The 107,307-nt window shown below is 73.1% G+C and carries 112 protein-coding genes and 4 pseudogenes (1 of these 116 only partly in view); 58 read left to right on the top strand and 58 right to left on the bottom strand.

Features of this window, described 5'->3' with window-relative positions:
• The 3 genes from MA879_RS05600 to MA879_RS05590 all read left to right on the top strand — a co-directional run.
• Nucleotides 1-438 carry the end of a pyridoxal phosphate-dependent aminotransferase gene (locus MA879_RS05600; RefSeq protein WP_248124062.1) on the top strand. Its footprint begins 804 nt before the window's first position, so the window shows 438 of its 1,242 coding nt (coding positions 805-1,242); its start codon lies off the left edge, out of view; it ends in the stop codon at nucleotides 436-438.
• Between the two features lie 24 nt (nucleotides 439-462).
• Nucleotides 463-1,374, top strand: coding sequence for a PPK2 family polyphosphate kinase (locus MA879_RS05595; RefSeq protein ID WP_248124061.1), 912 nt, complete (start codon nucleotides 463-465; stop codon nucleotides 1,372-1,374).
• A 105-nt stretch (nucleotides 1,375-1,479) separates the two neighbouring features.
• Nucleotides 1,480-2,055 (top strand): type 1 glutamine amidotransferase domain-containing protein, encoded by a 576-nt coding sequence (locus MA879_RS05590; protein WP_248124060.1) that lies wholly within the window; start codon nucleotides 1,480-1,482, stop codon nucleotides 2,053-2,055.
• A gap of 123 nt (nucleotides 2,056-2,178) precedes the next feature.
• On the opposite strand, the gene MA879_RS05585 is transcribed toward MA879_RS05590, so the two are convergent.
• Nucleotides 2,179-2,457, bottom strand: a complete 279-nt coding sequence (locus MA879_RS05585; RefSeq protein ID WP_248124059.1) for an exodeoxyribonuclease VII small subunit — start codon at nucleotides 2,455-2,457, stop codon at nucleotides 2,179-2,181.
• Nucleotides 2,454-3,689, bottom strand: coding sequence for an exodeoxyribonuclease VII large subunit (gene xseA, locus MA879_RS05580; RefSeq protein WP_248124101.1), 1,236 nt, complete (start codon nucleotides 3,687-3,689; stop codon nucleotides 2,454-2,456). The genes MA879_RS05585 and xseA overlap by 4 nt, the downstream gene beginning before the upstream one ends.
• A gap of 247 nt (nucleotides 3,690-3,936) precedes the next feature.
• Here xseA and MA879_RS05575 point away from each other — a divergent pair, with 247 nt between their 5' ends.
• From MA879_RS05575 to MA879_RS05560, 4 genes are read left to right on the top strand one after another with little or no spacing between them, the layout of a single operon-like run.
• A complete protein-coding gene (locus MA879_RS05575; RefSeq protein WP_248124058.1) occupies nucleotides 3,937-4,992 on the top strand; it encodes a hypothetical protein in 1,056 nt (351 codons plus the stop codon).
• Between the two features lie 44 nt (nucleotides 4,993-5,036).
• Nucleotides 5,037-6,149 carry a 4-hydroxy-3-methylbut-2-enyl diphosphate reductase gene (locus tag MA879_RS05570; protein WP_248124057.1) on the top strand — a complete coding sequence of 371 codons (1,113 nt, stop codon included), beginning with the start codon at nucleotides 5,037-5,039 and terminating at the stop codon, nucleotides 6,147-6,149.
• A gap of 32 nt (nucleotides 6,150-6,181) precedes the next feature.
• Nucleotides 6,182-6,814 (top strand): gluconokinase, encoded by a 633-nt coding sequence (locus MA879_RS05565; protein WP_248124056.1) that lies wholly within the window; start codon nucleotides 6,182-6,184, stop codon nucleotides 6,812-6,814.
• A 35-nt stretch (nucleotides 6,815-6,849) separates the two neighbouring features.
• Nucleotides 6,850-8,253, top strand: a complete 1,404-nt coding sequence (locus MA879_RS05560; RefSeq protein WP_248124055.1) for a GntP family permease — start codon at nucleotides 6,850-6,852, stop codon at nucleotides 8,251-8,253.
• Between the two features lie 76 nt (nucleotides 8,254-8,329).
• Here the strand turns inward: MA879_RS05560 and MA879_RS05555 are convergent, their stop codons facing one another.
• The 3 genes from MA879_RS05555 to MA879_RS05545 form a co-directional block, all read right to left on the bottom strand.
• Nucleotides 8,330-9,685: a DNA recombination protein RmuC gene (locus tag MA879_RS05555; protein ID WP_248124054.1), complete on the bottom strand. Its 1,356-nt coding sequence runs from the start codon at nucleotides 9,683-9,685 to the stop codon at nucleotides 8,330-8,332.
• 74 nt (nucleotides 9,686-9,759) lie between these two features.
• On the bottom strand, nucleotides 9,760-10,206 hold the full coding sequence (locus MA879_RS05550) for a hypothetical protein (protein WP_248124053.1): 447 nt from the start codon (nucleotides 10,204-10,206) through the stop codon (nucleotides 9,760-9,762).
• A gap of 121 nt (nucleotides 10,207-10,327) precedes the next feature.
• A complete protein-coding gene (locus MA879_RS05545; protein ID WP_248124052.1) occupies nucleotides 10,328-11,191 on the bottom strand; it encodes a GNAT family N-acetyltransferase in 864 nt (287 codons plus the stop codon).
• A 104-nt stretch (nucleotides 11,192-11,295) separates the two neighbouring features.
• Between MA879_RS05545 and MA879_RS05540 the strand changes: the two genes are divergently transcribed.
• The 3 genes from MA879_RS05540 (at nucleotide 11,296) to ychF (ending at nucleotide 13,564) form a co-directional block, all read left to right on the top strand.
• Nucleotides 11,296-11,829 (top strand): O-acetyl-ADP-ribose deacetylase, encoded by a 534-nt coding sequence (locus MA879_RS05540; protein ID WP_248124051.1) that lies wholly within the window; start codon nucleotides 11,296-11,298, stop codon nucleotides 11,827-11,829.
• 95 nt (nucleotides 11,830-11,924) lie between these two features.
• Nucleotides 11,925-12,395 carry an Hsp20/alpha crystallin family protein gene (locus MA879_RS05535; RefSeq protein WP_248124050.1) on the top strand — a complete coding sequence of 157 codons (471 nt, stop codon included), beginning with the start codon at nucleotides 11,925-11,927 and terminating at the stop codon, nucleotides 12,393-12,395.
• 83 nt (nucleotides 12,396-12,478) lie between these two features.
• Complete coding sequence (ychF, locus tag MA879_RS05530) at nucleotides 12,479-13,564, top strand: redox-regulated ATPase YchF (protein ID WP_248124049.1); 1,086 nt, start codon at nucleotides 12,479-12,481, stop codon at nucleotides 13,562-13,564.
• Between the two features lie 114 nt (nucleotides 13,565-13,678).
• Here ychF and MA879_RS05525 read toward each other — a convergent pair whose 3' ends face one another.
• A complete protein-coding gene (locus tag MA879_RS05525) occupies nucleotides 13,679-14,827 on the bottom strand; it encodes a helix-turn-helix domain-containing protein (protein ID WP_248124048.1) in 1,149 nt (382 codons plus the stop codon).
• A 236-nt stretch (nucleotides 14,828-15,063) separates the two neighbouring features.
• On the opposite strand from MA879_RS05525, the gene MA879_RS05520 reads away from it, so the two are divergent.
• Nucleotides 15,064-15,624 (top strand): hypothetical protein, encoded by a 561-nt coding sequence (locus MA879_RS05520; protein ID WP_248124047.1) that lies wholly within the window; start codon nucleotides 15,064-15,066, stop codon nucleotides 15,622-15,624.
• On the opposite strand, the gene MA879_RS12650 is transcribed toward MA879_RS05520, so the two are convergent.
• The gene (locus tag MA879_RS12650; protein WP_418001221.1) at nucleotides 15,566-15,895 is read right to left on the bottom strand and encodes a helix-turn-helix domain-containing protein; all 330 of its coding nucleotides are present in this window, start codon (nucleotides 15,893-15,895) and stop codon (nucleotides 15,566-15,568) included. The two genes, MA879_RS05520 and MA879_RS12650, sit on opposite strands and share 59 nt — an antisense overlap.
• A 754-nt stretch (nucleotides 15,896-16,649) precedes the next feature.
• On the opposite strand from MA879_RS12650, the pseudogene MA879_RS12645 reads away from it, so the two are divergent.
• Nucleotides 16,650-16,769 (top strand): annotated as a pseudogene (locus MA879_RS12645) (transposase); the annotation flags it as partial.
• A gap of 14 nt (nucleotides 16,770-16,783) precedes the next feature.
• Here MA879_RS12645 and MA879_RS05515 read toward each other — a convergent pair.
• From MA879_RS05515 to MA879_RS05500, 4 genes and pseudogenes are all read right to left on the bottom strand, one after another.
• Nucleotides 16,784-17,200, bottom strand: a pseudogene (locus MA879_RS05515) (SCO1664 family protein); the annotation flags it as partial.
• Between the two features lies 1 nt (nucleotide 17,201).
• Nucleotides 17,202-18,356 (bottom strand): glycerate kinase family protein, encoded by a 1,155-nt coding sequence (locus MA879_RS05510; RefSeq protein ID WP_248124046.1) that lies wholly within the window; start codon nucleotides 18,354-18,356, stop codon nucleotides 17,202-17,204.
• A gap of 29 nt (nucleotides 18,357-18,385) precedes the next feature.
• Nucleotides 18,386-19,789 carry a GntP family permease gene (locus tag MA879_RS05505; protein ID WP_248124045.1) on the bottom strand — a complete coding sequence of 468 codons (1,404 nt, stop codon included), beginning with the start codon at nucleotides 19,787-19,789 and terminating at the stop codon, nucleotides 18,386-18,388.
• Between the two features lie 493 nt (nucleotides 19,790-20,282).
• Nucleotides 20,283-20,645: a C40 family peptidase gene (locus MA879_RS05500; protein WP_248124044.1), complete on the bottom strand. Its 363-nt coding sequence runs from the start codon at nucleotides 20,643-20,645 to the stop codon at nucleotides 20,283-20,285.
• A gap of 479 nt (nucleotides 20,646-21,124) precedes the next feature.
• Here MA879_RS05500 and MA879_RS05495 point away from each other — a divergent pair, with 479 nt between their 5' ends.
• Nucleotides 21,125-21,535 carry a four-helix bundle copper-binding protein gene (locus tag MA879_RS05495; RefSeq protein ID WP_248124043.1) on the top strand — a complete coding sequence of 137 codons (411 nt, stop codon included), beginning with the start codon at nucleotides 21,125-21,127 and terminating at the stop codon, nucleotides 21,533-21,535.
• A 174-nt stretch (nucleotides 21,536-21,709) separates the two neighbouring features.
• On the opposite strand, the gene MA879_RS05490 is transcribed toward MA879_RS05495, so the two are convergent.
• From MA879_RS05490 to MA879_RS12635, 4 genes and pseudogenes are all read right to left on the bottom strand, one after another.
• Nucleotides 21,710-22,831, bottom strand: coding sequence for an L-dopachrome tautomerase-related protein (locus MA879_RS05490; protein WP_036334589.1), 1,122 nt, complete (start codon nucleotides 22,829-22,831; stop codon nucleotides 21,710-21,712).
• Nucleotides 22,832-23,049: 218 nt separating this feature from the next.
• Nucleotides 23,050-23,427 (bottom strand): annotated as a pseudogene (locus tag MA879_RS05485) (NAD(P)/FAD-dependent oxidoreductase); the annotation flags it as partial.
• The gene (locus MA879_RS12640; RefSeq protein ID WP_418001220.1) at nucleotides 23,414-23,818 is read right to left on the bottom strand and encodes a transposase; all 405 of its coding nucleotides are present in this window, start codon (nucleotides 23,816-23,818) and stop codon (nucleotides 23,414-23,416) included. The pseudogene MA879_RS05485 and the gene MA879_RS12640, both read right to left, overlap by 14 nt.
• A gap of 57 nt (nucleotides 23,819-23,875) precedes the next feature.
• Nucleotides 23,876-24,130 carry a transposase gene (locus MA879_RS12635; RefSeq protein ID WP_418001219.1) on the bottom strand — a complete coding sequence of 85 codons (255 nt, stop codon included), beginning with the start codon at nucleotides 24,128-24,130 and terminating at the stop codon, nucleotides 23,876-23,878.
• 326 nt (nucleotides 24,131-24,456) lie between these two features.
• Between MA879_RS12635 and MA879_RS05475 the strand changes: the two genes are divergently transcribed.
• The 3 genes from MA879_RS05475 to MA879_RS05465 are packed head-to-tail and all read left to right on the top strand — an operon-like array spanning nucleotide 24,457 to nucleotide 25,540.
• Nucleotides 24,457-24,717: a type II toxin-antitoxin system Phd/YefM family antitoxin gene (locus MA879_RS05475; RefSeq protein WP_002855277.1), complete on the top strand. Its 261-nt coding sequence runs from the start codon at nucleotides 24,457-24,459 to the stop codon at nucleotides 24,715-24,717.
• On the top strand, nucleotides 24,718-24,972 hold the full coding sequence (locus tag MA879_RS05470; protein WP_248124042.1) for a Txe/YoeB family addiction module toxin: 255 nt from the start codon (nucleotides 24,718-24,720) through the stop codon (nucleotides 24,970-24,972). It abuts the gene before it with no gap.
• A 1-nt stretch (nucleotide 24,973) separates the two neighbouring features.
• Complete coding sequence (locus MA879_RS05465) at nucleotides 24,974-25,540, top strand: mismatch-specific DNA-glycosylase (protein ID WP_115166014.1); 567 nt, start codon at nucleotides 24,974-24,976, stop codon at nucleotides 25,538-25,540.
• 43 nt (nucleotides 25,541-25,583) lie between these two features.
• Here MA879_RS05465 and MA879_RS05460 read toward each other — a convergent pair whose 3' ends face one another.
• From MA879_RS05460 to MA879_RS05430, 7 genes are read right to left on the bottom strand one after another with little or no spacing between them, the layout of a single operon-like run.
• Nucleotides 25,584-26,366, bottom strand: coding sequence for an SCO1664 family protein (locus MA879_RS05460; RefSeq protein ID WP_248124041.1), 783 nt, complete (start codon nucleotides 26,364-26,366; stop codon nucleotides 25,584-25,586).
• On the bottom strand, nucleotides 26,366-26,908 hold the full coding sequence (locus MA879_RS05455; protein ID WP_248124040.1) for a DUF3090 domain-containing protein: 543 nt from the start codon (nucleotides 26,906-26,908) through the stop codon (nucleotides 26,366-26,368). The genes MA879_RS05460 and MA879_RS05455 overlap by 1 nt, the downstream gene beginning before the upstream one ends.
• Complete coding sequence (locus MA879_RS05450) at nucleotides 26,905-27,630, bottom strand: histidine phosphatase family protein (RefSeq protein WP_248124039.1); 726 nt, start codon at nucleotides 27,628-27,630, stop codon at nucleotides 26,905-26,907. Before MA879_RS05450 ends, MA879_RS05455 begins: the two co-directional genes overlap by 4 nt.
• A gap of 30 nt (nucleotides 27,631-27,660) precedes the next feature.
• A complete protein-coding gene (locus tag MA879_RS05445) occupies nucleotides 27,661-28,050 on the bottom strand; it encodes a hypothetical protein (RefSeq protein ID WP_248124038.1) in 390 nt (129 codons plus the stop codon).
• Entirely contained in the window at nucleotides 28,047-29,453 is a 1,407-nt protein-coding gene (locus MA879_RS05440) for a Dyp-type peroxidase (RefSeq protein ID WP_248124037.1), read from the bottom strand. Before MA879_RS05440 ends, MA879_RS05445 begins: the two co-directional genes overlap by 4 nt.
• Before the next feature lies 1 nt (nucleotide 29,454).
• Nucleotides 29,455-30,150 (bottom strand): hypothetical protein, encoded by a 696-nt coding sequence (locus MA879_RS05435; protein ID WP_002855262.1) that lies wholly within the window; start codon nucleotides 30,148-30,150, stop codon nucleotides 29,455-29,457.
• Nucleotides 30,151-30,203: 53 nt separating this feature from the next.
• Entirely contained in the window at nucleotides 30,204-31,292 is a 1,089-nt protein-coding gene (locus MA879_RS05430) for a catalase family protein (RefSeq protein WP_248124036.1), read from the bottom strand.
• Between the two features lie 210 nt (nucleotides 31,293-31,502).
• On the opposite strand from MA879_RS05430, the gene MA879_RS05425 reads away from it, so the two are divergent.
• From MA879_RS05425 to MA879_RS05410, 4 genes are all read left to right on the top strand, one after another.
• Entirely contained in the window at nucleotides 31,503-33,155 is a 1,653-nt protein-coding gene (locus MA879_RS05425; RefSeq protein ID WP_248124035.1) for an ABC-F family ATP-binding cassette domain-containing protein, read from the top strand.
• Nucleotides 33,156-33,269: 114 nt separating this feature from the next.
• Complete coding sequence (locus MA879_RS05420) at nucleotides 33,270-33,953, top strand: type 1 glutamine amidotransferase domain-containing protein (RefSeq protein WP_158491460.1); 684 nt, start codon at nucleotides 33,270-33,272, stop codon at nucleotides 33,951-33,953.
• A 45-nt stretch (nucleotides 33,954-33,998) separates the two neighbouring features.
• A complete protein-coding gene (locus MA879_RS05415) occupies nucleotides 33,999-35,009 on the top strand; it encodes an NADP-dependent oxidoreductase (RefSeq protein WP_002855256.1) in 1,011 nt (336 codons plus the stop codon).
• Nucleotides 35,010-35,035: 26 nt separating this feature from the next.
• Nucleotides 35,036-35,842 carry an alpha/beta fold hydrolase gene (locus MA879_RS05410; protein ID WP_248124034.1) on the top strand — a complete coding sequence of 269 codons (807 nt, stop codon included), beginning with the start codon at nucleotides 35,036-35,038 and terminating at the stop codon, nucleotides 35,840-35,842.
• A 32-nt stretch (nucleotides 35,843-35,874) separates the two neighbouring features.
• On the opposite strand, the gene MA879_RS05405 is transcribed toward MA879_RS05410, so the two are convergent.
• A complete protein-coding gene (locus tag MA879_RS05405; protein WP_248124033.1) occupies nucleotides 35,875-36,363 on the bottom strand; it encodes a MarR family winged helix-turn-helix transcriptional regulator in 489 nt (162 codons plus the stop codon).
• 110 nt (nucleotides 36,364-36,473) lie between these two features.
• Between MA879_RS05405 and MA879_RS05400 the strand changes: the two genes are divergently transcribed.
• Nucleotides 36,474-36,893, top strand: coding sequence for an organic hydroperoxide resistance protein (locus tag MA879_RS05400; protein ID WP_017487949.1), 420 nt, complete (start codon nucleotides 36,474-36,476; stop codon nucleotides 36,891-36,893).
• Nucleotides 36,893-37,318, top strand: coding sequence for a DoxX family protein (locus MA879_RS05395; protein ID WP_248124032.1), 426 nt, complete (start codon nucleotides 36,893-36,895; stop codon nucleotides 37,316-37,318). Before MA879_RS05400 ends, MA879_RS05395 begins: the two co-directional genes overlap by 1 nt.
• Nucleotides 37,319-37,329: 11 nt before the next feature.
• Here the strand turns inward: MA879_RS05395 and MA879_RS05390 are convergent, their stop codons facing one another.
• Nucleotides 37,330-37,482: a hypothetical protein gene (locus MA879_RS05390; RefSeq protein ID WP_248124031.1), complete on the bottom strand. Its 153-nt coding sequence runs from the start codon at nucleotides 37,480-37,482 to the stop codon at nucleotides 37,330-37,332.
• 67 nt (nucleotides 37,483-37,549) lie between these two features.
• Here MA879_RS05390 and MA879_RS05385 point away from each other — a divergent pair, with 67 nt between their 5' ends.
• Nucleotides 37,550-38,899, top strand: a complete 1,350-nt coding sequence (locus MA879_RS05385) for a saccharopine dehydrogenase family protein (RefSeq protein ID WP_248124030.1) — start codon at nucleotides 37,550-37,552, stop codon at nucleotides 38,897-38,899.
• 4 nt (nucleotides 38,900-38,903) lie between these two features.
• Here the strand turns inward: MA879_RS05385 and MA879_RS05380 are convergent, their stop codons facing one another.
• Nucleotides 38,904-39,713, bottom strand: a complete 810-nt coding sequence (locus MA879_RS05380; RefSeq protein ID WP_248124029.1) for a formate/nitrite transporter family protein — start codon at nucleotides 39,711-39,713, stop codon at nucleotides 38,904-38,906.
• A gap of 120 nt (nucleotides 39,714-39,833) precedes the next feature.
• On the opposite strand from MA879_RS05380, the gene MA879_RS05375 reads away from it, so the two are divergent.
• Nucleotides 39,834-41,489, top strand: a complete 1,656-nt coding sequence (locus MA879_RS05375) for an ABC1 kinase family protein (protein ID WP_248124028.1) — start codon at nucleotides 39,834-39,836, stop codon at nucleotides 41,487-41,489.
• A 116-nt stretch (nucleotides 41,490-41,605) separates the two neighbouring features.
• Here the strand turns inward: MA879_RS05375 and MA879_RS12630 are convergent, their stop codons facing one another.
• Both MA879_RS12630 and MA879_RS05370 read right to left on the bottom strand, forming a co-directional pair.
• Nucleotides 41,606-42,349 carry an ETEC_3214 domain-containing protein gene (locus tag MA879_RS12630; protein ID WP_418001218.1) on the bottom strand — a complete coding sequence of 248 codons (744 nt, stop codon included), beginning with the start codon at nucleotides 42,347-42,349 and terminating at the stop codon, nucleotides 41,606-41,608.
• Nucleotides 42,350-42,384: 35 nt separating this feature from the next.
• On the bottom strand, nucleotides 42,385-42,906 hold the full coding sequence (locus tag MA879_RS05370; RefSeq protein ID WP_248124027.1) for a mycothiol transferase: 522 nt from the start codon (nucleotides 42,904-42,906) through the stop codon (nucleotides 42,385-42,387).
• Between the two features lie 154 nt (nucleotides 42,907-43,060).
• On the opposite strand from MA879_RS05370, the gene MA879_RS05365 reads away from it, so the two are divergent.
• Nucleotides 43,061-43,429 (top strand): zinc ribbon domain-containing protein YjdM, encoded by a 369-nt coding sequence (locus tag MA879_RS05365; protein ID WP_248124026.1) that lies wholly within the window; start codon nucleotides 43,061-43,063, stop codon nucleotides 43,427-43,429.
• Between the two features lie 141 nt (nucleotides 43,430-43,570).
• Here the strand turns inward: MA879_RS05365 and arfB are convergent, their stop codons facing one another.
• Nucleotides 43,571-44,011: an alternative ribosome rescue aminoacyl-tRNA hydrolase ArfB gene (gene arfB, locus MA879_RS05360; RefSeq protein ID WP_248124100.1), complete on the bottom strand. Its 441-nt coding sequence runs from the start codon at nucleotides 44,009-44,011 to the stop codon at nucleotides 43,571-43,573.
• Between the two features lie 99 nt (nucleotides 44,012-44,110).
• Between arfB and MA879_RS05355 the strand changes: the two genes are divergently transcribed.
• From MA879_RS05355 to MA879_RS05345, 3 genes are read left to right on the top strand one after another with little or no spacing between them, the layout of a single operon-like run.
• Nucleotides 44,111-45,577 carry a serine hydrolase domain-containing protein gene (locus MA879_RS05355; protein ID WP_248124025.1) on the top strand — a complete coding sequence of 489 codons (1,467 nt, stop codon included), beginning with the start codon at nucleotides 44,111-44,113 and terminating at the stop codon, nucleotides 45,575-45,577.
• A complete protein-coding gene (locus MA879_RS05350; protein ID WP_248124024.1) occupies nucleotides 45,568-45,675 on the top strand; it encodes an SDR family NAD(P)-dependent oxidoreductase in 108 nt (35 codons plus the stop codon). Before MA879_RS05355 ends, MA879_RS05350 begins: the two co-directional genes overlap by 10 nt.
• Entirely contained in the window at nucleotides 45,672-46,211 is a 540-nt protein-coding gene (locus MA879_RS05345) for an SDR family NAD(P)-dependent oxidoreductase (protein ID WP_248124023.1), read from the top strand. Before MA879_RS05350 ends, MA879_RS05345 begins: the two co-directional genes overlap by 4 nt.
• Here the strand turns inward: MA879_RS05345 and MA879_RS05340 are convergent.
• On the bottom strand, nucleotides 46,192-46,842 hold the full coding sequence (locus tag MA879_RS05340) for a class I SAM-dependent DNA methyltransferase (protein ID WP_248124022.1): 651 nt from the start codon (nucleotides 46,840-46,842) through the stop codon (nucleotides 46,192-46,194). The two genes, MA879_RS05345 and MA879_RS05340, sit on opposite strands and share 20 nt — an antisense overlap.
• A 148-nt stretch (nucleotides 46,843-46,990) precedes the next feature.
• Between MA879_RS05340 and pnuC the strand changes: the two genes are divergently transcribed.
• Complete coding sequence (pnuC, locus tag MA879_RS05335) at nucleotides 46,991-47,803, top strand: nicotinamide riboside transporter PnuC (RefSeq protein WP_248124021.1); 813 nt, start codon at nucleotides 46,991-46,993, stop codon at nucleotides 47,801-47,803.
• A 21-nt stretch (nucleotides 47,804-47,824) separates the two neighbouring features.
• A complete protein-coding gene (locus tag MA879_RS05330) occupies nucleotides 47,825-48,496 on the top strand; it encodes an alpha-ketoglutarate-dependent dioxygenase AlkB family protein (protein ID WP_248124020.1) in 672 nt (223 codons plus the stop codon).
• 44 nt (nucleotides 48,497-48,540) lie between these two features.
• On the opposite strand, the gene MA879_RS05325 is transcribed toward MA879_RS05330, so the two are convergent.
• From MA879_RS05325 to MA879_RS05300, 6 genes are all read right to left on the bottom strand, one after another.
• The gene (locus tag MA879_RS05325) at nucleotides 48,541-48,882 is read right to left on the bottom strand and encodes a DoxX family protein (RefSeq protein ID WP_248124099.1); all 342 of its coding nucleotides are present in this window, start codon (nucleotides 48,880-48,882) and stop codon (nucleotides 48,541-48,543) included.
• Nucleotides 48,883-48,893: 11 nt separating this feature from the next.
• Nucleotides 48,894-50,606: a thiamine pyrophosphate-binding protein gene (locus MA879_RS05320; RefSeq protein ID WP_248124019.1), complete on the bottom strand. Its 1,713-nt coding sequence runs from the start codon at nucleotides 50,604-50,606 to the stop codon at nucleotides 48,894-48,896.
• Between the two features lie 82 nt (nucleotides 50,607-50,688).
• Nucleotides 50,689-51,960 (bottom strand): FAD-dependent oxidoreductase, encoded by a 1,272-nt coding sequence (locus tag MA879_RS05315; RefSeq protein WP_248124018.1) that lies wholly within the window; start codon nucleotides 51,958-51,960, stop codon nucleotides 50,689-50,691.
• Nucleotides 51,961-51,992: 32 nt separating this feature from the next.
• The gene (locus MA879_RS05310) at nucleotides 51,993-52,490 is read right to left on the bottom strand and encodes a DUF3253 domain-containing protein (RefSeq protein WP_248124017.1); all 498 of its coding nucleotides are present in this window, start codon (nucleotides 52,488-52,490) and stop codon (nucleotides 51,993-51,995) included.
• Complete coding sequence (locus MA879_RS05305; protein WP_248124016.1) at nucleotides 52,487-53,332, bottom strand: mechanosensitive ion channel family protein; 846 nt, start codon at nucleotides 53,330-53,332, stop codon at nucleotides 52,487-52,489. The genes MA879_RS05310 and MA879_RS05305 overlap by 4 nt, the downstream gene beginning before the upstream one ends.
• The gene (locus MA879_RS05300) at nucleotides 53,332-54,486 is read right to left on the bottom strand and encodes a DUF2254 domain-containing protein (protein WP_248124015.1); all 1,155 of its coding nucleotides are present in this window, start codon (nucleotides 54,484-54,486) and stop codon (nucleotides 53,332-53,334) included. The genes MA879_RS05305 and MA879_RS05300 overlap by 1 nt, the downstream gene beginning before the upstream one ends.
• Nucleotides 54,487-54,576: 90 nt before the next feature.
• On the opposite strand from MA879_RS05300, the gene MA879_RS05295 reads away from it, so the two are divergent.
• Nucleotides 54,577-55,095: a DUF421 domain-containing protein gene (locus MA879_RS05295; protein ID WP_248124014.1), complete on the top strand. Its 519-nt coding sequence runs from the start codon at nucleotides 54,577-54,579 to the stop codon at nucleotides 55,093-55,095.
• Between the two features lie 60 nt (nucleotides 55,096-55,155).
• On the top strand, nucleotides 55,156-56,175 hold the full coding sequence (locus MA879_RS12625) for a GNAT family N-acetyltransferase (protein WP_418001217.1): 1,020 nt from the start codon (nucleotides 55,156-55,158) through the stop codon (nucleotides 56,173-56,175).
• Between the two features lie 40 nt (nucleotides 56,176-56,215).
• Here MA879_RS12625 and MA879_RS05280 read toward each other — a convergent pair whose 3' ends face one another.
• Both MA879_RS05280 and MA879_RS05275 read right to left on the bottom strand, forming a co-directional pair.
• The gene (locus MA879_RS05280; protein ID WP_248124013.1) at nucleotides 56,216-57,967 is read right to left on the bottom strand and encodes a bifunctional 3'-5' exonuclease/DNA polymerase; all 1,752 of its coding nucleotides are present in this window, start codon (nucleotides 57,965-57,967) and stop codon (nucleotides 56,216-56,218) included.
• Nucleotides 57,968-57,986: 19 nt separating this feature from the next.
• Nucleotides 57,987-59,282 (bottom strand): dicarboxylate/amino acid:cation symporter, encoded by a 1,296-nt coding sequence (locus tag MA879_RS05275; RefSeq protein ID WP_248124012.1) that lies wholly within the window; start codon nucleotides 59,280-59,282, stop codon nucleotides 57,987-57,989.
• Nucleotides 59,283-59,459: 177 nt separating this feature from the next.
• Between MA879_RS05275 and MA879_RS05270 the strand changes: the two genes are divergently transcribed.
• Nucleotides 59,460-60,944: a sugar porter family MFS transporter gene (locus MA879_RS05270; protein WP_248124011.1), complete on the top strand. Its 1,485-nt coding sequence runs from the start codon at nucleotides 59,460-59,462 to the stop codon at nucleotides 60,942-60,944.
• Between the two features lie 27 nt (nucleotides 60,945-60,971).
• On the opposite strand, the gene MA879_RS05265 is transcribed toward MA879_RS05270, so the two are convergent.
• From MA879_RS05265 to MA879_RS05240, 6 genes are all read right to left on the bottom strand, one after another.
• Nucleotides 60,972-62,168 carry a cytochrome P450 gene (locus MA879_RS05265; RefSeq protein ID WP_248124010.1) on the bottom strand — a complete coding sequence of 399 codons (1,197 nt, stop codon included), beginning with the start codon at nucleotides 62,166-62,168 and terminating at the stop codon, nucleotides 60,972-60,974.
• Nucleotides 62,169-62,267: 99 nt separating this feature from the next.
• On the bottom strand, nucleotides 62,268-63,869 hold the full coding sequence (locus MA879_RS05260) for an alkaline phosphatase D family protein (RefSeq protein WP_248124009.1): 1,602 nt from the start codon (nucleotides 63,867-63,869) through the stop codon (nucleotides 62,268-62,270).
• A 156-nt stretch (nucleotides 63,870-64,025) separates the two neighbouring features.
• Nucleotides 64,026-65,198, bottom strand: a complete 1,173-nt coding sequence (locus MA879_RS05255) for a cysteine desulfurase family protein (RefSeq protein ID WP_248124008.1) — start codon at nucleotides 65,196-65,198, stop codon at nucleotides 64,026-64,028.
• Nucleotides 65,195-66,133 (bottom strand): carboxylating nicotinate-nucleotide diphosphorylase, encoded by a 939-nt coding sequence (nadC, locus tag MA879_RS05250; RefSeq protein ID WP_248124007.1) that lies wholly within the window; start codon nucleotides 66,131-66,133, stop codon nucleotides 65,195-65,197. Before nadC ends, MA879_RS05255 begins: the two co-directional genes overlap by 4 nt.
• A complete protein-coding gene (nadA, locus tag MA879_RS05245; RefSeq protein WP_187326265.1) occupies nucleotides 66,130-67,452 on the bottom strand; it encodes a quinolinate synthase NadA in 1,323 nt (440 codons plus the stop codon). Before nadA ends, nadC begins: the two co-directional genes overlap by 4 nt.
• Entirely contained in the window at nucleotides 67,449-68,186 is a 738-nt protein-coding gene (locus MA879_RS05240; RefSeq protein ID WP_248124006.1) for an NUDIX hydrolase, read from the bottom strand. The genes nadA and MA879_RS05240 overlap by 4 nt, the downstream gene beginning before the upstream one ends.
• Before the next feature lie 131 nt (nucleotides 68,187-68,317).
• On the opposite strand from MA879_RS05240, the gene MA879_RS05235 reads away from it, so the two are divergent.
• Nucleotides 68,318-69,160, top strand: a complete 843-nt coding sequence (locus tag MA879_RS05235) for an alpha/beta fold hydrolase (protein ID WP_017487917.1) — start codon at nucleotides 68,318-68,320, stop codon at nucleotides 69,158-69,160.
• Nucleotides 69,161-69,419: 259 nt separating this feature from the next.
• Nucleotides 69,420-69,569: a hypothetical protein gene (locus tag MA879_RS05225; RefSeq protein WP_248124104.1), complete on the top strand. Its 150-nt coding sequence runs from the start codon at nucleotides 69,420-69,422 to the stop codon at nucleotides 69,567-69,569.
• Between the two features lie 34 nt (nucleotides 69,570-69,603).
• On the opposite strand, the gene MA879_RS05220 is transcribed toward MA879_RS05225, so the two are convergent.
• A complete protein-coding gene (locus tag MA879_RS05220; protein WP_248124005.1) occupies nucleotides 69,604-70,545 on the bottom strand; it encodes a DUF808 domain-containing protein in 942 nt (313 codons plus the stop codon).
• Between the two features lie 177 nt (nucleotides 70,546-70,722).
• On the opposite strand from MA879_RS05220, the gene MA879_RS05215 reads away from it, so the two are divergent.
• Nucleotides 70,723-71,256: a PACE efflux transporter gene (locus MA879_RS05215; protein WP_248124004.1), complete on the top strand. Its 534-nt coding sequence runs from the start codon at nucleotides 70,723-70,725 to the stop codon at nucleotides 71,254-71,256.
• 41 nt (nucleotides 71,257-71,297) lie between these two features.
• Here the strand turns inward: MA879_RS05215 and MA879_RS05210 are convergent, their stop codons facing one another.
• The gene (locus tag MA879_RS05210) at nucleotides 71,298-72,188 is read right to left on the bottom strand and encodes a patatin-like phospholipase family protein (RefSeq protein WP_248124003.1); all 891 of its coding nucleotides are present in this window, start codon (nucleotides 72,186-72,188) and stop codon (nucleotides 71,298-71,300) included.
• Between the two features lie 83 nt (nucleotides 72,189-72,271).
• Between MA879_RS05210 and MA879_RS05205 the strand changes: the two genes are divergently transcribed.
• Nucleotides 72,272-72,571, top strand: a complete 300-nt coding sequence (locus MA879_RS05205) for a redoxin family protein (protein WP_248124002.1) — start codon at nucleotides 72,272-72,274, stop codon at nucleotides 72,569-72,571.
• A gap of 89 nt (nucleotides 72,572-72,660) precedes the next feature.
• Nucleotides 72,661-73,797 carry a S1C family serine protease gene (locus MA879_RS05200; RefSeq protein ID WP_248124001.1) on the top strand — a complete coding sequence of 379 codons (1,137 nt, stop codon included), beginning with the start codon at nucleotides 72,661-72,663 and terminating at the stop codon, nucleotides 73,795-73,797.
• 9 nt (nucleotides 73,798-73,806) lie between these two features.
• On the opposite strand, the gene zupT is transcribed toward MA879_RS05200, so the two are convergent.
• Entirely contained in the window at nucleotides 73,807-74,601 is a 795-nt protein-coding gene (zupT, locus tag MA879_RS05195; protein WP_248124000.1) for a zinc transporter ZupT, read from the bottom strand.
• 112 nt (nucleotides 74,602-74,713) lie between these two features.
• On the opposite strand from zupT, the gene MA879_RS05190 reads away from it, so the two are divergent.
• The 12 genes from MA879_RS05190 (at nucleotide 74,714) to MA879_RS05140 (ending at nucleotide 89,174) form a co-directional block, all read left to right on the top strand.
• Nucleotides 74,714-76,264 (top strand): phytoene desaturase family protein, encoded by a 1,551-nt coding sequence (locus MA879_RS05190; protein WP_248123999.1) that lies wholly within the window; start codon nucleotides 74,714-74,716, stop codon nucleotides 76,262-76,264.
• A 32-nt stretch (nucleotides 76,265-76,296) separates the two neighbouring features.
• On the top strand, nucleotides 76,297-76,425 hold the full coding sequence (locus tag MA879_RS12385; protein WP_282447635.1) for a hypothetical protein: 129 nt from the start codon (nucleotides 76,297-76,299) through the stop codon (nucleotides 76,423-76,425).
• Nucleotides 76,422-76,757 (top strand): hypothetical protein, encoded by a 336-nt coding sequence (locus MA879_RS05185; protein WP_248123998.1) that lies wholly within the window; start codon nucleotides 76,422-76,424, stop codon nucleotides 76,755-76,757. The genes MA879_RS12385 and MA879_RS05185 overlap by 4 nt, the downstream gene beginning before the upstream one ends.
• 244 nt (nucleotides 76,758-77,001) lie before the next feature.
• On the top strand, nucleotides 77,002-78,912 hold the full coding sequence (locus MA879_RS05180; protein ID WP_248123997.1) for an ABC transporter family substrate-binding protein: 1,911 nt from the start codon (nucleotides 77,002-77,004) through the stop codon (nucleotides 78,910-78,912).
• Between the two features lie 162 nt (nucleotides 78,913-79,074).
• Nucleotides 79,075-80,595: an ABC transporter permease gene (locus tag MA879_RS05175; RefSeq protein WP_248123996.1), complete on the top strand. Its 1,521-nt coding sequence runs from the start codon at nucleotides 79,075-79,077 to the stop codon at nucleotides 80,593-80,595.
• Nucleotides 80,596-80,600: 5 nt separating this feature from the next.
• On the top strand, nucleotides 80,601-81,815 hold the full coding sequence (locus MA879_RS05170; protein WP_418001216.1) for an ABC transporter permease: 1,215 nt from the start codon (nucleotides 80,601-80,603) through the stop codon (nucleotides 81,813-81,815).
• Nucleotides 81,815-83,671, top strand: a complete 1,857-nt coding sequence (locus MA879_RS05165; protein ID WP_248123995.1) for an ABC transporter ATP-binding protein — start codon at nucleotides 81,815-81,817, stop codon at nucleotides 83,669-83,671. Before MA879_RS05170 ends, MA879_RS05165 begins: the two co-directional genes overlap by 1 nt.
• A 103-nt stretch (nucleotides 83,672-83,774) precedes the next feature.
• Nucleotides 83,775-85,685 (top strand): translational GTPase TypA, encoded by a 1,911-nt coding sequence (typA, locus tag MA879_RS05160; RefSeq protein ID WP_248123994.1) that lies wholly within the window; start codon nucleotides 83,775-83,777, stop codon nucleotides 85,683-85,685.
• Nucleotides 85,666-86,271 (top strand): hypothetical protein, encoded by a 606-nt coding sequence (locus tag MA879_RS05155; protein ID WP_248123993.1) that lies wholly within the window; start codon nucleotides 85,666-85,668, stop codon nucleotides 86,269-86,271. The genes typA and MA879_RS05155 overlap by 20 nt, the downstream gene beginning before the upstream one ends.
• Entirely contained in the window at nucleotides 86,268-86,594 is a 327-nt protein-coding gene (fdxA, locus tag MA879_RS05150; RefSeq protein ID WP_135029672.1) for a ferredoxin, read from the top strand. The genes MA879_RS05155 and fdxA overlap by 4 nt, the downstream gene beginning before the upstream one ends.
• Nucleotides 86,595-86,599: 5 nt before the next feature.
• Complete coding sequence (gene dapC, locus MA879_RS05145) at nucleotides 86,600-87,751, top strand: succinyldiaminopimelate transaminase (protein WP_248123992.1); 1,152 nt, start codon at nucleotides 86,600-86,602, stop codon at nucleotides 87,749-87,751.
• Between the two features lie 139 nt (nucleotides 87,752-87,890).
• The gene (locus tag MA879_RS05140; protein WP_248123991.1) at nucleotides 87,891-89,174 is read left to right on the top strand and encodes a citrate synthase; all 1,284 of its coding nucleotides are present in this window, start codon (nucleotides 87,891-87,893) and stop codon (nucleotides 89,172-89,174) included.
• Nucleotides 89,175-89,310: 136 nt separating this feature from the next.
• On the opposite strand, the gene MA879_RS05135 is transcribed toward MA879_RS05140, so the two are convergent.
• A complete protein-coding gene (locus MA879_RS05135; protein WP_248123990.1) occupies nucleotides 89,311-90,318 on the bottom strand; it encodes a hypothetical protein in 1,008 nt (335 codons plus the stop codon).
• 204 nt (nucleotides 90,319-90,522) lie between these two features.
• On the bottom strand, nucleotides 90,523-91,485 hold the full coding sequence (gene dapD, locus MA879_RS05130) for a 2,3,4,5-tetrahydropyridine-2,6-dicarboxylate N-succinyltransferase (protein WP_248123989.1): 963 nt from the start codon (nucleotides 91,483-91,485) through the stop codon (nucleotides 90,523-90,525).
• Nucleotides 91,486-91,555: 70 nt separating this feature from the next.
• Here dapD and dapE point away from each other — a divergent pair, with 70 nt between their 5' ends.
• A complete protein-coding gene (gene dapE / locus MA879_RS05125) occupies nucleotides 91,556-92,695 on the top strand; it encodes a succinyl-diaminopimelate desuccinylase (RefSeq protein WP_248123988.1) in 1,140 nt (379 codons plus the stop codon).
• A gap of 71 nt (nucleotides 92,696-92,766) precedes the next feature.
• Here the strand turns inward: dapE and MA879_RS05120 are convergent, their stop codons facing one another.
• The 4 genes from MA879_RS05120 to MA879_RS05105 all read right to left on the bottom strand — a co-directional run bounded on the left by MA879_RS05120 (nucleotide 92,767) and on the right by MA879_RS05105 (nucleotide 96,178).
• Complete coding sequence (locus MA879_RS05120) at nucleotides 92,767-93,642, bottom strand: amino acid ABC transporter permease (protein WP_248123987.1); 876 nt, start codon at nucleotides 93,640-93,642, stop codon at nucleotides 92,767-92,769.
• Nucleotides 93,639-94,319, bottom strand: a complete 681-nt coding sequence (locus tag MA879_RS05115; RefSeq protein ID WP_248123986.1) for an amino acid ABC transporter permease — start codon at nucleotides 94,317-94,319, stop codon at nucleotides 93,639-93,641. The genes MA879_RS05120 and MA879_RS05115 overlap by 4 nt, the downstream gene beginning before the upstream one ends.
• Nucleotides 94,320-94,421: 102 nt before the next feature.
• Nucleotides 94,422-95,312 carry a glutamate ABC transporter substrate-binding protein gene (locus MA879_RS05110; protein WP_248123985.1) on the bottom strand — a complete coding sequence of 297 codons (891 nt, stop codon included), beginning with the start codon at nucleotides 95,310-95,312 and terminating at the stop codon, nucleotides 94,422-94,424.
• Nucleotides 95,313-95,371: 59 nt separating this feature from the next.
• Nucleotides 95,372-96,178: an amino acid ABC transporter ATP-binding protein gene (locus MA879_RS05105; RefSeq protein ID WP_248123984.1), complete on the bottom strand. Its 807-nt coding sequence runs from the start codon at nucleotides 96,176-96,178 to the stop codon at nucleotides 95,372-95,374.
• Nucleotides 96,179-96,270: 92 nt separating this feature from the next.
• On the opposite strand from MA879_RS05105, the gene MA879_RS05100 reads away from it, so the two are divergent.
• The 3 genes from MA879_RS05100 (at nucleotide 96,271) to MA879_RS05090 (ending at nucleotide 97,701) form a co-directional block, all read left to right on the top strand.
• Nucleotides 96,271-97,074 carry an LOG family protein gene (locus tag MA879_RS05100; protein WP_248123983.1) on the top strand — a complete coding sequence of 268 codons (804 nt, stop codon included), beginning with the start codon at nucleotides 96,271-96,273 and terminating at the stop codon, nucleotides 97,072-97,074.
• Nucleotides 97,071-97,418, top strand: a complete 348-nt coding sequence (locus MA879_RS05095) for a DivIVA domain-containing protein (RefSeq protein ID WP_248123982.1) — start codon at nucleotides 97,071-97,073, stop codon at nucleotides 97,416-97,418. The genes MA879_RS05100 and MA879_RS05095 overlap by 4 nt, the downstream gene beginning before the upstream one ends.
• 112 nt (nucleotides 97,419-97,530) lie before the next feature.
• Nucleotides 97,531-97,701, top strand: coding sequence for a DUF3117 domain-containing protein (locus MA879_RS05090; RefSeq protein WP_135029652.1), 171 nt, complete (start codon nucleotides 97,531-97,533; stop codon nucleotides 97,699-97,701).
• A gap of 88 nt (nucleotides 97,702-97,789) precedes the next feature.
• Here MA879_RS05090 and MA879_RS05085 read toward each other — a convergent pair whose 3' ends face one another.
• Nucleotides 97,790-98,440, bottom strand: coding sequence for an O-methyltransferase (locus MA879_RS05085; protein WP_248123981.1), 651 nt, complete (start codon nucleotides 98,438-98,440; stop codon nucleotides 97,790-97,792).
• 229 nt (nucleotides 98,441-98,669) lie between these two features.
• Between MA879_RS05085 and MA879_RS05080 the strand changes: the two genes are divergently transcribed.
• On the top strand, nucleotides 98,670-99,530 hold the full coding sequence (locus MA879_RS05080; protein ID WP_248123980.1) for an anti-sigma factor family protein: 861 nt from the start codon (nucleotides 98,670-98,672) through the stop codon (nucleotides 99,528-99,530).
• 40 nt (nucleotides 99,531-99,570) lie between these two features.
• On the top strand, nucleotides 99,571-100,284 hold the full coding sequence (gene tatB, locus MA879_RS05075) for a Sec-independent protein translocase protein TatB (protein WP_248123979.1): 714 nt from the start codon (nucleotides 99,571-99,573) through the stop codon (nucleotides 100,282-100,284).
• A gap of 21 nt (nucleotides 100,285-100,305) precedes the next feature.
• Here the strand turns inward: tatB and MA879_RS05070 are convergent, their stop codons facing one another.
• Genes MA879_RS05070 through MA879_RS05060 form a run of 3 tightly spaced genes read right to left on the bottom strand, consistent with a single transcriptional unit; the run spans nucleotide 100,306 to nucleotide 103,562 of the window.
• Nucleotides 100,306-101,466, bottom strand: coding sequence for an Mrp/NBP35 family ATP-binding protein (locus MA879_RS05070; protein WP_248123978.1), 1,161 nt, complete (start codon nucleotides 101,464-101,466; stop codon nucleotides 100,306-100,308).
• Nucleotides 101,463-102,251, bottom strand: coding sequence for a DUF1003 domain-containing protein (locus MA879_RS05065; protein ID WP_248123977.1), 789 nt, complete (start codon nucleotides 102,249-102,251; stop codon nucleotides 101,463-101,465). Before MA879_RS05065 ends, MA879_RS05070 begins: the two co-directional genes overlap by 4 nt.
• 30 nt (nucleotides 102,252-102,281) lie before the next feature.
• Nucleotides 102,282-103,562, bottom strand: coding sequence for a magnesium transporter MgtE N-terminal domain-containing protein (locus MA879_RS05060; RefSeq protein WP_248123976.1), 1,281 nt, complete (start codon nucleotides 103,560-103,562; stop codon nucleotides 102,282-102,284).
• A gap of 54 nt (nucleotides 103,563-103,616) precedes the next feature.
• Here MA879_RS05060 and MA879_RS05055 point away from each other — a divergent pair, with 54 nt between their 5' ends.
• Nucleotides 103,617-104,432 (top strand): YflT domain-containing protein, encoded by an 816-nt coding sequence (locus tag MA879_RS05055; protein ID WP_248123975.1) that lies wholly within the window; start codon nucleotides 103,617-103,619, stop codon nucleotides 104,430-104,432.
• A 76-nt stretch (nucleotides 104,433-104,508) separates the two neighbouring features.
• On the opposite strand, the gene MA879_RS05050 is transcribed toward MA879_RS05055, so the two are convergent.
• Nucleotides 104,509-106,080: an aminopeptidase P family protein gene (locus tag MA879_RS05050; RefSeq protein WP_248123974.1), complete on the bottom strand. Its 1,572-nt coding sequence runs from the start codon at nucleotides 106,078-106,080 to the stop codon at nucleotides 104,509-104,511.
• 54 nt (nucleotides 106,081-106,134) lie between these two features.
• On the opposite strand from MA879_RS05050, the gene MA879_RS05045 reads away from it, so the two are divergent.
• Complete coding sequence (locus tag MA879_RS05045) at nucleotides 106,135-106,992, top strand: PHP domain-containing protein (protein WP_248123973.1); 858 nt, start codon at nucleotides 106,135-106,137, stop codon at nucleotides 106,990-106,992.
• Between the two features lie 92 nt (nucleotides 106,993-107,084).
• Here MA879_RS05045 and MA879_RS05040 read toward each other — a convergent pair.
• Nucleotides 107,085-107,307: pseudogene (locus tag MA879_RS05040) on the bottom strand (DEAD/DEAH box helicase); the annotation flags it as partial.

Genomic DNA, 107,307 nt, shown 5'->3' with positions numbered 1-107,307 from the left:
GACTTCCTCGAGGGCCTGACCCTGCTGGCCAACATGCGCATGTGCGCCAACGTGCCCGCGCAGCACGCCATCCAGGTGGCCCTGGGCGGATACCAGTCCATCGAGGACCTGATCCTGCCCGGCGGCCGTCTGCTGGAGCAGCGCAACCTCGCGCAGGACCGGCTCAACGCGATCGAGGGCGTGGCCGTGCAGCCGGCCCACGGCGCGCTGTACCTGTTCCCGCGCCTGGACCCCGAGGTCTATCCCATCGACGACGACGAGGCGTTCGTGATCGAGCTGCTGCGGGCCAAGAAGATCCTGGTCAGCCACGGCGGCGCGTTCAACTACCCCCACACCGACCACTTCCGCCTCGTCACCCTGCCGAGCGTGAAGGACCTGGACATGGCCCTGGACCGCCTCGAGGACTTCCTCGAGGACTGGCGGGACCGCCGCGGCTGACCGCCCCCCCTGAGAGGAGACCGCATGTCGACGACGAAGGACGAGACGACCCCCGAGGGCGCCGGGAGCGTGTTCGACGCCCCCGCGCGCCGGGTGCTGCGTGCCCGCCGGCCCGACGGCGCCCCCGTGGGCCCCGCCGACGTCGACCCCCGCTCCACCCCCGGGTTCACCGGAGGCAAGGCGGAGGGGAAGGCGGCGCTCGCGGCCCGCGCGGACCGCCTCGCCGCGCTGCAGGAGCTGCTCTACGCCCGCTCCACCCGCGAGGCGGCGGACGGTGCGCCCGCCCCGTCCGTGCTGCTGGTGGTGCAGGCCATGGACACCGCCGGCAAGGGCGGGATCATGCGCCACGTGATCGGGCAGATGGACCCCCAGGGAGTGGACCTCACGGCCTTCAAGGCGCCCACGGACGAGGAGCGCGCGCATGACTTCCTGTGGCGCATCCGCCCACACGTGCCGGGTCCGGGGCGGATCGCCGTGTTCGACCGGTCCCACTACGAGGACGTCCTCATCCAGCGGGTGCGCGGGTTCGCCCCGGCCGAGGAGATCGAGCGCCGCTACGGCGCCATCCGGGACTTCGAGGCGGAGCTGGCGGCGGCGGGCACCCGCGTGGTGAAGGTGATGCTGCACATCTCGGCGGACGAGCAGAAGGCACGCCTGGCCGAGCGGCTGGCGCGTCCGGACAAGCACTGGAAGTTCAACCCCGGGGACATCGACGAGCGCGCCCGGTGGGACGAGTACCAGGAGGTCTACCGGATCGCCCTGCTGCGCACGGACGTCACCGACGCGCCGTGGTTCGTGGTCCCCGCCGACCGCAAGTGGTACGCCCGCCTGGCCGTCCAGCAGCTGCTGATCGAGACCCTCGAGGGGCTGGAGCTGGAGTGGCCCGAGGCCGACTTCGACGTCGAGGAGCAGCAGGCCCGGCTGGCGGCCTCCTGACCGTGGTGCGGCACCCCTTGTGCCGACGCGGGGCGTCGGGTCTACGATCCATCCGTACGGACCGGAGGCGCACGGCCTCCGGCGGACCTGAGAAGGAGATTCCTCATGGCTGACTCCCAGAAGCCCCTGGCGGGCCGCACCATCGCGTTCCTGGCGACCAACGGCGTCGAGCAGATCGAGCTGACCTCCCCGTGGGAGGCCGTGGAGGCCGCCGGTGGCTCCCCGGTGCTGGTGTCCCCGCAGGCGGACAGCATCACCGCGATGAACGACGACTGGAACCACGGCGACTCGTTCGACGTGGACGTGCAGCTGCTCGCCGCCGAGGCGAAGGACTACCACGCGCTCGTGCTGCCCGGCGGTACCCTCAACGGGGACGCCCTGCGCGTCGACGTGGACGCGGTGGCGTTCGTGAAGTCCTTCTTCGAGCAGCACAAGCCGGTCGCGGCGATCTGCCACGCGCCCTGGACGCTGATCAACGCCGGTGTGGTGGAGGGCCGCGAGCTCACCTCCTACAAGTCCCTCGAGGCGGACCTGAAGAACGCCGGTGCCCTGTGGCAGGACTCGGAGGTCGTCGTGGACGAGGGCCTCGTGACCTCCCGCAACCCCGGTGACCTGCAGGCCTTCAACGCCAAGCTGGTCGAGGAGTTCGGCGAGGGCCGCCACGAGGGCCAGACCGCCTGAGTCAGGGCCGCGGCACCTCCGGGCTCGCGCCCGGGACTGCCGCCCGCCATCACGACGCCGCCCCGCGCCCGGATCCTTCCGGGGGCGGGGCGGCGTCGTTTCCCGAACGACAACGCCCGGCGGTCAGGCGTCGGCGTCGTCCGTGGTGCCCGTCTGTGCACGGACCTGCTCGAGGCGCGTGCGGGCGCCGTCGAGCCAGGCCTGGCACCGGTCCGCGAGCGCCTCGCCGCGCTCCCACAGCGCGAGGGACTCCTCGAGTCCGGCACCGCCGGCTTCCAGCCGGCCGACGGTCTCCACGAGCTCGGCGCGGGCCTGCTCGTAGCTCATGCGGGCGACGTCCGAGGTGTCAGCGGAGGTGAATCCGCCCACGGCCGTGCTCTGCTGCTCCTGCTGCTCGCTCATGCGTCCTCCGGGTCGGTGGGGGTGTGGGTGTCGGTGACGTCGGCCTCGAGGCGGCCGGCCGCCACGAGGATGTCCAGGTGCGCGCCGGGGGCGACCTCGTCCGCGCGACGGACCACGCGTCCGGCATGCTGGACCACGGCGTAGCCGCGGTCCAGGGTCTGCTGGGGGGACAGGGCCCTCACGCGGGCGCGCAGGGCGGCGACGGCGTCCGCCTCGCGGGCCAGCCGGTGGCCCAGGCTCATCCGGGCGCGCTCGCGCCACCGGCCGAGGTCCTCGGCGCGGGCGTCCACCATGACGTGGGGGTGGGCGAGCACGGGGCGGGAGCGCAGGGCGGCGAGCCCCTCGGCCTCCCCGCGTACGCGGCGCTCGACGGCGGCGGCCATGCGCTCGCGCGCGTGGGCCAGGCCGAGGGCCTCCTGCGCGGCGTCCGGGACGATGCGCTTGGCGGCGTCCGTGGGGGTGGAGGCGCGCAGGTCCGCGACGTCGTCCAGCACTGGCCGGTCCGCCTCGTGGCCGATCGCCGAGACGACGGGCGTGCCCGCCGCCGCCACGGCGCGCACCAGGGCCTCGTCCGAGAACGGGAGGACGACCTCCTCGAGGGCACCGCCGCCGCGGGCGATCACGATCACGTCCACGGCCGGGTCCGCGTCCAGCTCGGCGAGGGCGGCGACCACCTGCCGCGGCGCGTCCGGGCCCTGCACGGTCACCTCCCGCAGCTCGAACACGGCGGCGGGCCAGCGCAGGTGGGTGTTGCGCAGGACGTCCTTGAGGGCGTCCGAGTCCCGGCCGGTGATCAGGCCGATCACTCCGGGCAGCACGGGCAGGGGGCGCTTGCGCGCGGGGGAGGTCAGCCCCTCCTCAGCGAGGCGGCGGCGGAGCAGCTCCACGCGGGCGAGGAGGTCGCCCAGGCCCACCGGCTTCATCTCCAGCACGTTCATGGTGAGCCGCCCGGCCTTGAGCCAGAAGTTCGGCTTCACGCGGGCCACCACCCGGGAGCCCTGCTGGACCGTGGGGTCGATGCCGGCGGCGACGTTCCGCCACGCGGCCAGCGGCAGGGAGATCTCCTGGTCGAGGTCTCGCATGGTCATGTAGACGTTGCCGCGGTTGTTCTTGAACTCGATCAGCTGGCCCTCGATCCACGTGGCCGGCGCCCGCTCGATGTGCAGCTTCAGGTTCTCCGAGAGCCGGTGCAGGGGCCAGGGCCGCTCGGGGGAGGTCTCGGCCGCCGTCACCGGGCCGGGCCCGGCGGGGCCGTCCGCGGTGCCGCCGGCGGGCGGCTTCGCGTCCTCCTGGGGGGTGGTGTCCTCCACGTGGCCTCCTGCCGTGCTCTCCGGATCCCGACCTGGTGCCCGTCCGGGCGGCGCGGACCGCGCGCCCGGGCGTTCCTCAGAGTCTGTCAGTACGCTCGGACACCGTAACGCGCCCGGGCCCGCGACGGTCCGGGCCGCCCCCCGCTGTGGATCGTCAGGAAGGTCGCCCATGCGCACCGTGCTCTCCGTCCTCGCCGCGCTCCTCGCCGGGCTGCTGGCGCTCGTGGCCACGGCCGGCGCCCTCGTGGACGAGGTCGCCCACCGCCCCGAGACGCTGCGGGGCATCACGGAGCAGGTGGCCACCGACGACGCCGTCCGCGCCGCCATCCCGCGCGCCGTCACGGACGTCGTCGAGGACGCCGTCCCGGACCAGGTGCCGGAGCCGCTGACGCAGTGGGCGGAGGACCTGACCCGGCCGATCGCCGAGTCCGTGGCGGAGGACCCGAAGGTCGTGCAGGGCTGGTCGGACACCGCGGACGAGGCCCGCCGTGCCTGGCTGATCGACCTGGAGCGGGCGCGCGGGTCGGAGGACCCGGTGCCCGGGGGCCGGTTCGACATCCCGTTCGGCCCCGTCGCGCAGACCGGCCTGGTCTCCGCGCTGGGCGAGGTGGAGACCACGCTGCGGGAGGACGGCCTCGCCCTGCCGGGCCAGGGGATCGCGGAGGCCCTGCTCGGCGTGGACGTGGGGGACTGGGCGGCGGACACCCTGATCGCCCCGCTCTACGACCGGGCCGCGCAGCTGCGGGACAGCACGGAGCTGACCATGACGGTGGAGGTCGAGGCCCTGAGCGGGGTGGACCGCTCCACCGTGGCCCTGTGGGTGGCCGCGTCGGCACACTGGCAGTGGGCGGCCGTGGCGGCGCTCGTGCTCCTGCTCGCCGCCGTCGTCCTGGCCCCGGCCGGCCGCCGCGGGCTGGCCCTGGCCGTGGCCGGCCTCACGGTGCTGCTGGGGACGCTGGGTCTGCGCAGTGCCCTGGCGCCGGAGTCCTTCGCCGTCTCCGCCCCGGAAGGGGTGCCCGACGGCGTCGCCGCACTGGTCCGGGAGGTCCAGCGCGCCGTCGTGCCCGCCCTGGAGGGTGCCCTGGCCCCGTGGTTCGAGGGGCTGCTGTGGGGCGGTGCCGCCCTCGTGGCGCTCGGGATCCTGGTGGCACTCGCGGAGCTGCTGGTCGGGCGGAGCCGCCGGCACCGGACGCATCAGGTGGCGGAGGGATCCCACCGCGTCTGAGGGCCCCCGGGCGGGCCGGGTGCGCGGCCGATAGCATGGTCGGCATGTTCGCCCAGCCCAGCACCGCCCCCGCGCCCGCCCCGAGTCCCGTCGGTCTCGGCATGCCGCAGGTGCCCCGCACCCGCCGTTCCCGCGAGGAGGTGGAGGCCGCCGCGCCCGTCACGGGGGACAAGCGCGTCCTGCTCGCCGCGCCCCGCGGCTACTGCGCCGGGGTGGACCGCGCCGTCGTCGCGGTGGAGAAGGCCCTCGAGCACCACGGCGCCCCGGTGTACGTGCGCAAGGAGATCGTGCACAACCGCCACGTGGTGGACACCCTCACCGAGCGCGGTGTGGTGTTCGTGGACGAGCTCGACGAGGTGCCCGAGGGCGCCCTGACCGTGTTCTCCGCGCACGGGGTGTCCCCGGCCGTCGTCGCGGAGGCCGCGGAGCGGAACCTGCAGACCATCGACGCCACGTGCCCCCTGGTCACCAAGGTGCACCGCGAGGCCGTGCGCTTCGCGAGGCAGGAGAAGCAGATCCTGCTGATCGGCCACACCGGCCACGAGGAGGTCGAGGGCACATACGGCGAGGCGCCGGAGCACACCACGGTGATCAACGACGTCGCCGAGGCCCGCGCGGTGCAGGTGACGGACCCGGACAACCTCATCTGGCTCTCCCAGACCACCCTCTCCGTGGACGAGACCCTCGAAATCGTCTCGGTGCTGCGCGAGCGGTTCCCGAACCTGCAGGACCCGCCCTCGGACGACATCTGCTACGCCACGTCCAACCGCCAGGCCGCGATCAAGACCATCTCCCCGGAGTGCGACCTCGTGATCATCGTGGGCTCGGCGAACTCGTCGAACTCCGTGCGCCTCAAGGAGGTCGCCAAGGAATACGGCGCTACCCGCGCCGAGCGCGTGGACTACGCCAGCCAGGTGGACGAGTCCTGGTTCGAGGGTGTGGCCACCGTGGGCCTGTCCTCCGGCGCGTCGGTGCCCGAGGTCCTGGTGCAGGACGTGCTCGCCCTGCTCGCCGACTACGGCTACGGGCAGGTGGACGAGGTGGTCACCGCGGAGGAGGACATCATGTTCTCCCTGCCCAAGGAGCTGCGTGCGCAGCTCAAGAGGGTCGGGGACGCGGGCCGCGCGCTCGGCGGCCGCAGGCGCCCGCAGGCCTGAGCCCGCTCTCGCCCGTCCCAGGAGGGGGTCCCATGGATCATCACGACGTCACCGCCCGTGCGGCCATGACCGCCGCGGACAACGAGGACCGCAGCGCGTCCGCCCGTGACGCGGCCCAGGCCGACGCCCGCGAGGCCGCGGCCGCGGTGGGGGAGGTCCCGGACCTGGCGGGGAGCGCCGTCGTGGTCATGGGCACCTCCGGGTCCGGCAAGACCGTCCTGGCCATGCGGCTGGCGGAGGCGCTCGGCGTGCCGTACGCCGAGGCGGACGACTTCCACAGCGCCGAGGCCGTCGCGAAAATGGCCGGCGGCACCCCGCTCACGGACAAGGACCGCTGGCCGTGGCTGCGCCGCATCCGCGACTGGATGTCCGAGTCGCCCCAGGCCCGCGGCGCCGTGGTCACGTGCTCCGCGCTCAAGCACTCCTACCGCGACCTGCTCTCCGAGGCCCCCGTCCGGGTGCGCTTCCTGCACGTGGACGCCCCCGAGGACGTCATCCGGCAGCGCATGGCGCGGCGCCGGCACTTCATGCCGCCCGCACTGCTGGCCAGCCAGTTCGCCACCCTGGAGCCGCTCCAGCCGGACGAGGACGGCGCGGTGCTGCCCAACGACTCCACCATGGAGGACCTCACCGAGCGCGCCCTGCGTGTGCTCGCCGAGGACTGACCTACCCCCCTCCCCGACGGACGAAGGAGTCCCTCATGACACTGGAGGAATGGACCCCCGTGCTGGGGGCCGGTCCCCTGCTCGGCATCGCGCTCGCGGCCATCCTGCTGCTGCTCTTCCTGATCATGCGCGTCCGCATGCACGCCTTCGTGGCGCTCGTGCTGGTCAGCCTGCTCACCGCGTTCGCTGCGGGCATCCCCGCCGGGCTCGTGGTGCCGGCCATGACCAAGGGCTTCGGCTCCACCCTGGCCTCCGTGGCGCTGCTCGTCGGCCTGGGTGCCATGCTCGGGCGCGTGGTGGAGGTCTCCGGCGGTGCGAAGACGCTCGCGGACACCCTGATCCGGGTGTTCGGGGAGAAGCGGGCGCCGTTCGCGCTCGGCGTGGCCTCGCTGCTGTTCGGCTTCCCGATCTTCTTCGACGCCGGACTCGTGGTGATGCTGCCGGTGATCTTCGCGGTGGCCCGCCGCCTGGGCGGCTCCGTGCTGACCTACGGCCTGCCCGCCGCGGGCGCGTTCTCCGTGATGCACATCTACGTGCCGCCGCACCCGGGTCCGGTGACCGCCTCCGAGCTGTTCGGGGCCAACGTGGGCCTGGTCATGCTCGTGGGCCTGGTGGTGGCGGTGCCCACCTGGTACGTCACCTCGTACCTGTTCGGCCTGTGGGCCGGGCGCCGGTGGACCCTGCCCGTGCCGGCCATCCTGGGCCGCGCGGACGCCGAGCGGGAGGCGAACCCGCCCGCCTTCGGCCTGGTGGTGGCCCTGCTGGTGCTGCCCATGCTGCTGATCCTGATGAACACCGGCCTGAACACCCTCAACACGGCCGGCGCGTTCGGCGGCGACGCCTCCGAGCAGACCTGGTACCAGGTGCTGCGCGCGATCGGCGAGACCCCGGTGGCGCTGCTCATCACCCTGCTGGTGGCCATGGCCACGCTCGGGCGGCGCGCCGAGGGCGGCCGGGACGGGCTCGAGAAGATCATGGACGGCGCCCTGGCCCCGGTGTGCTCGGTGATCCTGGTGACCGGCGCCGGCGGCATGTTCGGCGGCGTGCTGCGCACCTCCGGCATCGGTGACGCCCTCGCCGACTCGCTCACCGGCATGGGCGTCCCGCTGATCCTGGCCGGCTTCCTGATCGCGGGCGCCCTGCGCATCGCGCAGGGCTCCGCCACGGTGGCCCTCACGACGGCGGCCGGCCTGCTCTCCGCCGCCGTCGCCTCCGCCGGGTACTCCGAGCTGCAGCTGGCCACGATGGTGATCGCGGTGGCCGCGGGCTCGGTCATCGCCTCCCACGTGAACGACTCCGGCTTCTGGCTGGTGGGCCGGTTCTTCGGCATGGACGTGAAGACCACCCTCAAGACGTGGACCGTCCTGGAGACGCTGATCGGCGTGATGGGCTTTACCCTCGCGTGGGCCCTGTTCGGGATCTCCGGCGCCCTGGCCTAAGCCCTCGCCCCGGACGGACGACGCCGGCCCGGCCACCTCACGGAGGTGGCCGGGCCGGCGTCATGGTGGGCCGGGCTCAGGCCGAGCGCCGGTCCATGTCCCAGGCCGCGTCCTCGGTCCACTCGTCCTCCCAGTCCAGCGCCGTCTGCCCGGGGAGCTGGTCGGGCGTCGTCGGGGCGGCGGGAGCCCCCGGCGTCACGGGGGCCGAGGCGGACGCCGGGGTGGTCCTCTTTACCGGCTCCGCCACGAGCTCGGCCGCGGTCAGCGCGCGCGGGGCGGCCTCCACGGTGCGGATGTCCGCGAGGGCGGGCAGGCCGGGATCGGCGTCCTTGAGCTTGCGGGCGGCCGGGAGCACACGGGACTCCACGTTGCCCACGAGCTTGTTGTAGCCGTCCACGGCCGAGCGCAGGGATCCGCCCATGCGGTCCAGATGGCCCCCGAGGGTGCCGAGACGCTCGTACAGCTCCCGGGCGCTGCTGACGATGAACTGGGCGTTCTCCGCCAGCTGCTCCTGCCGCCATGCGTAGGCCACGGACTTCAGCGCGGTGAGCAGGGAGACAGGGGCCACGAGCGCCACGTTCTTGGAGAAGGCGTGGTCCAGCAGCTCGCCGTCCGCGTCCAGGGCGGCGGCCAGGAGGGACTCGGCGGGCAGGAAGCACAGCACCAGCTCGGGGGAGCGGTCCAGCGCGGACCAGTAGGCCTTGGACGACAGCGCATCCACGTGGCGGCGCACGGCGGCGGCGTGCTGCCGGGCCAGCGCGGCGCGGCGCCGGGCGGCCTCCTCACCGGGCTCGTCCGCGAGGGCCTCCGCGGCCAGGGCGTCCCCGATGGGGGCCTTGGCGTCCACCGCGAGGGTCTTGCCGCCGGGCAGGGACACCACGAGGTCCGGGCGCAGTCGCTCGCCCTCCTGCCCCGAGAGCGTGGCCTGCTCGGAGAAGTCCACGTGGTGCACCATGCCCGCGGCCTCCACCACACGGCGCAGCTGCGCCTCGCCCCAGTGGCCGCGCGCGCTCGTGGACTTGAGCGTGGCCATGAGGGAGGCGGTCTGGTTGAGCAGGTCGCGGTCGTTTTCCGCGGCGGTGCGCAGCTGCTCGCCCAGGCGGCCGAACTGCGCGGCCCGGTCCCGCTCCAGCACACCCACCTGCTCCTGCAGGGTGCTGAGCTGCCGGCCCAACGGGGCCAGGGTCTCCAGCACGCGGGACTCGTTGTCCGCCCGCCGGGCGTCCTCCGCCCGCTGCTGGGTCAGGGCGCGGGCCTCGGCGCGGGCGCCTGCCAGCTCCTCGCGCACGTGCCCGTGCTCGGCGCGCAGGGCGTCCAGCTCAGCGCGTGTGGCCGCGTCCCCGCCGCCGCGGCGCCACATGAGCCCGGCGCCCAGCAGGGCGCCCACCACGAGGCCGAGGGCCAGGGCGATCACGAGGGTCAGTGCATCCATGCCGACCACTGTGGCAGGGGAGCGGACGCGTTAAGGGCGCGCCGCGCCGTCGTCGTGCTGCGGGGAGGCCGCGGTCAGTCCCGGACCTGGCCGAAGAGGGGGTTGTGGCCGTTGGCCACGAGGATCGGCTCGCCCTCGATGCGGCCGGTCACGTCCGTGCCGGGGATGCCCGGGACGTACCGGAACACGAGGCGGGTGGACGTCACGGCGGCCGCGTCGAACGCCTCCACCACCACGGCCGGGCGCGGGCCCTGCGGGGTCTGGATCTCGCCGTCGAACACGGCGACGGCGCGCTCGGGCGTCGGCTGGATGTCCGCCGCCGCGGCGGCGGCCTGCTCCGGGACCAGCTCAGGCAGGGTCCACATGCCCTGCCGGCCCTCGTGGGTCACGGCCAGCACGGTGGGCTCGAACACGGGCTGGCGGGTGAGGGTGTCGAAGACGTGCTCCACGGCCAGCGTGACGAGCGGGAGGATCTCGTGGGTCGGCGGGGTGACGTCGGCGGGGGTCTGGTGCGTGCTCACCCGCCCGACGCTACCGCGCGCGGTCCGGGGCAGAGCCAGCCGCAGAGGACTCGAGTGTTGGGGTGCGCCGGTGTCCGACGTCGGAAGGGTGTCCAGCCCAACACTCGCGTGGCGGGGGGCGTCAGGACCGCCGGTCCCATGCGCGGGTCTGGCCGACTCGCTCGAAGCCCAGCCGCTCGTGCAGGGCGACGGCGGCGGTCTGGGTCGAATCACAGGTCAGGCGCACGCGGTCCCCGGGCAGGGCGTCGGCGAACGCGCGCACCAGCCGGGACCCGGCGCCGGTGCGCCGGCCCTCCGGGGCCACGGCCACGAAGTCCAGATAGGCGTCCGACTCGTCCGGCCGGCCGGCGACGTACCCCGCCAGCCCGCCGCCGGCGTCGTCGAAGAGGACGAGCACGGTGTACTCGGAGTCCAGGTCCAGCAGCTGCCGCGCGGTGGCGTAGGTGTCGGGGAAGGCGGCCGCGTGCAGGGCGGTGAGGGCGGGCAGGTCATCGGGCGCGGCCGGGCGGACGGCCGGGTCGGGGCGGGCGAGCGCGGCGCGGTCGGCGGCGAACTGGATGGTCACGGAGTCGGGCGTCCACCCCTCGGCCTCCGCGAGCGCGGCCAGGCGCGTGTTCGCCAGGGCGGCGAACACCTGGTGGCGGCCCACCGGCGCCTGCTCGACGACGGCGGCCAGCAGGGCGGGCGCGTCCCGATCCCACGTCTCGGGCGTGGTCCACGGGCCGTACACCCACGCCCGGCCGACCATCTCCTCCTCCCACTCCACGAGTGCGGCGCCCGTGACGGCGCCGCCCGCATCCCGGAGGACGCGCACGGTGCGGGTCCACGGCTGGTCGAGCTCGTCGAGGTCGGTCTCGAGGCCCTCCTCTCGCATGCCCACGTACGCGCAGGCCGTGGCGGGGTCCGCCTGCTGGGCGGCGATGAACGCGAGGACGGCGTCCCGGTCCTCGGGGACAATCGGCTGGGGCGTGGGCGCGGTGCTCATGCGGCCGAGTATGGCAGAGGCTGTGCCCCCGCCACTGCGGAGAACGGGCCGGTGCGCCGTCCGCCCCTGTCACAGCCGGCTTCCCCGGGCCTAGCCTGGCGGGCATGAAGCTCACCATCGCCCCCGGGGACATCACGCAGACGCGCGCGGACGCGATCGTCAACGCCGCCAACTCCACGCTGCTCGGCGGCGGGGGAGTGGACGGCGCCATCCACCGCCGCGGCGGCAAGGCCATCCTCGCCGAGTGCAAGGAGCTCCGTGCCGGCAAGTACAAGGACGGGTTGCCGCAGGGCCAGGCCGTCGCCACCACGGCAGGGGACCTGCCCGCCCGCTGGGTCATCCACACGGTCGGCCCGGTCTGGGCCAAGACCAAGGACAAGTCGGAGATCCTCGCCTCCTGCTACCGCGAGTCCCTGCGGGTGGCGCACGGGCTCGGCGCAGCCACGGTCGCCTTCCCGGCCATCTCCGCGGGCGTCTACGGCTGGCCGATGGACGACGCGGCGCGCATCGCCGTCGAGACCTGCTACGCGATGGCGGAGGAGGTCGGCGACGTCGTCCAGGAAGCGATCTTCGTGCCCTTCGGTGAGCGGGCCGAAAGTGCGTTCCGCGCTGCGCTCGTCGAAATTGAGCGGCACTGACTCACGTTCTTGGAATACACTGGGGACCGGCCGCGTTGCACCGGTCAGATGGCCGTCCGGCACGTGGGCGGCCGCCGATCCGAAGGAGAACCACCATGGCCCGTACCCCCGTCGACCCGTTCCGTGAGATGGAGCGCCTGATGAACGGCATCACCCGCGCCGCCGGCACCACCTCCATGCCTCTGAACCTCTACCGCGAGGGCGACGTCTTCACCGCGGAGATCGAGCTGCCGGGCGTGGATCCGTCCTCGATCGACGTGGACGTGGAGGAGCGCACCCTCACCGTGCGCGCCGAGCGCCGTGAGCAGACCGCCAAGGAGGGCCGCCAGTGGCTCACCCGCGAGCGCGCCGCCGGCACCTTCGCTCGCCAGCTGACCCTCGGCCAGGGCCTGGCGCTGGACAAGATCGCGGCCGACTACCGCGACGGCGTCCTCGTGCTGTCCATCCCGGTGGCCGAGCAGGCCAAGCCCCGCAAGATCCAGGTGAACGTGGGCGCCTCCGCCACCGACACCGTGGCGGGCCAGGAGGTCACCCAGCCCGAGCAGGGCGAGGTCAGCCAGTCCTGATCTGACCCACGACGACGGCGCTGCACCTCCGCCTGGAGGTGCAGCGCCGTTCGCGCGCCCGGACGCCCCGGTAGAGTGGCGGAGTGGCTTTGACTATCGGATTCGTGGGGCTGCCCAATGTGGGCAAGTCGACCCTCTTCAACGCGCTCACCCGTCAGACCGTGCTCGCGGCGAACTACCCGTTCGCGACGATCGAGCCGAACGTGGGCGTGGTGAACCTGCCGGACGGGCGGCTGCCCCAGCTGGCCGAGATCTTCGGCTCCGAGCGCATCCTGCCGGCGACGGTGTCCTTCGTGGACATCGCCGGCATCGTGAAGGGCGCCTCCGAGGGGGAGGGCCTGGGCAATCAGTTCCTGGCGAACATCCGCGAGGCCCACGCGATCGCCCAGGTGGTGCGCGCGTTCGACGACGGCGACGTCGTCCACGTGGACGGCACGGTGGACCCGGCCTCGGACATGGAGACCATCAACACCGAGCTGATCATCGCGGACATGCAGACCGTGGAGAAGGCGATCCCGCGCGTCGAGAAGGAGGTCAAGGGCAAGAAGAAGGAGCCCGCGGACCTCGAGGCGCTCAAGGCCGCGCTCGCGGTGCTGGAGCGGGGCGAGACGATCTTCGCGGCGAAGGACAAGGACAAGCTGGACATGGACCGGCTGCGCGAGCTGAGCCTGCTCACCGCCAAGCCGTTCATCTACGTGTTCAACTCGGACGAGGGTGTGCTGGGGGACGAGGCCAAGCAGCAGGAGCTGCGCGATCTGGTGGCCCCCGCCGACGCCGTGTTCCTGGACGCCAAGCTCGAGTCCGACCTCGTGGAGCTCTCCGAGGAGGAGGCCGCCGAGATGCTGGAGATGGCCGGGCAGGACGAGTCCGGGCTGGACCAGCTGGCCCGCGTCGGCTTCTCCACCCTCGGCCTGCAGACGTACCTGACGGCCGGGCCGAAGGAGACGCGCGCGTGGACCATCCCGGTCGGCGCGACGGCGCCCGAGGCCGCCGGCGTGATCCACACCGACTTTCAGCGCGGCTTCATCAAGGCGGAGATCGTGAGTTTCGACGATCTGATCGCTGCCGGGTCCATGGCCGATGCCAAGGCTGCCGGCAAGGTGCGCATGGAGGGCAAGGACTATGTGATGAAGGACGGCGACGTGGTCGAATTCCGCTTCAACGTCTAGCAGTGTCAGGCGCCCTCCCGTACCGAAGGAGGGGACACGTCGATCCTCCTATCCGATGTGGTGAACCCCAGCATGCTCCTGCATCGGCGCCGGATGTGTCCTACGCCACGCCGTTCAGGGCGCCTGCCATGCATTGCGCACGGACATGGCGGTGAGCAGCACGAGCAGCTCGGCGCGCACCCGCGGGTCCTCCAGGTCGTAGGCCAACCCGTCCTTGATCCGTTTGATCCGATGGCTCACGGTCTGCGGGTGCACGTCCAGCGACGTGGCGATGCCCGGGCGATGGCCCCACTGGAGCAGCCACTCGTGCAGCGTCGAGGCCAGCACGTCGGGGTGGTCCTCCGCCTCGAAGTCGAACTCCCCCAAGTGCTTGCGCTGCAGCGCGGTGATCACTGCCGGGTCCGCACTCATCGCCAGCTCGAGGAGGACATCGTCGGCGAAGGTGATCCCCTCGGCCGACGAGTCGAGCAGCTCCGTGCGTGTCGCCAGCGCCAGCGAGCCGGGCAGCTCGTCCAAGGGCACGGCCGGGCCGACCACGCAGGTGTGACCGACGAGCAGCGACTGCAGGGAGCTGGACTGCTTCCCGTCCGCCACGGGATGGATGAGGACCACGTCGCTGGCCCGGTCGTAGTAGGCGACCTTGACGTCGGCACGCCGGCGGATCTGCGGCCCGGAGTCCGCGGAGGTGAGGATGGCGCAGACCTTGGTGCTCGGCTGCCACCCGACCTCGGCGACCAGGTCGCTCGGGTCGCCCCGACCGTACATCAGCACGCTGGCCAGTCGCCGCAGCGCCTCGTCCTCGTCGCCGTCGTCCAGGTCGGCCAGGTCGTGTCCACGCTGCGACGCAGACACGACGGCCTCCCCGACGGTCATCACCCGGCTCAGCAGCCCGATGACACTCTCACTGTCGTCGTCCTGGCGGTCGGCCCCGAGGATGGCCCGGTGGACCTGCGCCTGACAGCGGGCGACGGCGATCCGCAGCCCCGAGACCAACAGATCGACGTCGACTCCCCCGCGGGCACATTCTCTCCCGAGCCGCTCGAAGATGCTGCCCCGCGCGGCGACGCGGTCGATGTCGTTGGTGACGACGCAGTCGAGGAACTCCATGAGGACCTCACCGACATCCACCGGCCAGTGCCGCTCGATCGCCACCGGCGGGACCCCGAGCTCGGTGGCGACCTCCGTCACGAGTCGTTGAGTCAGGCGCGTCTTCTCCTCCGCGTACGCCGCCAAGACGTGGCGGCCCAGCGCCTTCATCGGCATTCGGACTCCCCTGGTTCTCGCGATCCACCTGGCCTCCACCCCGCCATGGTGTTCCGCTCGCTGGCATGATCATGAACAGTATTTGTCCAAAGTAGCGAGCCTTGGCGTCGAGTGACAATGCGTCACCGGAACTTGTCACATCAGGCCATGGCGCGCCCGGGTCTCGCGCGTTTATGATGACTTATGGAATCCGTATGGTGGGGTGCCACCCATCCGATTGCCTGCAGGAGAATCTCATGACCAGTCCCTCTGCCGTCTCCCGCCGAACCGTCACCAAGGGCGTCGCTTGGTCGGCCCCGGCCGTCGCCCTGGCCGTCTCGGCCCCCACCGCCGCCGCGTCGCCGAAGCCGAACGAGTGCTACGTCTTCGACATGTGGGCCTCCAACGGCCGCCAGCCGATCAACAACAACCGCGACCAGATCAGCGGTACGGTTCGGTACTCGCCGAACAACTACCAGGACTGCATCGCGGACAAGAACCAGCCCTACCCCTACGACATCGTCATCACGGTCACCCTCGACCCGTCGGTGTACACGGGGGCCTTCAAGAACAGCGGCCCGGGGACCGCGACGGGGTCCGGCAACGTGGTCACGATCACCCTCCCCTTCGCGGGGACCCGACCGGGCAGCAGCGTCCAGTGGAGCCTCCGCGCCACGACCCTCTCCGGTGTCACCAGGGAGCAGGCGCAGTACAAGGCGTCGGTCCAGGCGGTCAGCTACCCCGAGGCCAAGTGGGTCATCATCGAGCCGCGCGACGAGTGGATGAGCAACCGCACCCCGCTCTCCTACGACTACTGACCAACTCACACCGCGGACCGGGGAGGTCCCCGGGGTGGTCACTCTCCTGACATGGAGAGCACAAGAGGGGTCGCCGATCAGGCGGCCCCTCGGCCGTGAGCAGCACGAGCAGCTCGGCCCTGACGACGGCGTCCTCAAGATCGTCGGCGAGCAGGTCACGTAATCGGTGCAGACGACCGCTCATGGTCTGCGGGTGAACCGTGAGGGCCTGGGCGATCCCCGGCCGGTTGCCCCACTGGAGCAACCACTGGCGGAGCGTCTCGACGAGCACCGCGCGCTGGTCCTCGGCAGCCGGTCGAGCTCTCCGAAGTACTTGCGCCGCAGGGCCCGCAGGCGACCGGGTCGGCCACGCAGACGAACTCGAGCAGGGAGTCGTCGACGAAGGTCGGCCCCGAGTGGGCGACGGCCCGAAGGGCGCTGAGCCGCTGCCCCATCGCGAGGGAGTCGGGAAACTCGGTGATCGGCACGGCAGGCCCGACGATGCAGTCGACGTCGGCCATGAGCGGGCGAAGGGTGGTGGCCAGTGCGTCCGCAGCGACCGGCAGCCCGAGGACGGCCTCGGGGTCGAGGTGCTGGGGAGCGAGCAGGACCGCTCGGTGGACCTCCGCCTGGGCCAGGCGCGCAGCCACGCGGATGGAGTCGTAGAGTGCCTCTGCCTCGACCCCACCGCGGGCCGACTCCAGCCCGACCCGCTCGACGATCCCACCGCTCGCCCCCCAGCCGCTCCATGTCATCGGTCGCGACACAGACGAGGAACTCGCGGGTGGCCTCGATGACGTCGGCCGGCCACTTGTGGTCGAGCGGTGGCGCCGGCAGGCCAATCTCCTCGGCCACCCGGTCCATGAGCACCGGGGCGAGCGCCGCCAGCCGATCCTCGTTGGCCTCGAGCAGGTGCCGCGCGATCTCATTGGTCGAACCATCCGGCGCCATGCCCGCCTCCCTCTCCGGGTTGTCTCCACAGAGTCGCACCGACTCGGACTGCAGGATCTGTGAGTCGTCAGGCGTCGCGGGGCGCGTCGGTACACATGCCCGCCCCATACCCCAAAGAGTTCCGTGATGACGTCGTCCGCGTCGCACTGAACCGCGAACCTGGCGCCCGGTTGAACCAGATCGCGAAGGACTTCGGCATCAGCGAGTCCTGCCTGACGCCTCAGGCCCGTCAGAACAGCGGCCAGGGCACGGCCGGCGTCAGCCCGCTCGGGGCAGGGAAGATCCCGTCGTCGAGCAACTGGGCACAGCGTTCGGCAAGGGCTTCGACTTCCTCGGCACTGAGCAGCTCCGCCAGCCCCCGCCCCAGCTCACTGTCGAGCCCGTCGAGAACGCGCCCCACGCCGTCGCGCTCCTCCTCGCTCAGCGCCTCACCGAGCCAGCCCCACAGCACGGTGCGCAGCTTGTCCTCCACATGGAAGGTCAGCCCGTGGTCCACGCCGTACCGGTGACCACCGGGCATGGCGAGGATGTGGGCGCCCTTGCGGTCGGCGTTGTTGACGATCGCGTCGAACACCGCCATGTGGCGCAAGGCCGCCGTGTCCTCGTGGGCCAGGACCAGCCGATTCCCGTCCCCGTCCTCACCCTCCTCACCGTGTGAGGTCGGCGGGGGAGCAGGCCATCACCAGCCGCCCGACGTCGCGGGCGGTCGCGGTCAGGTCCTCTGCCGTACGGCGGATCGCTGTCGCCAGGTCCTGGGGCCCGCGGCCAATGGGCATGATCGCGGTGATGCCCTCGTCGTAGAGGGTGTCCGCGTCCTGTCCCACGGAGCCGGCGAGGACGATCACCGGGATCGCACGACCGGCTGCGCGCACGGCCTGGGCCACGCCGATCGGCACTTTCCCGGCCAAGGACTGGCCGTCGATGCGCCCCTCCCCGGTGATGACGAGGTCAGCGCTCTTCACGAGGTGGTGGAAACCCGCCGTCTCGAGGACGACGTCGATACCCGGCTTCAAGGTGGCCCCGATGAAGGCGTGCAGGCCACCGGCGAGACCCCCTGCCGCTCCCGAACCGGGGAGCGCATCGATCGCGACCCCGAGGTCTCGCTCGACGAGGCCCGCGAGATGGGCCAGTCCGGTGTCCAGGCTCGCCACTGATGCAGGATCCGCCCCCTTCTGGGGGCCGAACACGTGGGCTGCACCCTGCGATCCCGTGAGGGGGTTGCTGATGTCGCACATCACCTCCACGTCGACGTCGCGGAGCCGGTCTCGTGCCGGGGTGGGGTCGATCCGCGCAATCCGGGTGAGGGTGTCGCCGGTCGGGACGAACCTCTCACCCGCGGCATCGAGGAACCGGACGCCGAGGGCCGCGGCAGCGCCCGTGCCGCCGTCCGTCGTGGCGCTCCCGCCGGCCCCGACGATGACTCTGCGCGCGCCGGCGGACACCGCGTCGAGGATCTGCTCGCCGACCCCGAACGTCGTGGCCCGTCCCGTGTCCTCGCGTCCGGAGGCGAGCGGGAGCCCGGCACATGAGGCTGTCTCCACCACCGCCACGTCCGGGTCGATCAGTCCGTAGTGGACGGGCACGCGTTCGCCGTAGAACACCCCGCAGACGGTCGCGGATCGCAAGGCGCCCCCTGCGGCGGCCACGAAGGCCTCGACGGTGCCCTCCCCGCCGTCGGCGATGGGCACCACGAGCACCTCGGCGTCGGTGACCGACGCCAGACCCGTCGCGATCGCGGAGCCCGCCTCCCGCGACGACAGGGCCCCCTTGAACGAGTCTGGGATGACGATGATGCGCTGCACGCGTGGATCTCCTAAGTCAGGTGACGGGGTCAGACGAGGACGAGGCCGAGGAGCCAGATGAACACGATGGAGGTGAGTCCCATCAGGAGCGTGACCATCGTCTGGGTGCGGTAACCCTGCGAGGGCGTCATGCCGCTGAAGTTGGTGACCACCCAGAAGTACGAGTCGTTGGCGTGGGAGACGGTCATGGCGCCGGCCGCAATGGCCATGACCACGAGCGCGCTGGCCACCGGGGTCTCGAAGCCCAGTGCGGGCATCATGGGGAAGACCATGGCCGACGTGGTCGTGAGTGCCACTGTGGAGGAGCCCTGCGCGGTCTTCAGAACGGCGGAGACAAGGAAGGGGAAGAACAGTCCGATGACCGACAACTGCGCAGCGTTGCTCTCGATGAAGGTGACGAGGTCGGTGGCGGCGATGACGCGCCCCAGCACACCGCCGGCCGCCGTGATGAACAGAATGGGGCCGACGACCCGGAGGGTCTCCTCCGTCAGGTCGTAGAACGTCTCGCCACGGCGCACGCTGAAGAGCACGCCGACTGCGCAGAGGGTGCCGACGGCGAGCGCGATCATCGGCGTGCCGAGGAATCGGGCGAAGTCACCCGCGGGGCCGGTCCACTTCAGGACGGATGCGAGCGAGCCGAGAGCCATCAGCAGGATGGGGACGATGATGGGCGCGAAGGACGCAGCGGTCCCAGGCATCCGCCCGTAGGACCGGCGGAGCGCGTCGTAAGCTGCCTCCAGCTCATCCGCGTCCTCCGTGCCGGTCTCCTCAGGGGAGCTCACCCGCTTGCCGATGTAGAGGGCGTACAGGTACGCGACGAGGAGTGCGGGGATCGAGACGAGGACGCCGAGGCCGATCACCAACAGAAGGTGGTCACCGATGCCGAGGTTCTGGGCGGCTGCGATGGGCCCCGGGGTCGGCGGGATGAAGACGTGCGAGGTGTACAGACCAGCCGCCAGGGCCACGGTCATCGCCACGGCTGACGCCCCGGTGCGACGGGCCAGGGCCTTGCGGATGGGGTTGAGAATGACGAAGCCGGAGTCGCAGAACACGGGGATGGAGACCACCCAGCCCATGAGCTGCATGGCCAGGACGGGGTAGCGCTTGCCGACGAGCCGCACGAGCGCATCGGCGATCCTGAAGGCACCGCCGGTGCGCTCCAGGATGAGACCGATGAGCGTGCCCAGGATGATGACGATGCCGATCGAGGTGAAGATCCCGGAGAATCCCTCGCCGATCACGTCGGCGATGCCCTTGACGGGCGCTTCCCCTTCGGCTCCGGTCGACTTCACCAGCGGGATCCCACCGATGATCCCCAAGGCGAAGGCGACGGCCATGATCGAGAGGAAGGGGTGGATCTTCCATCTGGAGATCATGACGATCATCAGGGCGACGGCGAGGATGAAGACGAGCAGAAACGGTATTCCAGTCATCGGAAGTCCTTTGTGCGGCAGGGGATTCCAGCCAGACTAGGGCGTGTCTCCCTTATGCGCGTAGCCAGGTGAAGATGGCGCAGAGGGTGACGGCGGCGCGGTAGGTGATCGCTAGCTTGTCGTAACGAGTGGCCAAGCCGCGCCATTGCTTGGCGAGGGCATGTCCCGAGCCACCCTCTACCGACGCATCCGCGCCATACCTGCTGCGAATTAGCGCTCTTGGCGCTGCCCCATCGTCTGCAAGCGACAACAGGGGAGGGGGGAGCCATCCAGACTTGTGTCATATGACGTCCCATCACCGGGAGGACCACGGGACGGGGCCGACGGGACGCGGCCCAAGGCATGTCAACGTTCGTCCACGTGAGCTGCTGGCGTGTCCGGTGGGGTTCGGTCGGCGGGACAGCGGGGTGGGCACGGTGGCTGAGGTCTCCTGAGATCGAACGGCCCCGAGGCTTTCGTCTTGCGGGGCCGTCCCGGGGTGGTGGCGTGCCGTTCAGTAGCGGGCGGCGGTGCCCATCATGTTCCAGGGGCTGTAGTCGACAGCGGTCACGGCCACGCCCATTTGCGGGTTGCGGGCGTGGGCGATCTGGCCGTCGCCGATGTACATGGCCACGTGGTAGATCCCGGAGGCCGAGCCGTTGTTGGACCAGAAGACCAGGTCACCGACCTGGAGGTCGTCCAGGGAGACGTATTGGCTAGTGGCCGCATACTGGGACTTGGAGTTCAGAGGCAGCTCAATGTCGGCCTGCGCGAACGCGTTCTGAATGAAGCCGGAGCAGTCGTAGCCGGTCGGGCCATTTCCACCCCAGACGTAACCGACGCCCGGATCGGCAGCCTTGGCCGTAGCCCACTGCACGGCCGCCCCCAACCAGTACTACTGGAGGAAGCGGTGGAGTAAGAGGCCCACTGGATATCCTGGGCCGGCTCACTGCTGGTCGCGGACGAGTGCGTGTGAACCCTGGAAGAGCGGGACGTCTCGGCGGCGGTACCGCCCTCCCACGGCCTCCTAATTCGGCGTCGATCAAGTTATAACTTAGTCGAAATGGTCCGTGACCAGAACGTTATGCAACAATGCGGATTCGTGATCTGGTCGCAACTTGCCGGAGTGCCAAGTTCCGAGCCGATTCAGGGTTGACCCGGGCCTGGAAAGGCCGTCATTTCGGGCCTAGCCGCCCGCTCGAACGGCTCGGGCGGAGCCCGTGGCCGGCTGGGATCTTCACGGAATCTTCAAAGTTGAGCCCTTTTTCCGGGCCGGGCGGGGGTCTATGGTCGGTTGCATGGCGGGCCGGTTCCGGCCGGTTCGTTTTCCGAACCGCACCGATGAAGGAGTAAGCCATGACCCATCACGTGAGCTCGATGCTGGAGACCTACCCGAAAGACTTGGGGGACATCGACCGGCAGAAGCTGGCCGAGTGCATCGAGGCCTGTTTCGAGTGCGCTCAGACCTGTACGGCCTGCGCGGACGCGTGCCTGGCCGAGGACATGGTCGCAGAACTGAAGCAGTGCATCCGGTTCAATTTGGATTGCGCCGACATCTGCGCCACCACCGGGGCGGTGCTGTCCAGGCAGACCGGCAACAACGTCGAGACCACTCGTGCCCTGCTGGAGGCCTGCCGGACCGCCTGCAAGACGTGCGGGGACGAGTGCGCCTCCCACGCTGAAATGCACGAGCACTGCAAGATCTGCGCTGAGGCTTGCCGGCGCTGCGAGCGAGCCTGCGCCGAGTTGCTCGCCTCCCTGGGCTGAGCGCAGTCCAGGCCCATGCCGTAATGCCGGTCAGGGCCAGCAGGCGTGGAACATGTGCTGCTGTCCCTGACTGGCCCGGCGGTACAAGAACATCCCCGCAGGAGGAGAACTCGACGTGTCAAAGACAGGGCGCTTCACTTGTGCATGGCTGCATTCAGTTCCGTCCCGCTGTGGTCAGCGCAGCAGGACGGGTCGGGCGTCGATGCGGGTGCGGAAGAGGGTGTAGGGCTTGACCCGTTCATCCTGCCCCTGCCGGTAGTCGGCCTGGCGGTGGAGCTGGTTCGCGGTGATGTAGAGGTAGCCGTCGGCCGCGACCGAGAGCGTGTCCGGCCACAGCAACCGAGGGTCGCTGACCACGGTCTCCCACGCCCCGACGGTGTCGACCCGACGCCGCAGCACCGCGTTGTGCTCGTAGTTCGTCGCATACACGTTGCCCTGTGCGTCGGACTCCAGGCCGTCGCCGGCCCCGCCCTTGTCGCCTTCATCACGCACGGTCGCGGCCACCGCCGCCTCATCCAGGGCTCGGTCCACCAGCGCGTCGGTAGCCACACTGTAGAGCCGCCGGGATGCCAGCGGGCAGTAGTAGAGGCGGGCGCCGTCGGCGCCGATGGCGATTCCGTCCGCGCCCATCGCGATCGCCGGCGCCACGGTCCCGTCCTCCTGGCGGGCGACCATCGGGCGGCCCTCGACAACCGGCACGAAGTCTGTGAGCGGCTCGGCCTTCGTGGAGGGGTGCTCGTGCAGCCGCCGCCAGCTCTGACCGGTGGCCAGGTCCACCACCACCAGCGCGTTGGGTCCCTGGTCGGAGGAGTCGGTGAGGTAGGCGACGCCCTCGGCTCCGCGGCGCAGGTCGAAGCGCACGTCGTTGAGGTAGCTGGTGGGCAACGCGACATCCTGGGGGAACAGGATGGTCTTGACCACTGTGTCGCTGGTCAGGTCGACGCAGACGAGCTTGGGCCCGCCGTAGGTCGTGGGCTTGAATAGCGGGCTTCCGGTGTCCAGGATCCACAGCCGGTCGGCAGGGTCCACCACCACGCTCTGCACCGAGACCAGGGTGTTCGCCAGGTCGTCGGAATCGGTGCGATTGATGGCCTCGTTCGGGTAGGCCACCGCCTCGCCGTCGCGAATTTCGGCCACCGTGAAGGCGACGTCATCGCCCCACTTCGGGTAATTGACGAAGATCCGCCCCCGGTGCGAGACCGTGACGCCGGTGAGCATGGGGCCGTGGAAATGGGCCACCTCCTCCAGCTCGCCCACCGGCTGCTCCGCGGGCAGGCTTTCCGATCGATTCTCCATCACATCGCTCCTGTCGGTCGGGCTCGTGCTCGAAACGGTACACCGGGTTTCCGGCCGCCGGGGCGGGAGCCTTCGGGCAGGACCAGTTCTGTCCGGCAGTCCCAGTGGGTTGCGGTATGCGGTGCCCAGGACCCCGGTGCATGGAGAGCCCCCGTCCAAGTCACGTAAGGGGAGTGGTGCGCCGGTCAGCTGGTCCGGGCCACGGCGCTGAGCAGGGTGACCGCGACCGCGTCGATCTCGTGCGCTTCCACGCCGCCGACCTGGTTGAGCACCCGCAGCCGCGCCAGGACGCTGTCTCCGATCGCCAGGACACCGTCTGATGAGACCAGCTCGACGTCGAAGTGTTCGGCCCACTCATCCCAGACGCCGCGGCTTTCGCGCGCGAAAGCAACGAGTCGCGGGTCGTCGTGGGCATGTCGGAAGATCCGCGACTCGCCTCCGGACTGACCCGTCCCGGGCAGACCAGCCTCGTACAAGCGCACCGGCACGCCCTGCTCCCGCAGCGCGTACGCCGTCGACAGACCAACGATCCCACCCCCGATCACTGCTACCTCGGGTGAACGCGTCGTGGCAACGCCGTCGTCAGTTCCTGTCATCGCGGTTCCTCGATCTGTTGGTGATTCGGCGGCGGCGCAGCTCGTTGCGAATCACTCCGGTGGCATAGGCCCGGTCGGCGATCACCGCCTCCGGGCGGCCTCGGGCGGCGCCGGCGCCGAGTCGGGGAATCTGGATTTCGGCCAGCACCTGCGCCAGCACGGCCCCGTCGTTGCGCTGCCCGCCGGTGACGATCGCGGCCAGCGGCCGGCCGCGGCCATCGACGGCGTGGTGAATCTTGGTCGTCAGCCCGCCGCGGGAACGCCCGATGCCGTGCCCGGGCGGCTCAACCTCATCCAGCGGCAGTTTCTTGTGATTCGCCCCGGCCTCCTGTGTCCTGGTCCGGACGAGTGGTGTTCGTGGCGTGCTGATGGGCCCGGGCGATGGTCGCATCGACCGAGACGGCCCAGTCAATCATCCCGGCCGCATCGGCCTCGGCCAGCACCTGGGTCAGCACCCGATCCCAGGTCCCATCCGCGGCGTAGCGGCGGTGGCGCTTCCACACCGTCTGCCAGGGCCCGAACTGCTCCCGGGCAGATCCCGCCACGGGACCCCGGTCCGATACCGGTAGGCGATGCCCTCCACCACCCTGCGGTGCTCCCCGAAGGGATGCCCACGCCGGCCCTGATTCGAGGGCAGCAACGGCTCGATCCGCTCCCACTGCTCATCCGTGAATACCTGATACCGCGACCCTGTCGACCTCACCCGACCAGCCTGCCGCGAGCCTCACCACCGATAAGGGAGACACGCCCTAGGGCAGATGGGACTTCAACGGGGATGTTGTGGCGAACAGGGTTCGGCCGTCTCGATGGCCCTCAGGACAACAGAACGGCCCGCGGGGGCCTGCGTCAGGAGAGCGGATGCGGACATCTCCGGGAAGCCCAAGGCGCTCCTGGGAGAGCAGGGGACGCCGTCGCCGCGCCCACGGACCACGAGGGCAAGGAGATCTGCATCCCGCACGGCACCCCCCGAGTTCGACAGCCCCAACTGGTACCATAAGCAAGTACCACATCGCACCCGAGGAGGCCAGCATGTCCATCAGCGCCAGTGAAGCCCGCAAGACCCTGTTCCCGCTCATCGAGCGAGTGAATGCGGACCGCGACGCCGTCGAGATCGTCTCCCGCAAGGGCAACGCCGTCCTCATGCCCGCGGACGAGTACGCCGCCTGGCAGGAGACCGCCTACCTGTTCCGCTCCCCGGCCAACGCCCGACGGCTGCTGGACGCCTACGAGCGAGCCCGCGCAGGGAGCGTTGAGGAGCACGCCCTGGATCGCCTGGACGGAGACGCCTGAGTGCGCCTCGTGTGGGACCGCTCCGCCTGGGAGGACTACACGCACTGGCAGACCACGGACCGCAAGGTCCTCACACGGATCAACACCCTCATCGACGCCGCCCTGCGTGATCCCTTCGAGGGGATCGGCAAGCCCGAGCAGCTGAAGTACGGCGCGGCCGGGGCATGGTCCCGGCGCATCACGGAGGAGCACAGGCTCGTCTACCTCGTCGACGGCGAGGACCTGATCATCCTCCAGGCGAGGTATCACTACTGACATGCGCTTCACCCAGGCCGAGCTCCAACAGTTCCGCGACCGCACCGTCCCCGACCTGCTGCCGGACCCGCTGCGGCTGCTGTTCATCGGCATCAACCCCGGCCTGTGGACCGCCGCCACCGGTGCGCACTTCGCCCGCCGCGGCAACCGCTTCTACCCGGCCCTGTACCGCGCAGGGCTCACCCGACACCTGATCGACGCCTCCGACGGCTACAAGGCCGAGGACCTCGCCGAGCTGCACGCCCGCGGCATCGGGATCTCCAACCTCGTCCCGCGTGCCTCCGCCCGCGCCGACGAGCTCACCGCGGAGGAGCTCGCCGCCGCCCCCGCCCGCCTGGACGCGCTCGTGGCAGCGCATGCGCCGGCCGTCGTCGCCGTGTTGGGGGTGACGGCCTACCGGCAGGCGTTCGGACGCCCGAAGGCGGCGCTGGGGGAGCAGGAGACGCCGTGGCCGGGCACGCGGCTGTTCGTGGCGCCGAACCCCAGCGGGCTCAACGCCCACGCCACCGTGGACTCGCTCGCCGCGGACTACCGCGCGGCCGGTGCCGCGGCGGGGCTCGTGGACTGAGTGCGCCCGCCGTCCCTGCGGACGCGCTGACGCCTCGGGCCCGTCAGAAGAGCGGCCAGGGCACGGCCGGCGTCAGGCCGCTCGGGGCAGGGAAGATCCCGTCGTCGAGCAACCGGGCACAGCGTTCGGCAAGGGCTTCGACTTCCTCAGCACCCAGCAGCTCCGCCAGCCCCTGCCCCAGCTCTCCGTCGAGCCCGTCGAGAACTCGGGCGACGCCGTCGCGCTCCTCCTCGCTCAGCGCCTCGCCCAGCCAGCCCCACAGCACGGTGCGCAGCTTGTCCTGCACATGGAAGGTCAGCCCGTGGTCCACGCCGTACCGGTGACCGCCGGGCATGGCGAGGATGTGGGCGCCCTTGCGGTCGGCGTTGTTGACGAGCACGTCGAAGACCGCCATGCGGCGCAACGCCGCCGAGTCCTCATGGGCCAGGACCAGCCGATTCCCGTCCGCGTCCTCGCCCTCCAGGATCGTGAGCCACCCCGAGGCCAGCACCTCGTCCGCCGGCAACAGGTCCACGGCGTCCTGCTCAGGATCCTGCTCCTGCCAGAGCTGCACCATGCCCTCGCCGAAGGGGCCGTCACGCAGCCAGGTGCGCGGCACGACGTCCCACCCCAGCGCTTCGGACACCAGGTGCGCGGCCACCTCCCGGCGGGCCAGGGTCCCGGCGGGGAAGTCCCAGAGCGGGGCCTCGCCCGCCACCGGCTTGTAGACCACCGGGGTGTCACCGACCGCTCCGAGGAACGTGGCGTTGGACGCCGTCGTGATGCGGCCGGTGAGCGTCAACTCCCCGGACATCAGCTCGCCGGCGGGCGCGTCCGCGGCGCTCATCAGGAGTCGGGGAGAGTGCAGTCGTGGCCGTCGGGGTCGATGGGCTGGCCGCAGTCCGAGCAGATCGGACGTCCGGCGTCCACGACCTCCCGGGTGCGACGGGCGAACGCCCGGGCAGCGCCGACGGGCATCCGCACGCGCACGGCCTCGGCGTCCGCCTCGAGTGCCGGGTCGGCGTCGTCGTCGGTCAGTGGGTGGGCGTCGATGAGCACCTGCGCGGTGGTGGGGTCCCAGCCCAGGCCGATGGCCCCCACCCGGAACCACTCCTGCACGGGGTCCAGCGGATCGTTGTCCACGAGTTCCACGGGCGTGCTGGCCGGGACGCTGTGCGGGTTGCCGTCCAGTGCCATCAGATCGTCGAGGATCTCGTCGATCATCTCCGCCATCAGGGCCGACTGCTGCTTCTCCAGCGCCAGGCTCACCAGCCGGGGCCCGGTGCGCACCTGCAGGTAGAACGTGCGGGCGCCGGGACGCCCGAGCGTCCCGATCACGACGCGATCCGGCCAGTCGAACTCATGGGCGGGGGCAGGTGCATCAGTCATGCCACGATCCTAGGCGTCTGCTCGTCCACCGCGCCGGGGCCGGTGCCCGCGCCGCCGCCCACCGGGGCGTCGTCGGACGGGCCGAGGGTCGCCAGCCAGGACAGGTCCCCGGCGTCGGTGTTCATCGCCCAGACCCGCGGGCGGCTCGGCCCGTAGCTCACGATGGACACGGAGGCGGGCCCCACCTCGATCCGCTGGAACAGATCCAGGTGCGTGCCGAGCGCGTCGGCCAGGATCGACTTGATGACGTCCCCGTGGCTCACCGCCACCCACACCGCCCCGGGCCCGTATTCGGCCTCGACCGCGGCGTCGTGCCGGCGGATCGCCGCCACCGCGCGGGCCTGCATGCCCGCCATGGACTCCCCGCCGGGGAAGACGACGGCGGACGGCTGGGTCTGCACCGTCGCCCACAGGGGCTCGGTGGCCAGGTCGCTGAGCGCGCGCCCCTGCCACTGGCCGTAGTCGCACTCGGTGAGGTCGTCGTCGACCAGCGAGCGCACCGTCCCCGACTGGCGATCGAGGAGGGCGCGGGCCGTCTGCGCGCACCGCTCCAGGGGGCTGGCCACCACCGCGGCCACGGGCACGGCCGCGATCCGGTCCCCGGTGCGGGCCGCCTGCTCCCGTCCGTGATCGTCCAGGCTGACCCCGGGGGTGCGGCCCGCCAGCAGTCCGGTCGCGTTGGCCGTGGTGCGGCCGTGCCGCACGAGAAGTACCGTCGCCATCACTCCAGCCTACTGGCGCGGCGGAGGGCCTCAGCGGGACGGGTCACGGGGCAGGGGAGTCCACCGCAGGGTGAGGCCCCTGACGGCGGCCAGCGCCGCGTGGGCGTCGTCGGCGGCGTCCTCCAGCCCGTCCGCCACGTCTTCACCGGCCGAGGTGAGCAGCAGGATCGCGTGGTCGTCCGCGTCGGGCTGCTCGCCCGGGTCGGCGCGCCAGCCGCCCCTGCCCCGCACGCCGTCCTCGTCCCCGGGCAGGGAGTTCAGCCACGCGACGGCGGCCCGGGCCGCCCCGGGGCCGACGACGTCCAGCCGCAGGGTCGCGGGGGAGCCGTCGTTGCCCGGTGGGGTGCCCCACAGCCAGTCCAGGTCCACCTGCCACGGCTGGGCGCCCGCGGGGCCGCCCGGGGACGGAGGCTGCATCATGCCTCGGCGCCCGACTGGTCCGAGGTCCAGCCCCCCTCACCGATCCACCGCAGGGCGCTGAGCGAGGGCATGAAGAGGTACTCGCCTCCGGCCATCCGGTTGAAGGTGGTGATGCCGTCGATGCGCTTGCGGGCCGGCTCGGCGGGGATGGTGAACCGTCCCTGCGTCGGGTCGTCCTCGTGCAGACCGACGATCGGATCCCGCTCGGAGCCGAGGTCGACGAAGTTGCCTCCGTTGATCCACTCCTGCTGCATGAACTCGATCGTGTCGAAGGCCCGGGCGCTGATGAAGATGAAGTAGATCCCGCGGTCCTCCTTCGCGTCGTCGGCCGAAGTCACCTCCGGCGACCACCCGGGACCGTAGGTCGAGGAGCGCCGGATGATCCGCTTGATGTTGACGTCCGTCATGATCGACAGGTCGCTGTCGCGCGGGTTGAGGCGGCGCATGTGGCTGGAGTGCGGGCACATCAGGCCCTTCGGGTCGTCCTCGAAGGTGAAGTCGTTGCGCCGCTCCGGGTCGTTGCCCAGCTCCTTGTCGTCGTGGTCCGGGGAGAGCACGAGCGGGGCGCCGCTGCGCCACCGACCGAACATCTTCGCGGCGATCCGGTGCTGCTCCTCCGGATCCGGGCTCTGCGAGGCGAGGTACTCGTTGAAGGCGCCCACCCGGCTGGCGAACTTGCGCAGCACCACGTAGGTCCCGTTGCGGCCCAGCACATCCGGCTGCGGCACGGCCAGCGGGGAGCCGGTCTCGCTGTTCTCGCCCAGGATGAACTCGCCGGCGGAGATGGAGCGCTCCTGGCCCGGCTGCGGCCGCACCCCGCTGCCGGCCACCGTCGGCTGCGAGATGGAGTCCCGGAAGCCGAAGGGGTTCTTGTTGAGCTCGTCGACCCCGAACCGGTGGGTGGCCACCAGGGTCACTCCGGTGGAGTGCTCCAGCACCTCCTTCGCCTGGTCCAGGGCGGCGTCCAGGGCGTCGGCGTCGGCCGCGTAGATCGTCAGCGCGATATGGCAGGCGTCCTGGGTGAACGCCTCGTCCCAGTGCTCCGGGGCATTCGGCCCGGTGTCCATGAGCTGCTGAGCGCGGGCGGCCATCCCCTGCTGGTAGGGCAGCGGGAAGCTGGCCAGGGAGTCCTCGGGCAGCCCGAGGGCGCGCAGGCCGGCATAGCTGATCGCCACGCCGGTCCAGGACTGCAGGTCATCGGCCCAGTCCTGCGCGGAGGTGACGTGCTCGGCCAGGCGGCGGACGAAGTCCCGGCCGCCTTCGGCCTCCTCCACGGTCAACATGGCGTGGGCGCCGACGTAGGGCTCGGGCCGCGACCGCAGCACCAGGCCCTGGATGTCGTCCAGGCGCAGCTCGACGCGCTCCCGCTCGAAACGTTCCTTCAGCTCCTTGAGCACGCCCATCTCAGTAGTCCACCGCCTCGGGGGTGGAGATCGTGTCGGTGAGCTGCTTCAGGGCGGCCGCGGTGTCCTCGTCCAGGTCGGTGCGCCCGGCCATCTGGTCCAGGAAGGTGTTCACCGCGTCCTCGGTGCGCTGCAGTCGGCGCGTGTCCACCACGGTGACCTGCGGGTTCGCCACGAACCACCCGGAGGCGGTGATCTGGTGGTCGGCGATGAAGTCCTTCACGGTCGGGCTGTCGATGCCCGGCCACCCCTCCACGTTCTGGAAGAGGAGGTCCATCAGCTCGGGGATCTTGGTGGCGAAGTCGTTGATGTACGCGTCCCAGTCGCCGTCGTAGGCCGTGGCGAAGAGGATGCGGGTGTTGTCGTCGAAGAAGACGAAGCGCATGTCGTGGAGCGTGGACACGCGCTGGGCGCCGTCCATGTTGCCGCGGGTCAGGTCGAAGATGCGCTGCAGCCGTTCGGCGCCGCCCGGCTTAAGGCGGGCGATCGCGGTCAGCTCCGAGACCTTGCCCGAGCGCATCCCCACGCGGCCGGCGGAGTCGGCGGTGCCGGACAGGTCCGGGTTGTGCTCGCGGATCATCGCCTCGAGGGCGATCTTGGCCAGTGTGGGGGCGTCCTGGGCGACGTCCTCGACGGCGCGTTTGACGGCGTCGAGGCGGCTCTCGTCCTGCAGTCGGGGGTCGGGGCGGTCGTTCATGAGGTCCTCCTTCGAGAATCCTTCGGGGTGAATGGTGAGGGGTGGGGCCGGGATCAGTCCGGGATGTCGTCGAGCGACGACGGCTCGGGGGCCGGGCGGTCGTTGAACTCGTGGCGGAAGCGAGTGGACTGCTCATAGGCGCGCTTGCGGACGCGCATGATGGAGCCCAACGGCTGGTGCTCGACCACGCCGTTCCAGGGGTTGAAGGTGAGGGCGTCGTCACCGTAGACGCGGCGGGGATGGCTGTAGCTCTCCTGCGCCTCGATGCGCAGGGTGGCGACGGGCTGGTGCGGGGCCTCCTCCTCGTCCCACAGGACGGATGCGTCCTCCACCGGCATGCGCTCCGGGTCGGTCGCCAGCTGCGCCCGCAGGACGTACTCTGCGCTCTCACGCGAGAAGAAGTCGGCGACGATCTCGCTGATCGAGGAGAAGTCCTCCACCTTCATGTCCTGACCGGTCAGGGCGCGCACGTTCTCGGACGCCGGGGCCAGCGAGATCTTCGCGACGTGGTCCCCGTAGCGCAGGGCGCCCTGGGTGAAGTACGTCTCGCCGAGGACGTGGGCGTTGTCCCGCCCCAGGCCCTCCAGGGTGGCGCTGGGGGTCCCCCCGACGGTCTCCACCGCACCCCGGACCACGCGCGCGGCGCCCGTCGTCAGGCGCTGCAGCAGCTCGGGGGACTGGGAGTTCTTCTCCAGCAGGCTCAGCATCTCCTTGTAGCGGGCCACGGTGCCGAAGGCGAGCGTCGGGAAGTTCACCATGAGGAAGTCCTGATTGTGGCTGCCCAGATCCGGCAGCAGCCGCTTGCCCTCCACCCCCAGCACCTTCAAGGCCCAGCCCCGCGGGGCGGGAGTGCGGTCGGTGTGGATGTCCCCGGGTGCGGAGGAGAGCCGCGCCACCGCCTCGTAGGTGCCCGGACGGGCGAAGATGCCCTGCGCCAGCTCGGGAGCCAGGCCCTCGTGCACCTCCAGCGTGGCCTTGAGGACGGCGTGGCTTTTGGCGTGGGCGTCGCGGTGGGCGTGCTTGTGCTCTCCCGCCGCGCGGCGCTGTGCCGCGCCCATCTGGGCCAGGATCTCGCGGGTCAGGTCCTCCTCGCGGTCGACCGAATGCTCGATGTCGGGCGTGTACTTCACCGGTTCAGTCATCAGTGCTCTGCCTTCCCTCTCTGGAGCGCCGTGTGCGCCGCGCGGAGCCGCGCACCTGACCCTGGCGACGCTATGACTCTCCCCCTGTCAGGGCAAGGAAGGAAGCGCGCCGCAGATCCGGGAGTCGGGGCCCGGGGGCGGTGCCCCGGGGGATCTGTGACAGTGTGGCGGTGACCCGCCCCAGGGAAGCGCACCCGAGCCAGGAGAAGCATGACCGCCACCCTCGTCGCCTCCGGCCTGGCCGGCGGCCACGGCCATCGCACGCTGTTCGACGCGCTCGACCTCACCGTCGCGCCGGGGGACGTCGTCGGCGTCGTGGGGGCCAACGGCGCGGGCAAGTCCACGCTGCTGCGCATCCTCGGCGGGGACCTGGCCCCGCAGGCCGGCACCGTGTCCCTCGCCCCCTCGGACGCCTTCGTCGGCTGGCTCCCGCAGGAGCACGAGCGCGTGTCGGGGGAGACGGTGGCCGGGTACATCGCCCGCCGCACCGGCTGCGCCGAGGCCACCCGCGAGATGGACGCCTCTGCCGAGGCACTGGCCGACCCGGACGTCACCGACGCCGCCGCGGACCGCTACAACACCGCCCTCACCCGCTGGCTGGCCTCCGGCGCCGCGGACCTGGAGGAGCGCATCCCCGCCGTCCTGGCCGACCTCGGTCTGGACCTCTCCGCCTCCCCGGAACAGGTCCTCATGACCTCCCTCTCCGGTGGGCGGGCCGCCCGCGTCGGCCTCGCCGCGCTGCTGCTCTCCCGCTTCGACGTCGTGCTCCTGGACGAGCCCACCAACGACCTCGACCTCGACGGCCTGACCCGCCTGGAGGCCTTCGTGCAGGAGCTGCGCGGCGGCGTCGTGCTGGTGAGCCACGACCGCGAGTTCCTGGCCCGCTGCGTCACCCGCGTCCTGGAGCTCGACCTCGCCCAGCGCACCAACCGCGTCTACGGCGGCGGCTACGAGGCCTACCTCGAGGAGCGGGCCACCCTGCGCCGCCAGGCCCGGGAGAGGTACGAGGAGTTCGCCGAGCAGAAGCAGGACCTCGTCTCCCGCGCCCGCACCCAGCGGGAGTGGTCCAGTCAGGGCGTGCGCAACGCGATGAAGAAGTCCCCGGACAACGACAAGCTGCGCCGCAAGGCCAACAGTGAGTCGAGCGAGAAGCAGGCCCAGAAGGTCCGGCAGATGGAGAGCCGCATCGCGCGCCTGGAGGAGGTGGAGGAGCCGCGCAAGGAGTGGAGGCTGGAGTTCACCATCGGTGCGGCGCCGCGCTCCAGCTCGGTGGTCGCCACCCTCAACGACGCCGTGTTCCGGCAGGGCGGCTTCACGCTCGGCCCGGTGTCCCTCCAGGTGAACGCGGGGGAGCGGATCGGCATCACCGGGCCCAACGGGGCCGGCAAGTCCACCCTGCTGCGCGGGCTGCTGGGCCGCCAGGCCCCGGACGAGGGCATGGCCGCCCTGGGATCCAGCGTGCAGATCGGGGAGATCGACCAGGCGCGCTCGCTGCTGGCCGGGACCGTCCCGCTCGCCGCGGCCGTCGAGGCGCTCGTGCCCGAGATGGCCTCCGGGGAGGTGCGCACCCTGCTGGCCAAGTTCGGCCTCAGGGCCGACCACGTGAACCGCCCCGTGGACGAGCTCTCGCCCGGCGAGCGCACCCGGGCATCCCTGGCCCTGCTCCAGGCCCGCGGGGTGAACGTCCTCGTGCTCGACGAACCCACCAACCACCTGGATCTGGAGGCCATCGAGCAGCTCGAGCAGGCGCTGGAGACCTATGAGGGCGCCCTGCTGCTCGTCACCCACGACCGCCGCATGCTGGACACCGTCCGCACCGACCGCCGCTGGCAGGTCCAGGACGGGCGGGTGACGGAGCGCTGATGTCCCGGGCGCGGCGGCCGCGGCGTGAGGCTGGTGGGCAGCGTCACCCTTGCCCGAGATTCGGTTGTGTACGACCATGAGAGTGCAGTCCCCACCAACGAAAGGGCCCCCGACATGTCCCGCATCCTGATGATCCTCACCTCGCACGACCAGCTGGGCGACACCGGCCGCAAGACCGGGTTCTGGCTCGAGGAGTTCGCCTCGCCCTACTACGTCTTCACGGACGCCGGCCACGAGGTCACCCTCGCCTCGCCCCGCGGCGGCCAGCCGCCCATCGACCCGACGAGCTCGAAGCCGGAGATGCAGACCGAGGCCACCCGCCGGTTCGACCAGGACGAGGAGGCCAAGGCCGCCCTGGCCCACACCACGCCCCTGGCACAGGTGGACGTGGACGGGTTCGACGCCGTCTTCTACCCGGGCGGTCACGGCCCGCTGTGGGACCTGGTGTCCGACGCCGACTCCACGCGGATCATCCTCGACAGCGACGCGGCCGGACGCCCGCTCGGCCTCGTCTGCCACGCGCCCGGGATCCTGCACCCGATCACCGCCGCCGACGGCACCCCGTTCGTGCGCGGCCGTCAGGTCGCCGGGTTCACCAACGGCGAGGAGGAGGCCGCCCAGCTGACGGACGTGGTCCCGTTCCTCGTCGAGGACTCCCTGATCGCCGCCGGCGCGGACTACCGCAAGGGCCCGGATCAGGAGAGCTTCGTGGTCACGGACGGCACCCTGGTGACCGGCCAGAACCCGGCCTCCTCCGCCGACGCCGCCCGCCGCCTCCTGGACCTGCTCGCCCGCTGACCCTCCCCGCCGAGCCCACCACTTCGACCCCGAGGAGACCACTCGATGAGCACCCCCACCCGCACGCGCGAGATCCACCTCGCCTCCCGCCCCCACGGCGCCCCGACGCCGGAGAACTTCCGCCTCACGGAGGTCGAGCTCCCCGAGCTCGCCGAAGGCCAGGTCCTCGTGCGCAACACTGTGATGTCCGTGGACCCGTACATGCGCGGCCGCATGAACGACGTCGAGTCCTACGTGCCCCCGTTCCAGCTCGACGCCCCCCTCGACGGCGGCGCGGTGGGCACCGTGATCGCCTCGCGCCACGCGGACGTGCCGGAGGGCACGTCCGTGCTCCACGGCCTCGGCTGGCGCGAGCACGCCGTCCTCGACGGCGACACCGTCCAGGCCGTGGACACCTCCCAGTTCTCGGACAGCACCTACCTGGGCGTGCTGGGCATGACGGGTCTGACCGCCTACACCGGCCTCGTGCACGTGGCCGAGATGCAGGAGGGCGACGCCGTCTTCATCTCGGGCGCCGCGGGGGCCGTCGGCTCGGTCGCCGGCCAGATCGCCCGCCTCCTGGGCGCCTCGCGCGTCGTCGGCTCGGCCGGCACGCCCGAGAAGGTGGCGTGGGTGAAGGAGCTGGGCTTCGACGCCGCGTTCAACTACCACGACGGCTCGCCCACGGACCTGCTGGCCGAGGCCGCGCCGGAGGGGATCGACGTCTACTTCGACAACGTGGGCGGCGACCACCTCGAGGCCGCCATCGCCGCGATGCGGGTCGACGGCCGCGTGGCGATGTGCGGTGCGATCGCCCAGTACAACTCGACGGAGCCGCCGGCCGCCCCGCGCAACCTCGCGCTGGCAATCGGCAAGCGGCTGACCCTGCGCGGCTTCGTCCTGCAGAAGTACGCGGCGCAGGTCCGCCCCGAGTTCCTCGAGCGCGTGGGCCCGTGGGTCGCCGACGGGAAGATCCAGTGGGACGAGACCGTCCGGGAGGGCCTGGAGAACGCACCCCAGGCGTTCATCGACCTGCTCGAGGGCGCCAACACGGGGAAGATGGTCGTCCGGCTGTGACGAGCGACGGCGCGCTCGGGGGCCGCATGGCCACATTCCGGCATCAGGGCCTGACCTTCGACGTCCGCGACGGCGGACCGGCCGAGGGAGAGGTGGTCCTGTTGCTGCACGGCTTCCCGCAGGACGCCACGTCATGGAGGCACGTCGAGCCGCTGCTGCACGCCGCGGGGCTGCGCACCCTCGCGCCGGACCAGCGCGGTTACTCCCCGGGGGCCGCTCCGCGGGCGACGGCGGCCTACCGCCTCCCGGCGCTCGTGGGGGACGCCGTCGCGCTGGCGGACGCGGCGGGGGCGCGGCGCGTCCACGTCGTCGGCCATGACTGGGGCGGCGCCGTCGCCTGGGCGCTGGCCACCGCGCACCCCGAGCGCGTCGCGTCCCTGACCGTCCTGTCCACGCCGCACCCGGCCGCCCTGGCCCGCGCCCTGCGCGGCCCTGACCAGCTGCGCCGCAGCTGGTACATCGCCGCCTTCCAGGCACCGTCCCTCCCCGAACGGATCCTCGCGCGACGGCTGGGCTCCCTGCTGCAGCGGGGGCAGGTCCCCGGGGCGGAGCACTACGCCCGCCGGTTCTCCACCCCGCAGAGCCTGCGCGGCCCGGTGAACTGGTATCGGGCGAACCCGGATCTGGTGACCACCACGAGCAGCGCGCCCGTGTCGGTCCCCACCACGTATGTGTGGGGCACCCGGGACGCGGCCCTGGGGCCGCGGGCCGCCGAGCTCACGGCGGGGCAGGTGGCGGGGGAGTACCGGTTTGTGAAGCTCGACGCGGACCACTGGCTGCCCGAGCGCGAGGCGGACGCCGTCGCCCGGGCGATCCTGGACCGGGTGCGCTGACCGCGCTCCGCGCGCGGGCCGCTCCCGCCGTCTCAGCGCGGCCCGACGGCCTCGGTGATCCGGTTCAGCTGGTCCATGAGGACCTGGCGCTCGGAGACGTCGAGGGGGATCCGGGTGAGGGCGTCCGCCGGGACCGTCCGGGCGGACGCCCGCAGCGCCCGCCCCTCGTCCGTCAGCCGCACCAGCACGCGCCGCTCGTCGCGGACGTCGCGCTCCCGCGTGACGAGCCCCATGCAGGCCAGGCGCCGCACCAGAGGCGTGATGGTGCCGTTGTCCATGCCGAGCCTGTCCCGCAGCGCGCCGACTCCCAGCGTCCCGGCGTCCGGTGTCGACGCATCCGTCTCAGCCGAGGCGTCACTCTCCACCTGCCACAGGGTGAGCATCACGAGGTACTGCGGGTAGGTGAGGCCGAGGCGGGAGAGCAGGGGGCCGTAGCCGCGCGTGACGGCGCGCGTCGCCCGGTGCAGGGCGAAGCAGAGCTGGTCCTCGAGGGCGAGGCTGGGGGTCGGCGCGGCATCCATGGGAGCATTCTAGTGGTCGCTGGGGCGCGACTTGGTTGCGCGCGACCTAACCGGGTGGCAGGCTGGAGCCGACTCGTCCCGCACGGGGCGGGCGGATGAAAGGACCTCTCATGGAGACCATCTACACCGCCGAGGCGCTCAGCACCGGCGCCGGCCGCGACGGCCATGTCCGCACCACCGACGGGCGGGTCGACCTCGACCTCGCCGTGCCCACCGAGATGGGCGGCTCCGGCCAGGGCACCAACCCCGAGCAGCTGTTCGCCGCCGGCTACGCCGCGTGCTTCCACTCGGCCCTGCAGATGGTCGCCCGTGCCTCCCGTGCCGACATCACCGACTCCTCCGTCGGCGCGCGCGTGGGCATCGGCCGCCAGGGTGAGGGCTTCGGCCTGGAGGTCACCCTCGAGGTCGTGCTGCCCCACGTCCCCGCGGACCAGGCCCGCGCCCTCATGGAGCAGGCGCATCAGGTGTGCCCCTATTCGAACGCCACCCGGGGCAACATCGACGTCGTCCTCGAGCTCGGGGAGGCGTGATGACGAAGCGCCGGCAGCCCGTCCCCCTCTCCCAGACCGCCGCCCGCCTCGGCCTCGGCGGGTTCATGACCGCCGCGGGGCTGTCCCACCTCACCGTGGCGCGCCGTGAGTTCCGCGCCCAGGTGCCCTCGTGGGTCCCGCTTCCGGAGGACCTCGTGGTGCTCGGATCCGGCGTGGCCGAGATCGGCCTCGGGGCCGCTCTGCTGGCGCTCCCCGGGCAGCGCCGCCTGACCGGCACCGCCCTGGCGGCCTTCTACACCGCGATCTACCCCGGGAACATCGGGCAGTACGCCGAGCGCAAGGACGGCTTCGGGCTGGACACGGACGGCCGCCGCCTGGCGCGGCTGTTCGGCCAGCCCGCCCTCATCGCGGCCGCCCTGTGGGCCGCGGGAATCCCCGAGCGGGAGCAGGGCGGGCGCCGCTGAGGTCGGCGTCCTCAGCCCGCCAGGTGCTCCAGCAGGGCCCGGGTGAACGCCTCGTGGTGCTGGAACACCCCGCCGTGGCCGGGGTCTGGGACGGTGCCGGTCGTGCCGCTCACGCCCTCGAGCTCGAGGGCGACCACGCGGCGCCGCTGCGCGAGGGCGTCCACGACTGCTCCCTCCCGTCCGCTCGCGGGCCCTCCCACTGGGCCTCGACCAGCGGCTACTGTCGGGCCCATGACCGGTCCGCACCCCCAGCACCCCATGCCCACCGACCCACCCCGGGAGAATCGCGAGTTCGACCTCGTCTTGGTCGGCGCCACCGGCTTCGTCGGACGGCTCACCGCCGCCCACCTCGCCCGCAGCGCCCCGGCGGAGCTGCGCATCGCGCTCGCCGGACGCACCGAGGCCAAGCTCGCCGAGGTCCGCGCGGACCTGCCGGACCCGGCGGCGGACTGGCCGCTCCTCGTCGTCGACACCCTGGACGAGGTGGCCGTGCGCCGCCTCGCCCGGCGCACGCGCGCCGTCGTCACCACCGTGGGCCCGTACACCGCGTACGGGCGGCATCTGCTGGGCGCGTGCGCGGCCGCGGGCACGCACTACGTCGACCTCACGGGCGAGGTGCTGTTCGTCCGGGACATGATCGACCGGCACCACGCGACGGCGCAGGCCACCGGCGCGCGGATCGTCACCTCGTGCGGCTTCGACTCGGTGCCCTCCGACCTGGGCGTGTGGCTCACCGCCCGGCGCGCCGCCGAGGACGGTGAGGGCACGCTCGGCCGGACCGTCCTCCACGTCCGCTCGATGCGCGGCGGGATGAGCGGCGGCACGATCGACTCCATGCGCCGCCAGTTCGCCGAGGCCGCCGAGGACCCGGACAGGGCTGCCCTGGTCCGCGACCCCTACGGCCTGTCTCCGGACCGGGACGCGGAGCCGGACCGGGCCGACGCCGGCCACCCCGTCTCCGAGGCCGGCGCGTCCCCGGCGCAGGGTCCGCGCGGGCGCCGTCACCGTCTGGCCGCGGCCGCGCCCGTCCGCCGGGACACCGACTCCGGCACGTGGCAGGCGCCGTTCTTCATGGCCGGGTACAACACCCGGATCGTGCGGCGCAGCAATGCCCTGACGGACTGGTCCTACGGCCGCGGGTTCCGGTACACCGAGGTCTCGGACACCGGGACGGGCCCGCGCGGGGCCCTCACCGCCGCGGCCATGACGGCGGTCCTCGGCGGCGTCGCCGGAGGCATGCGGTTCTCCCCGACGCGCGCTCTGCTGGACCGCGCCCTGTCGAAGCCCGGCGACGGCCCGTCCGAGGAGACCATGGCCCGCGGCCGGTTCGTCATGGAGGTGGAGGCGACGACCACCACCGGCGCCCGCTATGTCACCCGCGTGGCCGCGGACCGGGACCCGGGCTACACCGGCACCGCGGTCATGCTGGGGGAGTCCGCACTGGCGCTGGCCTCCGAGGACCCTGCCCTGCCCGAGGCCGCCGGCGTCCTCACCCCCGCCACGGGGCTGGGCCAGGCGCTGGTGGAGCGTCTCCGCGCGCACGGGTTCACCCTCACGACGGAACGCCGCGACGCCGGGTGAGCGGTCAGCGGGGCTCGTCGCCGCCGTCGTCGTCCGCCTCGATGGAACGAACGACGCGCGGGGCCGTGATCAGCAGCAGCCCGCCCAGCATGTTCAGGGGGATGACCCACCACACCCAGCCCAGCCAGTCCAGGTAGGTGATGCCCTCGGCGCCGGACTGGATGGCGCCGAAGATGAGGATCGAGTCCATCACCGAGTGGAACAGCGAGCCGCCCGCCAGGACGACGGCGCCCGCCACCGAGGCGGCGATCGTGGCGCCGTCGCTGTCCGTCCCGGCCTGCATGCGGGTCATCAGCGTGATGGCCGTGCCCGCCAGGACCGCCAACGCCGCCCCCTGCCAGCTGAGACCGATCTCCAGGAAGTGGCGCGCCGACGTCGCCATGGTCTCGTGGAGCTTGGGGAAGGCCACCGTGACCAGCCCGATGGTCACCCACCCGCCCACCAGGTTGGTCAGGAGCGTCATGGACCACAGCCGCACGAGCTCCAGCACCGTGCCCCGGCCGGTGGTCACGGCCTTGATGGGGTAGTAGAAGCCCTCGGTGAAGAGCTCCGAGTGCGCCAGGAAGAGCGCCACGAAGCCGATGGAGAAGGCCAGGCCGGCCAACAGGTGGCTGTCCGTCTCGTGCAGGGTGAGCAGGTAGGCCAGCAGGCCGATGGTGATCTCCACGCCGCCGAGGAACCCGGTGGCCAGGAGCACGGGCCAGGAGCGGTGCAGGCGCTCCTCACCCTCCTGGGCGGCCTCGTGGTGTGCCTTCTCGATGGGCTCTTCGACGTCCGTGTCCTGCCGGCCGTGGCCCGGGTGCTCGCCGCTCATGCGAGCATCATCCCACGCCGGTCCCGCGGAGGCCGGGCGGCCCTGCACACCATGCGTCCGGCCCGCGTTCGGCCCGCGGTCCCGCGGCCGCACCCGGCTGCGGTCTGTAGCGTGGGGCCCATGGCCCTCCACCTGCACCGGTACCGCGAGATCGCCCATGTCATGGCACGGAACGGCCTCATGGCCACGGCGGTGCAGGCGGGGCTGGGCCGCTGGCTGTCCCCCGAGGAGCGGGCGGTGCACCGCGGGATCGACGCCGAGGCGCGCCCCGAGCTCGTGGTCCGCACCTTCGAGGAGCTCGGCACCACCTTCGTCAAGCTCGGGCAGCTGATCTCCTCCCGGCCGGACCTGTTCCCGGAGTCCTACATCGCGGCGTTCGCCCGCCTGACGGACAACACCGCCGCCGTCCCCTTCGAAGCCGCGGCCCGCACGATCGAGGAGGACTTCGGCGCCGGTGTCGACGAGCTGTTCACCGAGTTCGACCGCCGCCCGCTGGCCACCGCCTCCGTGGGCCAGGTGCACGCGGCGCGGCTGCGGGACGGGCGCGACGTCGTCGTGAAGGTCCGCAAGCCGGGCGTGGTGGAGAAGGTGACCGCGGACCTGGAGATCCTGCGCACCCTCACCGGACGGCTGACCCGCGCCTCACGCACCTTGGCCGACATGGACGTGCCGGCCATGGTGGACGAGTTCGACAGGTCGCTGAGGGCCGAACTGGACTTCATCGTGGAGGCGCGCGCCTGCGAGGAGATTGCTGCAGGGTTCCAGGACACCCCCGATGTGCGGTTCCCGTGGATCGACTGGGAGCTGACCTCCTCCCGCGTGCTCACCATGCAGCGCCTCTCCGGGATGCGCGTGGACGACCTCGCCGGCCTCGACGCCGCCGGGATCGATCGCGAGGACCTCGCCTACCGCGCCGCCGACGTGCTGCTGCGCATGGTGTTCGAGCAGGGCGTGTTCCACGCCGACCCGCACGCCGGCAACCTGTTCATCGAGCAGGACGGCACCATCGGGTTCATCGACTTCGGATCCGTGGGCCGCATCACCCCGGCCGTGCGGGACCGCTTCGGCGGGCTGGCCATGGCCCTGGCCCAGCAGGACGTGGACGCGCTCGTGCGTGCGCTGCTGGAGATCGCCCCGCCTCGCGGGGCCGTGGACCGCCGCGTGCTGCGCTCCGAGGTCGGGCGGATCGTCATGCGCCTCGACGGGCGTGACCTGCAGGACATCCGCGTGCCCCAGCTGGTGTCCGAGATCTTCGCGATCGTCCGCCGGCACCGGCTGTCCATGCCACCGGAGCTCGTGCAGCTCTTCCGGATGCTGATCATCGTGGACGGCCTCGGCCGGCGCCTGCACCCGGGCTTCGACTACACGCGGGTGCTGGACCCGTTCGTGCTGCGCCTGGTGGGGGAGCAGCTGGACCCCCGGCGGATCGCCGGCCGGTTCGGCCGCGCCACCCTCACCGCCGCCGAGCTCGGCCTGGACCTGCCCCGCTACCTCCGCACCCTGATGGAGCGCGTCGAGGACGGCGGGATCGACATCAACGTGCGGACCAGCGAGCTCGAGCCCCTCGTGACCCGCGTCGAGCGCACCGGCGATCGCGTGGTGGCCGCCATGGTGGTGGCCGCCATGATCACGGGCGGCACCAACGTTCTGGTGGCGTACAAGGACCGGCTCGGCCCGTTCGCCGGGCCCGTGGTCGCCGCCGGCGGCGCCGCCCTCACCGCGGGCAGCGCCTACCTGGCGTGGATCAGCCGGCCGCGGCGTCGGCCGCGCCGCTGAACAGCACCGGGCTCACACCCCGTAGGACCAGCCGTCCACCCGTCCAGGATGACGCGCGCGCACGCGGCCTGGCCCAGGTAGACCTCGGTGCCGTTCGTAATGAGGTCTGCCTCTATCTACTGCTGGTTGAGCGGTCTCGGATCCCGGGGTGCCGGAGGAAGTGGTGCGTTTGCGGGCACGAGCAACGTGTTTGGCGCGAACGATGAGCGGGCCCAGTCGATGCACGCGTCCCATGCCTTTTCGTCGCCAACCTTTGAACCCCCGGCCGTGTCCCAATTAGTAGTGCTGCCTGTAGGTGGGATTGGCGAGCCGGATTCGCCTGAAATTTCGTGTATTCCTCCGATTGCTCTACTTTCGATTTTGTGACTATGGCCCCCGCCGAATGCTTCGGCGTACCAGTGGGACTCGGAGTAGTAGGCGTCGCGCTTACCCGAGCCAAAAACTGCGCGACTTGGACGGGGCAACCTTTCGTAACCAGGCGTTCCTAGCTTCACCGAGCTCGTGATGTTTTTGAGCCTACCTATGTTGTATGAGTATTTCCGATCCGTAACCGTCAATCCGAATGCCACAACAGTCAGCGAACTATCACAAACGGTGGCGATCAGGGCATGCTTCGTTTCGAAGGTCATTAGGCAGTGACCGTCGGCCGCAGTCCTGAACTTTGGCTGTCCGAGAAGCTGTTCCACAAACTCTTGGGTGATCCCTAGGTCTAGTTGATCGATTTTACTAGAAATAGACTTGCGGCTCCCGATGGTCCTCGTATAGATGGTCACCGCGCCTCGCCAAGTGGCGTAACCAGCAAAAGCGATCGCGAACAGCGAGTCAGTAAAACTGACTATCTCATTTGGGTTGGTGCTCATTGCTGTCTATGCCTCGTGGTCAACCGGCGTCCTGCTCACACGCCGTAGGACCAGCCGTCCACCAGTCCGCGGGCGAAGGCAGCCTGGCCGAGGTGGATCGCGGTGTCGTCGATGATGCTCACGAGCCGCACCCCGCGGGTCACCGGGGGCGTGTAGGACGGGTCGACGACGTCGTCCAGCTCGTCGTCCGAGAGCGTGGCCACGTACGCCACGAGGGCCGCGACACACGCCTCGAGGTGCGCGCCGAGCGCGGCGACGTCGGTGACGCGCAGCGCCCGGACGGCGTCGACGTCGTCCCCGAAGCCGAAGTCGTTCGACGGGCGGTCCACCCCGAGGCGCGCCGCCCAGTCTCCGGCGGCCCACACGGTCCGCTCGCCGCTGAGCGCGGAGGTCTGCACGTCCATCTGCCGGGCCGCGTGCCACAGCAGCCAGGCGATCGAGTTCGCGCGGTCCCCGGGCAGGGTGTGGGCGGCCTCGGGGGTGAGCCCGTCCAGCACGGGGCGGGCCAGGTCCAGGGGACGGCGGGCGGCGTCGGTCAGCAGAGCGCGGGTGTCCATGCCCCCATGCTCGCGCGCCGGCCGGGGGTCGGGCCAGCCCCCTTGCGGGGCGGGCACTAGGCTGGCCGGGTCCGCGGCGCCCGCACGTCCCCACGACGCCGGCCCGCGTTCGCCGTCCGGTGCCGAGGCCCCCACCCCGTCAGGAGTTCCCGCCGTGACCGACCAGCCCACCGCCGACGCCCTCCCGCCCTGCCCCGCGTGCGGTGAAGACTTCACGTACGAGTCCGGCGCCCTGCTGACCTGCCCGATGTGCGGACACGAGTGGTCCGCCGAGGGGGACGCCGCCGACGAGGCGGGCGCGGTGGCCGAGGTGCGCGACGCCGTCGGGAACGCGCTCGAGGACGGGTGCGACGTGACAATCGCCAAGGACCTCAAGGTCAAGGGCGGGGCCACCATCAAGTCCGGCACCAAGGTGCGCGGGATCCGTCTGCTGGAGTCGCCCGTGGACGGGCACGACATCAGCGCGAAGGTCCCCGGCCAGGGGCAGATGTACCTCAAGTCCTCCGTGGTGAAGCGGGCCTGACCGGCGCGCCCGGGAGGGCGGACTCGATCGCCGTCGGGCTTCGTCGCCGTCGGGGCGAGTGTGCTCTTCCGGGCGGAATGCCGCGCGGATTCTGGGCGCATTCCGCCCGGAACACGACACTCGGCTCGCGGCCCGGAGCGCTCAGTCCCGTCCCGGCCGGCGCCGGGCCTGTTTGACCTCGGACCGCTGCCGCTTGGCCTGCAGCCGGCGGCGCTGCGAGCCGCGGGTGGGCTTCGTGGCCCGCCGCGGGACCTCCGGCGCCAGCGCCTCCCGCAGCAGCGCGGCCAGACGCTCGCGGGCCGCCACCCGGTTGCGTCGCTGGGCGCGGTGCTCGGCGGAGTCGACCCGCAGCACGGTCCCGGCCAGGCGCGGGGCGAGGACGGCCAGGGCGCGGGCGCGCTGGGCGTCGGTGAGCGCCGTCGTCGTGCCCAGGTCCAGGCTGAGCTGCACGCGGGAGTCGGCGGTGTTGACGCCCTGGCCGCCGGGACCGGAGGCGTGGGAGAACCGCTCGATGAGCTCGACGGCGGGGACCACCAGGCCCCGCGGCGCACCGGGGCCGGGGGGTACGCGCAGATCGCCCAGGTCAGCCATCCCGGCCGTCCCGCGTGGCGGCCTGGGGGTCGGTGCTCTGCTGCAGGGCCATGGGCCCCATTGTGCCCGCCGCGGCCTAGGCTGGCGGCCATGACCCAGACCACATCTGCCCCGGGCGCGCCTGCCCGTCCGAGCCTGGCTCAGCTGCGGGAGCTGGCCCCGTACCTGAGCCGCTGGCTCGCCACCCAGGTGGAGGTGCGCCAGGTGCCCGGCGCGCAGGCGGCCGTCCGCCGGGGCGACGCGCTGGTCCTCTCCGAGGCGTTCGGGGAGGCGAACCAGGCGGCCGGGGAGGCGATCACCACCGAGCACCTGTTCCGGGTGGCCAGCCATTCCAAGACCTTCACCGCGGTCGCGGTGCTGCAGCTGGTGGAGGCGGGTCGGCTCCGCCTGGACGACACGGTCGGCGACCTGCTCGAGGACTATGCGGGCACCCCGTTGGCCGAGGCCACCGTCCGCGAATTGCTCAGCCACACCTCCGGCGCGATCCGCGACGGCGTGGACGCCGACTTCTGGCAGCTGGACCAGCCCTTCCCGGATGCCGAGGCGCTCCGCGAGCTGGTGGCCGAGCACGGCGCCACGTGCGCCCCGCGGGAGCACTTCAAGTACTCCAACGTCGGCTACGGCGTCCTGGGCGCGATCATCGAGCGCCTCACCGGCTCCGAATCCGTCTCCCACGTGAGCACCGCGGTGCTCGAGCCGCTCGGCCTGGCGCGGACCAGCCCTGAGCTCGCCGCGGCCACGGACGGCGCAGCGGACGACGACGCCACCGCCGCCCCGCGCCTCGTCACCGGGCATTCCCGCCCGCACGGGCGGGACCGCGTCCGCGTCACCGTCGGCAACCCGACCACCGGCGCCCTCGCCGCGGCCACCGGGTTCGTGTCCACGGCCGAGGACCTCAGCCGGTTCTTCGCCTCCCTCGCCCTGGGCCAGGGCGGGCTCCTCACCGATCGCACTCTGCGCCTGATGCATCGGGCCGAGGCGAGCTTCCCGCGGGGGTCCGGCACGGGCACCTACGGCCTCGGCCTGATCGGCGTCACGGTGGGGGAGCGGCGCCTGGTGGGCCACTCCGGGGGCTTCCCGGGCCAGATCACCCGCACCCTCGTGGACCCGGACACGGCGCTCACGGTGTGCGTGCTCACCAACGCGGTGGACGGACCCGCGGATGCGCTCGCGGTGGGCCTGGTGCAGCTGATCGACCTGCTCACCCGGCCCGCGGCGGATTGGCAGGCGCTGCCCGACGGCGTCACCGAGCAGGACCTGCGGCGCCTCACCGGCCGGTACCACTGCCTGTGGGGGGAGACGGACATCGTGGCCGAGGGCGGCCGGCTCGTGAAGCTGGATCCCACCACCCCGGGTCCCCTGGACGCGGCCGAGGAGCTGCGCGCCCTCGACGCGACCACGCTGCGCGTGGAGGACACGGACGGCTTCGGCACCTCGGGGGAGCGGATCCCCTTCGAGCTCGACGACGACGGCCGGGTCACCCGGATGCGCGTCACCGGCGTCAGCAGCTGGCCGGAGGAGGACTACCTGGCCCGCCGGGGCGCCGCATGGACCTGACCGGGCACACCGTGGTGGTGACCGGGGCGAGCTCCGGCATCGGCGCCGCGTTCGCACGGGCGTTCGCCGCCCGTGGCCTCCGCGTCACGGGCTGGTGAACAATGCCGGGTTCGGCGCGTCCGGACTGTTCCCGGAGTCCGACCCGGACCGGCGGCAGGCGATGATCGCGCTGGACGTGGCCGCCGTCGTCGACCTCAGCCACGCGTTCCTGCCGGACCTGATCGCCGCCACCCCGAGCGGATTCCTCGTGAACGTGGCGAGCGTGCTGGCCTACCAGGCGACGCCGCGGATGGCCGTGTATGCCGCGGCCAAGGCCTTCGTGCTCAGCTTCACGGAGGCCCTGTGGGAGGAGCAGCGGGGGAGCGGCCTGCGGGTGCTGTGCGTGTCCCCGTCCAGCACGGACACGGAGTTCTTCGACGTCGCGGACCCGGACGGCACCACGCGGCGCCCCCGCGCCGCCACGCCGGACCATGTGGTGGCGGCCGCCCTTGCGGCGCTGGACCGCGAGGTCCCGCCGCCGTCGATCGTCACGGACGACCGGTTCGTGCCCGTCCTGGCCCGCGCCCTGCCGCGGCGGGCCATGGTGCGCGCCGTGGGCGCGGTGCAGCGGCGGCTCAGCCGTCCGCGCGACTGAGCAGCGCCACCAGGAAGTCCTCCGCCGGCGGGTGCAGCTGCCACGTGGAGAACCGGGCGTCCACGCGCCAGCCGGTGGCCTGGGCGTCCGCGGTGAAGTCCTCGAACGGGTACCCGCGGCCGGCGCCGAACCCGGTCACCAGCCGCCCGCCCGGGGCCAGATGCGCCAGCATCCGCTCCAGGGCCGGGCGGCGCTCGGCCTCCGCGAGGAACGTCGGGACGTTGCCGGCGCAGACGATCAGGTCGAAGACGTCGGGGGAGCCGTCCTCGCCGGCGAGGGTGAACTCGGCCAGGTTCCCCACCTCCCAGCGCTGGCCGGGGAACCGCTCGCGCGCCACGGAGATCAGGTGCGGGTCCAGGTCCACGCCTGCCACCGCATGGCCCAGCGCGGCCAGGCGGCCGCCGACCCGTCCCGTGCCGCAGCCGGCGTCCAGGATGCGGGCGCCGCGCTCGGCGAGGGAGTCCACCAGGCGAGCCTCGCCATCGATGTCCCGGCCCATCTCCTCGAACCGATCCCACCGCTGCGCATACCGGCGGGGGTGCTCCGGGTCGGAGCGCACGGCCGCGAGCCACACGTTCTCCTGCGGGGCGGGGACGGCGTCGCGCGTGGGGGAGGGGCTCTGGGGGCGCATGGCGTCCAGTATCCCACCCGTGGGGCGCGCGGCCCGATGGCGGCGGACGCCGGCGTGGGGCATGATGGTCCGCACCCCCGGAGGACCGGGATCACAACTGAAGCTGGGTTTCGACTTCCATCGCCAGCCTAAAAACAAAGGAGACGACGTGAGCGCGTCGAGCAACATCCCCCTTTCCCCTGCCGCCCGGACGGGCGGCCCGGCCGCCGGGCTCCGCGCCGTCTTCGGCCCCTGGTCTGCGTGGACCGTGTTCGAGCGGATCTGGATCGGCCTGTTTCTGGTCATCAGCACCGTGGTCCATGTGGTGAGCCAGGGGGACCTGCTGTCCTACGTCGCGGCCGTCACCGGCGTGCTGTGCGTGGTGCTGATCGCCAAGGGACGGATCTCGAACTACGTGTTCGGCCTCGTCTCCGTGGCCCTGTACGGGTGGATGTCCCTGCAGTACTCGCTGTACGGCGAGGTGGCCCTGAACTGGGCGTACTACGTGCCCATGAACATCCTGGGCCTGATCGTGTGGCGCCGCCGCGCCGTGGACCGGGGCGAGTCCGTCCGCGGCGAGGATGTGGCCGTGAAGACCATGACGCCCCGGCACCGGGGGATGCTGGCCCTCGCCTGCGCCGTGGCCGTGGTGGCCGTCGCGTGGATCCTGCGGGTGGTCGGCGGAGCCAGCGTGGGCCTCGACTCGGCCGCCGTCGTGCTCAGCGTGGTGGCCATGGTGCTCACGGTGCAGCGGTACACCGAGCAGTGGGCGCTGTGGATCGTGGTGAACGTGCTGTCCATCGCCCTGTGGGTGGTGACCCTGCGGTCGCAGGGCGGCGCGGACGCCACCCTCGTGGTCATGTGGTCCGCGTATCTGGTCAACAGCGTCTACGGGTTCTGGAACTGGTCTCGTATGGCCGCCGGCCAGCGGGCGGAGGCACCGACGCCCGCCCCGGCCCAGGAGGCCGTCGCGGCCCGCTGAGCGCGGCGGCGACGGGCCGGCATGGAGCCCCTCTTCGGCGACGACGTCCTGGCCCGCCCGGCCGTGGCCCTGCCCGACGGCGCCCACCACGTGCCCGGGTTCCTCACCCTGGAGCAGCAGCGGTGGATCGTGGCCCGGTTCCACGAGTGGACCGCCGGGCCCGTGCCGCTGCGGGCCGCACGGATCGGGGCGCACAAGATGAGCGTGCGCACCGTGTGCCTCGGCTGGCACTGGCGGCCCTACGCCTACTCCCGGGAGGCCGTGGACGTGAACGGCAACCGCGTACTGGACGTGCCGGACTGGATGGTGCGGCTCGGCCGGTCGGCGCTCGCGGCCGCCACGGGGGACGAGGCGGCCGCCGCCGCCTACACACCGGACACGGCGCTGGTGAACCTCTACGAGGACGACGCGCGCATGGGCATGCACCAGGACAAGGACGAGCGATCCCGGGCGCCCGTGGTGTCCCTGTCCATCGGGGACACCTGCCGGTTCCGGCTGGGGAACACCCGCACGCGGACCCGCCCCTGGCAGGACCTGGACCTGGCCTCGGGGGACCTGTTCGTGTTCGGGGGCCCGTCCCGCCTGGCCTACCACGGGGTGCCGAAGGTGTATCCGGGCACCGCGCCGCAGGGGTGCGGGCTCGAGTCGGGGCGGATCAACATCACCCTGCGGGAAACGGGGCTGGAGGGCTGAGGCGGGGCCGAGTTCGGCACCGGCCCCACACCCCGCCCTCCGTCTCAGCCCTCCCCGCGCGCGATCCGCACCGCGGAGCCGATCATCGGAATCTGCAGCGGCAGCCGGGCATAGGCCACGGCCCGCGCGACCGGCGGCCGGTGCCGCAACCGCCACGCCATCCACATGTTCCCGGGCCACACGCCCACGAACAGGGCGGCGGCCGCCGCGCCTCCCGCCCGGCGCGTCGCCGGCACCGCCAGCAGCCCCGCCACGGCAAGCTCGGCCACCCCGGACCCGTACGTCCACGCGCGGGCCGAACCGGGCAGCATGGGCGGGATGAGCTGGTCGAAGGGCTCGGGCTTCGCGAGGTGCAGGACGCCCATGCCGCCGAGGGCGGCGGCCATCACCGGGGCCCTCACGCGGCACCGCCCTCGGTGGAGGGGACCTGGATCGGCGGGACCATCGGGGCGGGCTGCGGCCGCAGAGCCGGGACGTCGACCTCGATCATGGACGGCCCGCCGCGCTTGAGCGCCTTCTTCAGAGCCTTGTCGAAGCCCGTGGGGCCGTCCACCTTCGTGTGGCGCAACCCCACGGACTCGGCCAGCAGCGAGAAGTCCGGGGTCAGCAGGTCCACGGCCCGCGTCTGCACGCCCCGCGCCCGCTGGATGTTGCGCAGGACGCCGTAGCCGCCGTCGTTGAACACCACCAGCACCACGTCCGGGGCCTCGGCCGCCAGCACGGCGAGCTCGCCCTGATGGACGGCCAGGCCGCCGTCGCCCACGATCGCCAGCACCGGGTCGCCCGGCCGGCCCACGCCGGCGCCGATCGCCATGGCCAGGCCCTGGCCGATGCCGCCGCCGGCGGCGAAGACGTTGTCCCGCGCGTCGTACACCTCGAGGAGCCGGTTGCCCCACGAGCTGCCCGGCACGGTGACGTCCCGGACGATCACGGCGCGGCGGGGCAGGCGACTGCGCATCGCGTCGCAGATCCCGGCGTACGCGCCGATGTCCTCGCGGTGCGCCGCGCGCGCGGCGTCGGCTGCCCGGCGCGCGCGCGCCGCCCAGCCGGCCTCGGTGGCGGTCTCGCCCAGCGCCTCCGTGAGGGCGGCGACGGCGGAGCGCGCGTCGGCCTGCAGGCCCACCGTGACGGGGAAGTTCTTGCCGATCACCTCGGCGTCCAGGTCGATCTGCACGTGCCGCTCGGGAAGGGGCAGCGCGAAGTTCTGCGTCTCGTTGCCGCGCAGGTGGGAGCCGATGGTCAGGAGGCAGTCCGCCTCCTCGTACAGGGGGAGCACGGCCTCGTCCGCGGGGAAGTTGCCGATCAGCAGGGCGTGGTCCTCGGGGACCGTGCCGCGGCCGTTGGTGCCCGTGAGCACGCCGGCGCCCCACGACTCGGCGAGGGCCACCACGTCCGCGCCGGCCTGGCGGGCGCCGCCGCCGGCCCAGATGAGGGGGCGGCGGGACTCGCGCAGCACCGCCGCGGCCCGCGCGATGTCCCGTTCGGCACCCGTGCGCAGCGTCTCGGTGCGCTCGGGCACCGTGTTCTGCTCGTCCGGCTTCGCCAGGTACTGCAGGTCGATGGGCCAGTCCACGCTCACCGGCCCGGAAGGGGCGGAGGACGCCAGCTGAACGGCCTCGGTGAGCACGGCGCGTGCCTCGCGGGGGGTCTGCACCCGCAGGGCGTGGGCGCTGACGGCCTCGAGCATCTGCATCTGGCGCGGGACCTCGTGGTACGCGCCCTTGCCCTCGCCGATCAGGTCGGCGGTGATGTTGCCGGTGATGTGCAGGACGCGGCTGGAGGCCGCCATCGCCTCGAGCATGGAGCCGGCTGCGTTGCCCGCACCGGTGCCGGTGGAGGTCAACGCGACGCCGATCCCGCCCGTGGCGCGCGCGTAGCCGTCCGCGGCGTTGATGGCAGCGGCCTCGTGGCGCACGGGGACGAACCGCAGCTCGCGGTCCACGGCCTCCACGAGCGGGAGGTTGTGGATGCTGATCACGCCGAAGGCGACGTCCACGCCCGCGGCCCGCATCACCTCCACGAGGACGTCGCCGCCGGTGCGCTCGTCCGGGACGAGGTCCTCGGTGGGGATCTCGTGTGCCTCGGTACTGACATGGGACGTCGTCGCCATCTCGGTCCTTCCGTTCAGGTGCGCCCGGGTCCGGGCGGCGAGGCCGTCAGCCTAAGAGGCGGAGGGCTGCCGGGTCGACGCGTCAGGCGCGCGCCGCCAGATCCGCCGCGACCGCGTTCGCCACCCGCGCCCCGGAGACCACGGCACCCTGGATGGACGCGGTGTCCCGGTGGTCGCCGGCGGCGTACACGCCCGGGGCGACCCGGGCCGGCCGGCGCAGCTCGAGCGGGACGGACTGCACGGGCAAGGCATGGGCGACGTCGTCCCGCGCCAGCAGGTCCCACCCGGCCGCGTCCACGCCCCAGATGCGCCCCGCGTGCAGGCGGGCGGCCTCGTCCGGGACGGGGGCGGCGGCCGGGTCCAGCAGCGCCGTGGCCTGCACCAGGGGCGTGCCGTCCGGGGACAGGCTCGGGGCCACCGCGCTCATCACGGCCGTGTGCACCAGCGGGCCGCAGCGGGTGCCGTCCACCGCCAGGAACCGCTCGGCCGGGGCGCCCGGGGCACGGAACCACCACGTGGTCAGCCCGCGCGAGGGCACGCCCGCCTGCCCGGTGACCGGGCCGAACGCCTCCGGCCCCACGGCCACGACGGCGGCCCGCGCGGCGAGCGCGCGCCCGTCCGCGGTGTCCACGCGGACTCCCGTGCCCTCCGGCGTCACCCGGTCCACGGCGACGCCGTGCTCCACTCGGGCGCCCGCGGCACGGGCGCGGGCGGCCAGCTGGTCCGGCAGGGCTTGCACGCCGCGGGCGGGCACCCCCGGGGTGCCCAGGAGGAACATCCGGACCAGCAGCTGGACGAAGCGGTGCGAGGTGGTCAGATGCGGGTCCGCGAGCACGCCCTGCAGGAACGGCTCGAGCACCGCCCGGCGCAGCGGCCCGGTCACGCCGGCGGCGTCCCACGCCTCGGCCAGCGGCGCGTCGTCGCCGCGCTTCGACCGGCCCGGGGCGACGACGGCGGGCCCCGCCCACCGCGCCAGGCCCGCCAGGGTCCGGGGCTCGAGCAGGCCGGTGCCGCGCGTCGTGCGCAGCATGCGGCCCACGGCGGCGGGCTCGCGCCGCGGATCGGCGAGCAGCGCCAGCCCGTCCGTGCCCCGCACGAGCACGCCGGCTCGAAACTGCTTGAGGTCGAGCGCCGCGAGGTCCGCGTGCTTCGGCAGGTCCGGGTAGGCGGGGTTGATCAGCTGGAAGCCCCGGTCCAGGATGAACCCGTCCACCGTCCGGGTGCGCTGTCGCCCGCCCGGCTCCGCCTCGCGCTCCAGCACGAGCACGGACAGCCCGCGCTCGGCGAGGGTGCGGGCGGCCACCAGCCCGGCGAGGCCTGCTCCGACGACGATGACGTCCTGATCCTCTGCCATGCGGCCAGTATGGCGGGGTCGTCCCCCGTCCGTCACAGGCCGAGCGCCTCGCCGGGGGCCAGGCGCACCGGTCCGCGTGCCGTGGCCACGTCCACGGCCTCTCCCTTCTGCGTCACGACGACGACGCCTGCCGCCGCCAGCTCGCCCGCCACCTCCCGGGCCACGGGCATCAGGTCCCGCCACTCCTCCCCGCCGACCACGCGGGCCGCGTCCGAGGGGCAGATGGTCTTCCCCTCACCGCGGTGCCGCAGCAGGGCCCGCATGGCGGCGGCGAGCCGCTCGCGCCGGCCCTGATCGGTGGGCTCCCACCACGGGTCCCCCCGCTCACCGAGCGCCACCTTGGCGTCCTGGACGCGGAAGCGGACGTCGTCGCCGCGGCTCTTCACGAGCCGGCGGGCGGCCATGAGCTCCTTGACCAGCTCTGCGTGCAGGGCCTCCGGGATGTGGGGGTCCGTGGCGCGCCACTTGCGGCCGTTCACGATGATGTGGCGCCCGTCGGGCGTCCTCTCGGGCCCGGTCTGGTCCGTCATGGGGTCTCCTCGTCGGCGGCCCCGGCGATCCGGTGCAGCGCGCGGCGCAGCTCCGGCCCCGCGTCCACGATGTGCATGTCGTTGCCGGTCCGCACGCCCTGGGCCGTGAACGCGCGCAGGACGGCGACGATCACGGCCTCCTGCGCCTCGCGCGTCTCCATCTGGCGAGCCCCGGACCAGAACCGCAGCTGGAGCTCCACCGTGGTCACGCCCACCGAGGTCAGCAGCGCCTGCGGCGGGGGATCCTGGAGCACCGAGGGCAGGGCGGACATGGCCTCCACCGCCACGGCGCGAGCGCGGTCCAGGTCGGTGGCGTCGTCGAGGTCCAGGGACACGGACGAGCGCACCGCGTTGAACCCGGTCTGCACGGTGACCGCGTTGGAGTGCAGGAGCTGGTTGGGCAGCAGCACGAGGCGTCCGTCGAAGGTCTTGATGCCGGTGGCGGACAGGCCCATCTCCACCACGGTGCCGGCATGGTCCTCGACGGAGATCTGGTCGCCCACGCGGAAGCGGTCCCGCGCCAGGATGACCATGCCGGCGAACATGTTCCCCAGCACCGTCTGGAACGCGATGCCCGCCGCGATCGAGATGACGCCGATCCCGCCGAAGACGTCCACCGGCTTCACGCTGGGGAACACCACCGTGACGGCCGCGCCGAGGGAGAGCACCGTGATCCCGACGGTCGCGATGCCGTCGAACACACGGGCGGCGCTGGGACTGCGCCCGCGCCGGGTCAGGGCCCAGGTGACGCCGGCGCCCACGAGTCGGCCCAGGACGTAGCCGGCGACGGCCACGGCCGCACCCACGGCGACCGCCGTCGGAGTGATCGGGGGCAGGTCCATCAGTCCTCCTCGAGTCGGCGCTCCACGAGCGAGCGCGTCCGGTCCAGGGCGGTCCGGTGCCGGTCCAGGGCCACGTCGTCCAGCTCGTCCAGCAGGTCCGCCAGCCGACGGGGGATCTGCCGACTGTCCGCACCGTAGTGGGCGATCTCCTCCACGCCCAGGGCCAGGAGGTCGGCCACCGTCGCCGGCCGGATCCGCAGCCGGGCCACGCCGTCGTCGTCCGCCACGTGCCGGGGGCGGTCCTGGCGGCGGACCGCCGTCCCCAGCACCCGCCGCAGCTCGAACACGACCTGGGAGGCCGTCGTCGGGTCGTTGATGCCGGGGGAGAGAGCCCGCTCGGCCACGTCCACGAGCTGGCGGACGCCGAAGCCGGGATCGTGGGTGATCCGCCGCTCGGCGTCCAACACCACCGCGCGCTCGACGGCGTCGCGGACCTCGTCGGTGACCTCGCCCCACACCCGGACCAGCGGCGTCCCGGGCGCGAGGAACGCCCCCGGGGCGGGCAGCAGGTCCAGGTGCAGGTCCTTCTCGCGGGCCAGGTCTGCGAGACGCCGCTCGTCCACCTCGACCACGTGGCCGTGGCGGTCGCCGACCCGGCTCACCACCTGGGAGACCTGGATGAGGGACATGATCATGCGGATGAAGGCCAGGAACAGGGCGAAGGCCGTGAGCACCAGGAGATACGCCAGGGACACGGACAGCTGCGGCACGAACGCCGCGGCGTCGTCTGCGGCCCCGCGCACCTCCCGCAGCACCGTGAGGGCGTACACGAACGAGGCCACGAACACGCCGAGCGCCCACTGGGTGATGCGGGTGGACAGGAAGTCCTGCAGGATCCGCGGGCTGAACTGGCTGCTGGCCAGCTGCATGACCACCATGGTGATGGAGAAGACGAGGCCGGTCACCGAGATCATCGCGCTCGCGACGGTCCCCAGCACGCTGCGTGCTCCGGCCGGGCCACCGGGGAAGGCGCCCCCGATCTGGTGGTGGAGGGCGGCGTCGAGCAGGGGCAGGACGAAGCCGAGCGACACCGCGGCCGGCGTGACGAGGGCGGGGATCACCCAGAAGGGCTCGAAGAGACGGCGCAGCGGGGAGGCGCGGTGCACGGCATGGGGCTCCCGGACGACCGGCACCCGGGCGACGGCGCGGTTCATGGGGGCCAGTCAACCAGCCGCGGCGCCGCCGTGGGTCGACGTCCCGCACGGGGTGCCCGCAGGGACGTGCGGCGACGGCAGACTGGAGGGATGATCGTCCCCACCCTCGACGCGCTGATGCGCGTGCTCATCGTCACCCCGCTCGTCTACCTCGCCGCCGTCGCGCTGCTGCGCGTGAGCGGCAAGCGGTCCCTCGCCAAGCTCAACGCCTTCGACCTGATCGTCACGGTGGCCCTCGGCTCCGTCCTGGCCGGCACCGTGACCTCCTCGAGCACCGCCCTGCTCACCGGCGTCACCGGGTTCGGCCTGCTCCTGCTCCTGCAGATCGTGGTGTCCTGGCTGACCTCGCGCCGGCGCGTGGACACCACCCTGGTGCGCTCCGAGCCCACCCTCGTGATGAGGCGCGGAGAGTTCCTCCCCGACGCCCTCGCCGAGGTGCGGCTCACCGAGGACGAGGTCCGCCAGGCCGTGCGCTCCCAGGGCGTCGGGGGCCTGGACCAGGTGGCGGCGGTCTGCCTCGAGTCCGACGGGTCCGTCTCCGTCATCACGGACTCGAGCGTGGGGGACGGCTCGGCGCTCGCGGACGTGCGGGGGTGGCGGGCGGACTGACCCGGCCGGCCGGTCGGACCCGCCGTTGCCCCGGGGCGCGCCCGTGGGCAGGATGAGCGGATGGAGACCGTCCCCGCCTCGCCCGAGCCAGCCGTCGATCTGCGCGCCCTGGCGGCCGAGGACGACGAGTTCCTCTGGCGCTGGCTGCACGGGACGCCGGACCCGGAGTGGAAGCGCTGGGACGCCCCGTACTTCCACGCAGCGGACACGCAGGTCCCGGACCGGGACACCTTCGCGGCCGCGCACGCCCGGCATGTCGAGGACCGGCACCGGCGGATCGTCACCGTGGACGGCGCGCCCGTGGGTCTGGTGACCCGGTATGAGGAGGCCCCCGCCGGCGGAGGCTGGTGGGAGCTGGGGATCTTGCTGTTCGACCCGTCACGCTGGGGGCGGGGGATCGGACGCCGTGCGCTGGCGGCGTGGACGGACGCGACCTTCGCGGAGACCGATGCGCACCTGATCACCCTGACCTCGTGGTCCGGCAACGAGCGCATGGTGGCCTGCGCCCAGCATGCGGGGTACACGCCCGTCGCCCGCGTCCCCGAGGCCCGCGCCTGGGACGGGCGGCGCTGGGACTCGGTCCGCCTCGGCCTGCTGCGCAGCCAGTGGGAGGCGGCAAGCACCTCCGCCCCCGATGACGACGCCGTCCCGCCCCCGCCCCCGGATGTCGCCTTCCGTGAAGGCGAGGTCCCGGCGGCCGATGACCTGCGTCGGCTCTACGACGCGGTCGGCTGGAGCGCCTACACGCAGGACATGGAGACGCTCGCCGCGGGGGTCGCCGGGTCCTCCCCTGTGGTGACCGCGTGGGCCGGCGACGCTCTGGTGGGACTGGCCCGGGTCGTCTCGGACGGCCACACGATCGCGTATCTGCAGGACGTGCTCGTGGACCCGGCCCACCGCCGGCAGGGGATTGCCTCGGAGCTGCTGCGCCGCGTGTTCGCGCCCTACGCCCACGTCCGCCAGCACGTGCTCATCACGGACGCCGAGCCCGGCCAGCGCGCCTTCTACGAGGCCGCAGGCTTCCGCGAGATCCGGGACGGCCGGTTTCCGGGCCGGGCCTTCGTGCGCTTCGGCGGCTGAGCGCTCCCCGGACGCTCCGCGGAACGCGTCCGCCGGTGGGTCACTTCGCGTCGGCGTAGGACTCCGTCTGGGTCACCGTCAGCGGGAAGTCCACCGGCGCGTCGCCGAAGAGCAGCCGGCCCGCCTCCGCGGCGGCATCCCGCACGGCGGCGGCCACGGCCGACGCCTCGTCCGCAGGACCGTGCAGGACCACCTCGTCGTGCACGAAGAAGACCAGCTCCGTCCGCGCCCCGGCCGTCCGCAGGCGACGCCGGATCCCACCCATCCAGCACAGCGCCCACTCCGCCGCGGTGCCCTGCACCACGAAGTTGCGGGTGAAGCGCCCGGCCGAGCGGCGCAGCATGCCCGCCCGCGACTCGGCCTGACGGGTGGAGCGGTCGGCCACCGCCTCGAGCCACCGCGGCTCCGGCGCAGGGGAGAACCGGCCCAGCCACGTCGCCACCGGACGCCCGGCCTCGCCGGCCGCAGCGGCCTGCTCCAGCAGGGCCAGGGCGGCGGGGTAGAGCCGACGCAGGTGCGGCAGCAGCGCCGCGGAGTCCCCGGTGGTGGCCCCGTACATGGCGCCCAGGAGGGTCACCTTGGCGCGGGAGCGGTCATCCAGGGCGGTGCCCGCGGAGCGGCCCTGCTCCGCCACCTCCCGGTACAGGTCCGGGGTGGAGCCGGCGGCGGCGAGGGCGGCGTCCTGTGCCATGGCCGCGAGGATCCGCGGCTCCACCTGGGAGGCGTCCGCCACGGTGAGGAGGTGGCCGGCGTCGGCCCGGACCGCGTCCCGCACCACCGCCGGCACCTGCATGGCCCCGCCGCCGTGGGCCGCCCACCGCCCGGTGACCACGCCGCCCACCAGGTAGGCGGCGTGGAAGCGTCCGTCCCGCACCCAGGTGTCGATCCAGTGCCAGCCGTTGGCGGTCCACAGGCGGTACAGGGCCTTGTACTCGAGCAGCGCGGCGATCCGCGCCGTCCGTGCCTCCGCCTGGGCCCCGCCGCCGCGCGCGGCCCACGCCTGCAGCTCGTGCTGGCGCGTGGAGTCCACCGTGACCCCGGCGGTCTGGAGGGCGCGCAGCAGGTCCTTCTGGGAGTCCGGGTTCAGTCCGGGGGAGCCGAGGTCGGACGCCACCTGCTCGGCGAGCGCCTCCAGCCGGGCCGGCCGTTCTCCCTCGGCGGGGCGAGGGCCCAGGCGCTCGGTCAGGCGCGCGTCGTGCAGGTCGGCGCGCCACGGCAGCCCCGCCCGGTGCATCTCCGCGGCCACGATCGCCCCCTGGGACTCCGCGGCCAGCAGCAGGCGCAGTCGTGCCGGGTGGGCGGACACCGTCACGGCGCAGTGCTGGGCCGCCAGCTCGGCGGCCAGGGCCCGCGCGTCGGGCGTGGCGGCCGCCTCCTCGGTCGGCAGGTCGAACATCGTGCCCTGGACCGCGGGCGGCGCCGGGGCGGGCGCGTCGCCCTGCGGCTCCTGCACGGGAAGCTCCACCACGGGCCGGTACTCCACGGCCCCGGCCGCGGCGGCCCGGAGCAGGATGCGCTGCCCCAGGGACAGATCCCGCACGGCGTCCACGCGCACACCCGCCCGCAGCCACCGGGGGTACTCCTCCGCCACGGACGCCAGCACCCAGCGCACACCGGACGGCTCCACACCGAGCCGCTCCGGAAGGGCGCGCACGACGTCGGCCACGGCCTCCCGCGGGAACGTCACCGGGGCGGGTGCCTGCGGCAGCCCCGCGGGCGCGTCGGCCTCCGCCGGGACCGCGCACCAGGTGCCCGGGCCGGCGTCGGGCGCGGGGCCGAGGACGATGAACATCAGGCCATCATCCCCGGAGTCAGGCGTGTGCGTCCTCCGCGCGGGCGCCGGCGTCGGCCTCCAGGCCGCCGTGCCCGGTGATCCGGTCGCCCGCGATCCGGTCCATGACCAGCGCGATCGCGCCGTCGCCGGTGACGTTCGTGGCGGTGCCGAACGAGTCGATGGCGATGTAGGTGGCCACCATGAGCGCCACCATCGGCTCCGTGAATCCGAGCATGGTGGACAGCAGACCGGAGGCGGCCACGATCGCGCCGCCGGGCACGCCGGGCGCCGCCACCATCGTGATGCCGAGCATGAAGATGAAGCCCACCATCAGCGGCACGTCCACTGCGCCGCCCGAGAGGATGATCACCGCCGTGGAGAACGCCACGATCTTCACCGTGGAGCCGGCCAGATGGATCGTGGCCGCGAGCGGGACCACGAACGAGGCGATCGGACCGCGCACGCCCAGGGCCGTCACCTGGCGCAGGGTCACGGGGATGGTGGCGGCGGAGGACGAGGTGCCGAGCGCCGTGGCGTAGGCGGGGAGCATGGTCCTCAGGGCGCGGAGGGGATTGCGCCTGCTGACCGCGCCGGCCACGAGGAACTGGAGGAGGAGCAGGACCACGGTCAGCGCGAAGACGATCAGAATGACGCCCAGGAACGTGGCGATCACGGTGAACACCTCGCCCGCGGCCGCCATCGCCAGGAAGATCCCGAAGATGTAGACCGGCAGCAGGGGCACGATCAGCCCCGAGACCACGCGCTCGATGACGGTGCGCAGCTCCTCGAAGCCCCGCTGCATCACGCCGCGCGGGATGAGGGTCATGCCGATGCCCAGCACGAACGCCAGCAGCAGTGCCGTCATGACGCCGAACGGCGGGCCCATCTCGACCTCGAAGAAGGGAGCGGCCGTGGCCTCGGACGGGTCGGTGACGCCACCGATCGACCCCGGCGTGAGGATGCGGGGGAACAGGGCGACCGCGACCGCCAGGCTCAGGAAGCCGCCGAGGACCGTGGAGAGGTAGGCGATGCTGGCCGTGAGGCCGAGCCACCGGCCGGCACCCCGGCCGAGCTCCGCGATCGCGGGGGCCACGAGGGCCACGATCAGCACGGGGACGATGAACCCGAGGAACGCGCTGAAGAGGGAGGTGAACGTCACCGCCAGGCGCGCGAGCCAGTCGGGAGACACGAGGCCGACCGCCACACCCAGGGCGATGGCGACGAGGATGCGGGGCAGCAGTCCGATGCGGGGACGGCGCGGGTCGGAGGCGACGCCGCCCTCGGACGGTGCGGGGGAGACGGGGGGATGGGACGGGGGGACCGCGGAGGACATGCGCTCCACCCTAGGTCGTGGCGGGCCCCCTCCTGGTCCCTGCCGCTCCCGCACCGCGCGGCGGCTCCGGGCGCCGGCTGCGCGTCAGGGTTGCGCGGGGCGCGGGCACCGTCCACACTCGGCGGACGGCTGCGCCCACCGGGGATCGCGCCGATCACAGGAGACGGGAGCGCGCAGATGGCGGAGCAGCAGGGCACGGGGGACCGGTCGGTCCTGAGGGAGCGGGTGACCGGTCGGGTCGTGGGCATCAGCGTGGCCGCCGCTCTCGGCGGGTTCCTGTTCGGCTTCGACACCGCCGTCATCAACGGTGCCGTCGACGCCCTGGCGGGGGAGTTCGCGCTCGGCAAGGGCCTGACGGGCTTCGCGGTGGCCTCGGCGCTGCTCGGCTGCGCGCTCGGGGCGTGGTTCGCCGGACCGCTGGCCAACAAGCGCGGTCGCGTCCCGGTCATGGTCGTGGCCGCCGTCCTGTTCCTCGTCTCGGCCCTGGGGTCGGGCCTGGCCTTCGGCGTCGTGGACCTCATCCTCTGGCGCGTGGTGGGCGGCCTCGGCGTCGGCGCCGCCTCCGTGATCGCCCCCGCCTACATCGCCGAGGTGAGCCCCGCCCAGGTGCGCGGCCGGCTCGGGTCGATGCAGCAGCTGGCGATCGTGCTGGGCATCTTCGTGGCCCTGCTCTCCGACGCAATGTTCGCCGGCCTGGCCGGCGGCGCCTCCAACGAGTTCTGGCTCGGCCTCGAGGCGTGGCGCTGGATGTTCCTCGCGGAGGCCGTCCCCGCCATCGCCTACGGGCTGTTCTCCCTGCGTCTGCCGGAGTCCCCGCGCTTCCTCGTGGCCCGCGGCCGCCTCGACGAGGCCGCCCGCGTCCTGCACGACTTCACGGGTGTGGACCGGGTGAACCTGGTGATCGAGGACATCCGGCTCTCCGTGCAGTCGGAGCGCCGTGAGTCCCTGTCCGACCTGCGCGGCTCGGCCCTCGGCCTCAAGCCGATCGTGTGGGTCGGCATCCTGCTGTCCGTGTTCCAGCAGGCCGTGGGCATCAACGTGATCTTCTACTACTCCACGACCCTGTGGCGCTCGGTCGGGTTCGGTGAGTCGGACGCCCTCCTGATCACCGTGCTCACCTCCGTCACGAACATCGCGGTGACGATCGTGGCCATCATGCTCGTGGACAAGGTCGGGCGCCGGCCCCTGCTCCTGGTCGGCTCCCTGGGCATGACCGTCTCGCTGGGCCTCATGGCCCTGTGCTTCTCCTTCTCCACGGTCACGGTGGCCGCCGACGGCACCGAGGCGGTGAGCCTGGGCGCCCCGTGGTCCACCCTCGCCCTGATCGCCGCCAACGCGTTCGTCGTCTTCTTCGGCGCCACGTGGGGCCCGTTGACCTGGGTCCTGCTGGGCGAGATGTTCCCCAACCGGATCCGCGCCAGCGCGCTCGCGGTGGCGGCCGCGGCCCAGTGGGCCGCGAACTTCGTCGTGTCCACGACCTTCCCCGCCCTCGCCGCGGTGGGGCTGTCCTTCGCGTACGGCCTGTACGCCCTCATGGCGCTGCTCTCGTTCGTGTTCGTGCTCAAGTACGTGGCCGAGACCAAAGGCAAGACCCTCGAGGAGATGAGCGACGCCGTCGAGCGCTCCCCGGGATCCCGCCGGGCGCTGGGCGAGGGCCGCTGACCCCTGTCCCGACGCGGGCCGGAACCCTCAGGCCGCCGGCTCGAGGAGCACGGGCAGGCGGCGCCACCCGCCCACGGGGTGCTCGCCGCGCTCGGCCGGGCGCTCCTCGTCCCGGCGGATCTGACCGGTGGCCTCCAGCAGGGCGGTGACGGCCACGCACAGCTCGAGGGTGGCGAGCGGCCGACCCGGGCAGACGTGGCGCCCGACGCCCCACACGAGGTTGTCCGCGGCATGGCCGGACGGGTCGAACGCGTCCGCGTCCGGGCCGAAGGCCTCCGCGTCCCGGTTGGCGGCGGTCCAGTGCAGCAGGACGCGCTCCCCGGCGGCGATCGTCGTGCCCGCCACGGTGACGTCGCGGGCGGCCACGCGCCGGTTGGCCACGAACGGGTCGTCCACGCGCAGGCACTCGTCGACGACGCCGGCCAGCTCCGCCTCGGTTACGCCCGCCCGCAGCCGCTCCTGGAGGGCGGGGTCCTCGGCGATCCGGTGCACGACGACGCCCAGGCAGCGGGCGAGGGAGCCGAGGTCTCCGGCGGTCCAGTTGCGCAGCACGGACACGATCTCCTCGTCGGTCAGCGGCCGGCCCAGCGAGTCGTCCGCGATCAGCCGGTCGGTCACGTCCGGGTCCGCAGGGGCCTCACCGCGCTCGGCTGCCGCGCGGCGCGGGCCGACCACGGATCGGATGATCGCGTCGAACCGCTCCGCCACGGCGCGCGTGCGGGCCGGGTCGCCGGAGCGGGTGGCGGCCTGGTTCTGCTCCATCCAGTCCAGCAGCTCGTCCTCGAGCTCACGCGGCCAGCCCAGCCACACGGTCATCAGGCGCACGGCCATGCGTCGGCCCAGCTCGGCGACGGCGTCGGTGCGGCCCAGGTGCTCCGCCACCACCGCGCGCGCGGCGTCCTCGAACGGCCCGCGCAGCCGCTGCACCTCGGCGGGCGTGAAGTAGCGGTCCACGAGCGCCCGCCACCGCGTGTGCTCGGCGCCGTCCAGCCCGTTGGGCAGCTGCAGGTGCGCGGACACGGCGGAGGAGAACGCGGCGTCGTCGAGCGCGGCGCCCCGCACCTCCGCGTGGCCCAGCAGCACCCAGGACCCGTCCGCGGTCCGGGCCACCGGGCAGCGCGACCGACCGGCGCCGCGGGCGGCATCGCCGGCGGCGCGCGGGTCGGCGCCGGCCAGGGTCACGGCCCCGTCGGGGGCCGGAGCGGGGGTGTGCAGATCGGTCATCGTTCCTCCTGGAGACACGTCGACGGCGGCGGGCCATCCGGTCCGCCGCCGTCGACGCTAGGCCCGCCGGACAGGCTCGTGCACGGGGTGGCCTGCGGCTCAGGCCGCCGTGAGGGTCTTCGCGTACACGGTGCGGCCGTTCGCGTTGATCAGCCGGACCCGGAACTCCGAGCCGTCGGCGGGGATCTCGACGTGGCCGAAGTACTGGTGCTCGCCGGAGCGGGGCGAGCCCATGATCGGACCGGCCTCGTGGAAGTCCACCCGCGGACCGAAGGTGCCGTCCAGCGGGTTGGGGCCGAAGGAGCCAGCGTTGATCGGGCCAGCCACGAACTCCCAGAAGGGGGCGAAGCCCGTGAAGGCCGCCCGCTCGGGGGAGTAGTGGTGGGCGGCGGCGTAGTGCACGTCGCCGGTGAGGAACACCACGTTCTCGACCTTCAAGTCCTTGATCGCCTTGAGCAGGCGCGCCAGCTCGAGCTCGCGGCCCAGCGGGCGGCCCGGGTCCGCGTTGGAGATCGACTCCTGGGCCCTCCCGTCGGGGACCACGAGGCCCAGCGGCAGGTCGTTGCCGATCACCTTCCACGTGGCGGTCGAGGCCTTCAGATCGCGGATGAGCCACTGCAGCTGCTCCTCGCCGAGGAGCGGCGTCTCGTGCGGCTCCAGCCCGGGCGTGTTCTCGCCCTTGAAGGTGCGCATGTCCAGGGCGAACACGTCCAGGTGGGGGCCGCGGGAGATGCGGCGGTGGATGCGGGCCGGGGCGAAGCCGTCGCCCCGGCGCCGGAGCGGGCGCAGCGCGGTCGCGTCCGCGATCGGCATGTACTCCTGCCACGCGCGGCGGGCGCGGGCGGCCAGCGTGTCCACGTCACGGACCTGGGTGTAGCGCGGGTCCTCGAGGGCCTCGCACGGCCACCAGTTGTTGATCGTCTCGTGGTCGTCCCACTGGGCGATGACGGGGACGTCCGCGTACAGGGCGCGGAGGTTGTCGTCCATCATGTTGTAGCGGTGGCGGCCGCGGAACTCGTTCAGCGTCTCGGCGACCTTGGACGTCTCCTCCGTGACGAGGTTGCGCCAGGTGGGCTCGCCGGCCACCTCGAGGGTCTCCGGGATGGGGTTGTCCGCGTAGATCGTGTCGCCGGAGTGCAGGAAGAAGTCGGGCTTCGTGGCGTGCATCGCCGCGTAGCCGCGCATGCCGCCGATCTCCGGGTTGATGCCGTAGCCCTGCCCCGCGGTGTCCGCGGTCCACACGAAGGACTGGGCGGCGGAGGTCTTCCGGCCGAACCGCGCGCCGGGCGCCGTCGTGAAGCGGGCCACGGCCGACTCGCCCAGGCGGCCGGCCTCGTCCTCGAACGCGTACGTCACCTCGAAGCGGGTGCCGGAGGGCAGCGTGTCCGCGAGGATCTTCGCGGTGTGGTCGGTGGCCCCGTCGACCCAGCCGGAGCGCAGGGTCAGCCCGCGAGCGAAGCGGCCGCGCAGCACCTTCCCGTCCTCGTCGACCGCGCGCAGCGTGACGTGCAGGCGCGAACGGCCGGACGAGCGCGCCCACAGCACGGCCGAGTTCGAGGTGACGTCGCCGGTGGCGACGCCGGACGGCAGCGTCAGACGGGACGCGGCCAGGCCACCGGGGGTGTGGCGGGCCGGACGGGCGGCGGCGGGGCCGGCGAGGGCGGCGGGGGCGAGCACGGCGGCGGACGCGGCGGCGAGCACCGAACGGCGGGAGGCGGAGTGGGCAGGGGCGTAGTGGTCTGCTTCACCGAGCCAGGGTGGGGCACGCAGGCGAGGGACATGTGGCGTCGGGCTGACCCCCGGATGAACTTCCGACGCCGGCCCCCGGCGCATCGGGGTCGACCGGCGCGGGGCCGATCAGCGCAGGGCGCTGACCGTCCGGACGGCGTCGACGATCGCGTCCGCGGCGGCGTCGAGCAGCGGGGCGTCGGCGTCCGGGCCGAACGTGCAGCGCAGGGCCGTGCGGGCCTCGTCCTCGCTGAGGCCCAGCGCGAGCAGGGCCGGGGACGGCTCGGCGGCGTGGGCCGAGCACGCGGACCCCGCCGAGGCCAGCACGCCCCGGCGGGCCGCCTCCTCCAGCACCGACTCGCCGTTCACGCCGGGCAGCACGAACGAGGCGTGACGCGGCAGCCGCCGCGCGGGATGGCCGGTCAGCCGCGCGTCGGGCACGAGCTCCCGGACGCCGTCGAGCACGCGTGCCGCGAACCGGTCCCGCAGCCCGGACCACGCGTCCGCGGCCGCGGCGCGCTCCGCCTCGGCCTCCTCGAAGGCGGCCGCGAACCCGGCCGCGCCGGCCACGTTCTGCGTCCCGGACCGCCGGCCCCGCTCCTGGCCGCCGCCGGGCACGAGCGGTTCCAGGGCGTGACCCGGGCGCACCCACAGCGCGCCGACCCCCTTGGGCCCGCCCACCTTGTGCCCGGACAGCGCCACGAGATCGGCCCCGAGGGCGCGCACGTCCACCGGGATCTGCCCTGCGGCCTGCACCGCGTCCACGTGCAGCGGCACGCCCGCCTCCCGGGCGACGGCGGCCAGCTCGGCCACCGGCTGCACCGTGCCCACCTCGTTGTGGGCCAGGTGCACGCTGACCAGCGCGGTGTCCGGGCGCAGGCGGGCGGCGAGGTCGTCCGCGGAGGTCAGCCCGTCACGGTCCAGCGCGAGGTGCTCGACCTCGACGCCGTGCAGCCGGGCCAGCTGGTCACAGGACTGCCGCACCGCGCTGTGCTCGATCCCCGTGGTCAGCACGTGGCCCGCCGGGCGCCCGGCGAGGATCCGGGCGCGCACCGTGCCGAGCACGGCGAGCGCGTCGGCCTCCGTGCCGCCCGAGGTGAACACGACCTGCCCGGCCCGGGCGCCGATCGCGCGGGCCACCCGCGCGCGGGCGTCCTCGAGCAGGGCCGCCGCCGCCCGGCCGGCCTCGTGCGCCGAGGACGGGTTGCCGTAGACACCGGTGAGCGCTGGCCACATCGCCTCGAGGGCCACGCGGCGCACGGGGGCGGTGGCCGCGTGGTCGAGGTAAAGGGCCGCGCTCATCGGCGGCCGGGCGCCGGGGCGTCCGCCGCGTCCACCACGGCGTCCAGGCCGAGGTCCAGGGCGCGGACGCTGTGCGTCAGCGCGCCCACGGACACCACGTCCACGCCCGTGGCCGCGATCTCCCCGATGGTCTCCAGGCTCACCCCGCCGGATGCCTCGACGACGGCGCGCCCGGCCACCAGCTCCACCCCGGACCGCAGGTCGGCGAGGGAGAAGTTGTCCAGCATGACCGTGCCCACGCCGGCGGCGAGCACGGCGGGCAGCTGGTCGAGCCGGTCCACCTCGACCTCCACGTGGACCGTGTGGGGCAGGCGGGCCAGGCCGGCGCGCAGCGCCCGCGTGAGCTCCTCGCCCGGGGCGTCCTCGCCGCCGAAGCCGAGCGCCGCCAGGTGGTTGTCCTTGAGCATCACGGCGTCGGAGAGGCCGTGGCGGTGGTTGTGGCCGCCCCCGTCCCGCACGGCCTGACGCTCCAGCACGCGCAGGCCCGGGGTGGTCTTGCGGGTGTCCGCCACGCGGGCGTGGCCGCCGCCGGCGCGCACCGCGGCCACGTGGGCCTCCGTCGCCGTGGCGATCCCGGACATGCGCTGGGCGAGGTTGAGCGCCACGCGCTCGGCGCGCAGCACCGAGCGGGCCGGGCCCGCCACCGCGGCGACGACGGCGCCGGGGGCGAGCGCGGCTCCGTCGGGCAGGTGCAGGGTCACCTCCGTGGCGGGATCTACGAGCCGGAACGCGGCCTCGAGGGCGGCGGTGCCGGAGAGCACGCCGGCCTCGCGGGCCACGACGCGCGCCGTGATGCGCGCGTCCGCGGGCACGAAGGCCTCGGAGGAGACGTCGCCCCAGGGCGCGTCCTCGGCCAGGGCCGCGGCCACGATCCGCTCCACGTCCGCGATCGGCGCCGGCGTCGGCCCCCACGCGCCGCCCGTGCCCGCACTCACGCGCCGGCCCCCTGCGCGACGGACTGCCGGGGCGCCACCGCGAGCATGCGCTCGAGGGCGGCGCGTGCCGGGTCGGCCACCGCGTCCGGCACGGTGATCCGGTTGACCACGCGGCCGGCCACGAGCTCTTCGAGCACCCACGCGAGGTAGCCCGGGTGGATGCGGTACATGGTGGAGCACGGGCAGATCACCGGGTCGAGGCAGAAGATCGTGTGCTCCGGGTGCTGGGCGGCCAGGCGCTGCACGAGGTTGATCTCGGTGCCGATCGCGAAGGTGGAGCCGGCCGGGGCGGCCTGGATGGCCTTGACGATGTGGTCGGTGGAACCGGACTCGTCTGCGGCCTCGACCACGGGCAGCGGGCACTCGGGGTGCACGATCACCCGCACGTCCGGATGCTCGGCGCGGGCCTGCTCGATCTGGGCCACCGTGAACCGGCGGTGCACGGAGCAGAAGCCGTGCCAGAGCAGGACCCGGGCGTCCCGCAGCGTCTCCTCGGTGTTGCCGCCCAGGGGCAGGCGGGGGTTCCACATCGGCATCCGCTCCAGCTCGATGCCCATCGCCCGGCCCGTGTTGCGGCCGAGGTGCTGGTCCGGGAAGAAGAGCACCCGCTGGGCGCGCTCGAAGGCCCACTCGAGCACGGCGGAGGCGTTGGACGAGGTGCACACGATGCCCCCGCGCTCGCCCACGAAGCCCTTGAGGGCGGCGGAGCAGTTCATGTAGGTCACCGGCAGCAGCGGCACCCGGCCGTCCGCGTCCGGCTCGGTGCCGTACACCTCCTCGAGCTGCTCCCACGCGTCCTGGACGGAGTCGAGGTCCGCCATGTCCGCCATGGAGCAGCCGGCGGCGAGGTTCGGCAGGATCACGGCCTGCTCCGGGGTGGAGAGCAGGTCCGCGGTCTCGGCCATGAAGTGCACGCCGCAGAACACGATGGCCTCGGCCTCGGGGCGGCCCTGGGAGGCGCGCGCCAGCTGGAACGAGTCGCCCACGAAGTCGGCGTGCCGGACCACCTCGTCGCGCTGGTAGAAGTGGCCGAGCACCACGGCGCGGTCGCCGAGGGCGGCCTTGGCTGCGGCGATACGCGCGTGCAGCTCCTCGTCCGAGGCCTGCTGGTACTCCTCGGGGATGCGGCCCTGCACGGGGGCGTCCGCTGGGATGGCGTCGTCCTGGGACGCGCCGGGGCCGTAGGCGGGCAGGCCGGCGTCGAAGGCCCAGGGGCCCGTGGTCAGGTCGGACGAGCAGGCGGAGCCGCGGGCGGGGTCCCGGGCGACGAGGGTCAGGGTGCGGGCCACCGAGGCGGTGGTCTCGGGCGTGGCGGTCATGAGAGGTCTCCTGGATCGTCAGGGGCGGCCGGCGGCGGGGCGCCGTCGGCGGGTCGGTAGCGGTAGAGCTTGGGCGGGCGGTGCCGGGTACCGGCGCGGACCTCGCCGGTCTCCTCGAGCACCCCGGTGGCGAGGGTGGCCCGGCGGAAGTTGGCGGCGTCGAGGGTGCGGCCGAGGACGGCCTCGTGCACGGCGCGCAGCTCGGCGAGCGTGAAGGAGGGGCCGAGCAGGGCGTGTGCGACGCCGGCCCGCGGCAGGTCCGTGCGCAGGCGCGCCACGGCCGCGGTGAGGATCTCGGCATGGTCGAACGCCATCGCGGGGGGCGCGTCGGCGCGCTGCCAGCGGACGTGGACGCCGGCGGGCAGCCCCGCGACGTCGAGGCCGCCGCCGTGGGACGGGGCCGCGCCGTCGTCATCGAGGGCGGGGCTGAGGGCCCAGTGGGCCACCGTGAGCACGCGGCCGGTGGGGGAGCGGTCCACGGCGCCGAAGGCGGCCAGCTGCTCGAGGCGCCGGACGGGGCCCGGGACGGTCTCCGCCGCGACGCGGGCGGCGGCGTCGGCGAGCTCCTCGTCGGCGGCGAGCCAGGTGCCCGGCAGCGCCCAGCGGTCCAGGAACGGCTCGCGCATCCGCGGCACGAGGGCCACATGCAGGCGGGGCGCCCCGGAGGGGTCCGGGCGCACGCCGAAGACGGCCGTGGAGACGGCCACGGTGACGCGGGCCTCGGGTGCGGGCACGGCGGACTCCTCGGGAGGGACCGGCGGGGATGTTCTGGTCAGTATGACACTCTTCTCCGCGTGCAGAAAACGTCGGTATGACCATAAGTAATCAGGGGTCGCCCCGCCGCCCGCCCGTTAGCCTGGAGCGCGTGAGCACCCCTGACCCCTCCGCATCCGCCGCCCCCTCCGACGCCGCCCTCGCCTCCGACGTGATCGGCGACGGGCCGCACCGCGTCGCCTTCCTCCACGGCCTCATGGGCCGGGGCAGGAACTTCACGGGCCCCGCCAAGGCGCTCGCGGACGACTTCACGGTGGAGCTCCTCGACCTGCCGGACCACGGCCGGTCCCCCTGGACGGACCGGGTGGACTACCAGGAGATCGCGGACCGGGTGGCGGAGCACCTGCGGGCCGGCCTGGCCGCGGACGGCCCGGTGCACGTGCTCGGCCACTCGATGGGCGGCAAGGTCGCCATGGTGCTGGCCCTGCGCCACCCGGACCTCGTGGACCGCCTGATCGTGGAGGACATCTCCCCGCGGCTGTCCCCGCAGGCCACCGACGAGTTCGTGCACCTGCTCGGCACCATGCTGCGCATGGACCTGGACTCCTACGAGTCCCGCGCCGAGGCGGACGCGGCGATGGCCGAGCACGTGCACGACGCGCGGGTGCGCGGCTTCCTGCTCCAGAACCTGCGCCGCGAGGGCGGCCGGTTCGCGTGGCAGCCCAACGTGGCCATGCTCTTCGAGCACCTGGAGGCGGTCGGCTCCTTCCCGGACCCGGCGGCGCCGGAGGACCCGGACCGCGTGTTCGACCGCCCGGTGCTGTGGCTGGCGGGCGCGAACTCCGACTACGTGCGGGACGAGGACGTGCCGCGCATGAAGGACCTGTTCCCGCGCGTCGTCCGGGTCACGGTCCGCGACGCGGGGCACTGGCTCCACGCGGACCAGCCGGAGGCGTTCGTCTCGGCCGTGCGCACGTTCCTCACGGCGGACTGAGGCGGTGCGCGCGCCTGCCGCGCCGGCGTGGACGTGCCCGTCGGCTGGCCGGCGCCCTTCCGCGCGCTTCTCGACGGGGCCCGCGAGCCCGACGGCGACGCCCTCGGCGCGGGCGGCCCCGCATGGCGCCGGAAGATGACCCTGCGGGAGACGGACCACGCCGTCACCGCGCGGACCGGCCTGCGGCCGCTGTCCGTGGCGGCGGACCGGATCGCCCATCCCGCGCTGCGGTGGGCCGCCGTGGCAGCCGAGGGACGCCGTGCTGGACGCCGTCGTCGCCGCCCTGTCCGCCGCGTGGGCGGCCGGGGGAGCGGCCCGCGGCCGAGCCCCCGGCCGCCAGCGCGAGCTCGCGGCCCCCAAGGGGTGGATCTGGCTGCCGGAGACGGACGGGGCGGGCCGGTCGAGGTGACCGGCCCGCCCCGGGGCGTTCGTGCGGTGGCGCGTCAGTGCGCCAGGGTGTCCGTCTTGCCGCGCAGGCGGTTGACCACGAGGACCACGCCGAGGGCGAGCGAGCCCCAGATCAGGCCCCACAGGGCGGAGGTCAGGGTCTCCACGAGCCAGGCCACGAAGCCGCCGGCGGCCTCGACGGCGTGGACGACGGAGTGCTGCAGGTCGTACATCCACGGCAGCCCCAGGACGGAGAGCTCCATCAGCACGATGTGACCGCCCACCCAGAGCATGGCCACGGTGCCGATGGCGGTGATGACGCCGAGCACCACCGGCATGGCCTTGACCAGGCCGGCGCCGAACGAGCGGCCGCCGGCGGTGCGGGCGTTCTGATTCATGTGCAGGCCGATGTCGTCCATCTTCACGATCAGCGCCACGGCGCCGTAGACCACCACGGTGATCACCACGGCCACCACCGCCAGGATCGCGGCCTTGAGCCAGAAGGTCTGGTCCGCCACCTCGTTCATGGAGATCACCATGATCTCGGCCGAGAGGATGAAGTCCGTGGTGATCGCTCCGCGGACCACCTTGTCCTCCGCCTCGGGCCCCTTCTCCACGGCCGGGGCGTCGTGCGACTCGTCGTGGCCGGTGAGCTTGCCCCAGACCTTGTGCGCGCCCTCGTAGGAGAGGTAGGTGCCGCCGGCCAGGAGCAGCCACGGCAGCACCCACGGGGCCAGCCAGTCCAGGATCAGCAGGGCCGGGAGGATGAAGACGAGCTTGTTGCGCAGCGAACCCTTCGTGATGCGCCAGATCATCGGCAGCTCGCGCTTGGCGGCGGCGCCGGACATGTACTGGGGCGTCACGGCCGCGTCGTCCACCACCACGCCGGCGGCCTTCGCGCTCGCCTTGGCTGCACCGGCGGCGACGTCGTCCACGCTCGCCGCGGCCAGGCGCGCCAGGGCGGCGACGTCGTCGAGCAGGGCTACCAGACCACTCATGGATGTGCTCCTCGGGGTGTGCGCTCCCGCGGCGGTCGCGGCGCGGTGTCGAGCATAACGGGACCAGCCCCGGCGGGTGCGCCCCAAGCGAGGGGTTCGGGCCCCGCGCGGCGGGCGTCTAGGGTGGGCTCTCGGGGCGCCCCGCCTCACAGACCCGAGCGTCCAGGAGAACCCCCCATGACCGCCGACGTCGGCCCCGCCCCCGGACGGACCCGTCCCGCTCCGCGCGGACCGGGTGGCCGCCGTGCCCTCGTGGGCCGCCCGGTGTTCGCCTCCGCGGCACTGCGCCGGGTGGTGTACGCCGTGGTGTTCGAGGCGCTGGCGGTGCTCTTCACCACCGGCATCCTCGCGGCCCTGGGCAACGCCGGCGGTCCGTCCCTCGTGGTGGCCGTGCTCTCCTCGACGGTGGCCCTCCTGTGGAACGTGCTGTTCAACACCCTGTTCGAGCGGTTCGAGCGCCGCGTGGGCGTCACCCACCGGCCGTGGTGGATGCGCGTGGCGCACGCCGTGGGCTTCGAGGGCGGCCTGCTGGTGTTCCTCGTGCCGGCCGTGGCCCTCGTCCTGGGCGTCGGGCTGTGGGACGCCTTCCTGATCGAGGCCGGCCTGCTCGTGTTCTTCCTCGTCTACGCGGCCGTATACGCCTACGCCTTCGACTCGGTGTTCGGGCTGCCCACCGAATCCGTGCGGGAGCGTTCCGCGCCCGCCCGCTGACCGGGCCGGCCCGTCCGGACGCGGGGGCCGTCGTCGTCGGCTCAGAGGCCCAGGAACTCCCGGATGGCCGGCATCTCGCGCCGCGCCTGCGCCAGTCCCAGCTCGTGGGAGGCCGCCAGCTTCGCCACGGACCGCTCCCCGTTGGCCACCGGCATGGTCTCGGGGACGAACAGATAGGCGCGGCCCTCCCGCTCCATCTGGAACAGGCGCTCGCGCGTGGCGTTGTAGCGCTGCCAGCGGGTGAGCAGCGCCTCGGCCACGGCGGGGTACCTCCGGAACGCCCGCTGGTAGAACGCGGGGAAGCGCTCGGGCCCCTTGACGTAGGAGCGCTCGCGGGTCATCACCACGAACAGCCGCTCGAAGCCGGCCTCCTCCGCGGCGGTCACCGGGATGCCGCCGTCGACGCCGAGCGCGCCGTCCACGAACACCGTGCCCTCCGCGTGCACCGGGGGCATGAGGATGGGCATGGTCGAGGACGCCCGCACGCGCACCATGAGGTCCTGGAGGGTCGTCATGTCCTCGCGCGTCCACCAGCGGGTCTCGCCGGTGACCGCGTCGAAGCCGGCGAGCGCCAGACGGGCGGGGTTGCCCTCGAAGGTGGCGAAGTCGTACGGCAGGTCCGCCTCCGGCAGGCCCGCGTGCTCGTAGATGTACTCCGCGTTGAACATCCCCTTGCCGCGCAGGAACGTCCGCCAGTTCCCGAAGCGCGGGTCGTCCGCGAAGTCCACGAACGCCTGCCGCGCGCGCTCGGGGGAGCGGGCCAGGTAGTTCACGGAGTTGGAGGAGCCGGCGGAGATCCCCGCCACGAAGTCCACGTGCACGCACGCGCGCAGCAGCTCGACCACCACGGCCGAGGTGTACGAGGCGCGCATGCCCCCGCCCTCGAACAGCAGTGCGGTGTCCGTGACGTTGGACGTCAGCGTCTCGTGCATCGGATGCGGCCTCCCGTTCGCCCTGCGCCGAGTCCCGCGTGACACGCGCACGCTCGGCCTCGCGCCATCCTAGGCTGTCGCCCATGGCCTTGACCCACCTCAAGAGCACCCCCGTCCGCACCGTGGGCGAGCTGCCCGCGGTCGGCTCCGCCGCTCCCTTCTGCTCCGCGGAGGGCATCGACGCCGTCACCCCCGCCTCCGTCTTCCGCTCGGACTTCGGCACCGTCTACGGCGTGGAGCTCGCGGAGGGCCCGATGGCGGGGCTGCTCGCGCGCGCCGTCGTCGTGATCGACCCCGAGGGCCGCGTGGCGCACACCGAGCTCGTGGACGAGATCACCACCGAGCCGGACTACCAGGCCGCCCTGGCCGCCGCGCGCGGCTGATCCCGGTGACCGGCGCCCCATCCTCCTGGCCGCCCCCGGCCCCGCCGCCCGGGTGGCCGCAGCCCCCACGCCCGCGGCGACGCTCGCCGGTGACGGTCCTGATCAGCGTCCTCGGCGTGCTCGGCGCGGTGGTGCTGGCCGCGGGGCTGGCGCTGCTGGTCGCCGGGCGCATGGGGGATGTGGCCGCACGGCAGGGGACGGAGGCGGCGGCCCCCCGTGCGTCGAGCGAGGAGGTGCAGGCGCTCGCGGCCGGCCTCGAGGGTGCCCACGACGGCGTGGCCGTGGACTGGGACGGCGCGGTGGGGTCGGGCCCGGATCTCGCCGCCGGCGCCCGGGTGGACGACGCTCCGGGCGTGCTCCTCGTGGAGACCACGCTGGGCACCATGATGGGCACCGGGACCGGGATCGTGCTGTCCGAGGACGGGCTCGCGATCACCAACTACCACGTGGTAGAGGACTCCTCGGATGTCTTCGTCACCGTGGCGGACACGGGGCGGCGGTACACGGCCACGGTCCTGGGCCGGGACGCCCAGCACGACATCGCCGTGCTGGACGTGGAGGGCGTCGCGGACCTGACCCCCACGAGCGTGTCCCGAGCGGTCCCCGCCCGCGGAGAGCAGGTGGCCGCCGTCGGCAACGGCTCCGGACAGGGCCACCTGACGGCCGTGGTCGGCGAGGTGCTGCGGACCGACCAGTCGATCATGGCGGCCACCGAGGGGACGGATGACTTCGCCCGCCTCACCGGGCTCATCCAGACGGATGCGGACGTGGTCCCCGGCTATTCCGGCGGGCCGCTCGTGGACGCCGAGGGCCAGGTGGTGGGCGTGACCGTGGCCGCCAGCGAGGGGACCACCGCGGAGGAGGTGGACGGCTTCGCCATCCCCCTGGACGTGGCCTTCGACGTGGTGGCCCAGGTCCTCTCGGGGGAGGAAACGGACACCGTGAGCATCGGGGCGGACGGCTCGCTGGGGATCATGGTCTCCGGCTCGGGAGACGGCGTGGAGGTCCTCCGAGTGGACCCGGGCTCGGCCGGCGAGGAGATCGGCCTCGCGCCGGGCGACGTGATCACCGCCGTGGACGGCACGGAGGTGGGGGGCAACGCCTCGCGGATGTCCCGGCTGGTCAACGACCACAACGCGGGGGAGCGGATCGCCGTCGCGTGGCGGACCCCCGACGGGACAGAGCGTGAGGCCGAGGCGGTCCTCCAGGAGGCCCGCTACAACTGAGCCGCCGGCTCAGGCGAGCAGGTCGAGGGAGACCAGCATCACGGCGATCCCCGCCAGCGCGCCCAGCAGCGCGGGGGCGCGTCCGCCGGCGCGCTGCGCCTCGGGGAGCAGGGCGTGCAGGCTCAGCGCCACCATGACGCCGGACACCAGGCCGTACACCGCTCCCAGGACCGCTGGCGTCAGGAAGGGCGCGAGCACCAGGTATCCGACGAGGGCGCCGACCGGCTCGGCCACGCCGGCCACCGCCGCCCAGGTGAAGGCGCGGCGCCGCGAGCCCGTCGCGGTGCGCACCGGGACGGCGACGGCGATGCCCTCCGGGACGTTGTGCACCGCCATCGCGATGGCCAGGGCGAGCCCCACGGAGGGGTCCTCGAGGGCGCCGGCGAAGGTGACGAACCCCTCCGGCAGATTGTGGGCCGCGATCGCGGCGGCCGTCACCGCACCGAGGCGGGCCATGCGGCGGGTGGCGGCTCCCGTGCCGCCCGGCCCGGCGCCGTCGGCCGGGGCCGGGGGAGCGGGCTCCGGCAGCAGGTGATCCAGCAGGAGGTAGGCACCGGCCCCGGCCAAGAGCGCGGCGACCGCCGCGAGGCCTCCGGCCGAGCCCACCCCGGTGGCCAGACCCTCGCCCGCGGCCGGCATCATCTCCGCGAGCGAGACCGTCACCATCACCCCGGCGGCGAGCCCGAGGGCCATGGCCAGCCCACGGCCGGAGATCGGCCGGCCGATGGCGCCCAGGGCGCCGCCGACGGCGGTCGAGGCCCCGGCGAGCACGGTGAGCGCGAGGGCCGCCCAGAATGGGTCCATGCGTGGGCCTCCTTCCAGACGGCGGTCGGCGTGGCCGGGACGGCCTGCGGGGTCGTCCGCCATCCTAGGGGGGGCGGACCGCCCCGGCCCGCCCCGACCACAGGAGCCCACCATGTCCCGCAGGCCGTCCCTGCCCATCCGCGTGACCGGTTTCGCCGACCGACTCGGCCTCCCCCTCGGGGCGGAGCGCGCCGCCCCCGGCCAGGGGTTCGCGCTGCCCCGCGGGGCCGAGCCCGGACGCGCCGTCGTCGTGGGCTCGGGCCCCAACGGCCTGACCGCCGCCGCCCTGCTGGCCCGGGAGGGCTGGGAGGTGGACGTGTACGAACGGCACTGCGCGCCGGGCGGGGCGAGTGCCTCGGCCCCGGTGCTGGGGGAGGGAACCGTGGTGGACCTCGGCGCCGCCGCCCACCCGTTCGGCGTGGCGAGTCCGGTGTTCCATGAGCTCAACCTCACCGGCCGTGGACTGCGGTGGCTGCACCCCGACCTGCCCATGGGGCACCCTCTGCCGGAGGGCCCCGCGGCCCTCCTGCACCGGGATCTCGACCGTACCGCCGAGGGCCTCGGCGCCGACGCTAGGGCGTGGCGGGCGGTGCACGGCGCCCTCGTGCGGCAGCCCCAGAAGCTCGTCGAGGACGTGCTCGGCCCCATGCTGCGGCCCTGGCCGCACCCCGTGGCCATGGCGCAGCTGGGCCTGCGCGCCCCGTGGCCGGCGGCATGGACGGCCCGGGCCGCCTTCCGCACCGAGCAGGCTCGCGCCCTGTACACGGGGTCGGCCGTGCACGCGATCCTGCCCCCCGGCCGGCCCCTGACCAGCGCGTTCGGCGCACTGTTCGGCGCGTTGGGCATGACCACGGGCTGGCCCGTCGCCGAGGGCGGCTCGGGTGCGATCGTCGCCGCACTGGTCGCGGTGCTCGAGGACCACGGCGGCCGGCTGCACCTGGACCATGACGTGAGAGATCTGGGTGAGCTGCCCGCCGCGGACGCGGTCCTGCTGGACATGACGCCGCGCCAGGTGGCCGCACTGGCCGGGACGGACCTGCCCGCCGGCTACGCCCGGGCCCTGCGGCGCTGGCGCTACGGCGCGGCCGTGTCCAAGGTGGACTTCCTCCTGGACGGGCCCATCCCCTGGACGGATGCGGCCCTGACGGGCGCCGGCACGGTGCACCTCGGCGGCACGTCGGCGCAGATCCAGCACGCCGAGGCCGAGGCCGCCGCCGGCCGCATGCCCGAGCAGCCGTTCGTCATGCTCTGCCAGCAGCAGGCGGCGGACCCCTCGCGCGCCATGGGCGCGGCCGCGGGCCGCACCGTGGTGTGGTCCTACGCCCACGTCCCGCACGGCTGGGCCGGGGACGTGCGGCCGCTGATCGAGGAGCAGGTCGAGCGGTTCGCCCCCGGCTTCCGGGACCGGATCGTGCACGCCGAGGCCTCCCGGCCCGCCGACCTCGAGGCCTGGGACCCCAACCTGGTGGGCGGGGACATCGCCGGCGGTTCGATGGGCGGGCTGCAGCTGCTCCTGCGCCCTGCCCCGACCCCCGTGCCGCACCGCGCGGGCCGACCGGGCCTCTACCTCGCCTCCGCCTCCACGCCGCCCGGCGCCGGCGTCCACGGCATGGCCGGCGCCTGGGCCGTGCGCACCCTGCTGGCCGACCGGGTCGCCGCCTGACCCGTCACCGCACATACCCCGAGGAGGAGCCCATGAGACCCCCGACCGTCCGCCGTCACCGGACGGCGTCGGCCCCCGGGCGCACCGTCCCCGAGCCCACCCCGGCAGACGCCCGCGCGGTGCAGGGGCGCCGCGCCGCTTCGAGCCCGTCGGTGTGGTGAAGGTGCTGCAGCGCCCGCTGGCGCCGCGGGTGGCTGACGGTCTGTTCGACGACGCTCAGGCCGTCAACGCGCTCGCCACCCTCGGCGTCGCGCCCATGGTCAACGCGACCACGTGCGTGGTCTACCTCATCTCGGGCGTGGCCAAGGTCCGCAGCCAGTTGGGGGTGACGTGGGCCGGGGGAGAGGTGCTGCGCGGGCAGATCGCGATCGACGGTCTACGCACGGAGCTCTTCGGCGGCTGGGCCGGCTGTTCGCGGTGGCCGCCTGGGGCATGCATGTGGGCATCCGCGTGGTCATGGGGATCACGTTCACCTACACCACCTCGGGGGTGAGCTACCTGGGATACTTCCCGGTAGGCCCACAGCTGCCGCGGGGACGGGCTGCCGTGGCGGGACGGGGAGGGCGTCATATAACGCCCCCGAGTGGCCGCTTTCCGTTACACCGAGATACCCGTTACAGTGTGTCTCATCTCACGGAGTGGTCATGATTGGCGCCACACCGGAGGTCGTCCCAGGCGGGGGGATCCCCGCCCGCCCGGGTCGCCCTTGCACCTTCAGATGAACGGAAGATCCTTCCATGAAGCACACGAAGCTCTCTGCGGCCACGGCGCTCGCCTTCGGCTCCGCGCTCGTCCTCTCGGCATGCTCCCCGGCCGGCCCGGCCTCCAACGACGGCGGCTCCTCCTCGCCGGCCGCGAACGGCGGCTCCTCCTCGGCCGCCGAGGGCGGCTCCGCCTCCGGCGGCGCCGTCGAGGTGACCACGGGCGAGAACGGCCAGAAGCTCACCGCGCCCGTCGACGGTCCGGGCCTGGCCGACCTGGGCGACGTGCAGACCGAGGACGGCTCCATCGCGTACTCCGTCGGCGCCGACGAGTTCCTCTCGTACAACGGCGTGCAGGAGAACACCTACAGCACGTACAACTCCGCCGTGGTGGACCGCCTGTTCTCGAGCTTCTGGTACTACGGCACCGACGGCACCCTGCTGCCCAACGAGGAGTTCGGCACGTACGAGAAGATCTCGGACGATCCGCTCACGGTGAAGTACACGATCGCCGAGGACGCGAAGTGGTCCGACGGCACCCCCGTGACCGCCGCGGACTACATCGTCCAGTGGGCCGCTGACAACCCCACCATCCAGAATCCGGAGGGCGAGGCGGACCCGGAGACCGGCGACAAGCCGCCGCTGTTCGAGACGATCTCCACCGAGTTCGGCAAGCGCATCCCCGAGGCTCCTGAGGGTGACCCCAACGGCAAGGAGTTCACCATCACCTACGAGGAGCCCTACGCCGACTGGGAGATCCTCGTGAACACCGCCCTCCCGGCCCACGTGATCGCCAAGGGCGCAGACATGGAGCTGGACGCCCTCGTGGAGGCGGCTAAGGCCAAGGATGTGGAGGCCCTGAAGCCGGCCGCCGAGTTCTGGAACAACGGCTGGGACTTCTCCCCGGGCGAGCTTCCCGAGCAGGACATGATCCCGTCCATGGGCCCGTACCGCATCAAGGACGGCAGCTGGCAGGCCGGCAACTCCATCACCCTGGAGGCCAACCCGGAGTACTGGGGCACCCCGGCCGCCACCAAGGAGCTGGTGATCAAGTTCGCCGCCCCGGAGACCCACGTCCAGGCGCTGCAGAACAAGGAGCTCGACGTCATCGAGCCCCAGGCCACCATTGACACCGTCTCCCAGCTGGACGGCCTGGGCGACCAGGTCAACGTCCAGAAGGGCGACGAGATGACCTGGGAGCACCTCGACTTCAACCGCGGCGAGGGCTCCGTGTTCGCGGACAGCCCGGAGCTGCGCGAGGCGTTCGCCCTGTGCGTGCCGCGCCAGCAGATCGTGGACAGCCTGATCAAGCCGATCAACCCGGACGCGCAGGTCCTGAACGCCCGTGAGGTGTTCCCGTTCCAGGAGAACTACCAGGAGGTCGTGGACGCGGCCTACCCGAAGGAGCTGGACCAGCCGAACCCGGAGAAGGCCAAGCAGCTCGTCGAGCAGTCCGGTGTGGACAAGCCCGTCGTGCGCCTCGGCTACCAGGCCGGCAACCAGCGCCGCACCGAGACCGTCGCGCTCATCAAGTCCGAGTGCGACAAGGCCGGCTTCGACATCCAGGACGCCAACAGCCAGGTGTTCTTCAAGGAGGTCATGCCGGCGGGCGACTACGACGTGGCGCTCTTCGCGTGGTCGGGCTCCGGCCAGAAGGCCTCCGGCGCGAACATCTACCAGTCGGACGGCCAGCAGAACCAGCAGTCCTACTCCAACAAGACCGTCGACGAGGCGTGGGACAAGCTCTCCACCTCGCTGGACGAGAAGGAGCAGCTGGAGCAGACCAAGGCCATCGAGAAGGCCCTGTGGGAGGACTTCCAGGCCATCCCGCTGTACGCGCACCCGGGTGTGCTCGCCCACCAGGCGGACCTCGCCAACGTGCGCGCCACCTCCGTGCAGACCGGCGCCCTCTGGAACGTCGAGCAGTGGAAGCGCGTCGCCGAGTGACGATTGCCTGACCACTGATCGTGTGGCCGCCGGGACCCCCGGGTCCCGGCGGCCGTGCGTTGAGGACTGGGCCCGGCCGTCGCGGTCGGGCCCAGTCCCATGACGGAGCGAACTCCGACACTCCACCCACTTCCCAGTCCGCACGGAAGGCCACCCCCTGTTGTGCTGAAATTCATCCTGAGACGCCTGGGCAGCTCCCTGCTCGTCCTCTTCGGCGCGTCGATCCTGCTGTTCTTCCTCGTCGTCAACTCGGGCGACCCCCTCTCCGACCTCCGGGAGTCGCAGGCGAACAACCGCGATCAGCTGATCGCCACCCGCATCGCCTACATGGACCTGGACCGGCCCTGGTACGTCCGCTACTTCATCTGGCTCCAGGGTCTCGGCGGCTACCTCCTGGGCCAGGGCACCCTGGGTACCAACCGATCCGGCCAGCAGGTCGCCGACCTCCTGGCCAACGCCGCCAGCTCCACGCTGCGCCTCGTGGTCCTCGCCACCGTCCTGGCGATCATCATCGGCGTGGCCGTGGGCATCATCACGGCCATCCGCCAGTATTCCGGCCTCGACTACGCCGTCACGTTCCTCATCTTCCTCTTCTTCTCCCTGCCCGTGTTCTGGGCCGCCGTGCTCCTGAAGGAGTACATGGCGATCGGGTACAACAACTGGATCGCCGAGCCCACCCTGAACTGGGCGCTGATCATCGGCCTCGCGGTGATCCTCGGCCTGGCCCTCCAGGCCGCCATGGCCGGTTCGCTCGCCCGCCGCGCCTTCACGTTCCTGGCCACCGTCGCCGTCGTGGTGCTGGGCGCCTACCTGATGTTCGCGCTCGACATGTGGCGCAACCCCAGGCTGGGGCCGGTGGTGCAGCTGGTCATCGGCCTGGCCGTCGCCGTGGGCGCCACCGCACTCGTCACCGGCCTGCGCAACCGCTCCGTGCTGAAGGCGGGCCTCGTGACCGTGGCCCTGGGCATGGTGGGCTACTACGCCACCTACGGCATCCTGTTCGCGAACCCCAACGGCTGGATCATCGCCGGCCTCGCCGTCATCACCGTGCTCGTGGGCGTCCTCGTGGGCCGTCTTCTGGGCGGCTTCTCCCAGGGGTCGGCCGTCACGGTCTCCGTGGTGACGGCGCTCGTCATGGGCACTGCCATCATCGCCGAGCACATGATGAACTATTGGCCCGCCCTCCTGCGGGTGAAGTCGCGCCCCATCTCCACGATCGGCTCCGAGACCCCCAATCTGAAGGCGGACTTCTGGGTGCTGTTCCTCGACAAGGGCACGCAGCTGCTGCTGCCGACCATCCTGCTGACCATCATCTCGGTCGCCACGTACTCGCGGTACACCCGCTCCTCCATGCTGGAGGTCTCCCGCCAGGACTACATACGCACCGCCCGGGCCAAGGGCCTCGGCGAGCGGCAGGTCATCCTCAAGCACGCCTTCCGCAACTCGCTGATCCCGATCACCACGATCATGGCGTTCGACTTCGCCGGCCTGATCGGCGGCGCGGTCATCACCGAGCGCGTGTTCGGCTGGAAGGGCATGGGCGAGCTGTTCGCCACCGGCCTGCACCAGGTGGACCCCGCCCCCGTGATGGCGTTCTTCCTGGTGACCGGCACCGCGGCCGTCCTCATGAACCTCGTGGCGGACATCCTCTACGCCGTCCTCGACCCCCGGATTCGAGTGTGATCCCCGTGAGCTCCTCCGCACAGAACACCGGCCGCCCCGCGGGCGGCACCGCCGTCGTCGACCTCGCCGAGGCCGAGGACATCAAGCTCCGGGAGAACGCCGGCAGGTCCTACTCCCAGGGTGCCCTCGTCCGGAAGCGATTCTTCCGCCACAAGGCCGCCATGGTGTCCCTCGTGGTCCTCACCCTGGTGACGCTCCTGGCGTTCACCTCGATCGGCTTCGCCGGCATCCCGGGCTGGTGGGACAAGTCCTACACCTCGGCCGCCACCATCGTGAACGGGGGCAAGCCGACCCTCTCGCTCGTGCCGCAGTTCCTCGGCGGCGAGGGCCTGCGCTGGGGCGAGCACCCCTTCGGCCAGGAGTCCACGGGCAAGGACTACTTCGCGCTCGTCATGCGCGGCACGCAGCAGTCCATGATCATCGCGGCCATCGTGGGCCTGCTCTCCACCGTCATCGGTGCCGCCGTCGGCGCGATCTCCGCCTACTTCGGCGGGTGGGTGGACTCGGTGCTGATGCGCCTGACCGACCTGATCATCGTGATCCCGCTGCTGGTGCTGGCCGCCGTCCTGGGCCAGATGGCCTCGGGCCTCGAGCTGGGGATCATCCCGCTCGCCGTGGTGCTGGGCCTGGTCTCCTGGACCTCGCTGGCCCGCCTGGTGCGCGGTGAGATCCTCTCCCTGAGGGAGAAGGAGTTCGTGGCCGCGGCCGTGGCCATGGGCGCCAAGCCCGGGCGCATCATCGCCAAGCACCTGCTGCCGAACACCATCGGCGTGATCGTCGTCAACGCGACCTTCGCGATCGCGGGTGCCGTGCTCCTGGAGACCTCGCTGTCCTACCTGGGCTTCGGCGTGACGCCCCCGGACTCCTCCCTCGGCCTGCTGATCAGCCAGTACCAGAACGCGTTCACCACGCGTCCGTGGCTGTTCTGGTGGCCCGGCATGATGATCCTGGCGATCGCCCTGTCCGTGAACTTCCTCGGCGACGGCCTGCGCGACGCGTTCGACCCCCGCCAGTCCGGCGCGCACCGCCGCAAGCGCGGCTTCTTCAGCCGCCGTGCCTCGGTGACCGAGGCCGGCGCCACCACGGCCGGCGGCCTGGCCGCCGCGCCCACCGCCCGCGGCGCGGGCTTGAACGACGCCCCGGTGGACGCGGACGGCCGCCCGAACCAGCCGCACAACACCAGCGGCTTCGGTGCCGGCGGCGGACAGGGAGGCCTGTGATGAACGCGAAGGCATTCGACGGGAAGGACCGTGACATGGTCGAGAACAACGCCGGCAGCCATGCCGCCTCCACCCCCGCGGCGGAGCAGGGCGGCCTCGTGCCGGGCCCGGTCACCGCGCCGCACCCGGTGACGGGGCCGGCCACCAGCGCGATCGGCGTGGTCCAGCGCCACGACGACCTCGGCGGCGAGCCGATCCTGTCCTTCCGGGACGTGGACGTGCGCTTCGCCACCGAGTTCGGCTCGGTGCATGCGGTCAAGGGAGTCACGTTCGACGTCAAGCCCGGCGAGGTCGTCGCCCTGGTGGGCGAGTCCGGCTCGGGCAAGTCGGTCACCAGCTCCACGGCCATGGGCCTGCTGCCCCCGACGGCGGACATCACCGGCTCGGTGAAGCTCGCCGGCCGCGAGGTGCTCACCATGACCCCCGGGCAGCTGCGCGGGATCCGCGGCGACGACGTCGCCATGGTGTTCCAGGAGCCCATGACGGCCCTGAACCCGGTACTCACGGTGGGCGACCAGCTCACCGAGGCGCTGCAGGTGCACGGGATCGCGTACGGCACCGAGGCGGACAAGCGCGCCGTCGAGCTGCTCACCATGGTGGGCATCCCCGACGCCGCCAGCCGGCTCAAGCAGTACCCGCACCAGTTCTCCGGCGGCCAGCGCCAGCGCATCGTCATCGCGATGGCGATCAGCTGCTCGCCCAAGGTGATCATCGCGGACGAGCCCACCACGGCGCTCGACGTCACGGTGCAGGCCGAGATCCTCGAGCTGCTGCGTTCGCTGAAGAACAAGATGAACACCGGCATCCTGCTGATCACGCACAACATGGGCGTGGTGGCGGACATGGCGGACCGCGTGTGCGTGATGCTCCACGGCGAGATGGTGGAGACGGGCCCGGTCCACCAGGTGCTGCAGCACCCGCAGCACCCGTACACGCAGAAGCTGCTCGCGGCGGTGCCCCGTCTGGGCGCCACGTACGAGGTGGCGGAGCCGGAGCCGGTCACCGCCACGCAGTCCCAGGCCGTCTACGCCATCGAGGCCGAGGACCTGAGCATCGAGTACGACCACCGCGGCAAGAAGAACCGTGTGGTGCACGACGTCAGCTTCTCCGTGGCCCCGGGAGAGATCCTCGGCCTGGTGGGCGAGTCCGGCTCGGGCAAGTCCACCATCGCGAAGGCCGTGCTCGGCCTGCTGCCGGTGGCCGCGGGCTCGCTGCGCATCCAGGGCGAGGACCTCGCCACCATGCCCACGAAGGAGCAGCGGCGGCTGCGGCGCAAGATCGGCGTGGTCTTCCAGGACCCCGCGGCCTCGCTCGACCCGCGCTTCCCCATCGGCGACATCATCACCGAGCCGATGGTGGTGCACGGGGTGGGGGACCGGCGCTCGCGCCTGGCCCGTGCCGAGGAGCTCGTGGACGCCGTCCGTCTGCCGCGCTCCGTGGTCAACCGATACCCGCACGAGCTCTCCGGCGGTCAGCGCCAGCGCATCTCGATCGCCCGTGCGCTGACCCTGGACCCCGAGGTCCTGATCGCGGACGAGCCCACCTCGGCGCTCGACGTGTCCGTCCAGGCCGCGGTCCTCGAGATGTTCGCCGAGCTGCAGTCCCGGTACTCCTTCGCCTGCCTGTTCGTGTCCCATGACCTCGCGGTGGTGGACATGCTGGCCCACAAGGTGCTCGTCCTGAAGGACGGCCGCCAGGTGGAGCAGGGCCCCACGGAGAACGTCCTGCACGACCCGCAGGCCGAGTACACCCGTCGCCTGCTGGCGGCGGCGCCCGTGCCGGACCCGGACCTGCAGGCCGAGCGCCGCCAGGAGCGGCGCGAGCTGCTCGCCTCCCTCGGCGAGGCCGCCTACTGACGGTCCCGCACCCCGCATCACGACGGCGGCCCCCACGCGTATGATCGTGCGGGGCCGCCGTCGTGCTGTGCCCGCACCCCATCCCGAACCGGACAGGACCTCCATGACCTCGACCGACACCCGCCGCTCCGACCTGCGCAACGTGGCCATCGTGGCCCACGTGGACCACGGCAAGACCACCCTGGTGGACGCCATGCTCCGGCAGACCGGCGCCTTCTCGACCCACGGGGACGTCGCCGAGCGCGTCATGGACTCCGGGGACCTGGAGAAGGAGAAGGGCATCACGATCCTGGCCAAGAACACCACCGTGTTCTACTCCGGCCCCTCCGCCCCCGAGGGGCAGACCGTCACCATCAACGTGATCGACACCCCCGGCCACGCCGACTTCGGCGGCGAGGTGGAGCGCGGCCTGTCCATGGTGGACGGCGTCGTGCTGCTGGTGGACGCCTCCGAGGGGCCGCTGCCGCAGACCCGCTTCGTCCTGCGCAAGGCGCTGGCCGCCAAGCTGCCCGTGGTGCTCGTGGTCAACAAGACCGACCGCCCGGACGCCCGCATCGACGGCGTCGTCTCCGACTCCATGGACCTGCTCCTGGGCCTTGCCTCGGACCTGGCCGAGGAGGTCGAGGACCTGGACCTGGACTCCGTGCTGGACGTGCCCGTGGTGTACGCCTCCGGCAAGGCCGGCCGCGCCTCCCTGACCCAGCCCGCCGACGGCAGCCTTCCGGACGCCGAGGACCTGGAGCCGCTGTTCCAGATCATCATGGAGCGCATCCCCGCCCCGCGGTACGACGAGTCCGAGGTCCTCCAGGCCCACGTCACCAACCTGGACGCGTCCCCGTTCCTCGGCCGCCTGGCCCTGCTGCGCATCTTCAACGGCACCCTCAGGAAGGGCCAGCAGGTCGCGTGGGCCCGTCAGGACGGCGAGCTGAAGACCGTGAAGATCACCGAGCTGCTCGCCACCGAGGGCCTCGAGCGCGTGCCCGCCGAGGAGGCCGGGCCCGGCGAGATCGTCGCCGTCGCCGGCATCGAGGACATCATGATCGGTGAGACCCTCACCGATCTGGAGAACCCCAGGCCGCTGCCGCTGATCACGGTGGACGACCCGGCCATCTCCATGACCGTGGGCATCAACACGTCCCCGTTGGCCGGGCGCGTCAAGGGCGCCAAGGTCACCGCGCGCCAGGTCAAGGACCGCCTGGACAAGGAGCTGATCGGCAACGTGTCCCTCAAGGTGCTCCCCACCGAGCGCCCGGACGCGTGGGAGGTGCAGGGCCGCGGCGAGCTGGCGCTGGCCATCCTCGTGGAGCAGATGCGCCGCGAGGGCTTCGAGCTGACCGTGGGCAAGCCGCAGGTGGTCACCAAGACCGTCGACGGCAAGCTGCACGAGCCGATGGAGATGATGACCATCGACGTCCCCGAGGAGTTCATGGGCGCGGTCACGCAGCTCATGGCCGCCCGCAAGGGCCGCATGCAGGAGATGTCCAACCACGGCACCGGCTGGATCCGCATGGACTTCCTGGTCCCGGCCCGCGGCCTGATCGGCTTCCGCACCCGCTTCCTCACCGACACGCGCGGCGCGGGCATCGCCTCCTCCTACGCGGCCGGCTACGAGCCCTGGACCGGCGAGATCGAGTACCGCACCAACGGCTCCCTGGTGGCCGACCGCGCGGGAACCGCCACGCCGTTCGCGATGATCAACCTGCAGGAGCGCGGCTCGTTCTTCATCCAGCCCGGCTCCGAGGTGTATGAGGGCATGATCGTCGGCGAGAACTCCCGCGCGGACGACATGGACGTGAACATCACCAAGGAGAAGAAGCTCACCAACATGCGTGCCGCCTCCTCCGACTCCTTCGAGGGCCTGACCCCGCCCCGCGTGCTGACCCTCGAGGAGTCCCTCGAGTTCGCCCGCGAGGACGAGTGCGTGGAGATCACCCCCGAGGACATCCGCATCCGCAAGGTTGTGCTGGACGCCAACGAGCGCCTCAAGGCCGCCCGTGCCCGCGCGCGGGCCTGAGCCGGTCCGTCCCCGGCACGCCACGACGGCGGCGCCTGCCCCCTCCGCAGGGGACGGCGCCGCCGTCGCGGCATCCACCTCCACGGCCGCGCCCCGCCGTGGCCGCGGCGTGTTGCCCGGGCTCGCCCTCGGCGCCCTCGTCGGGGCCCTGGGCACCGTGACGCACCTGAACCTCGCGCCCGTGGCTGGCATGGCCCTGCCCTGGGGCCTCGTGCTCGCCCTGCTGCTGGCGGGCTCCACCCAGCGGTGGTGGATGCGCACTGCGGCCGCCTCGGGCGCGCACCCGGTGCCGGCGGGCGGCGCGGTCGTGATCGGCGCGTTCACCGCGGTCCTGGCCCTGTACCGCCTGCCGGCCACCGACCAGCTCGGCCTGCCGTGGACCGCCCCGCTCGCGCAGACCATGCCGACGGCGCTGCTCGCCTCGGTCGGCTGGGTCCTGGGCCTGCCCGTGCTCGGGGTGCTCCTGCTGGTGCTCGGCGTGCGACGCCGTCGCCCGTGTCCCGCCCCGGGCGGCCGGGACGGAGCGAGTACCCTGGGGGGAACCCCCAATCCCGTGCCCGTCAGAGAGGTGGATGGTCAGCCGTGACCTATGTGATCGCGTTGCCGTGTGTGGACGTCAAGGACAAGGCGTGCATCGACGAGTGCCCCGTGGACTGCATCTACGAGGGCGAGCGCTCCCTGTACATCCACCCGGACGAGTGCGTGGACTGCGGCGCGTGCGAGCCCGTGTGCCCGGTGGAGGCCATCTACTACGAGGACGACGTCCCGGAGGAGTGGGCCGACTACTACAAGGCGAACGTCGAGTTCTTCGACGACCTCGGCTCCCCGGGAGGCGCGGCCAAGCTCGGGCAGATCGCCAAGGACCACCCGCTGATCTCGGCGCTGCCGCCGCAGGGCGAGGGCGCCTGAGGCGCATGCTGACGCTGCCGGACTACCCCTGGGACACGCTCACCCCGTACCGGGAGCGCGCCGCCGCGCACCCCGAGGGCACCGTGGACCTGTCCATCGGCACCCCGGTGGACGCCACGCCCGCGCTGATCCGCGACGCGCTCACCTCCGCCGCGGACGCCCACGGCTACCCGACGACGCACGGCACCGAGGCCCTGCGCCGCGCCGTGGCGGAGTGGTTCGCCCGGCGTCGCGGGGTGGCCGGCCTGGATCCGCGGGCCGTGATCCCCACGGTGGGGTCCAAGGAATTCATCGCGTGGCTGCCCACGCTGCTGGGGCTGGGTCCGGGCGACGTCGTCGTCGTCCCCGCCACCGCGTACCCCACGTATGCGATCGGCGCACAGATCGTCGGCGCCGAGGCGGTGGCGGCGGACACGCTGGCCGAGCTGGACGAGGACGTCCGCGCCCGGGTGCGCCTCGTGTGGACCAACTCCCCGGCGAATCCGACCGGTGCCGTCCTGGACGCGCCCGCCCTGAAGTCGGTCGTGGACGACGCCCGCGCGCTCGGCGCCGTCGTGTGCGGAGACGAGTGCTACGCCGAACTCGGCTGGGACGCATGGGAGGGTCGCACGGTCCCGTGCATCCTCGCGCCCGAGGTCTCCGGGGGCGACCACACGGGGCTGCTGAGCATCTACTCGCTGTCCAAGCAGTCCAACCTGGCCGGCTACCGTGCGGCATTCGCCGCGGGGGACCCGGAGCTCGTGAGCGCGCTGGTCAACACGCGCAAGCACGCCGGCATGATCGTTCCGGCCCCGGTGCAGCACGCCATGGCCGTGGCCCTCGGGGACGACGAGCACGTGGCCGCGCAGAAGGCGCTCTACCGCGCCCGTCGCGAGGCCCTGCTGCCGGCCCTGCGAGAGGCGGGGTGCGCCGTCGACCACTCCGAGGCCGGCCTCTACCTGTGGACGCGGCGCGCCGACCGGGATCTGGCCGCCGCCACGGAGCAGGACTCCTGGGACCTGCTGGGGGAGTTGGCGGACCTCGGGATCGTCGCGGGACCCGGCGTGTTCTACGGCACGGCGGGGCACGGCTACGTCCGCGTGGCCCTCACCGCGCCCGATGACGCCGTCGCGGCGGCGGCCCGGCGACTGCGCGAGCGGGGCCCGCGGGCCGACTGAGGCGCCGTCGCAGAGCCGCGCCGTGCCCGCGAGCCGGGCGCGACTTGGTAGCGTGGGCCACAGTCGCTCCCGAGCGCGGGCCCCGTCATCCGCCGGTCCCGCCCGGACCCACCATCACAGGAAGACGAGGGAGACACCCGTGACCGAGAACGAGTCCGCCCGGCTGACCGTCGGCGACCAGAGCCTGGACCTCGGCGTCGAGCGCGCCGTGGCCGGCAACGACGGCATCACGATCGCGCCGCTGCTCAAGGAGACCGGCAGGGTCACCTACGACCCGGGCTTCATGAACACGGCCAACGCCAAGTCCGCCATCACCTTCATCGACGGCGACGAGGGCATCCTGCGCTACCGCGGCTACGCGATCGAGGACCTGGCCGAGCACTCCAGCTTCATGGACGTGGCCTACCTGCTGATCAACGGCGAGCTGCCGGACGTCCAGCAGTCGGAGGAATGGGAGACGAACATCCTGCGGCACAACATGGTGCACGAGGACGTCAAGCAGTTCTTCTCCGGCTTCCCGCGGGACGCGCACCCCATGCCGGTGCTGTCCTCCTCCGTGTCCGCGCTGTCCACCTTCTACGGCGACTCCCTGGACCCGTTCGATGAGGAGCAGGTGCACATCTCCACCGTGCGCCTGCTGGCGAAGCTGCCCGTGCTCGCCGCCTACGCGTTCAAGAAGTCCCTCGGCCAGCCGTTCATGTACCCCAAGAACGACCTGAACTACGTCGAGAACTTCATGCGCCTGTGCTTCGGCGTCCCCGCCGAGGACTATGAGATCGACCCGGACATGGCCAAGGCCCTGGACCTGCTGCTCATGCTGCACGCGGACCACGAGCAGAACTGCTCCACGTCCACCGTGCGCCTCGTGGGCTCCGCCCACACGAACATGTTCGCCTCCGTCTCCGCCGGCATCAACGCCCTGTACGGACCGCTGCACGGCGGCGCCAACGAGGCGGTGCTCAACATGCTGCGCCGGATCCAGGCCGAGGGCACGAAGCCCGAGGACTTCATGGAGAAGGTGAAGAACAAGGAGGCCGGCGTCAAGCTGATGGGCTTCGGCCACCGGGTCTACAAGAACTACGACCCGCGCGCCAAGATCATCAAGAAGACCGCCGCGGACATCCTGGAGAAGCTCGGCGGCAACGACGAGCTGCTGGAGATCGCCCAGCGTCTCGAGGAGAAGGCCCTGGCCGACGACTACTTCGTGGAGCGCAAGCTGTACCCGAACGTCGACTTCTACACCGGCGTGATCTACAAGGCCATGGGCTTCCCCGAGAAGATGTTCACCGTGCTCTTCGCGCTCGGCCGTCTGCCCGGCTGGATCGCGCAGTGGCGCGAGATGATCGAGGACCCGGCCACCAAGATCGGCCGCCCGCGCCAGATCTACGTGGGCCCGGAGCTCCGCCAGGTCCAGCAGGGCTGACCCGCGCCGTCGCCCTGACGGCTGCGGGGCGGCGGTCGCCACTCTGGGGGCGAAACCGGGTGCCGTTCATGGAGAAGGGCACCCGGTTTCGCCCCCATTCGTGTGTGTGGGGAGCGGTGGCGGGGGCGGGTGTGGGTCAGAGGGTTCCCGCGGCGGCACGACGACGGCGCACCTCGCCCACCAGTGACGCGAACCCCTCACGCAGGTCGTGCACGGTGGCCCGCCACGTGTCCCATCCGTGGGCGGCGGCGTACCGCTCACGGCGGGCATCGCGCGTCTGCTGATCGGGCGTGCGGTGACCGGCGCCGTCGTACTGGAGGCACAGGCGGAGTGACCGGTAGGCCAGGTCCGCCTCGGGGGAGCGGGGGTCCGCCGGGTGGATCGGCGCCTGCAGCTCCGGCTCGGGCAGACCGGCGTCCACCAGGGCGAGCCGGAGGCGGGTCTCCGGAGGCGAGTCCGCGCCGACGCGCACGAGATCGAGGGCGGCCCGCGCCGTCCGGATCCCTGAGAACCGGCCGACCTCCCGCAGCGTCCGGGCGAGGGCGTCCGGCGTGGACAGTGGAGGGAGCCGGCCCTGGGGCGTCCACGGCCGCTTCACGCAGTGGTCGCCTGCGGCGACCAGGTCCTCGAGCCTCCAGAGGAAGCCGAGAGCACAGAGGTCCAGCCATGTGCGCTCGAGCGTGGTGACGCGCAGGCCGTGGACGGTCGTGACGTGCGCCGGGTCCAGTCGCCGGCGGTGGTCCACGAGGCCCGGCCGCCGGATCCGCCGGCTGCCGCGCGGCAGGGTCAGGTGGACCGGCGCGGCGGCGTCCCGTGGGAGCCCGGCGTCGTCGGGCGGGCGCCACGGACGCGACGGCGTCGGGATGCCGTGCAGGTGGGCGGCGGTCTCGTGCGAGAGCACGGCCGTGGGCCGACGCCGGAGCACCGCGTCCAGGAGGTCGCGGTCATGGCCATGGGAGGGGTCAGCGAGGCCGACGTCCGCCCAGGAGCCCGGATCACGAGCGGTCTGGCGGTACAGCCCCTGGCCGACGCGTCGGAGGCCCGCGCGTCGGGACCGTTCGGGGTGCAGACCCGCGTCGGTGAGGTCCGCGGCGGTCAGGACGGGAGGCAGGCGGGCCGGCAGGGGAGCGGCGGTGCTGGGCATGGCCCCAGCCAAGTGCGCTCGGGCGCGCTGCGGGTGGACGGCGCCCCCGTCGGTGGAGGACGAGCGGGCGACGGTGGCCTGTGCAGGACCGGCCTCCCGGGGTCCGTCCGCCCCCCGCGCAATGGGGGCGATACCTGGCTCGGTTCTGAAGGAACGACGCCGGGTATCGCCCCCGAAACACGGGCCGTGGCGGGGCGCTCCGGCTCAGTTGGCGTGCAGCGCCGCGTTCAGCTCCACGGTGCGGCCGCCGCGGGGGAGGGCCTCCACCGCACCGGTCGCCGAGTTGCGGCGGAACAGCAGGTTCGGCACGCCGGAGAGCTCCACGGCCTTGACGGTGCGGGAGTCCTCGCCCGGGCGGACCACGGTCACCAGGGTGCCGGCGGTCACGTAGAGGCCGGCCTCCACCACGGAGTCGTCCCCGATCGAGATGCCGACGCCGGAGTTCGCGCCGAGCAGCACGTGCTCACCGATCTCCACCCGCTGCTTCCCGCCGCCGGACAGGGTGCCCATGATGGAGACGCCGCCGCCGAGGTCGGAGCCGTCGCCCACCACCACGCCCGCGGAGATGCGCCCCTCGACCATGGAGGTGCCCAGGGTGCCGGCGTTGAAGTTCACGAACCCCTCGTGCATCACGGTGGTGCCCTCGGCCAGGTGGGCGCCGAGGCGCACGCGGTCGGCGTCGCCGATGCGCACGCCCGAAGGGACCACGTAGTCGGTCATGCGGGGGAACTTGTCCACGCCGTACACGTTCACCGTCCCGCGGGCGCGCAGCTTCGCGCGGGTCAGCTCGAAGCCCTCGACGGCGCAGGGGCCGACGTTGGTCCACACCACGTTGGTGAGCAGGCCGAAGACGCCGTCCAGGTTGAGCTCGTTCGGGCGGACCAGGCGGTGGGACAGGGCGTGCAGGCGTAGCCAGGCGTCCTCGGCGGAGGCGGGGGCGGCGTCGAGATCGGCCTCGACCTCGACGACCTCCTGGGCGGTGCCGCGGTCGGCGTCGTCGGTGGCGAGGCCGCGCAGGGTCTCGGCGAGGGACGCGTCCGCGGAGGCCAGGGGACCGGCCACGGGCGCCGGGAACCACACGTCCAGGACGGCGCCGTCGGCGGCGCGGGTGGCCAGGCCATGGCCGGAGACGAGGCGGGTGCTGGTGTTCTGGGAGGGATCGGTCATGCCTGTCAGCCTACCGACGCCGCGGTCGGGGTCCCGGGGGCGCGCAGACCCCGTCCGTAGGATGGACGCCATGACCGACGACGCCGCCCCCGCCCTGCCCGACCTCGCCGACCCGGAGCTGGACGTCGCCGCGCTGACGGCGCACCTGCTGGACATCCGCTCCGTCTCGGACGAGGAGGGCCCGCTCGCCGACGCCGTGGAGGCCGCCCTGACGCCGTTGGACCGGCTGACGGTCCGCCGCTTCGGGGACGCCGTGGTGGCCCGCACGGATCTGGGCCTGGGCTCGCGCGTCGTGCTGGCCGGGCACCTGGACACCGTCCCGCTGCCGAGCGTGCCCGGCTCGCGCGGCACCGTCCCCGGCACGTGGGACGGGGAGGTGCTGTACGGCCGCGGCGCCGTGGACATGAAGTCCGGCGTGGCCGTCCAGCTGGCTCTGGCGGGGCTCTTCGGACACGACGCCGGCCCGCGCCCGGCGCACGACGTCACCTGGGTGTTCTACGACCATGAGGAGGTCGAGTCCGAGAAGTCGGGCCTGGGCCGCGTGGCACGCGAGGCGCCCGACCTGCTCGAGGCGGACTTCGCGGTGCTGCTCGAACCCACGGACGGTGTCGTGGAGGGCGGGTGCAACGGCACGTGCCGCTACCGGGTGACGTTCTCCGGGGTCGCCGCCCACTCCGGCCGCGCGTGGCGCGGCGACAACGCGATCCACAAGCTCGGCGGGCTCCTGACGGCCCTGTCCCGCTACGAGCCGGCCACGGTGACGGTCGAGGGACTGGACTACCGCGAGGGCCTGAACGCGATCCGCGTGTCCGGCGGCGTGGCAGGCAACGTCATCCCGGACTCCGCCGCCGTGGACGTCAACTACCGGTTCGCCCCGGACAAGACGCTCGAGGAGGCCCACGCCCACGTGCGCGAGGTCTTCGCCGCCGCCGGGGTGGACTGGGAGGCGCAGGTGGAGGTCACGGACGCCTCCGCCGCCGCGCGGCCGGGCCTGGACCGCCCGGCGGCCGCGGGCTTCGTGGCGGCGGTGGGCGGGGAGCCGCAGCCCAAGTACGGCTGGACGGACGTGGCGCGGTTCTCCGCGATCGGCGTCCCCGCGGTGAACTTCGGCCCGGGTGACGCGCTGCTGGCCCACACCGACGACGAGCACGTGACGCGGGCCGCCGTCGAGGCCTGCCGGGACGCCCTGCGCGCCTGGCTGCACGGCTGAGGGAGGCGAGAGCCCGCCGGCCCCGGACGTGCGGGGACGGCGGGCTCTCGTGTGTGCCGGACGCCCCGGGATCAGGCGGAGGCGGCCCGCACGCCGTCGGGGCCGGTCGGCGCTGTCGTGCGGCCCGCCGTCCGGGAGGACAGGCGCCGGGAGAGCAGGGTCGCCACGGACGTCAGGATCAGGTTGATCACGATGAAGATGGCAGCCGCCACCACGAGGGTCTGCAGGATGTTGCCCTGTCCGGAGCCGAGCTGGCGGGCGTACTGCAGGAGTTCGAAGAACCCGATCAGGTAGCCCAGGGCCGAGTCCTTCAGGATCACCACGAACTGGCTCAGCAGCGAGGGGAGCATGGCAACGAGCGCCTGCGGGACCTCCACGAGGCGCAGCGACTGGTTCGGCGTCATGCCGATCGCCGCCGCCGCCTCGCGTTGCCCCTTGGGCAGGGAGCGGACGCCGGAGCGCACGAGCTCCGCGATGACCGCGCCGTTGTAGAGCGTCAGGGCGGCGATCACGGCGTAGTACGGGCTGTCCGCGGCGTTGATCACCCCGCTGCGGGAGGCCAGGGCGAACGCCTGGTAGAAGAACACCATCATGATCAGCACGGGCACGGCGCGGAGGAACTCCACGATCACGGCCGCCACGGCTCGGACCGGCGCGAGCGGCGCGAGCCGCAGGAACCCGAACACCAGGCCGAACACCACGGAGGTGACCACCGCGATGCCCGCGGACTGCAGGGTGAACTGCAGACCGGGCAGGTAGTAGTCCGACCACGCGGAGGCGTCCAGGGCGGCGGTCCACCGCCGGGGCTCGAGCTGGCCGCGCTCCTGCAGGCGCAGGAGCACGGGCACCGCCACGGCCAGCACGACGACGGCGGCCACGAGGTTGGCGATCAGGATGCGCCGGCGGGCCGCGGGGCCCGGGGCGTCGAACAGCACGGACGCGCTCATCGGGCCACCGCCCACTTGTCGGAGGCCCACGTGGTGAGCAGGCCGATCGGGATGACGATCAGGCAGAAGCCGATCGCGAAGGTCAGGAAGATCGCCACCATCACGTCGGGGCGGAACTCGATCATGGTCTTCATCAGTCCGGAGGCCTCGGCCACCGACGCGGCGGCCGCCACGGTGGTGTTCTTGGTCAGCGCGATCACGGTGTTCCCCAGGGGCGTGATGGCACCGCGCAGCGCCTGCGGGAGGATCACCAACCGGGCGGCCGGCAGGAAGCCCAGACCGATCGCGCGCGCGGCCTCCGCCTGGCCGAGGGGCACCGTGTTGACGCCGGAGCGGATGGCCTCGCACATGAACGCCGCGTGGTACAGCGAGAGGGCGATCACGGCGTAGATGAAGAAGTTGAGGTGGAAGTCCGGGGCGAAGGTGATCTTGAGCTGCCCCCACACCGCGAGCACGCCGAGCAGCATGAGGATGGTCAGGGGAGTGTTGCGCACGACGTGCACGTAGCCGGTGCCGAGGGCCCGCAGGGACGCCACGGGGGAGATGCGGCACAGGGCCAGCAGGACGCCCAGGGCGAACGAGCCCAGCGTGGCCAGCAGGGCCAGGCGGATGTTCGTCCAGAACGCCGCCGGCACCTGGGTGCCGTACTGCTCCATGAGGGTGGAGAGGGATTCCATGTCATTTCCGATGGTCGGTGGGACGCGTCGTCACCGCCGCGGCGGCGGCATCCCCTCGCGGGGACGCCGCCGCCGGCGGAGGTGAGTCGAGGACGGGGCGGGTCAGGAGCAGGACTCGAGCTCGGCGTCGTCGCCGGAGTTCAGCTCCTCGCTGTACTCGTAGCCGGTGCCCTCGGTGTTGGCCTGGAGGGCCTTCTCCCACTCGCCGGACTCCTTCATCTCGGTGATCGCCTCGTTGATCTCCTCGCACGAGTCGGACCCCTTCGGGATGCCGACGCCGTAGCGCTCGGTGGTGAAGGTGTTGCCGACCACCTTGAACTTGCCCTGGTTGGCGTCGGTCGCCGCGAGGCCCGCGAGGATGATGTCATCCGTGGTGACGGCGTCGACCTGGCCGGACTCGAGGTAGGTCACGCACTCGGCGTAGCCGCCCTGCTCCACGAGGTTCACGCCGGAGGCGAACTGGTCCTTGATCTTCTGGGCGGACGTGGAGCCCGTGACCGAGCACAGGTTCTTGCCGTCGAGGGACTCGGGGCCGGTGATGGAGGTGTCGTCCGCGCGGACCAGGAGGTCCTGGCCGGCCACGAAATACGGGCCGGCGAAGTCCACGCGCTCCTTGCGCGCGTCGGTGATGGAGTAGGTCGCGAAGATCATGTCCACTTCGCCGTTCTCCAGGGCGTTCTCGCGGTTCGCGGACGGGGTCTGGACCCAGGTGATGTCGTCCTCGGCCACGCCCATCTTCTCGGCGACGTAGCGGGCCACGTCCGTGTCGAAGCCGGTGGGCTGGGCCTCGCCCTGGCGGTAGCCGAGGCCCGGCTGGTCGTACTTGATGCCGATGCGCAGGGTGTCCCCGCCGCCGGCCTGGGAGCTGCCGGAGGCGCCGCCGGCGGCGGAGGACTCGCCCGCCCCGCCCGAGGAGGACGGCGAGCAGGCGGAGAGGGACAGTGCCGCGGCGGCGGCGGCGGCGGTCACGGAGAGGAACTTCGAGCGGATCATGGGGTGCTCCTGAGGACGCGGTGGGTGGGGGCGCGGCGGACCGCTGGGGGTCGGGGACGTCAGTGGACGAGGATCTTGCCCAGGAAGTCCCGGGCGCGCTCGTGCTGGGGGTTCGTGAAGAAGGACTCCGGATCGGTGTCCTCGAGGATCTCGCCGTCGGCCATGAAGATGACGCGGTCTCCGGCCTTGCGGGCGAAGCCCATCTCGTGAGTGACGACCACCATGGTCATCCCCTCCCTGGCGAGGCCCACCATGACGTCGAGGACCTCCTGGACCATCTCGGGGTCCAGTGCGGACGTGGGCTCGTCGAACAGCAGGGCCTCGGGCTCCATGGCGAGGGCCCGGGCGATCGCCACGCGCTGCTGCTGGCCTCCGGAGAGCTGGGCCGGCATCTTCTTGGCCTGATGGGCCACGCCCACCCGATCCAGCAGCTCCATGGCGTGTCGCTCGGCCTCCGCCTTGGGCTTGCCCTTGACGCGGATGGGGCCCAGGGTGACGTTCTCCAGGACGGATTTGTGGGCGAACAGGTTGAACGACTGGAACACCATGCCCACGTCGGCGCGCAGACGGGCGAGCGCGCGGCCCTCGGCCGGCAGCGGGACGCCGCCGATGAGGATCCGGCCCCCGTCGTCGTCGATCGTCTCGAGTCGGTTGATGGTGCGGCACAGGGTGGACTTGCCGGAGCCCGAGGGGCCGAGCACGATCGCCACCTGGCCGCGCGGGACCGCCAGGTCGATGTCCTTCAGGGCGTGGAAGTCGCCGAAGTGCTTGTTGACGTGCTCCAGGCGGATGAGGGCGTCGGCGCCGGCCGGGGCGGCGGCCGGGCCGGAGTGGCCCGTTCCACCGGGGGATGTGGTCTGCGTCATGCCGGGGAGCATAGCGCAGGGCCGCGCCCGTGACCTTCCGACGCGCGGGTGCGTCGGCCCCGGCCGTGCACCCCCTCGCCTAGGCTGGGCGCATGGCATCCGATGACTCCGCCGCACCCGCCCCGGCCGCCGGCGCCGACCGCCGCCGCGTGCACCGCGGCGGGCAGGTCCTGACCGGTCCCGCCGCCACGGCCCCGACCTTCGACCAGCTGCTGCTGGACGCCCGCGAGGCGCCCGCCGGCCAGGCCCGGGTGCCGTCCACCTCCTCCACCTCGGACGCATGGCGCGTGCTGCGCATCCAGTCGGAGTTCGTCGAGGGGTTCGGCACCCTCGCGGACCTCGGCCCCGCCGTCTCGGTGTTCGGCTCCGCCCGCACGGGGCAGGGCACGCAGGAGTACGCGCTCGGCGTCGAGCTCGGCCGCCTGCTCGTGGAGGCGGGCTACGCCGTCATCACCGGCGGCGGCCCCGGCGCCATGGAGGCCGGCAACCGCGGCGCGCACGAGGCCGGGGGCGTCTCGGTGGGCCTGGGGATCGAGCTGCCGTTCGAGACGGGGCTGAACCCCTACGTCGGCATCGGGGTCGACTTCCGCTACTTCTTCGCACGCAAGGTCATGTTCCTGCGCTACGCCCAGGGGTTCGTGGTGCTGCCCGGCGGGTTCGGCACGCTGGACGAGCTGTTCGAGGCGCTCACCCTCGTGCAGACCGGCACCGTCACGCGCTTCCCCGTGGTGCTCGTGGGCCGGGAGTTCTGGGGCCCGCTCGTGGACTGGATCCGCGGCACCCTCGCCGCCCGCGGGATGATCTCGCCCGAGGACGTGGACCTGCTCACCGTGGTGGACACCGCCCAGGAGGCCGTGGACCGCATCCGCGCCACGTGCGGGGAGCCACGCGCGTGACCACGCCCGTCTGGATCGCCGCCGTCCTCGTCCTCGTGGTCGCCGTCGCCGCTCTGGCGGCCGTGGCCGTCGGCCGCGTCATCCTCGCTCCGGGCGACCCGGCAGGGCAGGCGCCGGCACACCCCGTCCTGCTGCCGCCCCGGCCCCGTGCCGCCGACGTCGACCGCGTGCAGCTGGCCACGAGCGTCCCCGGATACCAGCGGGACCAGGTGGACGCCGTGCTCGCGCGCCTGCGCGAGGCGCTCGCGGAGGACGAGGAGCGCATCGCCGAGCTCGAGGCCGAGCTGGCCTGCCGGCCGGGCGCCGAGCGGGCCGGTGGCACGCCCGCGGCGGATCCGGGATAAAATGCATGTGCGACCGGTCACGTGCGTCCAGCGGACGGGGGCCGGTCAGACCGACGCGAGCGCCACCCGCAGCACGTGTCAGCCGGGAACTCCATCAGAAGGGAAGTCACAGATGGCCGCCATGAAGCCCCGCACCGGGGACGGTCCCATGGAAGTGACCAAGGAGGGGCGCAGCCTCATCATGCGTGTCCCGATCGACGGCGGCGGACGCCTCGTCCTCGAGATCAACGCCGACGAGGCCAAGGAGCTCCAGCAGTGCCTCGAGGGCGTCACCCAGGGCTGACGCCCACGTCCTGACGCCGAGGCCCCGCACACCCTCCGGTGTGCGGGGCCTCGGCGTGTCCGGGGGAGGGGCCCCGCCGAGGCGCCGGTCAGCGGCGGACGGCCAGCAGCACGCCCGTGCCCGTGGGGACCACCGCTGAGACCCACGCCTCGTCCTCACGGACCAGCTTGTCCACGGCGCGGGCGGAGACCGTGGAGGGCTCGCGCACGGCCGCGCGCGGGACGCGGTCCGAGTCCAGGGCGTCCACCACCACGAGCAGACCCCCGGGGGCCAGCATGCGTGCGGCCTGCTCGACGTCGAACGGGCGGGAGGCGGGGTCGCCGTCCACCACCACGAGCTCGTACGCGTCGGCGGTGAGGCGCGGCAGGACCAGCCGGGAGCGTCCCGCGATCATGCGCGTCCGCGACGAGGGCAGGTGGGCCTCGGAGAAGGCCTCGCGGGCCGCCCGCTGCGCCTCCGCGTCCGGGTCCATCGTGGTCAGGACGGTCCGCTCGGGAAGGCCCCGCATCAGCGCCAGGCCGGAGACCCCTGCGCCCGTGCCGATCTCCACCACCGCCGACGGCGCGCGCGTGGCCGCCAGGACGGTCAGCAGGGCCGCAGTGCCCTCGCTGACGGCGCGCACGCCCTGCTCCGCGGAACGCTCGCGGGCACGCAGGAGCACCTCGTCCTCGGCCGTGCGGGTCTCCGCCCACGCCCAGGCGGCGTGCTTGTCGGTGGGCTGGGGGTGCAGGGCGCTCATGCGGGGCTCCGGGGGTAGGGCGGGCGAGGGGATGGGTGTCCCCTCCGGGTCGGCGCCAGTGTACGGAGCGGGCCCGGGGCGCGGTCGCGCGGGTCGCCGCCGGCACCCCAGGATCCTCCCAGCCGGGCCGGTCATGATGGCCGAGGCCGCGATGCCGCGGTGCGAGCCCCCGGCCGTGCCCCGTGCCGCCGGCCCGCCGCAGACCGCCGTCGGACCGGGAGGAGGCGCCATGGGGCACCGGCACTGCGTGAACCGCCTCGACGCCCACCTCGAGGGCGCCCTGCCGCGCCGCGTGGACCGTCAGGTGGAGCGCCACCTCGACCGCTGCCCCGAATGCCGAGCCGTCGCGGACCAGCGCGCCCGCGTGCTCCTGGCCGCCCGCAGCGTCCACTCCCGTCCGGCCGCCACCGCCGTCGTCATGCGACCGCGCGGGGTGTCCGGCCGGCTCGTCGTCTCCGTCCTCGTCCTCACCCTCCTGGCCGGCGGGGTGCTGACCGCCCTGTGGCTGGTGGGCGCCCCGGACCAGGGCCGCCGCCCGGCGGACGGGCAGTCGGGGACCGCCCTCGAGGTGGCCCCGGCGGCCGCGGGGGAGGTGGAGGACGCCGTCGAGCACGTGGAGTGGCTCCGGGCGCACGGGTGGACGGCCCCGGCCCTGTACGCGGCGGGGCTGCGTCCGCTGTCCGTGGACGCGGCGCGCGAGGGGGAGACGGCCCGCGTCAATGTGGCCTGGGGCCGCGGAGAACCCCTCGTCTCCGTCCGCGAGTGCCGTGGCGGGCAGGACCGCATGCGCACCGCCTGCGCGGAGCGCGGGGCCGTGGGACTGGGGCCGGAGCGCACCCTGCCGGTGGGCGTGGCCTACCGCATCACGGAGGGCACGGACCGGCCGTGGATCGCCATGCTGACCACCCCCGAGGCCGCGTACCGGGTGGACGCGGACGTGCCGCGCGGTCAGGCGGAGGCCCTGCTCACCCAGGTGGTGGTCGCGGAACGCTCCGGGCTCACCGACCCCCCGGACGAGGACGTCCTCGGCGAGCGCCTCGAGCGGGGCCTCGACCGGCTCCTGGGGGAGGCCGGCGGCCTGGCGGACTGAGGCGCGGTCGGGCCGGATCCTCTCTAGTAGAGTGCGGGGCGTGCTGGGAATCAACGGGTCTGAGCTGATCATCCTGATCGTCATCGCTCTCGTCGTGCTCGGACCCGAGAAGCTCCCCGAGTACGCCCGGAGCCTGGCGCAGTGGATCCGGCGCATGCGGGACATGGCCGAGGGTGCCAAGGCCCAGTTCAAGGAGGAGACCGGCACGGACTTCGACGAGGTGGACTGGCGCAAGTACGACCCCCGTCAGTACGACCCCCGGCGGATCATCCGTGAGGCACTCGCCGCGCCGGTCGGCGGCTCCTCGCCGGCCGCCCGCGCGCAGGGGCTCACGGGGCTCTCCGCCGAGGACGTCCACGGCGGCCTCACCCGGCAGGACCTGCGGGACATGGACCCGCGCACCCTCTTCCGCCGCCCCTCGGGGGACGGCAGCTCCGCCGCCGGTGCTGACGAGGTCGCAGCCGCCGTCGACACCGCCTCTCCTGCCCCCGCCCCGGCGACGACGTCGGCGGCCTCGTCCGCCGGCGGAATCATCGCCGGCGGGGCGGCCGCGACCCTGCTGGCCTCCGGCCGCGCGCAGGACATGCTCGACCTGCAGAAGCGCGAGACGTCCCCGGCAGACCGCCCGTCCCCGGCGCCCGTGCGGGAGGACGGCACCGATCCTGCTGGGCGGCAGCGCCGCCTGACGACCGAGCCCCGCCCCCTGGACCTGCTCGGCCTGGCGCCGGCGCCGTTCGACGTCGACGCCACCTGACACCGGACGGCCGGCGGCCGCTCAGCGCGGGCTCAGAGGCAGACCACGCCCGCGCAGGCTCTGCGGACGCACCGCGAGCCGCGCGGCGATGCCGGCCAACGCGCGCCCGGCGGGGCTGTTCGGATCGGCGAGCACCACCGGGTCCCCGGCGTCGCCGCCGCGGCGCAGGGCGGGGTCCAGCGGCACGGTCCCGAGCAGGGGGACCTCCGTGCCCAGGACGCCGGTGAGCCGCTCCGCCACCTCCGCGCCGCCGCCGGCGCCGAACACGTCCAGCACCGTGCCGTCCGGCAGGGTCATGGGGCCCATGTTCTCCACCACGCCGGCCACGGTCTGGCCGGTCTGCTCCGCGAGCTGGCCGGCGCGGGCGGCCACCTGGGCGGCGGCGTGCTGCGGCGTGGTGACCACCACGAGCTCGGAGGCGGGCAGCAGCTGCGCCGTCGAGATGGCGATGTCCCCGGTGCCGGGCGGCAGGTCCACGAGGAGCACGTCCAGGTCCCCCCAGTGCACGTCCGTCACGAACTGCTCCAGCGCCCGGTGCAGCATGGGGCCGCGCCAGGCCACCGGCCGGTCGGCGTCCAGGAACATCCCGATCGAGATGACCTTCACGCCCCGGCTCACCGGCGGCAGGATCAGCTCGCCCACCCGGGTGGGCGCCCCGGAGATCCCCAGCAGGCCCGGGATGGAGTAGCCGTGCACGTCGGCGTCGATCAGGCCCACGGCGAGTCCGCGCGCGGCGAGCGCGACCGCGAGGTTGGCCGTGACGGACGACTTGCCGACCCCGCCCTTGCCGGAGGCCACGGCGAGCACGCGGGTCAGGGAGTCCGGGCCGAAGGGGTTCGCCGGCCGGGAGGCACGCAGGGCCTCCTGCAGCGCAGCGCGCTCGGCGGGGCTCATGACGCCCAGGACCACCTCCGCGTCCACGACGCCGGGCACGCGGCGGGCCGCGGCCACGACGTCGGCCTGGATGGTCCCGCGCAGCGGGCACCCCTCGATGGTCAGGAGCACGCTCACCCGCACCGTGCCGGGAGCGGTCTCCTCGACCGCCCGCACCATGCCGAGCTCCGTGACGGGGCGCCGGATCTCCGGGTCCACGACGTCGTCGAGCGCGGCGAGGACCGCGCGGGCCAGGTCCGTGGTGACCGCCGGTCTCGGGAGGCCGCGCGGGGCCGGCGCGCCGCTCATGCGCTCGGCTCGCCGCCACGCGGCGCGGCGTGGGAGCCGCGGTGGGTGTCCTCCCCGGCCCGGCCGCGGGCGGCGGCCTCCTCGGCCGCCTCCTGCGCGGCGATGATCGCCAGGGTGGTGGTGCCCGTGTCCTCCGCCTCGGACCGTGTGCCGTCCCGGTCGCGGGACTTGGCCTTCTTCTTGGGCTTCTGCTTGGCCTTGGTGGCGGGCTCGGTCGCGGCCGGGCCGGAGGCCTCGGCGCGCAGCTCGGCTCGGACCTCCTCGCGGATCGCCTCGCGCAGCTCGTCGGCCAGGTCCTCGTGCACGCCGCGCAGCTCGCCGCGCACGTAGTCGCGCGTGGCCACGTCCTGCAGGACGAGCCGCAGGCCGGAGATCTCCCGTGTGAGGTACTCGGTGTCCGCGAGGTTCCGCTCGGCGCGGTCGCGGTCCTCACGCAGGGCGACCTTGTCCCGGTCGTCCTGGCGGTTCTGCGCGAGCAGCAGCAGCGGAGCGGCGTAGGAGGCCTGGAGGGAGAGCATGAGGGTCAGCGCCGTGAAGCCCAACGCCGCGGAGTCGAAGCGCAGGTGCTGCGGGCCGTAGGAGTTCCAGCCGACCCAGAACAGGCAGAACAGCGTCATCCACAGCAGGAACTGCGGGGTGCCCATGAAGCGGGCGATGCCCTCGGTCCACTCCCCGAAGGCGTCCGGGTTGGGGCTGAGACGGGGGATCCGGCGCCGCCGCGCGCTCAGGGGCGTGTCCAGGCCGGTGGCCCGGGCCTCGCGGGGGTCACGGGGGGACGGGGACATGCTCACTCCTTCGGGACGGTCGGGGCGGGGTCAGGGGCGGGCCGGTGTCGCGCCATCGGGCTCGGGGGTCTCGTCCGGGTCCATGGCGCGCCAGTCCTCGGGGAGGATGTGGTCCAGCACGTCGTCCACGCTGACCGCGCCCACCACGCGGTGCTGAGCGTTGACCACGGGGATGCAGGTGAGGTTGTACGTGGCGAGCTCGCGGGTGACGTGGACCACGGAGGCCAGGTCGGACACCGGCTCCAGGTCCTTGTCCATGATGTTGCCGATCGCCTCGGGCGGCGGGTAGCGCAGCAGACGCTGGAAGTGCACCACGCCCAGATACCGCCCCGTGGGGGTCTCCAGCGGGGGACGGGCCACGATCACCAGGGAGGCCAGTGCGGGGGAGATCTCCTGCTGGCGGATGGTGGCCATGGCCTCGGCCACCGTGGCCTCCGGTGGCAGGACCACGGGCACGGGCGTCATGACGGAGCCGGCCGTGTCCTCCTCGTACTCGAGCAGGCGGCGCACGTCCTCGGCGTCCTCGGGCTCCATGAGCTCCAGTAGCAGCTCCTGCTGGGAGTCGGGCAGCTCGTGGAGGAGGTCCGCGGCGTCGTCGGGGTCCATCTCCTCGAGGACGTCCGCGGCGCGCTCGACGTCCAGGTGGGAGAGGATCTGGACCTGGTCGTCGTCGGGCAGCTCCTGGAGGACGTCGGCCAGGCGCTCGTCCTGGAGCTCGTTGGCCACCTCCACGCGACGCTTCTCCGTCATCTCGTGGAGCATGTCCGCGAGGTCGGCGGCCTTGAGGTCCTCGTGGGCGGCCACGAAGCTCGTGGCGGCCTGCGGTGCGGAGGCCGTGCCCCAGAGGGCCTCGTCCCAGGCCACCAGCAGGTGTTCGCCCTTCGACCGGCCGAACGCGGTGCGGCCGGTGTCCCGGCGCACGTACAGGTCGGAGACCAGCCAGTCGCCGTTGCGCTGACGCTCCAGGCCCAGGTCCTCGACGACGGCCTCGCCCGAGCCGTCCGTCAGGTGCACGCGCCGGTCCAAGAGGTCGCCGGCCACGGTCTGCTCCGCGCCGCGGCGGGAGAAGCGGCGCAGGTTGATCAGGCCGGTGGTGATGATCTGGCCCGAGTCCATCGACGTCACACGCGTCATGGGCACGAAGACGCGCTTCTTGCCGGGGACCTCGATGACGAGTCCGGTGGCGGCGGAGCGGCCGGTGCGGCCGCGGTCGAGCACCACCACGTCCCGCAGGCGGCCGAGGCGGTCGCCGAGCGGATCGAAGACGTCCAGGCCCAGGAGGCGGGCCACGAAGATCTTGGGGGAGTTCACCGGGCCAGCCTAGTGGCTGGGGCCCGCGCCTCCCGGGCCGGGCACAATGGTGTCATGTCCTTCATGATGACCTCCCCGTCCGGTCCCGCCGGCGGCGGCCTGCCCCAGGGCGAGCTGCTGGCCACCTACAGCACGTACGCGCAGGCGCGCGAGCAGGTGGACCGGCTGGCGGCCACGGACTTCCCCGTCAGCGCGGTCTCCATCGTCGGCAAGGACCTCCGGGTGGTGGAGCGGGTGCGCGGCCGCCTCGACTACGGGCAGGTGGCGCTCGGGGCGGCACTGCGCGGTCTCCTGTTCGGCGCCCTGATCGGCGTGTTCCTGCTCCTGCTGGACCCCAGCGGCGGCTGGATGCAGGTGCTCACCTCCGCCCTGCTGGGCGTGGCCGTGTGGATGATCTTCGGTGTGGTGGGCTTCGCCGCGCGCAAGGGCCGCCACGGGTTCGCCTCCACGCAGTCGGTGGTCCCGGGCGGCTATGACCTGGTGGTGGCCTTCGAGCACGCCGCCCGGGCCCGCCAGGAGCTCGGCCTGACCGGCCGACCCTCCGGGGTCGCCGCCCCGGCGCCCGCTCCGGCCGTCGAAGGCGGCGCTCCGGCGGAGCCGGCCCCCGCCGTGCCCACGGCGTCGGCACCCATGCCAGGCGGCTCCCACGCCGCCCCGGTGCCGGGGCCGGCGGAATCCGTCGACGCGTCGGCCGCGGCCGGTGCGACCGTCTTGGGCGACGGCGCCCCCACCGGACTGGACCGCTCGTACGGCGTCTCCCTGCCGCCGGAGGAGGTCCAGCGGCTCATCGAGGCCCGTGGCGGCCGGCCCTCACCCGTGCCCGGCCCCCAGGACGCCCCGCGCCCCGACCCGGACGCCCCGCAGCGCTGACCACACCGCGCAGCGCCCACCGCGGAGCGCGACGGCCCGCCCCCCACGGGGTCGGGCCGTCGCCGTTCGGGGGGGCTCAGCCCTGCAGGCGGGCCATCCAGGCCTCGATGTCCTCGGGGGTGCGCGGCAGCGCGGCGGAGAGGTTCTCGGCACCGTCCTCGGTGACCAGGACGTCGTCCTCGATGCGCACGCCGATGCCCCGGTACTCCTCGGGGACGGCGAGGTCCTCGGCCTTGAAGTACAGGCCCGGCTCGATGGTGAAGACCATGCCGGGCTCGAGCACGCCGTCCAGGTAGAGCTCCCGCTTCGCCTGGGCGCAGTCGTGCACGTCCAGGCCGAGGTGGTGGGAGGTGCCGTGCGGCATCCAGCGGCGGTGGTGCTGGCCCTCCTCGGACAGCGCCTCCTCGGCGGACACGGGCAGCAGGCCCCACTCGTCCAGGTGCGCCACCAGCACGCGCATGGCCTCCGCGTGGATCTCCCGGAACCGGATGCCCGGGCGGACGATCGCGTAGGCGGCGTCCGCCGCCTCGAGCACGGCACGGCAGATGCGCCGCTGCACGTCCGTGTAGGTGCCGTTCACCGGGAGGGTGCGGGTGATGTCCGCGGTGTAGAGCGAGTCGTCCTCCACACCGGCGTCCAACAGCAGCAGGTCCCCGTCGCGGACCTCGCCGGTGTTGCGGATCCAGTGCAGCACGGTGGCGTTGTTGCCGGAGGCCGCGATCGTGTCGTAGCCCAGGTCGTTGCCCTCGAGGCGGGCGCGGGCGAAGAAGGCCCCCTCGACCACGCGCTCGCCGCGGGCGTGGCCCACGGCGCGCGGCAGGGCCCGCACGACGTCCTCGAACCCGGCGATCGTCGCGGCCACGGAGGCGCGCATCCGCTCGACCTCCCAGGCGTCCTTGACCAGGCGCAGCTCGGAGAGCGCTTCGGTGAGGGCGGCGTCGGCGGTCTCGGCGGCCGGCACGTCCACCTCCGCCTCCCGCCGGGCACCGGCCACGACGGCGTCCAGGTCCTGGTCCGCCTCGCGCAGCAGGCGCAGCGGCGTGGCGGACAGGTCCTTGGTGACGGCCGTCTCGAGCTCCTCAAGGCCGGCGGTGCGCAGACCCGTGCGCGCGGCCATCTCGGCCAGGGTGGGGCGGGCCCCGATCCAGAACTCGCCCGCGCGCGGATCGGAGTAGAACTGCTCGGAGTCCCGTCCGGCCAGGGGACGGAAGTAGAGGGTGGCGGCGTGGTCCGTGCCGTCGTCGCCCGTGGCGGCGTCCACGGGCTCGAGGACGAGCGCGGCGTCCGGCTCGTGGTCCGCGCCGAGGCCCGTCAGGTGCGCGAAGGCCGAGTGCGCCCGGAAGCGGTAGTCCGTGTCGTTCGAGCGGACCTTCAGCCGGCCGGCGGGCACCACGATCCGCTCGCCGGGGAAGGCCGCCGAGACGGCGGCGCGGCGGCGTGCCGCGTGCGGGGCGGAGGCGTCGGCGTCGGGCAGGGTGTCCGGGGCGGGGGCCCACTGCGAGGCCATGAAGGCGCGGAAGGCGTCCGAGGCGGGCCTCTGCGAGCGGTTCTCCACGCGCTCGGCCAGGGGCTGGGGCGAGACGGCGGGCTCGGTGGCGCCGCCCTCCGGGGCGGGGCCGTCGGGCTGCGGGGGCAGGGAGTCGGTCATGGGGTCCATGCTCTCACCGCTGCCGGTGGAGGCGCCGCGCCGTACGCTGGGAGCATGCCCGCGGCGCGCTTCGACCTCCACACCCACTCCATCGAGTCGGATGGCACCGAGCCGCCCGCGCAGGTGGTGCGCGCAGCCGCCCGCGCCGGACTGGACGGCCTCGCGCTCACGGACCACGACACCACCGCCGGCTGGGCCGCGGCGGCCAGGGCCGCGCGCGCCGAGGGCGTGCTCCTGGTGCCCGGCATGGAGATGTCCTGCATGGCCGAGGACGGCACCAGCGTCCACCTGATCAGCTACCTGCACGACCCCACGGACCCCGGGCTGCGCGCCGAGCTGGACGCCGCGCGCGCCTCCCGACTGACGCGCGCCCGGCGGATGACCGAGCGGCTCGCCGAGGACTTCCCGATCACGTGGGACCTCGTGCGGGAGCACGCGAGCGAGAACGCCACGATCGGCCGCCCGCACATCGCGGACGCCCTCGTCTCCGCCGGGGTGGTCGCGGACCGCTCGGCCGCGTTCGCGACGATCCTCGCAGGCCGCTCCCGCTACTACGCGCCGCACTACGCCGCCGACCCGGTGGAGGCGGTGCGCCTGGTCCGCGCCGCCGGTGGCGTCCCGGTGTTCGCCCACCCCCGCGCCGTCATGCGCGGACGGGTGGTGGACGTCGAGGTGATGGAGGCGATGATCGAGGCGGGCCTCGCCGGCCTCGAGGTCGACCACCGGGACAACCCCGAGTCCGAGCGCACCTGGCTGCGCGGGCTCGCCGCCCGCCACGGCCTGTTCGTCACCGGATCCTCCGACTACCACGGCACCGGCAAGCCCAACCTGATCGGGGAGTTCACCACCGGAGCCGAGGTCCTCGCCGAGATCGAACGGCAGGCCACGGGCACGGCGCTCGTCCGGGGCTGACCCCCGCTCGCTCCGCGCGAGGCCCAGCACGACGACGGCGGCCCGCCCCCTCGCATCGAGGGGACGGGCCGCCGTGGCGTCGCGGTCGGGGGTCAGCCGTCCGTGGCCTCGCCGTTGCGGCGGCGGGTGCGCGAGCGACGACGGCGGCCGTCCTCGACCGGGACCTGGTCCGGTGCCGCGCTCGCGGTGCGCTCAGCGCGGGGCGCCCGCTCCTCGCGCGGAGAACGCTCCGCGCGGGGGGCGCGCTCGGCACGCTCGGCGCGCGGCGCCCGCTCCTCGCGCGGGGCGCGCTCGCGGCGCTCCCCGCCGCGCTCG

The organism is Micrococcus lacusdianchii, from assembly GCF_023155805.1.
In the GTDB taxonomy this organism is placed as follows: Bacteria; Actinomycetota; Actinomycetes; order Actinomycetales; family Micrococcaceae; genus Micrococcus; species Micrococcus lacusdianchii.
The sequence above is the reverse complement of the archived record's forward strand: the minus strand, read 5'-3'. Positions and strand labels throughout refer to the sequence as shown.

What these genes read in the sequence shown, in the direction of transcription:
- MA879_RS05595 (WP_248124061.1), top strand. Translation starts at nt 463, where the DNA reads ATGTCGACGACGAAGGACGAGACGACCCCCGAGGGCGCCGGGAGCGTG.
- MA879_RS05590 (WP_248124060.1), top strand. Translation starts at nt 1,480, where the DNA reads ATGGCTGACTCCCAGAAGCCCCTGGCGGGCCGCACCATCGCGTTCCTG.
- MA879_RS05585 (WP_248124059.1), bottom strand. Translation starts at nt 2,457, where the DNA reads ATGAGCGAGCAGCAGGAGCAGCAGAGCACGGCCGTGGGCGGATTCACC.
- MA879_RS05575 (WP_248124058.1), top strand. Translation starts at nt 3,937, where the DNA reads ATGCGCACCGTGCTCTCCGTCCTCGCCGCGCTCCTCGCCGGGCTGCTG.
- MA879_RS05570 (WP_248124057.1), top strand. Translation starts at nt 5,037, where the DNA reads ATGTTCGCCCAGCCCAGCACCGCCCCCGCGCCCGCCCCGAGTCCCGTC.
- MA879_RS05565 (WP_248124056.1), top strand. Translation starts at nt 6,182, where the DNA reads ATGGATCATCACGACGTCACCGCCCGTGCGGCCATGACCGCCGCGGAC.
- MA879_RS05560 (WP_248124055.1), top strand. Translation starts at nt 6,850, where the DNA reads ATGACACTGGAGGAATGGACCCCCGTGCTGGGGGCCGGTCCCCTGCTC.
- MA879_RS05555 (WP_248124054.1), bottom strand. Translation starts at nt 9,685, where the DNA reads ATGGATGCACTGACCCTCGTGATCGCCCTGGCCCTCGGCCTCGTGGTG.
- MA879_RS05545 (WP_248124052.1), bottom strand. Translation starts at nt 11,191, where the DNA reads ATGAGCACCGCGCCCACGCCCCAGCCGATTGTCCCCGAGGACCGGGAC.
- MA879_RS05540 (WP_248124051.1), top strand. Translation starts at nt 11,296, where the DNA reads ATGAAGCTCACCATCGCCCCCGGGGACATCACGCAGACGCGCGCGGAC.
- MA879_RS05535 (WP_248124050.1), top strand. Translation starts at nt 11,925, where the DNA reads ATGGCCCGTACCCCCGTCGACCCGTTCCGTGAGATGGAGCGCCTGATG.
- MA879_RS05525 (WP_248124048.1), bottom strand. Translation starts at nt 14,827, where the DNA reads ATGCCGATGAAGGCGCTGGGCCGCCACGTCTTGGCGGCGTACGCGGAG.
- MA879_RS05520 (WP_248124047.1), top strand. Translation starts at nt 15,064, where the DNA reads ATGACCAGTCCCTCTGCCGTCTCCCGCCGAACCGTCACCAAGGGCGTC.
- MA879_RS05505 (WP_248124045.1), bottom strand. Translation starts at nt 19,789, where the DNA reads ATGACTGGAATACCGTTTCTGCTCGTCTTCATCCTCGCCGTCGCCCTG.
- MA879_RS05495 (WP_248124043.1), top strand. Translation starts at nt 21,125, where the DNA reads ATGACCCATCACGTGAGCTCGATGCTGGAGACCTACCCGAAAGACTTG.
- MA879_RS05490 (WP_036334589.1), bottom strand. Translation starts at nt 22,831, where the DNA reads ATGGAGAATCGATCGGAAAGCCTGCCCGCGGAGCAGCCGGTGGGCGAG.
- MA879_RS12640 (WP_418001220.1), bottom strand. Translation starts at nt 23,818, where the DNA reads ATGCGACCATCGCCCGGGCCCATCAGCACGCCACGAACACCACTCGTC.
- MA879_RS05475 (WP_002855277.1), top strand. Translation starts at nt 24,457, where the DNA reads ATGTCCATCAGCGCCAGTGAAGCCCGCAAGACCCTGTTCCCGCTCATC.
- MA879_RS05465 (WP_115166014.1), top strand. Translation starts at nt 24,974, where the DNA reads ATGCGCTTCACCCAGGCCGAGCTCCAACAGTTCCGCGACCGCACCGTC.
- MA879_RS05460 (WP_248124041.1), bottom strand. Translation starts at nt 26,366, where the DNA reads ATGAGCGCCGCGGACGCGCCCGCCGGCGAGCTGATGTCCGGGGAGTTG.
- MA879_RS05455 (WP_248124040.1), bottom strand. Translation starts at nt 26,908, where the DNA reads ATGACTGATGCACCTGCCCCCGCCCATGAGTTCGACTGGCCGGATCGC.
- MA879_RS05450 (WP_248124039.1), bottom strand. Translation starts at nt 27,630, where the DNA reads ATGGCGACGGTACTTCTCGTGCGGCACGGCCGCACCACGGCCAACGCG.
- MA879_RS05445 (WP_248124038.1), bottom strand. Translation starts at nt 28,050, where the DNA reads ATGATGCAGCCTCCGTCCCCGGGCGGCCCCGCGGGCGCCCAGCCGTGG.
- MA879_RS05440 (WP_248124037.1), bottom strand. Translation starts at nt 29,453, where the DNA reads ATGGGCGTGCTCAAGGAGCTGAAGGAACGTTTCGAGCGGGAGCGCGTC.
- MA879_RS05435 (WP_002855262.1), bottom strand. Translation starts at nt 30,150, where the DNA reads ATGAACGACCGCCCCGACCCCCGACTGCAGGACGAGAGCCGCCTCGAC.
- MA879_RS05430 (WP_248124036.1), bottom strand. Translation starts at nt 31,292, where the DNA reads ATGACTGAACCGGTGAAGTACACGCCCGACATCGAGCATTCGGTCGAC.
- MA879_RS05425 (WP_248124035.1), top strand. Translation starts at nt 31,503, where the DNA reads ATGACCGCCACCCTCGTCGCCTCCGGCCTGGCCGGCGGCCACGGCCAT.
- MA879_RS05420 (WP_158491460.1), top strand. Translation starts at nt 33,270, where the DNA reads ATGTCCCGCATCCTGATGATCCTCACCTCGCACGACCAGCTGGGCGAC.
- MA879_RS05415 (WP_002855256.1), top strand. Translation starts at nt 33,999, where the DNA reads ATGAGCACCCCCACCCGCACGCGCGAGATCCACCTCGCCTCCCGCCCC.
- MA879_RS05410 (WP_248124034.1), top strand. Translation starts at nt 35,036, where the DNA reads ATGGCCACATTCCGGCATCAGGGCCTGACCTTCGACGTCCGCGACGGC.
- MA879_RS05405 (WP_248124033.1), bottom strand. Translation starts at nt 36,363, where the DNA reads ATGGATGCCGCGCCGACCCCCAGCCTCGCCCTCGAGGACCAGCTCTGC.
- MA879_RS05400 (WP_017487949.1), top strand. Translation starts at nt 36,474, where the DNA reads ATGGAGACCATCTACACCGCCGAGGCGCTCAGCACCGGCGCCGGCCGC.
- MA879_RS05395 (WP_248124032.1), top strand. Translation starts at nt 36,893, where the DNA reads ATGACGAAGCGCCGGCAGCCCGTCCCCCTCTCCCAGACCGCCGCCCGC.
- MA879_RS05385 (WP_248124030.1), top strand. Translation starts at nt 37,550, where the DNA reads ATGACCGGTCCGCACCCCCAGCACCCCATGCCCACCGACCCACCCCGG.
- MA879_RS05380 (WP_248124029.1), bottom strand. Translation starts at nt 39,713, where the DNA reads ATGAGCGGCGAGCACCCGGGCCACGGCCGGCAGGACACGGACGTCGAA.
- MA879_RS05375 (WP_248124028.1), top strand. Translation starts at nt 39,834, where the DNA reads ATGGCCCTCCACCTGCACCGGTACCGCGAGATCGCCCATGTCATGGCA.
- MA879_RS12630 (WP_418001218.1), bottom strand. Translation starts at nt 42,349, where the DNA reads ATGAGCACCAACCCAAATGAGATAGTCAGTTTTACTGACTCGCTGTTC.
- MA879_RS05370 (WP_248124027.1), bottom strand. Translation starts at nt 42,906, where the DNA reads ATGGACACCCGCGCTCTGCTGACCGACGCCGCCCGCCGTCCCCTGGAC.
- MA879_RS05355 (WP_248124025.1), top strand. Translation starts at nt 44,111, where the DNA reads ATGACCCAGACCACATCTGCCCCGGGCGCGCCTGCCCGTCCGAGCCTG.
- MA879_RS05350 (WP_248124024.1), top strand. Translation starts at nt 45,568, where the DNA reads ATGGACCTGACCGGGCACACCGTGGTGGTGACCGGGGCGAGCTCCGGC.
- MA879_RS05340 (WP_248124022.1), bottom strand. Translation starts at nt 46,842, where the DNA reads ATGCGCCCCCAGAGCCCCTCCCCCACGCGCGACGCCGTCCCCGCCCCG.
- MA879_RS05330 (WP_248124020.1), top strand. Translation starts at nt 47,825, where the DNA reads ATGGAGCCCCTCTTCGGCGACGACGTCCTGGCCCGCCCGGCCGTGGCC.
- MA879_RS05325 (WP_248124099.1), bottom strand. Translation starts at nt 48,882, where the DNA reads ATGGCCGCCGCCCTCGGCGGCATGGGCGTCCTGCACCTCGCGAAGCCC.
- MA879_RS05320 (WP_248124019.1), bottom strand. Translation starts at nt 50,606, where the DNA reads ATGGCGACGACGTCCCATGTCAGTACCGAGGCACACGAGATCCCCACC.
- MA879_RS05315 (WP_248124018.1), bottom strand. Translation starts at nt 51,960, where the DNA reads ATGGCAGAGGATCAGGACGTCATCGTCGTCGGAGCAGGCCTCGCCGGG.
- MA879_RS05310 (WP_248124017.1), bottom strand. Translation starts at nt 52,490, where the DNA reads ATGACGGACCAGACCGGGCCCGAGAGGACGCCCGACGGGCGCCACATC.
- MA879_RS05305 (WP_248124016.1), bottom strand. Translation starts at nt 53,332, where the DNA reads ATGGACCTGCCCCCGATCACTCCGACGGCGGTCGCCGTGGGTGCGGCC.
- MA879_RS05300 (WP_248124015.1), bottom strand. Translation starts at nt 54,486, where the DNA reads ATGAACCGCGCCGTCGCCCGGGTGCCGGTCGTCCGGGAGCCCCATGCC.
- MA879_RS05295 (WP_248124014.1), top strand. Translation starts at nt 54,577, where the DNA reads ATGATCGTCCCCACCCTCGACGCGCTGATGCGCGTGCTCATCGTCACC.
- MA879_RS12625 (WP_418001217.1), top strand. Translation starts at nt 55,156, where the DNA reads ATGGAGACCGTCCCCGCCTCGCCCGAGCCAGCCGTCGATCTGCGCGCC.
- MA879_RS05280 (WP_248124013.1), bottom strand. Translation starts at nt 57,967, where the DNA reads ATGTTCATCGTCCTCGGCCCCGCGCCCGACGCCGGCCCGGGCACCTGG.
- MA879_RS05275 (WP_248124012.1), bottom strand. Translation starts at nt 59,282, where the DNA reads ATGTCCTCCGCGGTCCCCCCGTCCCATCCCCCCGTCTCCCCCGCACCG.
- MA879_RS05270 (WP_248124011.1), top strand. Translation starts at nt 59,460, where the DNA reads ATGGCGGAGCAGCAGGGCACGGGGGACCGGTCGGTCCTGAGGGAGCGG.
- MA879_RS05265 (WP_248124010.1), bottom strand. Translation starts at nt 62,168, where the DNA reads ATGACCGATCTGCACACCCCCGCTCCGGCCCCCGACGGGGCCGTGACC.
- MA879_RS05255 (WP_248124008.1), bottom strand. Translation starts at nt 65,198, where the DNA reads ATGAGCGCGGCCCTTTACCTCGACCACGCGGCCACCGCCCCCGTGCGC.
- nadA (WP_187326265.1), bottom strand. Translation starts at nt 67,452, where the DNA reads ATGACCGCCACGCCCGAGACCACCGCCTCGGTGGCCCGCACCCTGACC.
- MA879_RS05220 (WP_248124005.1), bottom strand. Translation starts at nt 70,545, where the DNA reads ATGAGTGGTCTGGTAGCCCTGCTCGACGACGTCGCCGCCCTGGCGCGC.
- MA879_RS05215 (WP_248124004.1), top strand. Translation starts at nt 70,723, where the DNA reads ATGACCGCCGACGTCGGCCCCGCCCCCGGACGGACCCGTCCCGCTCCG.
- MA879_RS05210 (WP_248124003.1), bottom strand. Translation starts at nt 72,188, where the DNA reads ATGCACGAGACGCTGACGTCCAACGTCACGGACACCGCACTGCTGTTC.
- MA879_RS05205 (WP_248124002.1), top strand. Translation starts at nt 72,272, where the DNA reads ATGGCCTTGACCCACCTCAAGAGCACCCCCGTCCGCACCGTGGGCGAG.
- zupT (WP_248124000.1), bottom strand. Translation starts at nt 74,601, where the DNA reads ATGGACCCATTCTGGGCGGCCCTCGCGCTCACCGTGCTCGCCGGGGCC.
- MA879_RS05190 (WP_248123999.1), top strand. Translation starts at nt 74,714, where the DNA reads ATGTCCCGCAGGCCGTCCCTGCCCATCCGCGTGACCGGTTTCGCCGAC.
- MA879_RS12385 (WP_282447635.1), top strand. Translation starts at nt 76,297, where the DNA reads ATGAGACCCCCGACCGTCCGCCGTCACCGGACGGCGTCGGCCCCCGGG.
- MA879_RS05180 (WP_248123997.1), top strand. Translation starts at nt 77,002, where the DNA reads ATGAAGCACACGAAGCTCTCTGCGGCCACGGCGCTCGCCTTCGGCTCC.
- MA879_RS05165 (WP_248123995.1), top strand. Translation starts at nt 81,815, where the DNA reads ATGAACGCGAAGGCATTCGACGGGAAGGACCGTGACATGGTCGAGAAC.
- typA (WP_248123994.1), top strand. Translation starts at nt 83,775, where the DNA reads ATGACCTCGACCGACACCCGCCGCTCCGACCTGCGCAACGTGGCCATC.
- dapC (WP_248123992.1), top strand. Translation starts at nt 86,600, where the DNA reads ATGCTGACGCTGCCGGACTACCCCTGGGACACGCTCACCCCGTACCGG.
- MA879_RS05135 (WP_248123990.1), bottom strand. Translation starts at nt 90,318, where the DNA reads ATGCCCAGCACCGCCGCTCCCCTGCCGGCCCGCCTGCCTCCCGTCCTG.
- dapD (WP_248123989.1), bottom strand. Translation starts at nt 91,485, where the DNA reads ATGACCGATCCCTCCCAGAACACCAGCACCCGCCTCGTCTCCGGCCAT.
- dapE (WP_248123988.1), top strand. Translation starts at nt 91,556, where the DNA reads ATGACCGACGACGCCGCCCCCGCCCTGCCCGACCTCGCCGACCCGGAG.
- MA879_RS05120 (WP_248123987.1), bottom strand. Translation starts at nt 93,642, where the DNA reads ATGAGCGCGTCCGTGCTGTTCGACGCCCCGGGCCCCGCGGCCCGCCGG.
- MA879_RS05115 (WP_248123986.1), bottom strand. Translation starts at nt 94,319, where the DNA reads ATGGAATCCCTCTCCACCCTCATGGAGCAGTACGGCACCCAGGTGCCG.
- MA879_RS05110 (WP_248123985.1), bottom strand. Translation starts at nt 95,312, where the DNA reads ATGATCCGCTCGAAGTTCCTCTCCGTGACCGCCGCCGCCGCCGCCGCG.
- MA879_RS05105 (WP_248123984.1), bottom strand. Translation starts at nt 96,178, where the DNA reads ATGACGCAGACCACATCCCCCGGTGGAACGGGCCACTCCGGCCCGGCC.
- MA879_RS05100 (WP_248123983.1), top strand. Translation starts at nt 96,271, where the DNA reads ATGGCATCCGATGACTCCGCCGCACCCGCCCCGGCCGCCGGCGCCGAC.
- MA879_RS05090 (WP_135029652.1), top strand. Translation starts at nt 97,531, where the DNA reads ATGGCCGCCATGAAGCCCCGCACCGGGGACGGTCCCATGGAAGTGACC.
- MA879_RS05085 (WP_248123981.1), bottom strand. Translation starts at nt 98,440, where the DNA reads ATGAGCGCCCTGCACCCCCAGCCCACCGACAAGCACGCCGCCTGGGCG.
- MA879_RS05080 (WP_248123980.1), top strand. Translation starts at nt 98,670, where the DNA reads ATGGGGCACCGGCACTGCGTGAACCGCCTCGACGCCCACCTCGAGGGC.
- MA879_RS05070 (WP_248123978.1), bottom strand. Translation starts at nt 101,466, where the DNA reads ATGAGCGGCGCGCCGGCCCCGCGCGGCCTCCCGAGACCGGCGGTCACC.
- MA879_RS05065 (WP_248123977.1), bottom strand. Translation starts at nt 102,251, where the DNA reads ATGTCCCCGTCCCCCCGTGACCCCCGCGAGGCCCGGGCCACCGGCCTG.
- MA879_RS05055 (WP_248123975.1), top strand. Translation starts at nt 103,617, where the DNA reads ATGTCCTTCATGATGACCTCCCCGTCCGGTCCCGCCGGCGGCGGCCTG.
- MA879_RS05050 (WP_248123974.1), bottom strand. Translation starts at nt 106,080, where the DNA reads ATGACCGACTCCCTGCCCCCGCAGCCCGACGGCCCCGCCCCGGAGGGC.
- MA879_RS05045 (WP_248123973.1), top strand. Translation starts at nt 106,135, where the DNA reads ATGCCCGCGGCGCGCTTCGACCTCCACACCCACTCCATCGAGTCGGAT.